103 protein-coding genes, 1 tRNA gene, 1 pseudogene and 1 riboswitch (1 of these 106 running past the window's edge) are annotated in these 114,520 nt (G+C 71.2%); of the genes and pseudogenes, 51 read left to right on the forward strand and 54 right to left on the reverse strand.

Going from position 1 to position 114,520, the window contains the following annotated elements:
* From OG912_RS08325 to OG912_RS08380, 12 genes are all read right to left on the reverse strand, one after another.
* Positions 1-75, reverse strand: partial view of an L-threonylcarbamoyladenylate synthase gene (locus tag OG912_RS08325; RefSeq protein ID WP_326738783.1) — the beginning only. It extends 573 nt beyond the left edge of the window; the window shows 75 of its 648 coding nt (coding positions 1-75); it begins with the start codon at positions 73-75; its stop codon lies off the left edge, out of view.
* A 46-nt stretch (positions 76-121) separates the two neighbouring features.
* A complete protein-coding gene (gene prmC / locus OG912_RS08330) occupies positions 122-967 on the reverse strand; it encodes a peptide chain release factor N(5)-glutamine methyltransferase (protein WP_326738782.1) in 846 nt (281 codons plus the stop codon).
* 42 nt (positions 968-1,009) lie between these two features.
* Positions 1,010-2,086 (reverse strand): peptide chain release factor 1, encoded by a 1,077-nt coding sequence (gene prfA, locus OG912_RS08335; protein WP_326738781.1) that lies wholly within the window; start codon positions 2,084-2,086, stop codon positions 1,010-1,012.
* 152 nt (positions 2,087-2,238) lie between these two features.
* Entirely contained in the window at positions 2,239-2,463 is a 225-nt protein-coding gene (gene rpmE / locus OG912_RS08340) for a 50S ribosomal protein L31 (RefSeq protein ID WP_326738780.1), read from the reverse strand.
* A 164-nt stretch (positions 2,464-2,627) separates the two neighbouring features.
* Positions 2,628-3,728 (reverse strand): LCP family protein, encoded by a 1,101-nt coding sequence (locus OG912_RS08345; RefSeq protein ID WP_327708810.1) that lies wholly within the window; start codon positions 3,726-3,728, stop codon positions 2,628-2,630.
* Positions 3,729-4,109: 381 nt separating this feature from the next.
* The gene (gene rho / locus OG912_RS08350) at positions 4,110-6,158 is read right to left on the reverse strand and encodes a transcription termination factor Rho (RefSeq protein WP_327708811.1); all 2,049 of its coding nucleotides are present in this window, start codon (positions 6,156-6,158) and stop codon (positions 4,110-4,112) included.
* 387 nt (positions 6,159-6,545) lie between these two features.
* Positions 6,546-7,463, reverse strand: a complete 918-nt coding sequence (gene thrB / locus OG912_RS08355; protein WP_327708812.1) for a homoserine kinase — start codon at positions 7,461-7,463, stop codon at positions 6,546-6,548.
* A gap of 512 nt (positions 7,464-7,975) precedes the next feature.
* Positions 7,976-9,046, reverse strand: a complete 1,071-nt coding sequence (gene thrC / locus OG912_RS08360; RefSeq protein ID WP_326738776.1) for a threonine synthase — start codon at positions 9,044-9,046, stop codon at positions 7,976-7,978.
* 6 nt (positions 9,047-9,052) lie between these two features.
* On the reverse strand, positions 9,053-10,354 hold the full coding sequence (locus tag OG912_RS08365) for a homoserine dehydrogenase (protein WP_327708813.1): 1,302 nt from the start codon (positions 10,352-10,354) through the stop codon (positions 9,053-9,055).
* A gap of 125 nt (positions 10,355-10,479) precedes the next feature.
* Entirely contained in the window at positions 10,480-11,871 is a 1,392-nt protein-coding gene (gene lysA, locus OG912_RS08370; protein WP_327708814.1) for a diaminopimelate decarboxylase, read from the reverse strand.
* Positions 11,872-11,897: 26 nt separating this feature from the next.
* On the reverse strand, positions 11,898-12,974 hold the full coding sequence (gene nrtL, locus OG912_RS08375; RefSeq protein ID WP_327708815.1) for an ArgS-related anticodon-binding protein NrtL: 1,077 nt from the start codon (positions 12,972-12,974) through the stop codon (positions 11,898-11,900).
* Positions 12,975-13,029: 55 nt separating this feature from the next.
* The gene (locus OG912_RS08380; RefSeq protein ID WP_327708816.1) at positions 13,030-13,464 is read right to left on the reverse strand and encodes a response regulator; all 435 of its coding nucleotides are present in this window, start codon (positions 13,462-13,464) and stop codon (positions 13,030-13,032) included.
* 206 nt (positions 13,465-13,670) lie between these two features.
* On the opposite strand from OG912_RS08380, the gene OG912_RS08385 reads away from it, so the two are divergent.
* Positions 13,671-13,742, forward strand: a tRNA-Arg gene (locus OG912_RS08385).
* A 51-nt stretch (positions 13,743-13,793) separates the two neighbouring features.
* Positions 13,794-13,979: pseudogene (locus OG912_RS08390) on the forward strand (DNA-binding protein); the annotation flags it as partial.
* 36 nt (positions 13,980-14,015) lie between these two features.
* Here OG912_RS08390 and OG912_RS08395 read toward each other — a convergent pair.
* Positions 14,016-14,408 (reverse strand): hypothetical protein, encoded by a 393-nt coding sequence (locus OG912_RS08395; RefSeq protein WP_327708817.1) that lies wholly within the window; start codon positions 14,406-14,408, stop codon positions 14,016-14,018.
* 367 nt (positions 14,409-14,775) lie between these two features.
* Between OG912_RS08395 and OG912_RS08400 the strand changes: the two genes are divergently transcribed.
* The 3 genes from OG912_RS08400 to OG912_RS08410 all read left to right on the forward strand — a co-directional run bounded on the left by OG912_RS08400 (position 14,776) and on the right by OG912_RS08410 (position 16,198).
* Positions 14,776-15,156 carry a hypothetical protein gene (locus OG912_RS08400; protein ID WP_326738771.1) on the forward strand — a complete coding sequence of 127 codons (381 nt, stop codon included), beginning with the start codon at positions 14,776-14,778 and terminating at the stop codon, positions 15,154-15,156.
* Between the two features lie 297 nt (positions 15,157-15,453).
* Complete coding sequence (locus OG912_RS08405; RefSeq protein ID WP_073727336.1) at positions 15,454-15,723, forward strand: type II toxin-antitoxin system Phd/YefM family antitoxin; 270 nt, start codon at positions 15,454-15,456, stop codon at positions 15,721-15,723.
* Positions 15,713-16,198 carry a type II toxin-antitoxin system VapC family toxin gene (locus OG912_RS08410; RefSeq protein ID WP_327708818.1) on the forward strand — a complete coding sequence of 162 codons (486 nt, stop codon included), beginning with the start codon at positions 15,713-15,715 and terminating at the stop codon, positions 16,196-16,198. The genes OG912_RS08405 and OG912_RS08410 overlap by 11 nt, the downstream gene beginning before the upstream one ends.
* 62 nt (positions 16,199-16,260) lie before the next feature.
* Here OG912_RS08410 and glyA read toward each other — a convergent pair whose 3' ends face one another.
* Both glyA and OG912_RS08420 read right to left on the reverse strand, forming a co-directional pair.
* Entirely contained in the window at positions 16,261-17,544 is a 1,284-nt protein-coding gene (glyA, locus tag OG912_RS08415) for a serine hydroxymethyltransferase (protein WP_327713372.1), read from the reverse strand.
* Between the two features lie 44 nt (positions 17,545-17,588).
* A riboswitch (ZMP/ZTP riboswitch) is annotated at positions 17,589-17,716 on the reverse strand.
* Positions 17,717-17,914: 198 nt separating this feature from the next.
* Positions 17,915-18,118, reverse strand: coding sequence for a hypothetical protein (locus tag OG912_RS08420; protein ID WP_327708819.1), 204 nt, complete (start codon positions 18,116-18,118; stop codon positions 17,915-17,917).
* Between OG912_RS08420 and OG912_RS08425 the strand changes: the two genes are divergently transcribed.
* Both OG912_RS08425 and OG912_RS08430 read left to right on the forward strand, forming a co-directional pair.
* Positions 18,099-19,595 carry a tetratricopeptide repeat protein gene (locus OG912_RS08425; RefSeq protein ID WP_327708820.1) on the forward strand — a complete coding sequence of 499 codons (1,497 nt, stop codon included), beginning with the start codon at positions 18,099-18,101 and terminating at the stop codon, positions 19,593-19,595. The genes OG912_RS08420 and OG912_RS08425 overlap by 20 nt on opposite strands.
* Positions 19,596-19,850: 255 nt before the next feature.
* Positions 19,851-21,761, forward strand: coding sequence for a S53 family peptidase (locus tag OG912_RS08430; RefSeq protein WP_327713373.1), 1,911 nt, complete (start codon positions 19,851-19,853; stop codon positions 21,759-21,761).
* A 66-nt stretch (positions 21,762-21,827) separates the two neighbouring features.
* Here OG912_RS08430 and ku read toward each other — a convergent pair whose 3' ends face one another.
* Complete coding sequence (gene ku, locus OG912_RS08435; protein WP_327708821.1) at positions 21,828-22,967, reverse strand: non-homologous end joining protein Ku; 1,140 nt, start codon at positions 22,965-22,967, stop codon at positions 21,828-21,830.
* 60 nt (positions 22,968-23,027) lie between these two features.
* Here ku and ligD point away from each other — a divergent pair, with 60 nt between their 5' ends.
* The 8 genes from ligD to OG912_RS08475 all read left to right on the forward strand — a co-directional run bounded on the left by ligD (position 23,028) and on the right by OG912_RS08475 (position 32,937).
* Positions 23,028-23,924, forward strand: coding sequence for a non-homologous end-joining DNA ligase (gene ligD / locus OG912_RS08440; protein WP_327708822.1), 897 nt, complete (start codon positions 23,028-23,030; stop codon positions 23,922-23,924).
* Positions 23,925-24,071: 147 nt separating this feature from the next.
* The gene (locus OG912_RS08445; protein ID WP_327708823.1) at positions 24,072-26,255 is read left to right on the forward strand and encodes a HEAT repeat domain-containing protein; all 2,184 of its coding nucleotides are present in this window, start codon (positions 24,072-24,074) and stop codon (positions 26,253-26,255) included.
* Positions 26,252-26,587: a zinc-ribbon domain-containing protein gene (locus OG912_RS08450; protein WP_326738753.1), complete on the forward strand. Its 336-nt coding sequence runs from the start codon at positions 26,252-26,254 to the stop codon at positions 26,585-26,587. The genes OG912_RS08445 and OG912_RS08450 overlap by 4 nt, the downstream gene beginning before the upstream one ends.
* 101 nt (positions 26,588-26,688) lie before the next feature.
* On the forward strand, positions 26,689-27,504 hold the full coding sequence (locus OG912_RS08455) for a hypothetical protein (protein WP_327708824.1): 816 nt from the start codon (positions 26,689-26,691) through the stop codon (positions 27,502-27,504).
* Positions 27,501-28,841 carry a HAMP domain-containing sensor histidine kinase gene (locus OG912_RS08460; protein ID WP_327708825.1) on the forward strand — a complete coding sequence of 447 codons (1,341 nt, stop codon included), beginning with the start codon at positions 27,501-27,503 and terminating at the stop codon, positions 28,839-28,841. Before OG912_RS08455 ends, OG912_RS08460 begins: the two co-directional genes overlap by 4 nt.
* 82 nt (positions 28,842-28,923) lie before the next feature.
* Positions 28,924-30,303 (forward strand): FtsW/RodA/SpoVE family cell cycle protein, encoded by a 1,380-nt coding sequence (locus OG912_RS08465; protein WP_327708826.1) that lies wholly within the window; start codon positions 28,924-28,926, stop codon positions 30,301-30,303.
* Between the two features lie 34 nt (positions 30,304-30,337).
* Positions 30,338-31,795, forward strand: coding sequence for a peptidoglycan D,D-transpeptidase FtsI family protein (locus OG912_RS08470; protein ID WP_327708827.1), 1,458 nt, complete (start codon positions 30,338-30,340; stop codon positions 31,793-31,795).
* A gap of 44 nt (positions 31,796-31,839) precedes the next feature.
* Entirely contained in the window at positions 31,840-32,937 is a 1,098-nt protein-coding gene (locus OG912_RS08475; protein ID WP_327708828.1) for an amidase family protein, read from the forward strand.
* A 54-nt stretch (positions 32,938-32,991) separates the two neighbouring features.
* On the opposite strand, the gene OG912_RS08480 is transcribed toward OG912_RS08475, so the two are convergent.
* On the reverse strand, positions 32,992-33,882 hold the full coding sequence (locus OG912_RS08480) for an ADP-ribosylglycohydrolase family protein (protein ID WP_327708829.1): 891 nt from the start codon (positions 33,880-33,882) through the stop codon (positions 32,992-32,994).
* 88 nt (positions 33,883-33,970) lie between these two features.
* On the opposite strand from OG912_RS08480, the gene OG912_RS08485 reads away from it, so the two are divergent.
* From OG912_RS08485 to OG912_RS08495, 3 genes are read left to right on the forward strand one after another with little or no spacing between them, the layout of a single operon-like run.
* Positions 33,971-34,507: a GNAT family N-acetyltransferase gene (locus OG912_RS08485; RefSeq protein ID WP_327708830.1), complete on the forward strand. Its 537-nt coding sequence runs from the start codon at positions 33,971-33,973 to the stop codon at positions 34,505-34,507.
* 12 nt (positions 34,508-34,519) lie between these two features.
* On the forward strand, positions 34,520-34,702 hold the full coding sequence (locus OG912_RS08490; protein ID WP_327708831.1) for a hypothetical protein: 183 nt from the start codon (positions 34,520-34,522) through the stop codon (positions 34,700-34,702).
* Positions 34,699-35,253 (forward strand): DinB family protein, encoded by a 555-nt coding sequence (locus OG912_RS08495; RefSeq protein WP_327708832.1) that lies wholly within the window; start codon positions 34,699-34,701, stop codon positions 35,251-35,253. The genes OG912_RS08490 and OG912_RS08495 overlap by 4 nt, the downstream gene beginning before the upstream one ends.
* A 20-nt stretch (positions 35,254-35,273) precedes the next feature.
* Here the strand turns inward: OG912_RS08495 and OG912_RS08500 are convergent, their stop codons facing one another.
* Positions 35,274-36,383: a ferritin-like domain-containing protein gene (locus OG912_RS08500; protein WP_327708833.1), complete on the reverse strand. Its 1,110-nt coding sequence runs from the start codon at positions 36,381-36,383 to the stop codon at positions 35,274-35,276.
* Between the two features lie 179 nt (positions 36,384-36,562).
* On the opposite strand from OG912_RS08500, the gene OG912_RS08505 reads away from it, so the two are divergent.
* The 6 genes from OG912_RS08505 to OG912_RS08530 all read left to right on the forward strand — a co-directional run bounded on the left by OG912_RS08505 (position 36,563) and on the right by OG912_RS08530 (position 43,391).
* Positions 36,563-37,498: an AurF N-oxygenase family protein gene (locus OG912_RS08505; protein ID WP_327708834.1), complete on the forward strand. Its 936-nt coding sequence runs from the start codon at positions 36,563-36,565 to the stop codon at positions 37,496-37,498.
* Positions 37,499-37,524: 26 nt separating this feature from the next.
* Positions 37,525-38,277 (forward strand): TetR/AcrR family transcriptional regulator, encoded by a 753-nt coding sequence (locus tag OG912_RS08510; RefSeq protein WP_327708835.1) that lies wholly within the window; start codon positions 37,525-37,527, stop codon positions 38,275-38,277.
* A gap of 85 nt (positions 38,278-38,362) precedes the next feature.
* Positions 38,363-38,629, forward strand: coding sequence for a hypothetical protein (locus OG912_RS08515; RefSeq protein WP_326738739.1), 267 nt, complete (start codon positions 38,363-38,365; stop codon positions 38,627-38,629).
* Positions 38,630-38,721: 92 nt separating this feature from the next.
* Positions 38,722-41,316, forward strand: coding sequence for an outer membrane protein assembly factor BamB family protein (locus OG912_RS08520; RefSeq protein WP_327708836.1), 2,595 nt, complete (start codon positions 38,722-38,724; stop codon positions 41,314-41,316).
* A 167-nt stretch (positions 41,317-41,483) separates the two neighbouring features.
* Positions 41,484-42,704: a C40 family peptidase gene (locus tag OG912_RS08525; RefSeq protein WP_327708837.1), complete on the forward strand. Its 1,221-nt coding sequence runs from the start codon at positions 41,484-41,486 to the stop codon at positions 42,702-42,704.
* A gap of 222 nt (positions 42,705-42,926) precedes the next feature.
* The gene (locus tag OG912_RS08530) at positions 42,927-43,391 is read left to right on the forward strand and encodes a BP74-related protein (protein ID WP_327708838.1); all 465 of its coding nucleotides are present in this window, start codon (positions 42,927-42,929) and stop codon (positions 43,389-43,391) included.
* A 242-nt stretch (positions 43,392-43,633) separates the two neighbouring features.
* Here the strand turns inward: OG912_RS08530 and OG912_RS08535 are convergent, their stop codons facing one another.
* Genes OG912_RS08535 through OG912_RS08555 form a run of 5 tightly spaced genes read right to left on the reverse strand, consistent with a single transcriptional unit; the run spans position 43,634 to position 49,396 of the window.
* The gene (locus OG912_RS08535; RefSeq protein ID WP_327708839.1) at positions 43,634-44,869 is read right to left on the reverse strand and encodes a styrene monooxygenase/indole monooxygenase family protein; all 1,236 of its coding nucleotides are present in this window, start codon (positions 44,867-44,869) and stop codon (positions 43,634-43,636) included.
* Between the two features lie 22 nt (positions 44,870-44,891).
* Entirely contained in the window at positions 44,892-45,542 is a 651-nt protein-coding gene (locus tag OG912_RS08540) for a GTP-binding protein (protein ID WP_326738733.1), read from the reverse strand.
* Entirely contained in the window at positions 45,523-45,939 is a 417-nt protein-coding gene (locus tag OG912_RS08545) for a DUF742 domain-containing protein (RefSeq protein WP_326738732.1), read from the reverse strand. The genes OG912_RS08540 and OG912_RS08545 overlap by 20 nt, the downstream gene beginning before the upstream one ends.
* A complete protein-coding gene (locus OG912_RS08550) occupies positions 45,936-46,415 on the reverse strand; it encodes a roadblock/LC7 domain-containing protein (RefSeq protein WP_326738731.1) in 480 nt (159 codons plus the stop codon). Before OG912_RS08550 ends, OG912_RS08545 begins: the two co-directional genes overlap by 4 nt.
* Positions 46,412-49,396 (reverse strand): sensor histidine kinase, encoded by a 2,985-nt coding sequence (locus OG912_RS08555; RefSeq protein WP_327708840.1) that lies wholly within the window; start codon positions 49,394-49,396, stop codon positions 46,412-46,414. Before OG912_RS08555 ends, OG912_RS08550 begins: the two co-directional genes overlap by 4 nt.
* 364 nt (positions 49,397-49,760) lie before the next feature.
* On the opposite strand from OG912_RS08555, the gene OG912_RS08560 reads away from it, so the two are divergent.
* The gene (locus tag OG912_RS08560) at positions 49,761-50,546 is read left to right on the forward strand and encodes a hypothetical protein (protein ID WP_327708841.1); all 786 of its coding nucleotides are present in this window, start codon (positions 49,761-49,763) and stop codon (positions 50,544-50,546) included.
* A 72-nt stretch (positions 50,547-50,618) separates the two neighbouring features.
* On the opposite strand, the gene OG912_RS08565 is transcribed toward OG912_RS08560, so the two are convergent.
* Positions 50,619-51,116 carry a MarR family winged helix-turn-helix transcriptional regulator gene (locus OG912_RS08565; protein ID WP_398971039.1) on the reverse strand — a complete coding sequence of 166 codons (498 nt, stop codon included), beginning with the start codon at positions 51,114-51,116 and terminating at the stop codon, positions 50,619-50,621.
* 225 nt (positions 51,117-51,341) lie between these two features.
* Between OG912_RS08565 and OG912_RS08570 the strand changes: the two genes are divergently transcribed.
* Both OG912_RS08570 and OG912_RS08575 read left to right on the forward strand, forming a co-directional pair.
* Entirely contained in the window at positions 51,342-52,187 is an 846-nt protein-coding gene (locus OG912_RS08570) for a lysozyme (protein WP_327708842.1), read from the forward strand.
* A gap of 350 nt (positions 52,188-52,537) precedes the next feature.
* Complete coding sequence (locus tag OG912_RS08575; protein ID WP_327713374.1) at positions 52,538-53,218, forward strand: polysaccharide deacetylase family protein; 681 nt, start codon at positions 52,538-52,540, stop codon at positions 53,216-53,218.
* 85 nt (positions 53,219-53,303) lie between these two features.
* On the opposite strand, the gene lon is transcribed toward OG912_RS08575, so the two are convergent.
* Entirely contained in the window at positions 53,304-55,724 is a 2,421-nt protein-coding gene (gene lon, locus OG912_RS08580) for an endopeptidase La (protein ID WP_327708843.1), read from the reverse strand.
* 219 nt (positions 55,725-55,943) lie between these two features.
* Here lon and OG912_RS08585 point away from each other — a divergent pair, with 219 nt between their 5' ends.
* The 11 genes from OG912_RS08585 (at position 55,944) to OG912_RS08635 (ending at position 68,261) form a co-directional block, all read left to right on the forward strand.
* Positions 55,944-56,522, forward strand: a complete 579-nt coding sequence (locus OG912_RS08585; RefSeq protein ID WP_327708844.1) for an isochorismatase family protein — start codon at positions 55,944-55,946, stop codon at positions 56,520-56,522.
* Positions 56,523-56,669: 147 nt separating this feature from the next.
* Positions 56,670-57,065: a hypothetical protein gene (locus OG912_RS08590; RefSeq protein WP_327708845.1), complete on the forward strand. Its 396-nt coding sequence runs from the start codon at positions 56,670-56,672 to the stop codon at positions 57,063-57,065.
* 7 nt (positions 57,066-57,072) lie between these two features.
* Positions 57,073-57,675: an RNA polymerase sigma factor gene (locus tag OG912_RS08595; protein WP_327708846.1), complete on the forward strand. Its 603-nt coding sequence runs from the start codon at positions 57,073-57,075 to the stop codon at positions 57,673-57,675.
* A complete protein-coding gene (locus OG912_RS08600) occupies positions 57,672-58,580 on the forward strand; it encodes a hypothetical protein (RefSeq protein WP_327708847.1) in 909 nt (302 codons plus the stop codon). Before OG912_RS08595 ends, OG912_RS08600 begins: the two co-directional genes overlap by 4 nt.
* Positions 58,581-58,590: 10 nt before the next feature.
* Positions 58,591-59,367 (forward strand): ATP-binding cassette domain-containing protein, encoded by a 777-nt coding sequence (locus OG912_RS08605; protein ID WP_327708848.1) that lies wholly within the window; start codon positions 58,591-58,593, stop codon positions 59,365-59,367.
* Positions 59,364-60,713, forward strand: a complete 1,350-nt coding sequence (locus OG912_RS08610) for a hypothetical protein (protein ID WP_327708849.1) — start codon at positions 59,364-59,366, stop codon at positions 60,711-60,713. The genes OG912_RS08605 and OG912_RS08610 overlap by 4 nt, the downstream gene beginning before the upstream one ends.
* Positions 60,714-60,766: 53 nt before the next feature.
* Positions 60,767-61,342 carry a hypothetical protein gene (locus OG912_RS08615; protein WP_327713375.1) on the forward strand — a complete coding sequence of 192 codons (576 nt, stop codon included), beginning with the start codon at positions 60,767-60,769 and terminating at the stop codon, positions 61,340-61,342.
* A gap of 104 nt (positions 61,343-61,446) precedes the next feature.
* Positions 61,447-62,139: a spermidine synthase gene (locus OG912_RS08620; protein WP_327708850.1), complete on the forward strand. Its 693-nt coding sequence runs from the start codon at positions 61,447-61,449 to the stop codon at positions 62,137-62,139.
* Positions 62,140-62,374: 235 nt separating this feature from the next.
* Positions 62,375-63,112, forward strand: coding sequence for a response regulator transcription factor (locus tag OG912_RS08625; protein WP_024491908.1), 738 nt, complete (start codon positions 62,375-62,377; stop codon positions 63,110-63,112).
* Positions 63,109-64,185 carry a HAMP domain-containing sensor histidine kinase gene (locus OG912_RS08630; protein WP_327708851.1) on the forward strand — a complete coding sequence of 359 codons (1,077 nt, stop codon included), beginning with the start codon at positions 63,109-63,111 and terminating at the stop codon, positions 64,183-64,185. Before OG912_RS08625 ends, OG912_RS08630 begins: the two co-directional genes overlap by 4 nt.
* 257 nt (positions 64,186-64,442) lie before the next feature.
* Positions 64,443-68,261: a multifunctional oxoglutarate decarboxylase/oxoglutarate dehydrogenase thiamine pyrophosphate-binding subunit/dihydrolipoyllysine-residue succinyltransferase subunit gene (locus OG912_RS08635; protein ID WP_327708852.1), complete on the forward strand. Its 3,819-nt coding sequence runs from the start codon at positions 64,443-64,445 to the stop codon at positions 68,259-68,261.
* A gap of 83 nt (positions 68,262-68,344) precedes the next feature.
* On the opposite strand, the gene fxsT (OG912_RS08640) is transcribed toward OG912_RS08635, so the two are convergent.
* The 13 genes from fxsT (OG912_RS08640) to OG912_RS08700 all read right to left on the reverse strand — a co-directional run bounded on the left by fxsT (OG912_RS08640) (position 68,345) and on the right by OG912_RS08700 (position 89,825).
* The gene (fxsT, locus tag OG912_RS08640; protein ID WP_327708853.1) at positions 68,345-71,695 is read right to left on the reverse strand and encodes an FxSxx-COOH system tetratricopeptide repeat protein; all 3,351 of its coding nucleotides are present in this window, start codon (positions 71,693-71,695) and stop codon (positions 68,345-68,347) included.
* On the reverse strand, positions 71,692-72,972 hold the full coding sequence (locus OG912_RS08645; protein WP_327708854.1) for a CHAT domain-containing protein: 1,281 nt from the start codon (positions 72,970-72,972) through the stop codon (positions 71,692-71,694). The genes fxsT (OG912_RS08640) and OG912_RS08645 overlap by 4 nt, the downstream gene beginning before the upstream one ends.
* Positions 72,965-74,878, reverse strand: a complete 1,914-nt coding sequence (locus OG912_RS08650; protein WP_327708855.1) for a hypothetical protein — start codon at positions 74,876-74,878, stop codon at positions 72,965-72,967. The genes OG912_RS08645 and OG912_RS08650 overlap by 8 nt, the downstream gene beginning before the upstream one ends.
* A gap of 7 nt (positions 74,879-74,885) precedes the next feature.
* Positions 74,886-75,830, reverse strand: coding sequence for an AAA family ATPase (locus tag OG912_RS08655; protein WP_326738718.1), 945 nt, complete (start codon positions 75,828-75,830; stop codon positions 74,886-74,888).
* Positions 75,827-76,240 carry a CU044_2847 family protein gene (locus tag OG912_RS08660; protein WP_326738717.1) on the reverse strand — a complete coding sequence of 138 codons (414 nt, stop codon included), beginning with the start codon at positions 76,238-76,240 and terminating at the stop codon, positions 75,827-75,829. The genes OG912_RS08655 and OG912_RS08660 overlap by 4 nt, the downstream gene beginning before the upstream one ends.
* 68 nt (positions 76,241-76,308) lie before the next feature.
* Positions 76,309-79,302, reverse strand: a complete 2,994-nt coding sequence (fxsT, locus tag OG912_RS08665) for an FxSxx-COOH system tetratricopeptide repeat protein (protein ID WP_327708856.1) — start codon at positions 79,300-79,302, stop codon at positions 76,309-76,311.
* Positions 79,303-79,383: 81 nt separating this feature from the next.
* On the reverse strand, positions 79,384-80,775 hold the full coding sequence (locus OG912_RS08670; protein ID WP_327708857.1) for an aKG-HExxH-type peptide beta-hydroxylase: 1,392 nt from the start codon (positions 80,773-80,775) through the stop codon (positions 79,384-79,386).
* Positions 80,772-81,938: an FxsB family cyclophane-forming radical SAM/SPASM peptide maturase gene (locus tag OG912_RS08675; protein ID WP_327708858.1), complete on the reverse strand. Its 1,167-nt coding sequence runs from the start codon at positions 81,936-81,938 to the stop codon at positions 80,772-80,774. The genes OG912_RS08670 and OG912_RS08675 overlap by 4 nt, the downstream gene beginning before the upstream one ends.
* Positions 81,939-82,175: 237 nt before the next feature.
* The gene (gene fxsA / locus OG912_RS08680; protein WP_327708859.1) at positions 82,176-82,367 is read right to left on the reverse strand and encodes an FxSxx-COOH cyclophane-containing RiPP peptide; all 192 of its coding nucleotides are present in this window, start codon (positions 82,365-82,367) and stop codon (positions 82,176-82,178) included.
* 155 nt (positions 82,368-82,522) lie between these two features.
* Positions 82,523-86,017, reverse strand: a complete 3,495-nt coding sequence (locus tag OG912_RS08685; protein ID WP_327708860.1) for an SAV_2336 N-terminal domain-related protein — start codon at positions 86,015-86,017, stop codon at positions 82,523-82,525.
* Positions 86,018-86,024: 7 nt separating this feature from the next.
* Positions 86,025-87,044, reverse strand: coding sequence for an AAA family ATPase (locus OG912_RS08690; RefSeq protein WP_327708861.1), 1,020 nt, complete (start codon positions 87,042-87,044; stop codon positions 86,025-86,027).
* Between the two features lie 127 nt (positions 87,045-87,171).
* Positions 87,172-89,256 carry a VMAP-C domain-containing protein gene (locus tag OG912_RS08695; protein WP_327708862.1) on the reverse strand — a complete coding sequence of 695 codons (2,085 nt, stop codon included), beginning with the start codon at positions 89,254-89,256 and terminating at the stop codon, positions 87,172-87,174.
* The gene (locus OG912_RS08700; RefSeq protein WP_327708863.1) at positions 89,253-89,825 is read right to left on the reverse strand and encodes a CU044_2847 family protein; all 573 of its coding nucleotides are present in this window, start codon (positions 89,823-89,825) and stop codon (positions 89,253-89,255) included. Before OG912_RS08700 ends, OG912_RS08695 begins: the two co-directional genes overlap by 4 nt.
* A 194-nt stretch (positions 89,826-90,019) precedes the next feature.
* Between OG912_RS08700 and OG912_RS08705 the strand changes: the two genes are divergently transcribed.
* The gene (locus OG912_RS08705; protein ID WP_164267593.1) at positions 90,020-90,205 is read left to right on the forward strand and encodes a DUF6104 family protein; all 186 of its coding nucleotides are present in this window, start codon (positions 90,020-90,022) and stop codon (positions 90,203-90,205) included.
* A 14-nt stretch (positions 90,206-90,219) separates the two neighbouring features.
* Here OG912_RS08705 and OG912_RS08710 read toward each other — a convergent pair whose 3' ends face one another.
* On the reverse strand, positions 90,220-91,080 hold the full coding sequence (locus tag OG912_RS08710; protein ID WP_327708864.1) for a hypothetical protein: 861 nt from the start codon (positions 91,078-91,080) through the stop codon (positions 90,220-90,222).
* A gap of 176 nt (positions 91,081-91,256) precedes the next feature.
* On the opposite strand from OG912_RS08710, the gene OG912_RS08715 reads away from it, so the two are divergent.
* Positions 91,257-92,114, forward strand: a complete 858-nt coding sequence (locus OG912_RS08715; protein WP_327708865.1) for a DUF4097 family beta strand repeat-containing protein — start codon at positions 91,257-91,259, stop codon at positions 92,112-92,114.
* A gap of 1 nt (position 92,115) precedes the next feature.
* The gene (locus tag OG912_RS08720) at positions 92,116-93,153 is read left to right on the forward strand and encodes a PadR family transcriptional regulator (RefSeq protein ID WP_327708866.1); all 1,038 of its coding nucleotides are present in this window, start codon (positions 92,116-92,118) and stop codon (positions 93,151-93,153) included.
* Positions 93,154-93,210: 57 nt separating this feature from the next.
* Here OG912_RS08720 and OG912_RS08725 read toward each other — a convergent pair whose 3' ends face one another.
* The 4 genes from OG912_RS08725 to OG912_RS08740 all read right to left on the reverse strand — a co-directional run bounded on the left by OG912_RS08725 (position 93,211) and on the right by OG912_RS08740 (position 96,422).
* On the reverse strand, positions 93,211-93,786 hold the full coding sequence (locus OG912_RS08725) for a Clp protease N-terminal domain-containing protein (protein ID WP_327708867.1): 576 nt from the start codon (positions 93,784-93,786) through the stop codon (positions 93,211-93,213).
* Complete coding sequence (locus OG912_RS08730) at positions 93,786-93,995, reverse strand: sigma factor-like helix-turn-helix DNA-binding protein (RefSeq protein ID WP_266782775.1); 210 nt, start codon at positions 93,993-93,995, stop codon at positions 93,786-93,788. Before OG912_RS08730 ends, OG912_RS08725 begins: the two co-directional genes overlap by 1 nt.
* A gap of 37 nt (positions 93,996-94,032) precedes the next feature.
* Positions 94,033-95,001, reverse strand: coding sequence for a zinc-binding dehydrogenase (locus tag OG912_RS08735; RefSeq protein WP_327708868.1), 969 nt, complete (start codon positions 94,999-95,001; stop codon positions 94,033-94,035).
* 197 nt (positions 95,002-95,198) lie between these two features.
* Complete coding sequence (locus tag OG912_RS08740; RefSeq protein ID WP_326738703.1) at positions 95,199-96,422, reverse strand: NAD(P)-dependent malic enzyme; 1,224 nt, start codon at positions 96,420-96,422, stop codon at positions 95,199-95,201.
* Positions 96,423-96,945: 523 nt separating this feature from the next.
* Between OG912_RS08740 and OG912_RS08745 the strand changes: the two genes are divergently transcribed.
* Genes OG912_RS08745 through OG912_RS08755 form a run of 3 tightly spaced genes read left to right on the forward strand, consistent with a single transcriptional unit; the run spans position 96,946 to position 99,648 of the window.
* Entirely contained in the window at positions 96,946-97,911 is a 966-nt protein-coding gene (locus OG912_RS08745) for an ABC transporter substrate-binding protein (RefSeq protein WP_327708869.1), read from the forward strand.
* A 28-nt stretch (positions 97,912-97,939) separates the two neighbouring features.
* Positions 97,940-98,890: an amino acid ABC transporter permease gene (locus OG912_RS08750; RefSeq protein ID WP_327708870.1), complete on the forward strand. Its 951-nt coding sequence runs from the start codon at positions 97,940-97,942 to the stop codon at positions 98,888-98,890.
* Positions 98,887-99,648, forward strand: a complete 762-nt coding sequence (locus OG912_RS08755; RefSeq protein ID WP_326738700.1) for an amino acid ABC transporter ATP-binding protein — start codon at positions 98,887-98,889, stop codon at positions 99,646-99,648. The genes OG912_RS08750 and OG912_RS08755 overlap by 4 nt, the downstream gene beginning before the upstream one ends.
* Positions 99,649-99,728: 80 nt before the next feature.
* Here the strand turns inward: OG912_RS08755 and OG912_RS08760 are convergent, their stop codons facing one another.
* The 3 genes from OG912_RS08760 to OG912_RS08770 all read right to left on the reverse strand — a co-directional run bounded on the left by OG912_RS08760 (position 99,729) and on the right by OG912_RS08770 (position 101,892).
* Positions 99,729-100,499: a hypothetical protein gene (locus OG912_RS08760; RefSeq protein ID WP_327708871.1), complete on the reverse strand. Its 771-nt coding sequence runs from the start codon at positions 100,497-100,499 to the stop codon at positions 99,729-99,731.
* A complete protein-coding gene (locus tag OG912_RS08765) occupies positions 100,496-100,984 on the reverse strand; it encodes a SigE family RNA polymerase sigma factor (RefSeq protein ID WP_327708872.1) in 489 nt (162 codons plus the stop codon). The genes OG912_RS08760 and OG912_RS08765 overlap by 4 nt, the downstream gene beginning before the upstream one ends.
* A gap of 146 nt (positions 100,985-101,130) precedes the next feature.
* Positions 101,131-101,892, reverse strand: coding sequence for a class I SAM-dependent methyltransferase (locus tag OG912_RS08770; RefSeq protein WP_327708873.1), 762 nt, complete (start codon positions 101,890-101,892; stop codon positions 101,131-101,133).
* Positions 101,893-101,981: 89 nt separating this feature from the next.
* Between OG912_RS08770 and OG912_RS08775 the strand changes: the two genes are divergently transcribed.
* Positions 101,982-102,611 (forward strand): CGNR zinc finger domain-containing protein, encoded by a 630-nt coding sequence (locus tag OG912_RS08775; protein WP_326738696.1) that lies wholly within the window; start codon positions 101,982-101,984, stop codon positions 102,609-102,611.
* Here the strand turns inward: OG912_RS08775 and sodX are convergent.
* Complete coding sequence (gene sodX, locus OG912_RS08780; RefSeq protein ID WP_327708874.1) at positions 102,515-102,973, reverse strand: nickel-type superoxide dismutase maturation protease; 459 nt, start codon at positions 102,971-102,973, stop codon at positions 102,515-102,517. The two genes, OG912_RS08775 and sodX, sit on opposite strands and share 97 nt — an antisense overlap.
* 179 nt (positions 102,974-103,152) lie before the next feature.
* Here sodX and sodN point away from each other — a divergent pair, with 179 nt between their 5' ends.
* Positions 103,153-103,548, forward strand: coding sequence for a superoxide dismutase, Ni (gene sodN / locus OG912_RS08785; protein ID WP_219567071.1), 396 nt, complete (start codon positions 103,153-103,155; stop codon positions 103,546-103,548).
* Between the two features lie 7 nt (positions 103,549-103,555).
* Here sodN and OG912_RS08790 read toward each other — a convergent pair whose 3' ends face one another.
* The gene (locus tag OG912_RS08790; RefSeq protein WP_327708875.1) at positions 103,556-104,710 is read right to left on the reverse strand and encodes a tyrosine-type recombinase/integrase; all 1,155 of its coding nucleotides are present in this window, start codon (positions 104,708-104,710) and stop codon (positions 103,556-103,558) included.
* A 24-nt stretch (positions 104,711-104,734) separates the two neighbouring features.
* Entirely contained in the window at positions 104,735-105,235 is a 501-nt protein-coding gene (locus OG912_RS08795) for a helix-turn-helix transcriptional regulator (RefSeq protein WP_028438806.1), read from the reverse strand.
* 120 nt (positions 105,236-105,355) lie between these two features.
* On the opposite strand from OG912_RS08795, the gene OG912_RS08800 reads away from it, so the two are divergent.
* The 4 genes from OG912_RS08800 (at position 105,356) to OG912_RS08815 (ending at position 109,684) form a co-directional block, all read left to right on the forward strand.
* Positions 105,356-105,550: a helix-turn-helix transcriptional regulator gene (locus OG912_RS08800; protein ID WP_030628141.1), complete on the forward strand. Its 195-nt coding sequence runs from the start codon at positions 105,356-105,358 to the stop codon at positions 105,548-105,550.
* A 143-nt stretch (positions 105,551-105,693) separates the two neighbouring features.
* Positions 105,694-107,133 (forward strand): DUF3631 domain-containing protein, encoded by a 1,440-nt coding sequence (locus OG912_RS08805; RefSeq protein WP_327708876.1) that lies wholly within the window; start codon positions 105,694-105,696, stop codon positions 107,131-107,133.
* 315 nt (positions 107,134-107,448) lie between these two features.
* Positions 107,449-108,018: a hypothetical protein gene (locus OG912_RS08810; RefSeq protein WP_327713376.1), complete on the forward strand. Its 570-nt coding sequence runs from the start codon at positions 107,449-107,451 to the stop codon at positions 108,016-108,018.
* A complete protein-coding gene (locus OG912_RS08815; RefSeq protein WP_327708877.1) occupies positions 108,008-109,684 on the forward strand; it encodes a relaxase/mobilization nuclease domain-containing protein in 1,677 nt (558 codons plus the stop codon). The genes OG912_RS08810 and OG912_RS08815 overlap by 11 nt, the downstream gene beginning before the upstream one ends.
* A gap of 173 nt (positions 109,685-109,857) precedes the next feature.
* On the opposite strand, the gene OG912_RS08820 is transcribed toward OG912_RS08815, so the two are convergent.
* Positions 109,858-110,556, reverse strand: coding sequence for a hypothetical protein (locus OG912_RS08820; protein ID WP_327708878.1), 699 nt, complete (start codon positions 110,554-110,556; stop codon positions 109,858-109,860).
* Between the two features lie 165 nt (positions 110,557-110,721).
* On the opposite strand from OG912_RS08820, the gene OG912_RS08825 reads away from it, so the two are divergent.
* Positions 110,722-111,240: a DUF2716 domain-containing protein gene (locus tag OG912_RS08825; RefSeq protein ID WP_031091370.1), complete on the forward strand. Its 519-nt coding sequence runs from the start codon at positions 110,722-110,724 to the stop codon at positions 111,238-111,240.
* Positions 111,241-111,334: 94 nt separating this feature from the next.
* Here OG912_RS08825 and OG912_RS08830 read toward each other — a convergent pair whose 3' ends face one another.
* The 4 genes from OG912_RS08830 to OG912_RS08845 form a co-directional block, all read right to left on the reverse strand.
* Positions 111,335-111,880 carry an HAD domain-containing protein gene (locus OG912_RS08830; protein WP_327708879.1) on the reverse strand — a complete coding sequence of 182 codons (546 nt, stop codon included), beginning with the start codon at positions 111,878-111,880 and terminating at the stop codon, positions 111,335-111,337.
* Positions 111,881-111,895: 15 nt separating this feature from the next.
* Positions 111,896-112,588 (reverse strand): SAM-dependent methyltransferase, encoded by a 693-nt coding sequence (locus tag OG912_RS08835; protein WP_327708880.1) that lies wholly within the window; start codon positions 112,586-112,588, stop codon positions 111,896-111,898.
* Entirely contained in the window at positions 112,589-113,500 is a 912-nt protein-coding gene (locus OG912_RS08840) for an aminoglycoside phosphotransferase family protein (protein ID WP_327708881.1), read from the reverse strand.
* A gap of 77 nt (positions 113,501-113,577) precedes the next feature.
* On the reverse strand, positions 113,578-114,327 hold the full coding sequence (locus OG912_RS08845) for a hypothetical protein (protein WP_327708882.1): 750 nt from the start codon (positions 114,325-114,327) through the stop codon (positions 113,578-113,580).
* Positions 114,328-114,520: the final 193 nt, after the last annotated feature.

The following is a 114,520-nucleotide window of genomic DNA, read 5'->3' on the forward strand; positions in this document are numbered from 1 at the left end:
GCGGACGGCGGACGCGGCCTCGCGCAGACCCGTCATACGGTCCGTGGCGTCGTTGCAGTCGTATCGCCGTGCCATCAGCCGGCCTCCTCAAGCATGTACGGGTAGGGGTGGTTTCCGCCGGTCACGGCATGGCCTTGCGGGCCGTGGCGAACCGGGGACGCCTGTTGAGGTCGGGGTGGTCGGCCGCGTCGGCCCAGCCCCGCTCCTCGGTGAAGATCCACGGCACCTGGCCGCCCTGCGTGTCTGCGTGCTCGATGACGACGAGGCCGCCGGGGCGCAGCAGTCGGTGGGCGGTGCGCTCGATGCCGCGGATGGTGTCGAGGCCGTCCTCGCCGGAGAAGAGGGCCATCTCCGGGTCGTGGTCACGGGCCTCGGGAGCCACGTACTCCCACTCGGTGAGCGGGATGTACGGCGGGTTGGAGATGACCAGGTCGACCTGGCCGTCGAGCTCGGGAAGGGCCGTCAGGGCGTCGCCGCGGTGCACGGTGACCCTGGACTCCTCGGCGTTCTTCCGGGTCCATTTGAGGGCGTCCTCGGACAGCTCCACGGCGTGCACGCGCGAGCGCGGCACCTCCTGGGCCATGGCGAGGGCGATGGCGCCCGATCCCGTACAGAGGTCGACGATCAGCGGCTCGACGACGTCCATCGCGCGGACCGCGTCTATCGCCCAGCCGACGACCGATTCGGTCTCCGGCCGGGGCACGAAGACACCGGGTCCGACCTGGAGCTCCAGGTAGCGGAAGAAGGCGCGGCCGGTGATGTGCTGGAGCGGTTCGCGGGCCTCGCGCCGGGCGATGGTCTCCCAGTAGCGGGCGTCGAAGTCGGTGTCCGGCACGTTGTGCAGCTCGCCCCGCTTGACGCCGTGCACGAACGCGGCGAGTTCCTCCGCGTCGAATCGCGGTGAAGGGACACCGGCGTCGGCCAGCCGCTGGGTGGCCTGGGCCACCTCGGCGAGCAGCAGGTTCATCGCGGTTCTCCGTACGGGTTCACGAGCGGGGTGGGGCAGGACTTACGCGGCGGCGAGCTTGGCTGCGGAGTCGGCGTCGACACAGGCCTGGATGACTGCGTCCAGATCCCCGTCGAGCACCTGGTCCAAGTTGTACGCCTTGAAGCCGACGCGGTGGTCCGAGATCCGGTTTTCCGGGAAGTTGTACGTACGGATCTTCTCGGACCGGTCGACCGTTCGCACCTGGCTGCGGCGTACGTCGGACGCTTCCTGCTCGGCGGCTTCCTGGGCCGCGGCGAGAAGCCTCGACCGCAGGATACGCATGGCCTGCTCCTTGTTCTGGAGCTGGCTCTTCTCGTTCTGGCAGGAGGCGACGACACCGGTGGGCAGGTGCGTGATGCGGACCGCTGAGTCGGTGGTGTTGACGGACTGGCCGCCGGGGCCGGAGGAGCGGTACACGTCGATACGGAGGTCGTTGGCGTGGATCTCGACCTCGACCTCCTCGGCCTCGGGCGTGACGAGCACACCGGCGGCGGAGGTGTGGATGCGGCCCTGGGACTCGGTGGAGGGCACGCGCTGCACACGGTGCACGCCGCCCTCGTACTTCATCCGGGCCCAGACGCCCTGGCCGGGCTCGGTGGCCCCGTTGCCGCCCTTGGTCTTCACGGCGACCTGGACGTCCTTGTAGCCGCCGAGTTCGGACTCGGTGGAGTCGATGATCTCGGTCTTCCAGCCGACGCGCTCGGCGTAGCGCAGGTACATGCGCAGCAGATCACCGGCGAACAGGGCGGACTCGTCGCCGCCCGCGCCCGCCTTGATCTCCAGGAGCACGTCCTTGTCGTCGCTGGGGTCACGGGGTACGAGCAGGAGGCGGAGCTTCTCGGTGAGCTCCTCGCGCTCCTTCTCCAGGTCCTTGACCTCGGCGGCGAAGTCGGGGTCGTCGGCGGCGAACTCGCGGGCGGTCTCGATGTCGTCGCCGGTCTGCTTCCAGGAGCGGTACGTCGCGACGATCGGGGTCAGCTCGGCGTAGCGCTTGTTGAGCTTGCGCGCGTTGGCCTGGTCGGCGTGGACCGACGGGTCCGCGAGCTTCTTCTCGAGATCGGACTGTTCGCCGATCAGTTCCTCGACCGCCTCGAACATCTTCGGGCTCCTGGTTTCTACGCTCATTCGTGCCTGCCGGCCGGCGGATGCCTGCCGGGCGGGATACGGGGTTGCCGTCGTCCCGGCCGGAAAAAAACGCCGGTCCCGGCGCCCCCGGGAAGAGGGCGCCAAAGGACCGGCGCAGTGGCTCGCTACTTGCTGGCGGAGCCGGCGGCCTTGCCGAAGCGGGCCTCGAAGCGGGCCACGCGGCCACCGGTGTCGAGGATCTTCTGCTTGCCCGTGTAGAACGGGTGGCACTCGGAGCAGACGTCGGCACGGATGGCGCCGGCGTCCAGGGTGGACCGGGTGGTGAACGACGCGCCACAGGTGCAGCTGACCTGGGTCTCGACGTACTGGGGGTGAATGTCGCGCTTCAAGGGTTTCTCCTAGGTTCGGGAGGGCGCCGGGTCGTACGCGCGGATTGCGCGTCCGTGAACCGGGGCCGACGTACCAGTCTGCCAGGACTGGCCGTATCTCCCAAAACGGGGGTCGGCCGCCCACTATTCCCGGGCGGCCCGGATCGCGGCCTCGGGGCGGGCCGCTACTGCACGATCTGCCCGGCGTCGCCCTTGTCGCCCGCCGACTTCTCGGTGGCGGAGGCGGGAATCGGCTGATCGTGGAGGAGTGCCGTCCACACCTGCCGGCCGGCCTTCTCCTGCGGGATGACGCGGTTCGGGTCGGCCGGGTCGTACTCGACGGGCAGCGTCACCATGTGGACGTCGTCCGAGCCGAGCCCCTTGAGGCCGCTCGCGAAGCTCGCGAGTTCGGTGACCGAGCCGAGGTCGGAATCGGTGGTGATGGCCTTGGTCGCGGTGTCCGCGATGCCGTACAGCTTGGTGCCGTCGAGGATGCCCACGCTCTTGGCCTGTTCCATCAGCGCCTTGATGAAGGCCTGCTGGAGCTGGATACGGCCGAGGTCGCTGCCGTCGCCGACGCTCTTGCGGGTACGGACGAGGCCGAGAGACTGCTCGCCGTCGAGGGTGTGGGTGCCGGGTTCGAGGTCCAGATGGCTCTTGGGGTCGTTGATCGCCTGCGTGGTGGTGATCTCGACCCCGCCGAGCTTGTCGACCAGCTTCTTGAATCCGGTGAAGTCGACCTCGATGTAGTGGTCCATGCGGATCCCGGACATCGACTCGACGGTCTTGACCGCGCAGGCCGGTCCGCCGACCTCGTACGCCGTGTTGAACATCGCGCGCTGCTCCCCCGCCACCGGCTCTCCGCTCTCGTCGCCGGTGCACTCGGGCCGGGTGACGAGGGTGTCGCGCGGAATGGAGACGACGCTCGCCGTCTTGTGGCCCTTGTTGACGTGCACGACCATCGCGGTGTCCGAGCGGGCGCCGCCCTGGTCCTCGCCGTACTTCGCGTTCGCGCCCGAACGGGAGTCGGAGCCGAGCACGAGGATGTCCTCGGAGCCGTTGTCGACGTTGTCGGGGCGGTCCTTGCCGAGGGCGTTGTTGATGTCGACGGCCTTGAGATTGCCGTTGAGGTGGAAGTACGCGTAGCCGAGCCCGGATCCGCCGACGACGACGAGGGCGGCCAGGCTCCACGCGGCTATGACGGTCGCCCTGCGGCGGCGGGACGGCTTCCTCCGGCGCTTGCCGGTGGCCCGTATTCGGCTGCTGCTCCCGCTCTGGTCACTCATCCGTCTCCTCGTGTCCTCGGCTGCTCCCGGCTACCCCCTGCAGTGGTGTGCGGGTCCGTATGCCGCTTTGTCGCCCATGGCGTCACACGTGGTGTCGCTCTTGGTTACGACGAGGCGGCGACAAGAAGGGTTGCACAGGGCCCTGTGGCCTCCGGGTAAGCCCGAGGCCGGTCCGTGGGTGCGGAGACAGCCGGTGATCCGGCGCTCACCTGCGGTTTCTTGCCCGGTACAGGCAATGCGGCGGCCCTGTCCCGCCCTGCGGCCGTGTGGCGAAGGTCTCGGGAGGGGCGGCGACGGGTACGGCTGCCGGGCGACGGCACAGGGCCGCCCCCGGCACCGAAGTGGCGGGGGCGGCCCTGTGTGCTGCCGGAGGGGCTCGAACTAGTCGTTGTTGCCCGGGGCCGGCGTCGTCTTCTGGATCTGGAGCAGGAACTCCGCGTTGGACTGGGTCTTCTTCATCCGGTCCAGGAGGAGCTCGATCGCCTGCTGCTGGTCCAGCGCGTGGAGCACCCGGCGCAGCTTCCAGACAATCGCCAACTCGTCGCTGCCGAGCAGGATTTCTTCCTTACGGGTGCTGGACGCGTCGACGTCCACCGCCGGGAAGATGCGCTTGTCGGAGAGCTTGCGGTCGAGCTTGAGCTCCATGTTGCCGGTGCCCTTGAACTCCTCGAAGATCACCTCGTCCATGCGCGAGCCGGTCTCGACGAGCGCGGTGGCCAGGATGGTCAGCGAACCGCCGTCCTCGATGTTGCGCGCCGCACCGAAGAAGCGCTTCGGCGGGTAGAGCGCGGTCGAGTCGACACCACCGGACAGGATGCGTCCGGAGGCCGGGGCCGCGAGGTTGTACGCGCGTCCCAGACGGGTGATCGAGTCCAGCAGGACGACGACGTCGTGACCCAGCTCGACGAGACGCTTGGCGCGCTCGATGGCCAGCTCGGCGACCGTGGTGTGGTCCTCGGCGGGACGGTCGAAGGTCGAGGAGATGACCTCGCCCTTCACCGACCGCTGCATGTCGGTGACCTCTTCCGGACGCTCGTCGACCAGGACGACCATCAGGTGGCACTCGGGGCTGTTGACCGTGATCGCGTTGGCGATCGCCTGAAGGATCATGGTCTTACCGGTCTTCGGCGGGGCCACGATCAGGCCTCGCTGGCCCTTGCCGATCGGGGCGACCATGTCGATGATCCGGGTGGTCAGGACGTTGGAGTCGGTCTCCAGACGGAGCCTGTCCTGCGGGTAGAGCGGGGTCAGCTTCTGGAACTCGGGCCGGCCCCGGCCGGACTCCATGCCGTTGACCGAGTCGAGGCGGACCAGCGCGTTGAACTTCTCGCGGCGCTCGCCGTCCTTGGGCTGGCGCACCGCACCGGTGACGTGGTCACCCTTGCGCAGACCGCTCTTGCGGACCTGGGCGAGCGAGACGTACACGTCGTTCGGGCCCGGCAGGTAGCCGGAGGTCCGGATGAACGCGTAGTTGTCGAGGATGTCCAGGATGCCCGCGACGGGGATCAGGACGTCGTCGTCGGTGACCGGCGGTGCGTCGCTCGCGAAGTCGTCGCGGCCACGACGGCCACGGCGGTCGCGGTAGCGGCCCCGGCGGCCACGACGGCCGCCCTCGTCGTCGAAGTCGTCCTGCGGTCCGCCGCCGCCCTGCTGGCCCTGGCTCTGCCCCTGGCCGCCCTGGCCGCCGCCCTGACCGCCCTGGCCACCCTGACGCTGACGCTGGCCGCCCTGGCCACCGCCCTGCTCGTCACCCTTGCCGCGGCGGTCGCGCTGACGGTCACGGCGCTCGCCGCGCTCGCCCCGCTGGCCGCGGTCCTGGCGGTCGCCGCGACGGCCCTCGGCGTTGTCCGCGGCGGCTTCGGCCTTGGACTCGGAACGGTCCTCGGCAGGAGCCTCGTGCTTCGGCTCGTCCTGCGTGCGGTCCTTGGCCTGGGCCTTGGTGTCCGACTTGCTGTCCGGGCTGCCCGCCTGCGCGGTCGCACGGCGCCGACGACGCTCGCCCGTGGGCTGGTCGTCGCTGGCCGGCTGGCCGGGGATGTCGATCTGCTGCTGGGCGGCAGCCTTCTCGGCGGGCGCGGCGGCCGGGGTCTCGTCCCCTGCGCCGGTGCGCGCCTTGGAGGTGGCCCGGCGCTTCGGCTTGGTCTCCGCCTCTTCGGCGGGGGCCGCGGCGGCCTTGGCCTTGGGCGCGGAGGAGCCGCCGGCCTGGGTCTCCTTGATGACCTCGATCAGCTGGCTCTTGCGCATCCGCGCAGTGCCCTTGATACCGAGGCCGGACGCGACCTGCTGCAGCTCGGCCAGGACCATGCCGTCAAGGCCGGTGCCGGAGCGGCGGCGCCGTGCGGTGGTGCCAGTGGCAGCACCTTCGGCGGGCGCAGCGCTGTCGACGCTCTTGTCGGCAGTCACGCCCATCAGATCGGTGGTGTCGCTCACGAAGGGTCCTTCCCTGGAGCGGACGTCGGCCTTCTGGCTCGGCGACCGGTTGTGCTGTCCGACTGCGGTCTTCGGTGCGGACCGTGCCGGGGCGGTGGTCCGCCGGATAGGTACGGCGGAGAGATGAACGTGTGCATGGGCCCGGCGCGAGCATCCCCCTGCTCGGCCCACTCCTGGACAAGCGAGGGGTGTCGTGCCGGTTCCGGAGCGTGCTCGAAACTGCTCAGGCAGGCTGCTCAGGCAGTTGGGGAGGCTCCCGGAAGAAATGGTGGTCCCGGAAAGGGACACGAAGCAACGCGCCACATAGACGTCGGTTGCAGACTTGAGGTTAACACTACCGGCTCCAACAAACATTCCCCCTCTCACTCACCGGCAATCACTTCTCGGCTAAGGCGCGAGCGGCAGCACGCTCGCGCCCCGGGCGTCGAGAGCGAGCCGGTCGGCCGCCCATCCCTCGCCCGCCAGCCGTGCGACCTTGTCGGCCGTACCGTCCTCGGCCAGCGCCAGCACGGTCGGACCGGCGCCGGAGATGACCGCGGGCACGCCGTCGGCGCGCAGCCGGTTGACGAGTTCCACGCTCTCCGGCATCGCCGGTGCGCGGTACTCCTGGTGGAGCCGGTCCTCGGTGGCCGTGAGCAGCAGCTCGGGGCGCCTGGTCAGGGCCTCGACGAGGAGCGCGGCGCGGCCGGCGTTGAAGGCGGCGTCGACGTGCGGGACGGTGCGGGGCAGCAGTCCGCGGGCGGTCTCGGTGAGCACCGGCTTGCCGGGGACGAAAACCACCGGAACGATGGAATCTGCGGGATCCATCCTGATGGCGCGCGCCGATCCCCCGTCCATCCACGCAAGCGTGAAGCCGCCCAGCAGGCAGGCCGCGACGTTGTCCGGATGGCCCTCGATCTCGGTGGCGAGCTCCAGCAGGGCCGCGTCGTCGAGGCGGGCGTCACCGCCGGTCGTCACGGCTCGGGCGGCGACGATTCCGGCGCAGATGGCGGCGGAGGAGGAGCCGAGGCCGCGGCCGTGCGGGATGCGGTTGGCGCAGACGATCTCCAGCCCGCGGGGCTGTCCGCCGAGCAGGTCGAAGGCCGTGCGCAGGGACCGTACGAGCAGGTGCTTCTCGTCGCGGGGCAGCGTGTCCGCGCCCTCGCCGGCGATGTCGATGTGCAGCCCGGAGTCGGCGACCCGGACGACTACGTCGTCGTACAGGCCCAGCGACAGGCCGAGGGCGTCGAAACCCGGGCCCAGGTTGGCGCTGGTTGCGGGGACGCGCACCCGGACGGCGGCGGCTCGGAAGGCGGGACCGGCCATCGCTCTGACGACTCTCCTTGTGAGGCGGCGGGGAATTCGAGGAGCTGCGGGGTATTTCGGGACTCTTCGCGGCTCTTCGGGTTCTGCTCTGTGCGGCTCTTCGGGTTGTTCCGGGGCTTGGGGATTTCGGGGGTCTGCGGGTGTGTGGGGATTCTTCGGGGCGAATGCGGCGGCGGGTGTGACCTGACCCCGGAAATGAACCGACGGCCGCAACGGCCCGAGCACCCCGGCTTATCCGGCGGGGCGGGTTGCGTACAGCTTATCGAAGGAAGGTTCTGTCGCGACATAGGGCGCACAGGAGGCGCACGATGCGTGTCGCACACCTCCGATGCGCTCGCCGCCCTGAAAAGGGACGTTTGAGCCGTCTTTCTGACGAACCGTTGCCCCGGACCGTTGACGCGGACCGCCACCCCGATCCGTCACCCCGGGCCACTGACACGGCCGCACCCGGGGACCGTCGTCCGGTCCGGGGGTGCGGCCACGCTGCGGCGGGTGCCGGGTGCCGGGTGTCGCTACGCGAGGCCCAGCTTCTCGGCGGCGGCGACCGCGTCGACCGGGACGGTGACGGGCTGGGGAGCGCCGGCGACGGCCCAGTCCGGGTCCTTGAGCCCGTTACCGGTGACCGTGCAGACGATCTTCTGGCCGGGGTCGACCTTGCCCTCTTCGGCGGCCTTGAGCAGACCGGCGACGGATGCGGCCGAGGCGGGCTCCACGAAGACGCCCTCCTGCGAGGCCAACAGGCGGTAGGCCGACAGGATCTGACGGTCCGTCACCTCGTCGATGAAGCCGCCCGACTCGTCCCGCGCGGCCAGCGCGTACTGCCAGGACGCCGGGTTGCCGATCCGGATGGCGGTGGCGATGGTCGACGGGTCCTTGACGATCTCGCCGCGCACGATGGGCGCGGAACCGGAGGCCTGGAAGCCCCACATCCGCGGGGTGTGCGCGGCCATCGCGTCCTTGGCGTACTCCGTGTACCCCTTCCAGTACGCGGTGATGTTGCCCGCGTTGCCGACCGGGAGGACATGGATGTCCGGGGCGTCGCCGAGCGCGTCGACGATCTCGAAGGCGGCTGTCTTCTGGCCCTCGATGCGGACCGGGTTGACCGAATTGACCAGCGCCACCGGGTAGTTGTCCGAGAGCTGGCGGGCCAGCGTCAGGCAGTCGTCGAAGTTGCCGTCGACCTGGAGGATCTTGGCGCCGTGCACGAGCGCCTGGCCCATCTTGCCGAGCGCGATCTTGCCCTGCGGTACGAGGACGGCGCAGACCATTCCGGCCCGTACCGCGTACGCGGCGGCGGAGGCGGAGGTGTTGCCGGTGGAGGCGCAGATGACGGCCTGCGCACCCTCCTCCTTGGCCCGGGTGATGGCCATGGTCATGCCGCGGTCCTTGAAGGACCCGGTGGGGTTGGCGCCCTCGACCTTGAGGTGCACCTCGCAGCCCGTGCGCTCGGAGAGGACCTGAGCGGGAACGAGCGGCGTACCGCCCTCACGGAGCGTGACGACAGGCGTTGTGCTCGTGACCGGAAGACGGTCCCGGTACTCCTCGATGATGCCGCGCCACTGGTGGGTGCCCTTGGTGGTCATGGGTCCTTACTCCCCTTCAACACGCATGATGCTGGCGACACCGCGCACGGTGTCGAGCTTGCGCAGCGCCTCGACGGTCCCGGAAAGGGCGGCGTCGGGCGCGCGGTGGGTGACGACGACGAGCGAAGCCTCGCCACTGTCGTCCTGTCGGCCTTGCTGGCGGACCGTATCGATCGATACGCCCTGTTCGGCGAAGACCGTCGCGACCTGGGCGAGTACGCCAGGCTTGTCGGCCACGTCGAGGCTGATGTGGTACCGCGTGACGACGTCGCCCATGGGGCTCACCGGCAGACGCGTATACGCGGACTCGCCGGGGCCGGGGGCCTCGTTGAGTTTGTTGCGGCAGACCGCGACGAGGTCACCGAGGACCGCGGAGGCGGTCGGTACGCCACCGGCGCCGGGGCCGTAGAACATCAGCTGCCCGGCGGCCTCCGCCTCGACGAACACCGCGTTGTACGCCTCACGGACGGAGGCCAGCGGGTGGCTGAGCGGGATCATCGCGGGGTGCACGCGGACCGTGACCGACTGCCCGTCGGCCGCCCGCTCGCAGATGGCGAGGAGCTTGACGGTGCAGCCCATGCGGCGCGCGGAGGCGATGTCGGCGGCGGTGACCTCGGTGATGCCCTCGCGGTGCACGTCGCCGATCTTCACGCGGGTGTGGAAGGCAATTCCGGCGAGGATCGCGGCCTTCGCCGCGGCGTCGAAGCCCTCGACGTCGGCGGTCGGGTCGGCCTCCGCGTAACCGAGGGCGGTGGCCTCGTCGAGCGCCTCGGAGTAGCCGGCGCCGCTCGTGTCCATCTTGTCGAGGATGAAGTTCGTGGTGCCGTTGACTATGCCGAGGACCCGGTTGACGTTGTCACCGGCGAGGGACTCGCGCAGCGGCCGTACGAGCGGGATGGCACCGGCCACGGCGGCCTCGTAGTAGAGGTCCCGGCCGTGCTTCTCGGCGGCGGCGTGCAGGGCGGCGCCGTCCTCGGCGAGCAGGGCCTTGTTGGCGGAGACGACGCTCGCGCCGTGCTCGAAGGCGGTGGTGATGAGCGTACGGGCGGGCTCGATGCCCCCGATGACCTCGATGACGACGTCGATGTCGCCCCGTTTCACGAGGGCGGTCGCATCGGTGGTGATCAGCGCGGGGTCGATGCCCTCGCGGACCTTGGAGGGCCGGCGCACGGCGACACCGGCGAGCTCCACCGGCGCGCCGATGCGCGCGGCGAGGTCGTCGGCGTGCGTCGTCATGATGCGAGCCACCTCTGAGCCGACCACGCCACAGCCCAGCAGCGCCACCTTCAGCGGACGCGTACGCATCATCCGACCTCGTTTCCTTTACATCTGATGTGTGAACCAGTCTCACTCACCGGACGGGGGTTTCCGCCACCCGTCCGGATCCTGAGATGTTTAGTGAGATCCCGGGGTGTCCCCCGGGAAATAAAGCATCAGCCGACGTCGAGACGCAGAAGATCTTCCTCCGTTTCGCGCCGGACGATGACCCTGGCCTGTCCGTCGCGCACGGCGACGACGGGCGGACGCAGGGCGTGGTTGTAGTTGCTCGCCATGGAGCGGCAGTACGCGCCGGTGGCGGGTACGGCGATCAGGTCGCCGGGGGCCAGGTCGGACGGCAGGAACGCGTCCTTGACCACGATGTCACCGCTCTCGCAGTGCTTGCCGACGACGCGGACGAGCATCGGCTCGGCGTCCGAGCTGCGCGAGACGAGGGCGACGCTGTACTCGGCGTCGTACAGCGCGGTGCGGATGTTGTCCGACATGCCGCCGTCGACGCTGACGTACGTACGCAGCCCCTCCAGGGGCTTGATGGTGCCGACCTCGTACAGCGTGAAGGCCGTGGGCCCGACGATGGCGCGGCCGGGCTCGACGGAGATCCGGGGGGTGGCGAGCCCGTTGGCCTCGCACTCGCGGGTCACGATGTCGCCGAGCGCCTTGGCGATCTCGTGCGGTTCGCGCGGGTCGTCCTCGGAGGTGTACGCGATACCGAGGCCGCCGCCGAGGTCGATCTCGGGCAGTTCGATGCCGTGCTCGTCGCGCACCTCGGCCAGCAGCTGCACCACGCGCCGGGCGGAGACCTCGAAGCCGGCCATGTCGAAGATCTGCGAGCCGATGTGGGAGTGGATGCCGATGAGTTCGAGCCCGTCGAGGGTGAGCGCCCGGCGAACGGCCTCGGCGGCCTGTCCGTCGGCCAGCGCGATGCCGAACTTCTGGTCCTCGTGGGCGGTGGCGATGAACTCGTGGGTGTGCGCCTCGACGCCGACGGTCACCCGGATCTGTACGGGCTGGCGCCGGCCGAGACGCTGCGCGATGTGGGCGACCCGGACGATCTCCTGGAAGGAGTCGAGCACGATCCGGCCGACACCGGCCGTGATGGCCCGCTCGATCTCGTCGACGGTCTTGTTGTTGCCGTGGAACGCGATGCGCGCGGCGGGCATCCCGGCGTCCAGTGCGGTGGTCAGCTCGCCACCGGAGCAGACGTCGAGGTTGAGCCCCTCCTCCTGGAGCCAGCGCACGACCGCGCGGGAGAGGAAGGCCTTGCCGGCGTAGAAGACGTCGGCTCCGGGCCCGAACGCGTCGGACCAGGCACGGCAGCGGGCCCGGAAGTCGGCTTCGTCGAGGAAGTAGGCCGGGGTGCCGAACTCCTCGGCCAGCCGGGCGACTTCGATCCCGCCGACGGTCAGGGCGCCGTGCTGGTCCCGGGTGACCGTGCGGGCCCAGACCTTCTCGTCCAGGACGTTGAGGTCCTCGGCGGGGGCGCTGTAGTGGCCCTCCGACATGACGTCGGCGTGACGGGGCCCGGCGGGGTGTGCGGATCGGCTCATCGTGTTGCTCTGCTCTCTCGGGTCTCTCAGAGGTATTGGGGTGCGCTGATACCGAGCAGGGACAGGCCGCCGGCCAGCACCGTCCCGGCGGCCTCGGCGAGGGCGAGCCGGGTGCGGTGGGCGGCCGAGGGTTTCTCGTCCCCGACGGGGAGGGGTGAGGCGGCGTCGTGGAAGTCGAGGAAGGCGTGCGCGACCGCTTCCAGGTGCCGGGCGAGCCGGTCGGGGGCGCGGTGGTGCGCGGCGGCGGCGAGGACGGCGGGGTGGTCGGCGAGGAGGTCGAGGAGGGACTGTCCCTCGGGTCCGGGGGTGTCGCCGAGGTCTTCGCCGCGCGCACTCGTGAAACCGAGGAGCGCCGCGCCGCGGGTCAGTGCGTGGGCGCGGGCGTGGGCGTGGCGGACCAGGAAGAGCGCGTTGTCCTCGCCCTGGACGAGGAGGTCGTTACCGAGGGGGGCGCGGTCGTGACCGGCGGGCCGCAGGAGCCCCCAGCGGGTGGCGTCGGGCCCGAGCCGGTCGAGCAGCTCGCCGGCTGTGGCGCCGGCGGGGACGGGGCGTATCCGCGCCGTCTCCGCCGAGGATGTTCCCTGGGCATCGACGGTGACGCCCAGCCGCGCCCAGTCCGGGTCGGCCTCGTCGTCGCAGCTGATGCGCACCCGCGCGCCCTGCGCCCGCGCGAGGGCGCCCACCGCGTCGGCGGTGACGGCGGCCCGGACCTCGCGGGCGTGGCCGAATTGCAGCGGTGTCCCGGCGAGAGCGTCCCCGTGCCCGTACCGCAGCCCCTGCTCCCGCACCCGGCCCACAAGCGCCCCGTGCGCATCGGCCGTGGCGTCGAGGGTGAAGTTCAGGAACCCGGGCCCGGTGATCTCGACCCGCCCGATCCCGGGCGCACCGGCCACCCGCTCCCGCAGGATCTCGGCCACTTCCCGCGCGGTCAGCTCGGCGGGGCCGGCCAGCTGGAGGGCGACCGCGCTGGCGTAGTCGCCGCGTCCGCCGGGCCGTGTCCTCTCCACCCGCACGCGCGCGGGCACGGGCGCGCGCAGGACGTGCTCGTCCACGGCGCGGCGCACGGCGTGCAGCACGGTCGCGGAGAGATCGGCGGGGGTCACGGGACAAGCGTAGGCGAGGGTGGGGGGCCTTTCGCGAACGCGTTTCGCCATCCGGTCAGCCGGTGGCACTCTCCGCCCGCCCGGCCCCCTGCCTGCCATCGAGCACCGGCGGCCGCCCGCACTCCATCAACTGCCGTACGACTCGCACCAGCTCGCTCGGCTCGAAGGGCTTGGCAAGGAACGCGTCGACGCCTGCCGCGACACCGTTGTCCACCTCGTACGGCGTGCAGGCGCTGATGATCGCCACGGGCAGATCCCGGGTGCATGGATCGGAGCGCAGCCTGGTGGCCGTCTGCAGACCGTCCAGCCGGGGCATCACGACGTCGAGCGTGATCACGTCGGGCCTGACCTGATGCACCAGATCCAGACACTCGACACCATCGGCCGCGGTCACGACCTCGAAGCCCTCCAGCTCGAGATTGACCCTGATCAACTGCCGGATGACCTTGTTGTCGTCGACAACAAGCACGCGGCCGCAAGCCCCTGACACCCTTCGAGAGTAGGCGGGGCGGAGTGCCTGCGTCCGGGTTTTGCCCACTTCCGTCCCCGGACGGGTGGCGCGAGGGGTGGCCGGAAGTACGTGCGAGGGCCGGGGCGGGGCCGCCGCCACCCCGGCAACGACGCGGAAATACCTGTTCACGGGCACCCGGCGGAAGCTGGTAGTGTTTCACCCGTCGCAGAGCAACACAGCGATACGCCCCCGTAGCTCAGGGGATAGAGCATCGGCCTCCGGAGCCGGGTGCGCAGGTTCGAATCCTGCCGGGGGCACTTCGCAGGAAGTGCCAAAAAAGACCTTCTGACCAGCGGAAACGCTGAGCAGGGGGTCTTTTTCATGCACGCCGAGCGAGAGGCCGTGCGGTCACATCGGCCGTCCCCCTTGTAGAGGTGGCCCACCCCCGCATCAACCACCCCGCTCTGGAGCGGCCGCTGTCGCGCCTTGTCGTCCAGCCCGTCACCGAACCGGTGGCACGCCACGCGTCGGTTCTGCTCGACAAAGCCGGCCTCGACTTGCGGTCTCCATGGCACGTCGACAGCAACCCGTCAAAGGCCCTCAATGACGGGGGCCTCTGACAGTGCCCGCAAGATCCTCTTAAGATCTTCAGCCGCCGCCGCACAGAATTCCTGATCCCTCTCCCGAATCACATCCATCGCCTCGTTAAAGTTCTGACCATCCGGCCCGGCCTCTTGGATCAGGCGGGTGGGTACGATCATCCAGTTTCTGACTGACCTGAATGTCCACTCGACCTGTTCAGGCGCTTCCCGCACGGCCGAATCAAACACTGCCTTCAGCTCTTCATGAGGTTCGGCGTAGCGCCACCCGACGAATGCAACCTGGAGATAGCCATAATAGGGATGACGCTCCACCGGCGACCTGAACCACACCACATCGCCGAATCGACTCAGCACCTGCCTGGCCCGCCCGTTGCGCTTCATACCCGCCTCACCCTCCGGCCTCAACGCCGCCCCCATGGGGGCACACCCCACGGACCTCGCCTCCATCCCGCTATCCGGAATGGCCTATTCCTACCCCGCGCCTCGGTCTGGCACTCGGGCCGCTCATGGCGTAATAGCGTCACTTCGCCTGGACCTCTTCACTTCCGGTCGATCGGATGATTGAGTCCGCAATGGCATGATTGCATCCACTCATGCACGCAGATTGCGTGAATTCGGAAAGCATTCTATCTTCCCTGCATTCCTTCGCGGCATCCAGTTGCGAAGCTGTTTGGCTACCTGAAAAGTACTGGCGGCTGGGGACAGGAACACGCCTGCACCCACCCGCCGCAGGTCCGAGAGGCTAGAAATGTTCAAGAACGCGTTCACCCGCACGCTCCTGGCAGGAGCCGGCGCGGCCACGCTGGTACTGGGTGTGTCCGGTACCGCCAGCGCCGCGGACTCCACTCTCTGGTGGAGCATCCCGAACGACGCTGCTCGCGGATACATGAAGCACATCGACGACGGCGACACCTTCAAGATCTGTGACACCCTCGCCGACGGCTACGGCATGACCGGCATCCTTGAGGAGTACACGGGCGGGAAGTGGGTCGAGAGGGGCCGGCAGGACGACGGCGGCGACAGCGGCTGCGACAGCTTCGGGTACAACGTGCTCACCGGTCACAAGTACCAGATGATCCTCTGGTGGAACGCCGACCCCTCCGGCGTCGTGAAGTCGATCTCCGAGTAGGACGCGACGGCGCCGGAGGCCCCTGTTCCGGTCGAGTGACGCCCACGCGCCAAGGCGCCGCTCGGCCCCGTGCTTCCGGGAAGCCTGGGTCCGTGTGGTCCCGGACGACGTGCAGGTCAGACCGACATGACCTGCACGTCGTACTGCGGAATCCAGCGGTTCCGGGTATCCGGCGCCAGCCCTTCGGCCTGCGCCTGCGCTGGGCTGAGTCGCCCGCAGAACCTCGGGCTGCCGAAACCCCCGCACACGGTGCTACCAGGTAGCACATGGCGGCCGCACCTCGCGTACCGTGGACCCATGAGCGCCCAGCCAGAGATCACCCAGCGCGATCTTCGTAACCGGTCCCGCGAGATCATGGATGCCGTCCAAGGCGGACAGTCGTTCACCGTGACGCGGGACGGGCACCAGATCGGCGAGCTGATTCCCTTGCGGAGGCGTCGGAGGTTCGTCCCGCGCGAGGAGTTCGCCGGCATGTCCCGCACCGCTCCCGATATCTCGTTGGACGCCTTCCGCGCCGATCAGGACCGTACGGCCGAGCAGGGAACGGACGACCCGTATGCCCGTTGAAAACGACGTCGTACCGTCGCCCCTCACCTTCCGACAGGGGCTGCTCGACACCAACATCATGATCCTGCGTCGGTGGATCGACCTTGCGGAGTTGCCGACAGAAATGGCGATCAGCGCCATCACCCTGGCTGAGCTCTCCGCCGGACCGCACGAGGTCCGGCGGAACGAGGAACAGTCCGACTACGACGAGCATGCCGAGCGGGCCAGGCGGCTGGACGTGCTGCAACGGGCGGAGAACGAGTTCGATCCCATCCCGTTCGGAGTGGAGGCCGCCCGTATCTACGGCAGGGTCTGCGCCGCCGTGATCGGCGCGGGCCGCAAGCCGCGGCGGCGCATCGCGGATCTGATGATCGCGGCGATCGCCATCGCCGAGGAGCTTCCGCTGTTCACCACGAACCCGGATGACTTCAAGGGACTGGACGATCTCCTCACCGTGGTGCCGGTGACGCGCCCCAAGGATCTCCACGAGCGGTGACGAGCGGGTTGCGCCCGGGCGGGGCGGCACCGGGGCGTTCCCGGTGCCGCCCCGCCCATACCTCAGGCCACCGGCAGCCCCGGCGCCGGGTACCCGTCCATCAGGGCCTTCACCTCGGCGCGGACCGCCGTGACGGTGGACTCGTCGCCGGTGCGGGCCGCGGTGACCACACGGTCGATCCAGCCCGCGACCGTGGCCATCTCCGAGGCGGGGACGCCCCGTGAAGTCAGGGCCGGGGTGCCGATCCTGATGCCCGAGGGGTCGAAGGGCTTCCGGGTGTCGTAGGGGACGGTGTTGTAGTTGACGACGATACCGGCGCGGTCCAGGGCCTTGGCCGCGGTCTTGCCGGGGACGTCCTTGCCCGTGAGGTCGATCAGGAGGAGGTGGTTGTCCGTGCCTCCCGAGACGAGGTCAAAGCCGCGGGCCGCCAGTTCCTCGCCCAGGGTGCGGGCGTTGGTCACCACGTCGTGGGCGTAGGTGCGGAAGTCCGGTGCGGCGGCCTCACGCAGGGCCACGCCGATGGCCGCCGTGGTCTGGTTGTGCGGGCCGCCCTGGAGGCCGGGGAAGACAGCGCGGTCGAGGGCGCGGGCGTGTTCGGCACGGCTCAGGAGCATCGCGCCGCGCGGGCCGCGCAGGGTCTTGTGGGTGGTGGTGGAGACGACGTCCACGTGCGGGGCGGGCGAGGGGTGCGCGCCGCCGGCGATCAGGCCCGCGATGTGGGCGATGTCCGCGACCAGGACCGCGCCCACCTCGCGGGCGATCTCGGCGAAGCCGGCAAAGTCGATCTCCCGGGGGACGGCGGTGCCGCCGCAGAAGATCAGCTTGGGGCGTTCGGCGAGGGCCAGGTCGCGGACCTCGTCCAGGTCGACACGGCCCGTGTCGCGCCGCACCCCGTACTGGACGCCGTTGAACCAGGTGCCGGTGGCCGAGACGCCCCAGCCGTGGGTGAGATGGCCGCCCATGGGGAGCGACATGCCGAGCACGGTGTCGCCGGGCTTGAGGAAGGCCAGGTAGACGGCGAGGTTGGCCGGGGAGCCGGAGTAGGGCTGGACGTTGGCGTGGTCCATGCCGAAGAGCGCCTTGGCCCGTTCGACGGTGAGCGTCTCGACCTGGTCGATGATCTGCTGGCCCTCGTAGTACCGCTTGCCGGGGTAGCCCTCGGAGTACTTGTTCTGGAGGACCGTGCCCGACGCTTCGAGGACGGCTGCGGAGACGTAGTTCTCGCTGGGGATCAGGCGGAGGGTGTCGGCCTGGAGCTGTTCCTCGGCGGCCACCAGCGCGGCAAGCTCCGGATCGGCTGCCGCCAGCGCGGGGTGGCGGGGGTGCGAGGGTACGGATGCGGTCACTGTCACGGGATCCTCCCGGGTCGGCCGCGTTGCTGCGGCGTGGACCCGGATGCCCAGGCGGACGGCTCTCCGGCGATGACGAACCCGGGCAGGCCCGGGATGCACCGCTCCCTCGTGGTCGATTCCACTGAGCATCCCCCGGAGGGGATGCGCGCCAGTCGCGGTGTCTCGCACCCTACCGGGCGGGGCGTTCCGGGGCTGGGCATCCGGGCGCCCGAAGGAGCGCGAAGGGGCGCAAGGGGCGTGCGGAGTGTCCAGTTCCGCCCTGGTTCACACCCCTTCGGATGTGAGTGGACAGTGAAGAACGTGGGCAGATTCATCGGGACGGAGTCGGGGCTCAACGGTGGGGGGACCGTATGGAGTCGGGGGATCAGCAGCGCGCGGAGTCCGGGACGTGGGCGGTGCCGCCTCGGCCGGCACGGGCACCGCTGTCGGCGGGACAGTCGCCGCCACCGGGGCAGGTGCCGCCCGGGTGGGTGCCCCCGGACCGGCCGTCCGGGCCGCCGCCCGCGGAGCCGCCGGGGCCGGTGCCGCCCGGTGCGGTGGTGCGTGCGGTGGCCGTCGCCCTGCTCAATCTCACCGGTCTCGGGCTCGGGTATGTCCTGGTGCGCCGGTGGTTCCGCGCCTTCCTGTGCTGGGTGGCGACGGGCTGGCTGCTGCTCGCGGCCCTGCCCGCCGATCCCGACGGCATGTCCGGGGGCCTGGTCACCGGGTATCTGCTCGCGCTGGCCGTCGCCGCGGGCGACGGTGCGTGGACGGCGCGGCGCGCGGCGGTGGGCGGGTCCTGGCGGCCGGTGGTCGCGGCCGGAGCGGGGCTCGTCATGCTGGCGGTTCCTGCCGGCGGTGCGGTGTACTACGGCTCCGCGCAGGACGAGGCGGTCGAGCAGATGCTGCTCGACCGGCTGGACGAGGGCAACCGCACGGTCGAGGCGGCGTCGGCCAAACCCTTCGGGGCGGCTCAGCAGGACTACCGTTCGGCGCTCGCCGTCTACCGCGAACTCGGTGAGGACCATGCCGGATCGCGGGCCGGAAAGCTCGTACCGGCGCGGCTGGACGCGTACTACCGGGCCATAGCAGCGCCGTACCGACAGAAGAAGCACTGCGAGGCCATTGAGCCGCTGACCTATCTGCGTTCGGTGCCCGACTCGATCGATCCCGGGCTGCTGGGCGATCTGGCCCGGTATCCCGACGAGCCGCTGGCCATTTCCCTGTACGCGTGCGGGGTCTCGCAGTTGCGGGACGGCTCGGCGGGAGCGAGCGGCGGGGCGCTCGGCGAGCTGCTGCGTACGTTCCCGGGGTCCCCGCAGGCCGGGCAGGTCGGGCCCGCCGTCTCGAAGGAGATCGCGGCGCGGACGGGCGCGGTGCGCGGCGACGACCCCTGCGCGGCGACGGAGCAGCTGCGCCAACTGCGGGCGACGACGGCCTCGTTGCCCGGCAAGGACATCGCGGCGCTGACCAAGGACGCCGACGGGGGAATCAGGGACGGCGTCTACGCCTGCGGGCTGGACGAGTTCAAGGACAAGGAGTTCGGTGAGGCGCGCAGGACGCTGACCGGTTTCGCCGACACCTACCGGAAGGACAAGCGCCGGGGACGGGCCCAGGACATCGCGATCGCCGCGGAGATAGCCGACACCCGGCCGGAGGCCGGGAAGCGGCTGCCGCCCGGGAGTGCGCCGGGCAGTGCGCGGATGGAGCTCGTCATCTCCAACGACGCCCCGGACGGGGTCGAGATTCTTTACACGGGGCCGGTCACGGGCCGGGTGGCCATCAAGGGCTGCGGGAGCTGCACGTCGTACTCCTGGTCGACGGGGGCTCTCAGAGCGTGCAAGAGCACGGGGAAGAGCTATCCGCACGTGACACTGCGGTTGCCCGCGGGCGAGTACCACTTCCTCTACAAGCACCGCGAGGGCTCCGCCGGCTCCGGGGCCGATGCCACCAGCTACGCGGACGGTTCGAAGATCGAGCCCGGCTACCGGTACACCGGGTGCACGTATGTGACCTCCTCGACGTCCTTCGGCAGCGGGCTGATAGACCCGGCAGCCGCGGGCTGACCTGTCGTCGGTCATCCGGATCGGTCAGGAGTGACCGGACAACGTGCCCGATACCCGCCGATTCGGCGCGAACCGGCGGTGGTCCAGGCCACCTTGGCTGATTCTTGGTGAATGCATGCCCCATACATGAGGCGTTCCTCGCCAGAGTGGCGCATTACATGCGCACATCATTCGGCACATGCGCCACACGCGAGACCCACATCGCAGGGGGTTACTTTGAGAATCAGCCGCGCCCGACGACGCGCCGGGCTGAGCATGGCGGCGACACTGCCACTGCTCGCCGGTGCGCTCGCTCTCGGGATACCCAACGCCAGCGCGGATTCCGCGCCGAGCGGCCGGGACGCGCTGCAGGGCACCAAACCGGCCTGGGCCACCGCCACGGCCGACCGGGGAGCAACGGCCGACAGCGGAAAGGTCGCCGTCCGGGTCCACCTCGCCGGGCGGGACGCGAAGGGGCTGGCCGCCTACGCGGCAGCCGTCTCCGACCCGCAGTCGCCGTCGTACGGGAAGTACCTGAGCGCCACGCAGGCGCAGGCGCGGTTCGGGGCCACCCAGGACCAGATCGACCGGGTGAGCCGGTGGCTGGAGTCCAGCGGGCTGACCGTCACCGGCGCCAACCAGCACTACGTCTCGGCCACCGGTGAAGTAGCCCGGACCGAGAAGGCGTTCAGCACCCAGCTGCACAACTACCGCAAGGGCAGCCGGACCTATCGCGCCCCTGCCTCCACCGCCTCCGTGCCCGCCGCGCTCAGCGATGTCGTACTCGCCGTCTCGGGCCTGGACAACGCACCGCACAGGTCGAGCCACGACGAGGTGCTGCCGCCGCCGGACGCGGTGTTCCGCAACTCCGGCCCGTTCTCCTCCTACTTCGGGTCGAAGACCGCCTCCACCCTGCCGAGCGCGTACGGGGCCAAGGTGCCCTACGCGGTCAAGGGGTACACCGGCAAGCAGCTGCGCGCCGCGTACGGGGCCGGGAGTTACACCGGCAAGGGAGTGACCGTCGCGATCACCGACGCGTACGCCTCCCCCACCATCGCGCAGGACGCCGCCGAGTACGCGAAGCGCAACGGTGACGCGCCCTACCGGCACGGCCAGCTCAGCCAGGTGCTGCCGGACGACTACACGAAGACCGAGGAGTGCGGGGCCTCCGGCTGGTACGGCGAGGAGACCCTCGACGTCGAGGCCGTGCACGCGGTCGCGCCGGATGCCGGCATCGTCTACGTGGGCGGCGCGTCCTGCTACGACAACGACCTGCTGGACTCGCTGAACAAGGTCGTCGACTCCCGGCTCGCGGACATCGTCTCCAACTCGTGGGGCGACGTCGAGGCCAACCAGACCCCTGACCTGGCGCTCGCCTACGACCAGGTGTTCAAGATGGGCGCGGTCGAGGGCATCGGCTTCTACTTCTCCTCCGGCGACAACGGCGACAACGTCGCGTCCACCGGCACCAAGCAGATCGACGTGCCCGCCAACTCCGCCTGGGTGACCTCGGTCGGCGGTACGTCCCTGGCCGTCGGCAAGGGCGACACGTACAAGTGGGAGACCGGCTGGGGCACGACGAACGCTCCCCTGTCGGCGGACGGCAAGAGCTGGACCGGCTTCCCCGGCGCCTACACCTCGGGCGCGGGCGGCGGCACCAGCTCCACCGTGAAGCAGCCGTTCTACCAGCGCGGCACCGTGCCGGACTCGCTGGCGAAGGCGAACGGGAAGACCCGGATGCGCACGGCCCCGGACATCGCGGCCGTCGCGGACCCGAACACCGGTTTCCTGGTGGGCCAGACCCAGACGCTGCCGGACGGATCGCTGGGGTACGACGAGTACCGCATCGGTGGTACGTCGCTTGCGGCGCCGGTCATCGCCGGTGTCCAGGCCCTGGCGCAGCAGGCGCAGCGCGGGCGTCCGATCGGTTTCGCCAACCCGGCGATCTACGCCCGCTCCCACACGAAGGCGTACCACGACGTGACGGACCACCCGCTGGGTGCCGGCCATGATCTCGCGGTCGCCCGGGTGGACTTCGTCAACGGTGTCGACGCGGCGGACGGCCTGCGGACCTCGGTGCGCAGCCTGGGCAAGGACGCCTCGCTGTCGGCGGTGCGGGGCTACGACGACGTGACGGGTGTCGGTACGCCGGCCTCCGGCTATGTGAGCTCGTACCGCAGGCGCTGAGCCTTGCGGTACGTGACGGGGCGAGCCGGCCGTCACGGGGCACAGTGCCCCGTGACGGCCGGCTCGTTACGCAGAGGCCCGTTTGCGCGAGGCGGTCTTGGTCCCGCTCTGCTTCTTGGCCGCCGTCTTCTTGGACGCACCGGTCTTCGACGCCGCCTTCTTCGCGCCGGACCGGCCGCTGGACGCGGTCTTCTTCGCCGCCGGCTTGCTCGTACTCGCCGTGGACTTCTTCGCCCCCGAGGGCTTGGGCGAGGAGGAAGCCGTCTTCCGGGCCCCGCCGGATCCGGCGCGCGACACCGACTTGCCCGTGGGGGTCTTACGGGTGGTGGAGCCGGACGGCTTGCGGTCGGCGATCGAGGTGACCTTCGCGACCTGCGCCTCTTCCTCGCCTTCCTCGCCTTCCTCGTCCGCCTCGCCCGCCTCGCCCTCCCCGCGGGCCTCCTTCGCCGCCCGGACGCTGTTCTCCAGGGCCGCGAGGAGGTCGATGACCTTCCCGCCGGATTCACCGGCCGCGGCCGGCTCCAGGGTCTCGCCGGAGGCCTTGGCCGCGATGAGCTCCTCGACCGCCTCGCGGTAGTCGTCGTGCAGCGATTCCATGTCGACCTCGCCGAGCGTGTCCATCAGGGCGTCCGCAAGGTCGAGTTCGGCGTCCCGGACCGACACGTCACTCTCCGGGGCGACCCCTTCGGGAGCCCGGATCTCGTCCGGCCAGAGCAGGCCGTGCATCGCGATCACGTCGTCGACCACCCGCAGCATGCCAAGGCGCTCCCGGCCGCGCAGCGCGTACTTGGCGAGGGCGACCTTCTGGCTGCGCTTCAGCGCCTCGCGCAGCAGGGTGTAGGGCTTGGCCGCCGGCACGCCGTTCGCGGAGAGGTAGTACGCCGCGTCCATCTGGAGCGGGTCGATGGAGTCGGCCGGCACGAAGGCGACGATCTCGATCGTCTTGGCTGTGGGCAGCGGCAGCGCGCCGAGGTCCTCGTCGGTGATCGGGATCAGCGAGCCGTCCGCGTCCTCGTACGCCTTGCCGATGTCGGCGGCGGTCAGCTCCTCGCCGTCCAGTTCGCACACCTTGCGGTAGCGGATGCGGCCGCCGTCGGTGACGTGGACCTGCCGGAAGGAGATCGCGTGGTTCTCGGTGGCGTTGACCAGCTTGATCGGGATGCTGACCAGCCCGAAGGAGATGGCGCCGTTCCATATGGACCTCACCGGTCACCCCTTACATCCGTTATGCCCGTACTCATCCATTTTTCGTGTGATTCTTATCGTATGACGCCGATCACAGTGGTGGAGGGGCGGCGGCTGTCGCTCAGCAACCTGGACAAGGTGCTGTATCCGGCCACCGGCACCACCAAGGGCGAGGTGCTGCACTACTACGCGGCCACGGCGGCCGAGGCTCTGCTGGCACATCTGCGGGACCGGCCGCTGTCCTTCCTGCGCTATCCGGACGGGCCGGACGGGCAGCTGTTCTTCACCAAGAACCCACCGCCCGGTACGCCGTCCTGGGTACACACCGCCCCGGTGCCGCACCACGAGAGGGAGCAGGCCAGGCAGGTCGTCGTCCAGGACCTCGCCTCGCTGATGTGGGCGGCCAACCTGGTGGTGGAGTTCCACACCCCGCAGTGGCGGGCCGACACCCCGGGGCTGGCCGACCGGATGGTGTTCGATCTGGACCCGGGAGCACCCGCGACGGTCGTGGAGTGCTGCACGGTCGCGCTCTGGCTGCGGGAGCGGCTCGCCGCGGACGGACTGGAGGCTTACGGGAAGACGTCCGGGTCCAAGGGGCTGCATCTGCTCGTACCGCTGGAGCCCACCGCCTCCGAGCGGGTGTCGGCGTACGCGAAGGAGCTGGCCGTCCAGGCGGAGCGGGAGCTTCCGGATCTGGTGGTGCACCGGATGAGGCGGGCACTGCGGCCGGGCAAGGTGTTCGTCGATTTCAGCCAGAACGCGGCGGCGAAGACCACCGCCACCCCCTACACCCTGCGCGCGCGTGCCGAGCCGTCCGTGTCCGCGCCGGTCACCTGGGCGGAGATCGAGAAGTGCCGCAGCCCCGGGGAGCTGGTCTTCCTGGCCGGTGACATGGCGCAGCGGCTGGCGCGGTACGGCGATCTGCTCGCACCGCTCACCGAGCCGGACCGGGGACGGCCGATTCCGGACAGTCCGTAGGGCTTTCCGTGTCCGGGACATACCGCATCGCCGCAGGCATTGTCATGTTCAAGGGCAAAAGGCGGGAGGGGGCGGGCGGATTGTCCGAGCGGTGGTGCACACTCTGCGCAGACACTGCTTCGTGGGAAACCGTGGGGAGGCGATGGCGTGTTCGCGGGGATCGACGAGGTCGACTGGGCCTCGATGGAGCATGCCTACGGGCCTGCCGATGATGTGCCGGGGCTGCTTCAGGGCCTGGCGTCCGCCGATCCGTCGAAGCGCGAGGCCGCGCTGGACGGTATGTACGGGGCCGTCCACCACCAGGGTGATGTCTATGCCTGCACGCTCGCCTGCATCCCCTTCCTCTTCGAGCTGGTCGTCGATCCGGCGGTCCCGGACCGCGGGGGCATCGTCGAGCTGCTGACCAGCATCGGCGGCATCGACATCGACGAGGAGGACATCTGCGGGGCCGAGGACGAGGCCGAGGGTGCGGCGAACTACGCGATGGCGGCGGCCGCCGTCAGCGCGGGTGCCGGGGTCTTCTTCGCGCTGATGGCCGACGAGGACCCGGGGGTGCGGGTCTCCGCCCCGCTGGCGCTGGCCACCCTGCACGGCAGTCCGTCCCGCGTGCTGGCCCTGTTGCGCGAGCGGCTGGCGGTGGAGCCGGACGACGAGGTGCGGCTCGCCCTGGTCGAGGCCGCGGGGCGGGTGGCGCTGCGCCATGGTCTGCTGACCGGGCGGATCGCCGACTGGCTGAGCCGGCTGGCCGCCGAGGCGAATCCGCCGGGGCTGCGGCTGGCGGCCCTGGCCCAGCTGGCGCGGTGCGCGCCCGAGGCGCTGCCCGGCGACGTGGTGCGGGTGGTGGCGGGTCTGCTGCGGCAGTTGCGCTCGGCCCCCGAGGCCCCCGAGGCCTCCGGGGTCCCCGGTGTCCCCGGGAGTGCGGAGGTCCCGGAAAGCGCGGAGGCCCCCGAGCCGGGGTGCCGGACGATCGGGGCGCAGGGCGATCCCGATCCCGCCGCCGAGGCCGCACCGGTGACCCTGGTGGGGCAGCTGCGGGCCGTGTCGGCCGAGGAGCGGACCGGGCGTACCGCGCCCTGGACGGCCGATCTGCTGCGCACCCTGCATGTGGGCCTCGACGACCGGGTCGCCGACCGGACGGCTTTGCTGACCGATCAGTTGTGCAGCCCCGACCCGGGGCAGCGCATCGACGCCGTCCGGATGAGCAGCGGGCTGATCCGGGCCTGGCGCGGTTCCTACGAGGAGCTCGTCCGGCTCGTGGGCGAGCAGCTCACCTCGGACGAGCCGAAGCTGGCCGAGGCCGCCTCACACGTCCTGGAGGAGCTCTTCTGTCTGGCCGCACCCGCGGCGGACGCGCTGGCGGCCCGGGTCGCGGCGGATCCGGGCGCCTGGGTGAAGGAGTGGGCGAGCGGGCCGCCGGGGCTGGGCAGCACGGTGAAGGCCCTGGCCCGGCTGGGCGACGCACGCGCGGTGCCCGCGCTGGCGGCGGCGCTGGAGCGGCCCGAGGTGCCGCATGACGTGGGGTTCGCCATCGGGTATCTGGGGCCCGCCGCCGCGCCGCTGGCCGGTGTGCTGCGCCGCCGGCTGAGCGAGGTCGGGCTGGACGAGGAGGCGTACGACCGGGCGAGTCCGCTGCTCGCCGGGCTGACCGCGCTCCGGGCGGGCGAGGCGGCGCCGGATGTGCTGCGGATCCTGCGCGGGGCACCGGAGTACCGGGGCGAGTGGCTGCGTACGGCGGCGCTGCGGGCGCTCGGCTCGTTCGGGCCGGCGGCGCACTGCGCGGTCCCGGAGCTGCGGGCACTGATGCGCCGCCCCGGGACGGCGGGGGCCACGGAGGCGGCCGAGGCGCTGTGGGCGGTCGACGGGGACGCCGGGGCGGTGCTGCCGGTCCTGATCGAGGGGCTCCAGGCGGAGCACGCGCGCGAACAACGGGCGGCGGCGAGCGCGCTGGGCCGGCTCGGCGCACACGCGGCGGTGACGGCGCCGCGGCTGCGGGCGCTGCTGCGGCACGAGGAGCTGTGGCTGCGGGTGGACGCGGCGATCGCTCTGTGGGAGGTTTCCGGACGGGCCGAGGAGTCCGTTCCGGTACTCCTCACGGCCTGGGAGAAGAACCGTCATGTCAGGGTTCGGGTGGCCGAATGCCTGGCGCGGACGGGGGCTGCTGGTGCAGGGTCGGACGCGGCACACGTGCTGCACGCCGAGCTCGCCTCCGTACGCCGTCACAACGCGATGGACGGCGGCTACGGCAGCCACGACACATACGAGGACGAAAAGCTGCTGGCGCTCTGCCGCCGGGCGCTCCTGGGGAATACGGGGAAGGGACCCACAACATGATCATTTTCGGTACGCGAGGCTATCTCTACCAACTGGCGGTCCTGACGCTGGTCTGCGGCTGGTGCGGGAATCCGGCCGCGCACACCCTGCGCAAGCGGGTGACGAAGTTCACGCTGTTCTTCGTGCCGCTGTTCCCCTTCTCCACGAAGTTCGCCACCCAGTGCACCTTCTGCGGCGGTGAGCAGAAGATCCCCAAGGAGCAGGCCGATCAGCTGCTGGCCCAGCACGTGGCCGCACAGGGCGAGAACCCCTTCGGTCAGTCCCAGCAGCAGCCGGGATACGCTCCGGGCGCTCAGGGCCAGGGGCAGGGCCAGAACCCGTATCAGCAGTAAATACGCATAAGGCACTTCCTTCCGAATAAGGTCTACGGAGCCGGGGCCGTGCGCAGGCACGTGCGGTCCGGCCCGGCCGGCCGTCGGAACGGGAGGAAGACATGCGTCCGCAGCACCGGACGGGGCGCCGCACGGCTGCCGCCGTCGCGGCTTTCACCGGTGCCGCGCTGCTGGCCGGCTGCGGCACCGGCGGCGAGCTGAAGAGCGCCGGACGGACCCCGGCCGCCATCGGTCCCGCCCGCCTCTGGCCGGAGCTGCCGCCCGCCTCCGCCGCCCCGTACGACTACGGCGAGGGCGAGACCGCCCATATCCCCGGGATCACCGTCCCGGGCGGCGATGTGCACCGGCTGGACCCGGTGGAGGTGGTGCAGGCGGGGCTGAACGCCCGTCCGGACCGGTCCAGCGGCACGGCCGCGCTCCCGGCCGAGACCGTACGGCGGATCAACGCCTGCCGGACCGCGCCCGCGTCCTGCCCGGTGATGAAGCCGTACTTCCGCGATCTGACGGGCGACGGCCGGGACGAGATGGTCCTCGGCATCCAGCTGGCCGACCGCCAGCTCTCCGTACGCGTCTACATGCCGGAACCCAGTGGGCTCACCCGGATCATGTCGACCTCCGACGCCGTGATCAGCGTGGAGCTGGCCGGCCGGGACCTGATCATGCGGGCACCGTCGGCCATCACGGGGTACGAGTACCGCACGGCCTGGTCCTGGGACGACCAGCAGCGCGCCATGCTGCCCACGCAGGACGAGATCCTGCGGATGACCCCGCGAGCCGACCCGGGCCGTCGGCGCACCGAGACCGCCCGCCCCTCCGCCCGGCCCTCCGCGGTGCCGACCACCGGAGCGACCCCGGCACCCGGTACCGCAGCGCCCACCGCCGCCCCCTCGGCGGTCGTCACCGCGGAGCGCCGGTGAGCGGCCGGCGGACCGGCGCGACCCGGTCCCGGCGCCCCCGGCGGCTGCGCCTGCCCGCCTGGACCGCCACGCTCACCTGGAAGTCCGCGGTCTTCATCACCGTGATGTGCTGCGTGCTCGCCGCCCTGCTGGGCGTGCTGGTGCACACCGCGGTCACCCGGCAGACGGTCGGCCACGCCCGGGAGAAGGCGCTGGCCCGGCTGGAGGACGTCACCGCTGCCTACGAGGCGGGCGGGGCCCTGCCGCCGCGTTCCGGGATCGATCCGCCGGGGCTGCCCGAGCCGCTGCGCGCCCTGGCGGCGGGCGGCGAGCGCGGCACCATGGTCGCCGACCACCGCGGCCGCCCCACGATGTGGGCCGCGGCCCCGGCCGACGGTCACGCCCTGGCGACGCAGATCGACTACAGCCAGAGCGCCCGCGTCATCAACGGCATGGACGGGGCGATCGTCGGCTCCTCGCTCCTGGCGATCGGCGCCACCCTGCTCGTCGGCGCGTTCTCCGTCACCCGGGTCACCCGCCGGCTGCACCAGACCGCACGGGTGGCCCGCCGGATCGGCGCGGGCGATCTGGACGCCCGGGTCAACGACCCCCGCACGGCCGACCCCTCCCGGCGGCAGGACGAGGTGGCGATCGTCGCCGGAGCGCTGGACACCATGGCCTCGACGCTCCAGCGCAAGCTCGTCGCCGAACAGCGTTTCACCGCCGATGTGGCGCACGAGCTGCGCACCCCGCTGACCGGTCTGTCGGCCGCCGCCGAACTGCTGCCGCCGGGCCGCCCATCGGAGCTGGTGCAGGACCGGGTCCGGGCGATGCGCGCGCTGACGGAGGACCTGCTGGAGATCTCCCGGCTCGATGCACGTACCGAACAGGTCGATCTCGATGTGCACGAACTGGCGCCGCTCGCCGAGCGGGTGGCGCGTGCCTCGGGCCCCGGCACCGAGGTCAGGGTCGCCGGGGACGGGCCGCCGGTGCGGGTCGAGACGGACAAACGGCGGCTGGAACGGGTGCTCGGCAATCTGATCGCCAACGCGCACCGGCACGGCCGGCCGCCGGTGGTGCTGACGGTCGACGGGCCGGTGGTGACCGTACGCGACCACGGCGAGGGCTTCCCGGACTATCTGCTCGCGGGCGGCCCGCAGCGCTTCCGCACCGAGGGCGGCACCAAGGGCCACGGCCTCGGTCTGACCATCGCCGTCGGGCAGGCGGAGGTGATGGGCGCCGGGCTGGCCTTCGAGAACGCCCCGGACGGCGGGGCGGTGGCCCGGCTGACGCTGCCGGAGTACGTACACCTGGACCACGACGACGAGGAGCCGCCGCACTCCCCCACCGGCATGTGACGGCCCGTCGGCCTCCGGACCCACGAACTCCCACACCATGACATAAGGGAAATAACACCCACCTCTTGCTACGTTGCCTGGCATGACCGCACCGACGGTGGACGCACCCCCGCCCGAGCTGCGCCTGCCCAAGCGGCGCGGCGTGGAACTCTCGCTCCTCATCGGGGCCGTCCTCATCTCCGTCTACGGCTACGCGGCCGTCGGCCTGGCCCACGACGACGCGGTCCCGCCCGACGTCGTCGGATACGGCGGCGGACTCGGACTGCTCGCCCTGCTCGCCCATCTCGCCGTGCGCTTCCGCGCCCCGTACGCCGATCCGCTGCTGCTGCCCATCGCCGTCCTGCTCAACGGTGTGGGCCTGGTGCTGATCTACCGGCTCGACCTGGAGACGCCGAAGGACCAGGCGGCGCCCACCCAGCTGATCTGGTCCACGCTCGGCGTCGCCTTCTTCATCGCCGTGGTGGTGTTCCTGCGCGACCACCGGGTCCTCCAGCGCTACGCCTATCTCTCCGTCGCCGCCGCCCTCGTCCTGATGATCGTGCCGATCTTCTTCCCCGCGGTGAACGGCGCCAAGATCTGGATCAGGGTCGGCGGATTCTCCTTCCAGCCCGGCGAGTTCGCCAAGATCCTCCTTGCCGTGTTCTTCGCCGCCTACCTCGCGGCGAACCACAACGCCCTCGCGTACACCGGCCGCAGGATCTGGAAACTCCAGCTGCCCACCGGCCGGGTGCTCGGCCCGATCGTGGCGATCTGGCTGATCAGTGTCGGCGTCCTGGTCCTGGAGCGCGATCTGGGCACCTCGCTGCTGTTCTTCGGTCTGTTCGTGATCCTGCTGTACGTGGCGACCGGCCGGACCGGCTGGATCGCCGTCGGGCTGCTGCTGGCCGCCGTCGGCGCGTTCGTGGTCGGCTCCTTCGAACCGCATGTGCACAGCCGGGTGCAGGACTGGCTCGACCCGTTCGCCTCCATCGACGCAGGCCAGGGCCCCGGGCAGCTCGCCCAGTCGCTGTTCGCCTTCGCCGCTGGCGGGATGCTCGGCACCGGTCTCGGGCTCGGCCACTCCATCCTCATCGGTTTCGCCGCCAAGTCCGACTTCATCCTGGCGACGGCCGGCGAGGAGCTCGGCCTGACCGGGCTGACCGCGCTCTTCATGCTGTACGCCCTGCTGGTCGCGCGCGGCTACCGGGCCGGGCTCGCCCTGCGCGACGCGTTCGGACGGCTGCTCGCCATCGGCCTCGCCTCGATCCTGGCGCTCCAGGTGTTCGTGATCGCGGGCGGGGTGATGGGGCTGATCCCGCTGACGGGCATGGCGATGCCGTTCCTCGCGCAGGGTGGTTCCTCGGTGGTCACCAACTGGATCATCGTGGCGCTCCTGATCCGGCTCAGCGACGTGGCCCGCAGACCGCACCCCGACGAGGTCGAGACCGGCGTCGTCGCAACGGCCCTGGAGGACGAGCTGTGATCCCGCACCCGTCGACCGCCCGGAGGCCCCGGACATGATCCGCTACATCCGCCACGCCGCCGCGTTCTGTCTGCTGCTGCTCGTGGCACTTCTGGTCAACGCCGCCCGCATCCAGGTCTTCGAGGCCGACGAGCTCGACGACAACTCCGCCAACCGCCGCACCACGATCGACCGTTACGACCAGCCACGCGGCAACATCCTGGTCGGCGGCCGGTCCGTCACCGGCTCCAAGGACACCGGCGAGCAGCTCGCGTACGAACGCACCTACCGCAACGGCCCGCTGTACGCGCCGGTGACGGGGTACGCCTCGCAGACGTACGGCACCACCCTGATCGAGCACGCCGAGGACTCGATCCTCTCCGGCACCGATCCCATGCTCGCGCCGCTCCCGTTCTGGAACGAGATCACCCGCGACAGGCAGCCGGGCGGCGACGTCGTCACCACGATCAAGGACTCCATGCAGCGCGCCGCCTACGAGGGGCTCGGCGGGCGCCGGGGCGCCGTCGCCGCCATCGAGCCGACGACCGGCAAGATCCTGGCCCTGGTCTCGACCCCGTCGTACGACCCCGGGCGGCTCTCCGGCACCGGCTCGTCCGTCACCGACGCCTGGCGCGAGCTCAACGCGTCCACCAGCCAGCCGATGCTCAACCGGGCGATCCGGCAGACGTATCCGCCCGGCTCCACGTTCAAGATCGTGACGGCCGCTGCGGCGCTCGACGCCGGCGTCGTCAACGATCCGGACGCCGAGACCGACACCCCCTCCCCCTACGTCCTGCCGGGCACCTCGACCACGCTGCCCAACGAGGCGAGCGGCTGCGAGCAGGCGTCGCTGGCCGAGGCGATCCGGGTCTCCTGCAACACCGTGATGGCGCACCTCGGGGTGGAGGTCGGGCTGGACGGCATGGTGGAGGCGGTCGGCAGGTTCGGCTTCAACGACACGGGGCTGACGATCCCGTCCGGGGTGGCGAAGAGCAACTTCGACACGGAGATGAGCGACGACCAGCTGGCCCTGTCCTCGATCGGCCAGTTCGACACGACGGCGACCCCGCTCCAGATGGCGATGGTGGCCTCGGCCGTGGCCAATGGCGGCGACCTCATGCGCCCGCACCTGGTGGACCGTACGACCACACACAGCGGCTCCACCGTCCGCACCACCGGGTCGCGTTCGTACCACCGGGCGATGAATCCGATGACGGCGACGCAGTTGCGGCAGATGATGGTCGACGTGGTGCAGGACGGCACCGGCACCAATGCGGCGATCGACGGGGCGACGGTCGGCGGCAAGACCGGTACGGCCCAGCACGGTATCGACAACTCCGGTACGCCGTATGCCTGGTTCATCTCCTGGGCGCAGGCGGACGGATCGGCGAGGCCGGCGGTCGCCGTGGCCGTGGTCGTCGAGGACGCGGCCGCCGACCGGGCCGACATCAGCGGCGGGGGAAGCGCCGCGCCGATCGCCCGCTCGGTGATGGAGGCCGCGCTCGACGACTGAGCCGGTGACGGGTTCCGGGGACGCGGACCGGGAAGACTGAGCCGGTGACGGACTTCAGGGATGCGGCGGCCTCCGATGCGCTGGCCGCGATCGCGCGCGAGGACCCGCGGCTCTGCGCGTTCACCGACGTGTGGCGCGAGGAGGCGCTCGCCCGGCTGCCGGCGGCGGCCCGGCTCCCCCTGGCCGGGCTGCCGTTCGCGGTGAAGGGCCCCACCGGGATCCGTTCGTACGCCGCCCGGCGCATCGTCGCGGCCGGTGGCGTCCCCGTCGGCTCGACCTCCGTACCGGGCCCCGGCACGCACTGGAAGACCTGGGGACTGGGCGCCCATGGACGTACGGTCAACCCGTGGCGGCCGGACCGGACGCCGGGCGGCTCGTCGGCGGGCTCGGCGGTGGCGGTAGCGGCGGATCTGGTGGAGCTGGCGACGGGCAGCGACGGGGCGGGGTCGGTGCGCATCCCGGCCGCCTGGTGCGGGGTGTTCGGGCTGAAGACGACGAACGGGCTGCTGCCCTCCCCCGACCGTTCCGGCCTCGCCTCGGCCGGGGTCCTGACCCGGACGGCCGCGCAGGCGCGAGCCTATCTGCGCTGCGTCCTGGACGACGACGCCTACAGGGACGGCTACGGGGACGGGCCGGAAACGGCCGCACTGCCCCTGCGCGCCGTCTACAGCCCGGACCTGGGATTCGCGGACGTCGACCCGGAGGTGGCGGCGGTGGTGCGGGGAGCGGTACGGAAACTGGCCGCAGCGGGGGTGGTGCGGCTCGCGGACGGCGGCTGCGAGCTGCTGGACCCGGGGGCGGCCTGGCAGGCCGTACGGATCGGGGAGGTGCCGCCGCACCTCGGGGAGGTCCGGCGCGAGAACGACCGCAGACTGGACGCCTTCTTCGCGGGCACGCCGCTGCTCCTCACGCCCGTCACCCCCAACCGCCCGCACGGCCACGACGGTCCGGGCGAGCTTTTCTCCACCGCGCTGACCTGGGCGTTCAACCTGAGCGGGCATCCGGCGGCGAGCGTGCCCGCCGGATTCACCCCGGACGGCTGCCCGGTCGGGCTCCAGTTGGTGGCGCGACCCGGCGCGGACGCCGCGCTGCTCGCCATGGCCTGTGCGGTGGAGGACGCGCTGGGCCCCGTACGGCCTTGACGGACGGCGATGGCGGGCAGCGCCCCGGCGGCGGAGCCCGGTCAGCCGGCTCCGTCAGTTCAGCGGCTCGCGGCGTCGCAGCCACTCGGCCGGCATCCCCTCGACCCCGGTGACCGCGCCGACGACCCCGCCGGTGATGGCGCACGTGGTGTCGACGTCCCCGAGCCCCTCGGCCGTGGCCCAGAGCGCCGCCTCCAGGTCGTCGGGATGGCGGGCCGCGGTCCACAGGGCGAACGGCACGGTGTCGTCGCAGCGAATGCGCTGCCCGTTGCCGAGCAGGTCGGCGGCCTTCCACGGCTCGGTGTCGAACGGTACGTCCACGGCCCGCAGCAGTCCGTCCCGCACCGCCCCCGCGGGGGTCCGACCGGCGACCCGGGCCAGCGTGAACTCACCGCGCACCGCCATCGCCGCCGCCACGGCGACCGCCACCGCGCCCGCGATCCCTTCCGGATGGGCGTGGGTGACCTCCGCCTGCCGCGCGGCCTGTTCGGCCGCGTGGTCGACGTCCCGGTGGAATCGCGCCCCGAGCGGGGCGACCCGCATCGCGGCACCGTTGCCGAGGCTCCCGCCCTCGAACAGCTCGGGGGCCAGCGTCCGCCAGTCGGCCGGGGACGTGAGCAGCTCGGGCAGCAGGAGGTGCATGCCGTGGCCGTACCCGCGTGCCGGATCGGCCTCGAAGGCGAGCGCGAAGTACAGCGCGAGCCGGTCCTGCTCGACATGCCCGTGGTCGTCGAGCACCCGCTGCAGCGCACGCGCCAGGGCGGTGTCATCGGTCCAGTGCCACACGGGCTCGTGCGGTGTGCGGCGCGCCCTGATCTCGTTGTACGCCTGCCGGGGCTGCCGGAAGAGCGGGAACCACCGCTCGCCGAACGCGTCCCCGAGTGCAAGGCCTTCGAGACTGCGGCGGGCGGCGGCGGGGTCCGGGGCAACGGTGGTGGAGGACATGGCCCCATCCTCCCGCCGCCCGCCCGGGGCCGTACACCTGATTTCGGCCTCGCCGCGGCCCGCCGCGGCCGCATGTGATCCTTGCTCCATGAACGATCGACGCGTCCCTTCCGTCGTCCGGCCTCCGGCGCACACGCTCTCCAGCGTGAACGGGCTGTCGGCCCTGCTCACCGACTACCACCTGCAGACGGAGGCGGAGAAGGGCCGGCCCGTCGCGGACGCGGCCGGCTTGCCCGACCGGTACCGGGCGGAGGCCGAGGATCCGGACCGCGCGTTCGCCGACGCCGCCGTGCTCGTCGCGCAGGACGGTGACACCGCCGCGGGCTGCGTCGTGGTCACCGCCCCCGTGGACGGGCGCGTGGAGATCAAGCGGCTGTGGACGGATCCGGGTTCCCGCGGCCGGGGTGTTGCCTCCGCCCTGCTCGACGCCGCGCTCGCACACGCCGCGCGGGGCGGGGCGCACACCGTCCGGCTGTCGGTGTGGCAGTGGCGCACGGGAGCCGTCTCGCTCTACGAGCGGTTCGGCTTCGTCGTCACCGCGCCGTGGGACGAGCGGGCGGGACTGATCTGCATGGAGCGAGCGGTGGCCGCTCCAACTCCCTGTACAGAGCAGGGCCGTTCGTAGATCGTTGCTGCCGTGACAGAAACGAACGGCCCGAATGACTGGCCGGGCAGCATCAGCGCACTCACCCTGTTCACCGAAATGGTGCTCGCCGACCGCGGTGTGACGCTGCTCAACGGGCCCGTGGACCGGCCCTGGGGCATCCGTACCGCCGGCTTCCGCGACCCGGGCGGCCACATCCGGGAGATCGCCCGATGACCGCGGCACAAGCCCCGTCCGACGCCCCGTCCGAGGCCCCGGACACGGCACAGTCCCCGGGCGCCGAGATCCGCGCCCTCCTGTCATCCCTGGACGGGCAGCGCCGCCATGTCCTCGGCATCCTCGAAGGGCTCGACGCCGAGGCCCTGCACATGCCCGTGCTGCCGTCCGGGTGGAGCTGTCTGGGGCTCGTCCGGCATCTGGCGCTCGACGTCGAACGGTTCTGGTTCCGCGCCGTGTTCACGGGCGACCCGGCCGTGATCGCCGCCCTCGCCGAGATCGACGACGCCTGGCAGGTGGCCCCCGACGCCGACGCCGCCGAGGTCCTCGACCTGTACCGCGCGCAGACGCGCCTCGCGGACGCCGTCATCACCACGGCCACGGCCGACGCCCCGTTGGCCTGGTGGCCCCACGAGCAGTTCGGCGACCCGCATCTGCACACGCTGCGGGACGTCCTGCTGCACGTCATCACCGAGACCGCGTGCCACGCCGGCCACCTCGACGCGGCACGCGAACTCCTCGACGGCCGGCGGTGGCTGGTCCTGACGTAGGGCGTGAGGGCCCGGCGGGGTCAACGGTCCGCTCCGCCCTCCGCTATCGCCTCCGCGACCTCCGCCACCCGCGCCCGCTCCTCCGCCTCGAAGCGCTCCCGGTCCAGCTCCTCGGCGATCTCCTCGTCCTGGGCCATCAACAGGTCCAGGTTCGAGTCGCCGAGCTCGAAGACACCCATGTCGACGTACGCCTTCTGGAGGCGCTCGCCCCACAGGCCGATGTCCTTCACACACGGGACGATGCGGCTGAACAGCAGCTTCCGGAAGAGCTGGAGGAACTCCGAGTGCTCGGAGAGGTCCTTCGCCTCCTGCTTGCCGATGCCGAAGTTCTCCAGCACCTCCACCCCGCTGAGCCGGTCGCGCATCAGATAGCAGCCCTCGATGACGAACTCCTCGCGTTCACGCAGTTCGGCATCGCTCAGCTGCTTGTAGTAGTCGCGCAGCGCCATCCGGCCGAAGGCGACATGGCGGGCCTCGTCCTGCATGACGTAGGCGAGAATCTGCTTGGGCAGCGGCTGCGTCGTGGTGTCGCGGATCATGCCGAACGCGGCCAGGGCCAGGCCCTCGATGAGGACCTGCATGCCGAGGTAGGGCATGTCCCAGCGCGAGTCGCGCAGGGTGTCGCCCAGCAGCCCCTGGAGGTTGTCGTTGATCGGGTACAGCATCCCGACCTTCTCGTGCAGGAACCGGCCGTATATCTCCGCGTGCCGGGCCTCGTCCATGGTCTGGGTCGCGGAGTAGAACTTGGCGTCCAGATCGGGGACGGACTCCACGATCCGGGCCGCGCAGACCATCGCGCCCTGCTCCCCGTGGAGGAACTGACTGAACTGCCAGGAGGTGTAGTGCTTGCGCAGCTCGCCCCGGTCCTTCTCGGTCATCTTCGCCCAGTGCGGGGTTCCGTACAGGGTGAGAGCCTCGTCGGGAGTACCGAGCGGATCGGCGGGGTCGACCTCGATGCTCCAGTCGATGCGCTTGTTGCCGTCCCACTGCTTGTCCTTGCCTTTCTGGTACAGGGCGAGGAGACGCTCACGGCCGTCGTCGTAGTCCCAGCTGAACCGGGCGGCACCCGAGGCGGGCACCGTCCACAGCGGCTGCTCGGGGGCGGTGGTGTAGAGGTCGTGTGTCGACACGGACGGCTCCTTCGCCTCGCAATGCTCCGGTAAGTCACCTGAACCCTGGCTCAGTTGGCAGGTTCACACGTTGGTAGACGCCGGGTCAACAAGTCGCGCACAAGGGATTGACGGCCTTGCTGACAAGTAGTCTCATAATGAGTGACCGTCGGTAACCCATGGGAGAGGTGCGTCCAGCCATGACGACCGTGACCGAACGCGACGTGCAGTTGCTCCGCGACGCACTCGGCCCGCTCCGCGACCGCGAGCAGATCGCCGAACGGCTCCTGGAAGCCTCCGCCAAGCACTCGTTCGACCCGGACAAGGAGCTCGACTGGGACGCGGCGGTCGAGGACGGCAAGTGGTTCTGGCCGCCCGAGCTGGTCTCCCTCTACGACACCCCGATGTGGAAGCGGATGTCGCTGGAGCAGCAGCAGGATCTGGCCCGGCACGAGTCCGCCTCGCTGGCCTCGCTCGGCATCTGGTTCGAGATCATCCTCATGCAGCTGCTGGTCCGCCACATCTACGACAAGCCCGTGGTCAGCAATCACGTCCGCTACGCACTCACCGAGATAGCCGACGAGTGCCGCCACTCGTTGATGTTCGGCCGCATGATCACCTACGGCGGGGCGCCCTGCTACCCCGTGCCGCGCCGCTACCACAATCTGGCCCGGGTGCTGAAGACCGTCTCCACGACACCCGGTTCGTTCGCGGCGACACTGCTCGGCGAGGAGATCCTCGACTGGATGCAGCGCCTGACCTTCCCCGACGAGCGTGTCCAGACCCTGGTGCGCGGGGTGACCCGTATCCATGTGGTCGAGGAGGCACGGCACGTCCGGTACGCCCGCGAGGAGTTGCGCCGCCAGATGGTGACGGCCCCGCGCTGGGAGCGCGAGCTCACCCGGGTGAGCTGCGGGCAGGCGGCCCGTGTCTTCTCCGTCTGCTTCGTCAACCCGCAGGTGTACGAGAACGTCGGCCTGGACCGGCAGGAGGCCGTGGCCCAGGTACGGGCGAGCGGGCACCGTGCGGAGGTCATGCAGTCCGGGGCCAAGCGGCTGACGGACTTCTTCGACGACATCGGTGTCCTCAACGGGGTGGGACGCAGGCTGTGGAAGAGCTCCGGCCTCCTCGCCTGAGCGCACCGGCGCTTACGCTGACCCGTATGACCCCTGCCGCAGCCGCGCCGCCCAGCCGTGCGTACCGAAGGCTCAGCGTCGAGGAACGCCGCACCCAGCTCCTGGGCGCGGCGCTCACCCTCTTCGCGCACCGGGCCCCCGACGAGGTCTCGCTCGACGAGGTCGCGACGGTCGCCGGGGTGTCGCGCCCGCTGGTCTACCGCTACTTCCCCGGCGGGCGCCAGCAGTTGTACGAGGCGGCCCTCAGGTCCGCCGCGGAGAAACTGATCATGTGCTTCGCCGAACCGGCCGTCGGCCCGCCCACGGAACGGGTGACGCGGGTCCTCGACCGCTATCTCGCCTTCGTCGACGAACACGACGCCGGCTTCAGCGCGCTGCTGCGCGGCGGCAGCGTCGCCGAGACGTCCCGGACGAGCACGATCGTCGACGAGGTACGGCGGGCGGCGGCCGAGCAGATCCTGCTGCATCTGGGCCGGGGCGCGGGCAGCGAACCCGCGCCCCGGCTGCGGATGATGGTGCGCACCTGGATCGCGGCGGTCGAAGCCGCTTCCCTGATCTGGCTGGACGAGGGGAAGCAGCCGGCCGCGGCCGATCTGCGCGACTGGCTCGTCGACCAGTTCATCGGGCTCCTCGCCGTCACGGCCGCCACGGACGCGGAGACCGCGTCGGCGGTGGCCGCACTGCTGCCGCTGGAGACCGCGGCCGGCCCGGCCGGCCGGCTGGCGGACCGGCTGGCGCCGCTGATCGGCGCGGCCGGGCATCTGCTGCCGCCTGACTGATCAGTCCGCCGGGCATCTGCCGGCGCCGGACTGATCAGTCCGCCGGGCATCTGCCGGCGCCGGACTGATCAGTCAGACTGGGGCGGTGAGAAGCGAGAACACCCCCTTCACCGGTGGCCCGCTGGACGGGCGGGTCCTGCCCGTCCTCGTCGGCGCGACCGGTCACCCGCCCAAGTGGTACGAGGTCCCGGTGCCGGCCGCCGACGGCGGACCGGCCACCGTGTACGCGTACCGCAGGGTCCCGGCCGGCCACACCAAGCGGCTGGGGATCCAGCGGGGCTGGGTGTACGAGTACGCCCCGGACGGCCGCGAGCGCCACAGCCCCAAGTGGCCCTGGTCGAAGCCGGGGTGACGAGCCCGTCGCCGCCACCCCCGATGGCCGGACTCCCGGGACCCCCTAAGATCGACGGTCTGGTCCGAGGGACGGTCACAAGGGGGTGCGCCATGGAGGCGCTGCGTCAGGACGATCCACACCGCTTCGGCCCGTACACCGTGCTGGTGCGGTTCCGTGAGACGGCCGCCGCGGTCCAGTACCTCGCGCACGGATCGGCTCCGGACGACCTCGTCGTGATCACCGCGGCCCGGCCGGCGCTGGCCGCGCTGCCCGCGTTCCGGCGGCGTTTCCAGGCGGAGTCCCGTACCGCGGACCGGCTGGCGGGCGGCTGGGTGGTGTCGCGGCTGGACACCCCTGCCGACGGGGCCGAGGACGACGACCGGCTGTGGACGGCCTCGGCGTACGTGCCGGCGCTGACCCTCGCCGAGGCGGTCGACATCGCCGGACCGCTTCCCGGACGTGCCGTGCGGATACTGGGCGCGGGCATCGCCGAGACGCTCTCCCGGGTCCACGCGACGGGGGCCGTGCTGCAGGGTCTCGCCCCCAGGACCGTACTGCTGGCCGAGGACGGTCCGCGGCTCACCGCTTTCGGACCCCTGGGCGCGGCGGCCGACGCCGAGGCGCGGCCGGGCGGCCAGCTCTCCGTACGGCTCGGCTATCTGACCCCGGAGCAGGTCGCCGGCCAGGAGGCCGGGCCGGCATCCGATCTCTTCGTACTGGGCCTGCTGCTCGCGTACGCGGCGACGGGCAGCACCCCGCTGGCGGACGGCCCGGCCGCCGAGGCCGCCGACCGGATCGCGCACAGCGAGCCCCGGCTGGACGCGGTGCCGGACGATTTGCGGGAGCTGGTCGCCAAGTGCCTGGCGAAGGACCCGGCCGACCGTCCGACCGCGGGCGCGGTGGCGGCGGAGCTGGCGCTGGAGGGTGCGGCCGGACTGGCGAAGGGCGGCTGGCTGCCCGAGCCGCTGGTGGCCGCCGTGGCCCAACAGGACTCCCGGGTACGGAAGCTGGAAGCCGCCCCGCCCGCTGCCGAGGGAGCGGTGGTCGTGGCGGACGCCCCCGACGACGTGCAGGACGCGATCCCCGCCGCCGCCGAGGACACGCCGCAGGCCGCCGCCACGCCCCCGCCCGCACCGCTCGTGCCCAGCCGCGACACCCGGACCGCACAGCTCGGGGTCATCGACCACCAGGCCCCCCGGCCCGACCGGGTCACCACCCAGCTCTCCCTGCCGCCGGGGCAACCGGGGCAACCGGGGCAACCGGGGCAACCGGGGCAACCGACGGGTATCCCCGCCGCCCCCATGACCCCGCACGCACTGCCCGCCCCCGTACCTGCGGCACCCTTCCCCGCCGCCGTTCCCCCGGCCGCCGTGAAGCCCGCCGCCGTCGACCGCCGGACCCTGCTGATCGGGGCCGCCGCCGGAGCCGCCGGGCTGCTGATCGGGGGCGGCGGGGTGCTCGCGCTCACGTCCGACGACGACGCCGGGGCCACGGTCGACGCCAAGCCCGCACCGAGCCCCAGCCGGCCGGTCGTCGCCGGACTGGCTCCGCAGCCGCGCTGGATCTACACCCACCCGGCGGCCGAACCGGCCCCCCTCACCGCCGCCCTCTGGAACGATCGGCTGCTGGTCCTGACCGGTGAGACCCATACGTCCGCCGTCGACCTGAGCACCGGGCGCAGGGTCTGGGAGAGCCCCGACGCCGCCAAGGGCCAGGCGGCCCTGCCGGCCGGCAAGGAGTCCGTCTTCGTCGCCGGCCCGTCCGAATTCCTGTGGCTGTCCGCGAAGGACGGCCGGGTGGCCCACCGGGTGGCGTACGCCGACGGGTTCGAGGACGCTCCGAACCTCTCGGTGCAGCGGATCGTCGGATCGTCCGGCCCGGAGCTCTGGTTCACCGGCTCGCACCAGGTGACCGTCAAGGCCCCCAAGCCCAAGAAGGGCAAGAAGCGCGGCAAGGACAAGCAGGTCGTCACGTCGTATCTCTTCGGGTACGACATCGAGCGGCGCAGGGAACTGTGGCGGACGCCCGTGCCCACCGGCCGCGGCCCGGCCGCGCCCGTGTACCGGCTGACGGCGGTCCGGCCGGACGCCGTCGTCGTACGGCAGGACCCGCTGACGCTCACCCCCGCCGAGGTGAAGGCCGCCAAGGGCAAGGCCCGCTTCCGCAGCTTCGACCGGAAGACCGGAAAGCTCCAGTGGACCAAGGCCTTCGGCACGGTCGCCCCCGACGCGGCGGCCATGGGCGACGCGGACGGGGTGCTCTACGCGGCGGTCGGCGACGACCTCCGCGCCTTCGAGATGCCCGGCGGCAAGCCGAAGTGGACGCTGAACGGCACACCGGACTCCCCCTTCGGGACCCCGGTCGAGGCCGGCGCGCTGCTGCACACCACCAGCCGCAACCAGGAAGTGGGCGTGGCCGACCGGGAGACCGGGAAGCTGCGCTGGAGGCGGTCCACGGAGGCGGTGGCCGGCGGATCGGCCCCCGCGGTCACGGTCAGCGGCTCGGGCGGCACGCTGCTCGCGGCGGACCCGGGGCAGGTCACCGCGTTCGCGGCAGCCGACGGGCGGCGGCTCTGGAAGTTCCAGGACATCGGGGACCAGGACCCGAAGGGCGAGAAGGTCACCGCGTCCTACCAGGTGCTGGCCTTCGGGAAGACCGCGGTCGTCCGGCGTGACCGCGTGGTCTACGCGTTCCCGGTCGACTGACCGGGCCGGCTGCGGCCCCCCGGAGCCGGACCGCCGCCTTCCGGGGGAATCGGCCCACCGCCACGCCCGGAGGTTCTTGCATCACCTGACGGTGAGTGAGCGTATGGAGGAATTGCGCTCACTCATGGGGTAGTCGCACGATTCACCCCGTTTCCGGAGGTGGTGTCGTGTCGGGCAAACTTCTGCGCTCCCTCGGGACGGCGGCGCTGGCCGCAGTCGTCGTGACCACGCCGGCCGCGGCCGTCGCGGCCCCCTCGCCGAGCCCATCGCCGAGCCCATCGCCTGCCCCCTCGCCTGCCCCCTCGCCGGGCTCCGAGGACCCCGCCGTCCCGGCTGCCGGACCCGAGGCCGCGCCCGGCAGCGTCGCCGGGCTGCTGAACCAGCTCCAGCGGCTCTACCAGGAGGCCGAGGAAGCCACCGAGACCTACAACGGGACGGCGGCCGAACTGAAGAAGCGGACCGCTCAGGCGAAGAAGCTGGACTCCGCGCTCGTCACCGCCCGCCTCTCGCTGTCCCGCAGTCACGACGACGCCGGCCGGCTGGCCCGCGAGCAGTACCAGGGCCGGTCCGACTTCTCCTCGTACCTCCAGCTGCTGCTGATGCGCGACCCCGAGCACGCCCTGGACCAGGGGCAGGTCATCCAGCGGCTGGCCGCCGGTCGGGCCGCGACGGTGAAGCGGCTCACCGGCGCCGAGAAGCGGGCCGACGAGCTGGCGAAGGAATCCCGCAAGGTACTGGACAGGCAACAGGTGCTGGCCGCACGGCAGAAGAAGGAACGCGACGCCGTCCGGTCGAGGCTGAAGGACGTCGAAGCCCTGCTCGCCACGCTCTCCGCCGACCGGCTCGCCGAGCTCTCCCGCCTCGAACAGAAGGGCACGGCCGAGGCCCAGGACGCACTGGTCGCCTCCGGCGCCCTGTCCTCGTTCCGGCCGGCGACCGCCGAGGGCGGCGAGGCGGTCCGGTACGCGATCGAGCAGGTCGGCAAGCCGTACGTGTGGGGTGCGGAGGGCCCTGACTCGTTCGACTGCTCCGGACTCACCTCGCAGGCCTGGGCGAGCGCCGGCCGCACCATCCCCCGGACCTCGCAGGAGCAGTGGCGGCAGCTGCGGAAGGTGGAGCTGAACGCCCTGCGCCCCGGCGATCTGGTGATCTACTTCCCGAAGGCGACGCACGTGGCGCTGTACATCGGCAACGGCCTGGTGGTGCAGGCGCCGCGGCCCGGCTCCCGGGTCAAGGTCTCCCCGGTGGCGTCGAATCCGCTGCTGGGCGCTGTCCGGCCCGATCCGGAGAGCGCGCCGCTGGCCACGTACAAGCCGCCGGAGCTTCCCGAGGGTGCCACCGAGGGCTCCGACGACGGATACGGGGAGTCCTCCGCACCCGAGGCGTAGGAGTCCCCGAACGCACGTCGGCCGGGCCGGGGCCCGTCGGAGGCCCTCGGAGAAACAACCTTCACGCGGTATGACCACGGCGGGACGCCGTGAGCCGCGAGGGGGAACGTCAACCCGCGACTCAAGCGCCGAGATCAATTCGATCACGTCAAGTTACTGATTGAATACTCTAGGTAGTCAGTCGCGATCGGTGCGACGACCCGGAACGGGAAGAGACCCCTCATGCGAAATGTGTTCACCAAGGCAGCCGGTGTGGCCGCCGTCGGCGTGCTCGCCTTCACCGTGGCACAGCCCTCCCAGGCCAGCACTCCGCAGCAGGGGCCGGTGCGCGCGACCGCGTCGGAAACGGCGTACTTCGCGATGACCGACATCACGCGCGAGGAGTTCGTCATCAAGCTGACGACCAGCAAGGAAATCGAGCACGCACGCGCGCTCATCAGCGGCGAAACCACCGACGAGCCCCACGTGCTCACGCGGATCATCCCCCGGCCGGCCTCCTACAACCCGCGATGGAGCTTCCAGGCGGACCCCGCCCAGACCAGCTTCTTCGACCAGGGCATTGAGGTCTGCGACTCGAGCATCCCCTACGTCGAAGACCACCTGGACGAGGTCGGCGGCCCCTTCCTGCCCGGCCGCATCTGGTGCAACTGGACCTCCCGCCTGGTCAGGGAGATTCCCAGCTCGTAATCCCGCAGGCGCCCGATGCCTCCGGGAGCTCCCGCTGGTGGGCGCCCGAAGGCCGCCCGCCCGCAGGGCGGTCTCTGCGGCAACAGGGACCGTCAGGCAGTGTCACGGGGCCCCTGACAGTCACGAAGATGTCAGGGCCCACGCAGCGCCGGCTGCTGCACCGTCTGTGGGCCGTCCGAGGACGGCCCACAGCCGTCGGTGTTCACCGACGCCAACCAGCGCTTCGCAGGTCGGTCGGCAGATCAGGCCCCGGAAACCGAAGCCAGGTACGCGTTCGTCTTCTCCGGCTCGTAGAAGAAGTTCTCGAAGTCCGCCGGGTTGTTGAACCCGTTGGCGAAGCGGTCGGCGACCGGCTGGAGCTGGCCGCCGGCGCCGATCAGGTTCAGCACGTGCTCCGGCGGAACGCCGAGCATCGCGTTCGTCCACTTCGTGACGTGCTGGGCGGTGTCCCAGTAGCGGTCGAACGTGGACTGCATCCAGTCCGCGTCGAACTCGCGGTCGCCGTGCTCGATGATCGAGTCCAGGTAGGCGTTCGCACACTTGGAGGCCGAGTTGGAGCCCTGCCCGGTGATCGGGTCGTTGGCGACGACCACGTCCGCGACGCCGAGCACCAGACCGCCGCCGGGGAGCCGGCCGATCGGCTTGCGGACGGTCGGGGCGTAACGGCCCGCCAGGGTGCCGTTGGCATCGGTCAGTTCGACCTTGGTGGCGCGTGCGTACTCCCACGGGGTGAACTTCTCCATGAGCTCCAGCGTCTTGGCGAGGTGCTCCGAGGGGTCCTTGATGCCCTGGAAGGCGTCGAGCGGCCCGCCCGGGATGCCCTCCCAGAACAGGATGTCGGCGCGGCCCGACGTGGTCAGGGTCGGCATCACGAAGAGCTCGCCGACGCCCGGGACCAGGTTGCAGCGGACCGCGTCGAACTCGGGGTGCTCGGGGCGCGGGCCCATGCCGTGGACGTACGCGACGGCCAGGGCGCGCTGCGGGGCGTCGAACGGCGAACGGGACGCGTCCCGGCCGAACATGGAGACCAGCTCGCCCTTGCCGGCCGAGACCATCACCAGGTCGTAGGTGCGGGAGAAGTAGTCCAGGTCGGACACGGCCGCACCGTGGATGACGAGCTGTCCGCCGCGCTGGGCGAAGGTGTCCATCCAGCCGGCCATCTTCACGCGCTGGTCCACGGACTGGGCGAAGCCGTCCAGCTTGCCGACCCAGTCGATGGCGCGCGAGGAGTCGGGCGCGGCGACCGAGACGCCGAGGCCCTCGATGCGCGGGGCCTGGGACTCCCAGAAGTTGAGCTGGTAGTCCCGCTCGTGCTGGAGCGCCGTGTGGAACATGCACTGTGTCGACATGACCCGGCCGGAGCGGATCTCGTCGGCCGTGCGGTTGGACATGAGGGTGACTTCGTAGCCTCTGGACTGCAGTCCGAGGGCGAGCTGGAGCCCGGACTGGCCGGCTCCGACTATGAGTATCTTCCGCATCGCGGTTCTCCGTTGTGTGTGACTATGCCGGGGTGGCGTCGAGCGCGTGGCCCACCAGGGCCAGCAGCGACTCGACGACGGTGATCCTGTTACGCGCGTCCATGATCACAACAGGCACGTGCGGGGGGACAGTCAGGGCCTCCCGGACATCCTCGGCCTCGAACCCGGGTGTTCCCTCGAAGTGGTTGACGGCCACGATGTACGGCAGCCCGCAGCTCTCGAAGTAGTCGAGGGCGGGGAAGCAGTCGGCGAGCCGGCGGGTGTCGGCCATCACGACCGCGCCGATCGCGCCGCGTACCAGGTCGTCCCACATGAACCAGAAACGCTGCTGGCCCGGTGTGCCGAAGACGTACAGCACCAGGTCGTCGTCGAGCGTGAGGCGGCCGAAGTCCATGGCGACGGTCGTGGTGACCTTGTCCGGCGTCGCGCTGAGGTCGTCGGTCTCCTCGCTGGCCTGGGTCATCATCGCTTCGGTCTTCAGCGGGGTGATCTCGGAGACCGAGCCCACGAAGGTGGTCTTGCCCACGCCGAAGCCGCCCGCGACCACTATCTTCGTGGCGATCGGGGCCCTGGTGTGATCGAGCTGCCAGGCCTGGAGCGATTCCTCGGCCTGGTCCTTCGGCCCCGGCTGACGCGGGGCGAACAGCGGCGACTCAGAGACGACGGAGTCCATTGAGCACCCTTTCGAGCAGTGCGCGGTCGGGCTGGCCGGTGCCGTGACCGGTTCCGTACACGCGGATCTTTCCCTGGTCGGCCAAGTCGCTGAGCAGCACCCTGACGACGCCGAGCGGCATCTTCAGCAGGGCCGAGATCTCCGCGACGGTACGCATCCGGCGGCAGATCTCGACGATGGCCTGGAGCTCCGGCATGACGCGCGAGGCCAGGTTGCCGTTGGTCAGTTCGCGGCGCTCGTCGGGCGCTTCGAGCGCGGCGACGAAGGTCTCGACGAGCAGCACGTGGCCGAAGCGGGTACGGCCGCCGGTGAGCGAGTACGGGCGCACCCGCGCGGGCCGTTTGTCGGCCCCGCGCACGGGGAGCCTGCGGGCGGGTTCAGCAGCAGCGGGGATCACTGGGCGCTCTCCATCGATTTGCGCAGCTCACTGCGGAGTTCGGGGGTGAGTACGTGTCCGGCACGGCCGACGAAGAGCGCCATGTGGTAGGCGATGACGCTCATGTCGCAGTCGGGTGTGGCGTGCACACCGAGCAGCGAGCCGTCGCTGATCGACATGACGAAGACGCTGCCTTCGTCCATGGCGACCATGGTCTGCTTGACGCCGCCGCCGTCCATCAGCTTCGCGGCGCCGACGGTGAGGCTGCCGATGCCGGAGACGATGGTGGCCAGGTCGGCGCTGGAGCCGCGGGGGCCGTCCTGCCGACCGGTCACCTGGGCGTTCTGGTGTCCGGGGTCGGAGGAGAGCAGCATGAGTCCGTCGGACGAGACGACGGTGACCGAGTGGACCCCTGGCACCTCCTCCACCAGATTGCTCAGCAACCAGTGAAGGTTCCGGGCCTCGGTGCTCAGCCCGAATGTGCTGGGCGCAGTCAACTGCGTGCCTCCTCGACTGTGTCCCCCGTCTCTCCGGTTCGGCCGTCGGTACGGCCTGCCGGCTCAGTGTGCTCGGTACGTGTGGCGCCTGTGGCCGGGGCGGTGGCCTCGGCGATCTCCGCCTCGACGTCCCGGCGGCCGTTCTTCGCGCCCTGGTGGAAGCCGCCGAGCCGGCGGCGCAGGGCCTCCTTGTCCACGCTGCCCGTGCGCTCGGGTGCGGGGGCCGCCGCGGGCTTGACCACCTTGGGGGTGCGCTTGGGCAGCCCCTTGTCGGTGATGCGCTCGGGCTGCGGTTCCGGCTCGGGGTGGCGCGGTCCCGGCAGGGCGTCGGCCACGGGGGTCGCGACGGGGGCGGAGGCCGCCGGGGCGGGCTCGGGGGCCGGGGAGTCGAGCGACGGGCCGGGGTGCGGCTGCGCACCCTCGTCGGCGGCGCGCTCGTGACGGTCGGGGCCTATGGCGTAGGGCCCGGCGTCGGCCGTGGGCTCCGGGCCGTCCCCGAAGGCGGGGGCGTGGGTGAACTCGGGTACGTCCTCGAATTCGGGCACCCGCGGGAGCCGGACCTGCATCGTGGTCTCGGCCTCGCTCTCCACGGGCAGCACCGGCAGTACGGGCTCGGGGCCCTGCGCGGGCTCGGGCTCGGGCGCGACCGGGGGTGCGTGGTCGGGGGCGGCGAGGGCCCCGGCCTCCGGTCCCGGCGAGGGAAGGGCTGCCGGGCCGGCGTCGGCGATCGTCTGCTCGGCGGCCGCGATCAGCGGGTCGCCGGGCAGGGCGAGGGTGCGGCGCGGCAGGGCGTTGGAGTTGGCCTCGGCGACCGATCCGGGGAGGTTCAGCGTGGGCGCGTCGCCGAGGGCCGTGACCGGCGGCGGGGTCGCGGCCGGGGGCGCCTTCGGGAGCAGGGCCTGCGGCAGCACGACGACCGCGGTCACCCCGTTGCCCTTCTGCTCACGCAGCTGGACCCGTACGCCGTGGCGCGCGGCGAGCAGCGAGGTCACCTGGAGGCCGAGACCGGCCCCGTCCGCGCTCTGCTCGCCCGCCTCGAAGCGCGACGGGTCGCCGAGGCGGGTGTTGAGCTCGCCCATCCGTACGGACGACATGCCGATGCCCTCGTCCTGCACGGAGAGCATCACCTCGCCGGTCTCCAGCAGCCATCCGGAGAGCTGGACATGGGAGTCCGGCGGGGAGAACGAGGTGGCGTTCTCCAGGAGTTCGGCGACGAGGTGGCTGAGGTCGTCGGCGGCGAACCCGGCGATCTGGGCGTGCGGCGGCAGGGACTGGATGGTGACCCGCTCGTACCGCTCGATCTCGCTGACAGCGGCGCGCAACACGTCGACCAGCGGGATCGGCCCCGGGTGCCCGTGTCCGTGCTCGGCGCCCGCGAGAACCAGCATGTTCTCGCTGTGGCGGCGCATGACGGTGGCCATGTGGTCGAGCTTGAACAGCGTGCCGAGCCGCTCCGGGTCCTGCTCGCGCTCCTCCAGGGACTCGATGACGCCGAGCTGGCGTTCGACGAGACCGAGGGTGCGCAGCGAGAGGTTGACGAAGGTGTGGTGGACGGTGTTCTTCAGCTTCTCCAGCTGGGCGGCCAGATCGGCGGTGTGGACCTGGAGTTCGGCGCGCTGGAGGGTGAGGGCCTCGCGGCCGGCGATCAGTTCGCCGCGCTCGCTCTCCAGCTTCTCGAACCGTCCGTTGAACTCGTGGAGCAGTCCGTGCAGTCGGCCGTGCAGGGCGTTGATGGACCGGACGACCTGGGCGAACTCGTCGTTGCGGCCGGTGTAGCGGACCGGTTCGGCGGTCTCGGGTTCCGCGGCGAGGCGGCCGGCGCCGATGCGCAGGACGGCGAGCGGCTGGGTGAGGGTGCGGGCCACGGCGGTGGAGACGCCGACGGCGATGAGCAGACAGCCGCCGAGCAGCGCGATCCGCAGTTCGAGCGCGGTGACGTCGTCGTCGCGCAGCTGCTCCAGGCGCTGCACCTGGGCGGTGCCGAGGGCGGACTCGACGCCGCGCATCCGGTCGATCCGGGCGGAGAGTGCCGCCTGGAGCTTCTTGCTGCTGGTCTTCTGATCGGACTCGGAGAGCTCGGGGCGGTCGGTGAGCCCGGCGAGGTACTTCTCCGCGCTGTTGACCTCGGGGCCGGTGACGGTGGTGGCCAGCTTGTCGCGGGCGGTGGCACCGGCGGCCTGGTCGAAGTCGGAGAGGGCCGAGAGCTCGCCGACCCGGTACTGCTGGGCGGCGCCGCTCAGCTCGTCGCGGGTGCGGTCCTCCTTGGTCTCGCCCTCGTCCTGGGTCTGGACGGGCAGACCGGTGAACGGGTCGATCTGCGGGGCGGCCGGTTCCTTGCGGGGGACGGCCAGCGCGGCGAGCAGCAGCCCGCGGGTGGCGGAGGCCTGTTCGGTGGCCCGGCCGAGCGCGAGCGGGGCGCGGACCGACTCGGCGGCGCGCGGCGGGGTCCCGTCCGCGAGTTCGTCGGCGAGGTCCTGGAGCTTGGAGATGACCTCGGTGTACGCCTGGTGGGCCTCCAGCGCCGTGCCCTTGCCGCCGATGGCGTCGCGACGCAGGGAGGGGATGGTGGAGAGGTCGCGGCGCAGGACCGCGGAGGCCGCGTCCCTGATCTCGTCCACCTGCTGGTCGACGCGGGCGCTGCGGCTTCCCGCGGCACCGCTGGTCGAGCCCAGCTTGCCCTCCCGGCCGCCCGCGATGAAGGCGGTGACCTCGTCGCGCTCGTCGGCGAGGGAGTGCGCGAGCGCGATGGCCTGCTGGTTCAGCTCCGCGAGGGTGACCAGCCGCTGTGAATCGGTCAGGTCGGAGGAAGCACTCAGGGCCGCCGGCGCTCCCGCGGCTATGACGGTGATCCCGACGACCGCGACGCCCGCGACGAGCCGGCTGCGGACGCGCACGGTGCGCCCGCTCTCAGCCGGCGCCGAAGACGCCACCTCGGAACCGCTGTGCTTGCTGCCCTTGCTCCGAGGCCGCTTCTTCTGCACCGGTGCTCGCAATCTTGACTCGTCCGCCCTTGAAGCAGAGGTGACGCTCGGTCACGTGAACGAGCGCCCCGACCCCTGGTACGGCTTCTGACCATTCCAGTGCTTTTGAGAGGGGGGCGCGCATCAACCGCTCCGCCACTCGAAGGAGTGAACATCACTCCCGAGTTGACGAACAAGTCTCCCCACGGGCCCCCGACGGCACACCCGGGCGTCTGGCTGGATCTTCCGGGCAGGCTTTGGCAGGATGCCCGCCCGCACACTTCCCGGAGTGAATCCTTCCGCTCCACCTGCCCTTCTGACCTGCTGGTACGGGCCAATCCCCGCTCCGTGCAGGCTCCGTGAAGGCATCGTGCAGACTGACTGAATGCGCATCGAACTCGCCACCGCCGCCGGTCTCGCCGAACGCCCGAACGAGGACTGGGTGGCCACCGTCCTTCCCGCCTCCGGCCAGGGTGGGGGGCTCGTCCTGCTCGACGGGGTGACCCCGCCGCAGGGCGACGACGGTTGTGCGCACTCGGTCCCCTGGTTCACCGCACGGCTCGGCGGCGCCCTGGTCGAACTGTCGGGTTCGCGGCGGGATCTGACCCTGCGGGAGATCCTCGCGGAGTCCATCCGGCGCACCGCCGACGCACACCGCACCGTGTGTGACCTTTCTCACGTGCGTACGCCACAGGCGACTGTCGTCCTGGTGCGTTGGGACGAGACGGAGATCGAGCACCTGGTGCTGTCCGACTCGGTGCTGCTCCTCGAGTCACCCGGAGGCGCCGTCAGCGCCCTGCTGGACGACCGCCTCGACCGGCTGCCGCCGGGCTCCCTCGCCTCCGAGGCGATCGCCGACGCCCAGGTGCGGAACAAGGAGGGCGGCTTCTTCACCGCCGCCGCCGACCCGTCCGTGGCGGACCGCGCGGTCGCCGGGCGCACGCCGCGCGCCGAGGTGCGGGCCCTCGCCGCGATGACGGACGGGGCGAGCCGCTGGACGGAGATGTTCGGCGAGGGCGACTGGACGGCCTGCCTCGGGGTGCTCCACAAGGAGGGTCCCCAGGGCCTGATCGACCGGGTCCGGGCCCTGGAGGACGCGGACACGGACCGTACGCACCTGCGGCGGAGCAAGCTGCACGACGACGCGACGGCGGTCTACGCGCAACTGTGAACCGCCCGGCGTCCCGCGGCGCGCCCCCCGTCAGCCCGACCCGGCCCGCAGCGCGCCCCGCGCCGGCCCGGCTCAGCCCTCGGCGCGGGCGTTCAGCTGGTGCAGCAGCCGGGCCAGTTCCGCCACCTCGGCACGGTCCCAGTCGGCGAGATTGCGCACATAGCGGTCGCGGCGCGCGTCCCTGACACTGCGGAAGCGGGCGAGGCCCTCGTCCGTGAGGTGGACGAGGAAGGCCCGCCCGTCGGCCGGATCGGGCTCGCGCGCCACCAGCCCGAGGACTTCCAGGGCGCGCAGTTGACGGCTCATGGTGGCCTTGCCGACACCGAAGTACGAGGCGAGGTCGGTGGCCCGCTGACGGCCGGCCGATTCCAGGCGTACGAAGAGTCCGTAGGCCGCCGCCTCCAGCTCGGGGTGCACCTCGCGCGCCATTTCGCCGGAATTGGCCCGTGCGCGACGCAGGAAGACCGCCAACTCCAGCTCCAGGGCCAGGAATTCGTGGTCCACACCATTTCCTGCGGTTGCGCCGGGTTCACTCCCGCTTTCGCTCCCGTGCACGTCAACACCCCTCATGAGCTTTCCCGCCACTGAAAGTTTCTTTCACCGCTGGTCATCACCGCAGCTCCACCAGTATTTCGCAGGAGTAGACCAACGGCACCGCCCAGGCCCTCTTCCGCCACCCGGGTCTACGTGCGTAGCGTCATGCATGGCATGTTCACACCATGGCATGCCATCAGGGGTGTGTCCGCCGCGCCCCCGGTCAGCAGATCCCCCCCACCGAGGCCTCGGAGGCACGCAATGCCCGTGCACAGATCCGGCTCCAAGACAGCCCGTCGCTCGCGCTTCGCAGCGGCGGGAACTCTGCTCGCAGCTCTCTCCCTCCTTGTCGCCCTGCCCGGCGCCGCCGGCGCGGCCCCCACCGCCGGGGACCCCACGAAGCCCGCCCGGGGCACAGCCACGATGGGCATGGGCGTCGTCGCCCACGACGGCCAGGGCGGACTGCCCACCACCCGCGCGGTCCAGACCGAGGGCGTGGACGTGAGCGGCCACCAGAACGCCGTGGCCTGGTCCACGCTCTGGAGCAGCGGCGTCAAGTGGGCCTACGTCAAGGCCTCGGAGGGCACGTACTACACGAACGAGGACTTCGCCCAGCAGTACAACGGTTCGTACAACGTCGGAATGATCCGCGGCTCGTACCACTTCGCCACCCCGGACACCACGAGCGGCGCCGTCCAGGCCAACTACTTCGTGGACCACGGCGGCGGCTGGTCCAAGGACGGCAAGACGCTTCCGGGCGTGCTCGACATCGAGTGGAATCCGTACGGAGCACAGTGCTACGGCAAGACCGCGGCCGGAATGGTCTCCTGGATCCGCGACTTCGTGAACACCTACAAGGCACGCACCGGGCGCGACGCGGTCATCTACACCGCGACCAGCTGGTGGCAGACCTGCACGGGCAACAACGCGGGCTTCGGCGCCACCAACCCGCTCTGGGTGGCCCGCTACAACACCACGGTCGGCACACTCCCGGCCGGCTGGGGCTTCTACACGATCTGGCAGTACACCTCGTCCGGCCCGACGGTCGGCGACCACAACCACTTCAACGGCGCCCTCGACCGCGTACAGGCGATGGCCAACGGCTAGGACCCCTCGGCCGGATCACGTCGGCCTCGCGGGCCGATCCGGACGAAGCTCCTGACCCCTCCGCCGCCGGCAGCCGCCCGGCAGTCCTTCCCCACAGAGCCCGGTGACGCACCCGTCGCCGGGCTCTGTCCCGTCCACCGCCCCGACCAGGCACGATGCCGTCGCAGCCTCACACCCTCCCCCTATACATGCCGTGTATACGTGATGTGTATAGTCCATGCAGTCCGCACATAAGTGCGACTTAAGCAACGAGGGAGTGACCCGCCTTGCCCACTAGGACGAAGTCGATCGGTACGGGGTTGGCCGTCGCTCTTGTGACGGCGCTCACGCTGACACTGAGCGGCTGCTCGATGGAGACCACGGCCCCCGGATCCGCCCGCGGCGACGCCGGATCGGACGCCAAGGGCTCCTTCGGCCCGGTGGACTGCCGCAAGGCCAAGTGCATCGCGCTCACCTTCGACGCGGGCCCGGCCGAGGACACCCCCCACCTGCTGGACATCCTCAAGAAGGAGAAGGTCCACGCGACCTTCTTCCTGCTGGGCAAGAACCATGTGAAGAAGCACCCCGACACCGTCCGCCGCATCGCGGCGGAGGGGCACGAGGTGGCCAACCACACCTGGTCGCACGAGATCCTGACGGACAAGAAGCCCGCGGAGATACGCGCCGAGCTGGAGAAGACGCAGGACGCGATCGAGGCGATCACCGGCAAGAAGCCGCGACTGATGCGCCCGCCGCAGGGCCGCACCGACGACACGGTCTCCGGGATCAGCAAGGACCTGGGCCTGTCCCAGATCCTGTGGAGCGCCACCGCCAAGGACTACTCGACGACCGACTCCGCACTGATCAAGAAGCGGATACTCGACCAGGCGAGCAAGGACGGCATCATCCTGCTGCACGACATCTACAAGGGCTCGGTCCCCGCCGTGCCGGGCATCATCAAGGAGCTGAAGAAGCGCGGCTACACCTTCGTGACGGTGCCCCAGCTCATGGCGCCCGCCGAGCCGGTGCCGGGGACCATCTACCGCCCGTAGGACCTCCGGTACGCGAAACGGCCCGCCTCCCCCGCATGGGGGTGACGGGCCGTCCGTACCGGCCGTGTCCGTGGTGCCACGTCCGTCACGCCGCGGCCGGGATCCTCCGCTCCGCCGGGGCCGTGGCCGGGGCGAGGGCGATCTCCAGGACCTGGCGGACGTCCGTGACCGGGTGGACCTCCAGCGTGTCCAGCACCTCGGCGGGGACGTCGTCCAGGTCGGCCTCGTTGCGCTGGGGGATCACCACGGTGGTGATGCCCGCGCGGTGGGCGGCCAGCAGCTTCTGCTTCAGGCCGCCGATCGGCAGCACCCGTCCGGTCAGCGACACCTCACCGGTCATCGCCACATCCGTACGGACCAGCCGTCCGGAGAGCAGCGAGGCCAGCGCGGTCGTCAGGGTGATGCCCGCACTCGGGCCGTCCTTGGGGACCGCGCCCGCCGGGAAGTGGATGTGCACGCCCCGGTCCTTGAGGTCGGCGACCGGCAGCTCCAGTTCCGCGCCGTGCGAGCGCAGGAAGCTCAGCGCGATCTGCGCGGACTCCTTCATGACGTCGCCGAGCTGACCGGTCAGCGTCAGTCCGGACGCCCCGGTCTCCGGGTCGGCGAGCGACGCCTCCACGAAGAGCACGTCACCGCCCGCCCCGGTCACCGCGAGCCCGGTGGCCACGCCCGGCACCGCGGTGCGGCGCCCGGCCGGGTCCTGGGCGGACTCGGGGACGTGGTGCGGCCGGCCGATGAGACCACGCAGGTCCTCGTCGGTCACCGTGAACGGCAGCTCGCGGTCGCCCAGTTCGTGCTGGGCCGCGACCTTGCGCAGCAGCCGGGCGACGGAACGCTCCAGGTTCCGGACACCGGCCTCCCTCGTGTACTCGCCGGCCAGCTTGCGCAGGGCGGACTCGTCGAGGGTGACCTCTTCCTTCTCCAGACCGGCCCGCTCCAGCTGGCGCGGGAGCAGGTGGTCGCGGGCGATGACGACCTTCTCGTCCTCGGTGTAGCCGTCGAGCCTGACCAGTTCCATCCGGTCGAGCAGGGCCTCCGGGATGGCGTCCAGGACGTTGGCGGTGGCGAGGAAGACGACGTCGCTGAGGTCGAGTTCGACCTCCAGGTAGTGGTCGCGGAAGGTGTGGTTCTGTGCCGGGTCGAGCACTTCGAGGAGGGCCGCGGCGGGGTCGCCGCGGAAGTCGGAGCCGACCTTGTCGATCTCGTCGAGCAGGACGACCGGGTTCATCGAACCGGCCTCCTTGATGGCGCGGACGATGCGGCCGGGGAGTGCGCCGACGTACGTACGCCGGTGGCCACGGATCTCCGCCTCGTCCCGGACACCGCCGAGTGCGACGCGGACGAACTTGCGGCCCATGGCGTGCGCCACGGATTCACCGAGCGAGGTCTTTCCGACCCCGGGCGGCCCGACCAGGGCCAGCACCGCACCGCCGCGACGCCCGCCGACCACACCCAGCCCGCGATCGGCGCGCCGCTTGCGCACCGCGAGGTACTCGGTGATGCGCTCCTTCACGTCCTGCAGGCCCGCGTGTTCGGCGTCGAGGACCTCCTGGGCGCCCTTGATGTCGTACGCGTCCTCGGTCCGCTCGGTCCAAGGCAGTTCGAGGACGGTGTCGAGCCAGGTCCTGATCCAGGAGCCCTCGGGACTCTGGTCGGAGGAACGCTCCAGCTTGTCGACCTCCTTGAGCGCGGCCTCGCGGACGTGCTCGGGAAGGTCGGCGGCCTCGACGCGTGCCCGGTAGTCGTCCGACTCGTCCTCCGGGTCGCCGTTGAGCTCGGAGAGCTCCTTGCGTACGGCATCGAGCTGGCGCCGCAGCAGGAACTCGCGCTGCTGCTTGTCGACGCCCTCCTGGACGTCCTTGGCGATGGACTCGGCGACGTCCTGCTCGGCGAGGTGCTCGCCGAGCCACTGGATGGCGAGCTTCAGCCGGGCGACCGCGTCGGCGGTCTCCAGCAGCTGCACCTTCTGGGCCGTGGTGAGGAAGGGTGAGTAGCCGGAATTGTCGGCGAGCGCGGAGACGTCCTCGATCTGCTGGACCCGGTCCACGACCTGCCAGGCGCCACGCTTCTTCAGCCAGCTGGTGGCGAGCGCCTTGTACTCCTTGACCAGCTCGGCGGCGGCTCCGGGGAGGGGTTCGGGGACGGAGACGTCGACCCGGGTCCCCTCCACCCAGAGGGCGGCACCGGGACCGCTGGTCCCGGCCCCGATCCGCACGCGGCCACGGCCGCGGATGAGCGCGCCGGGGTCGCCGTCGGAGAGCCGTCCGACCTGCTCGACGGTGCCGATGACACCGATCCCGGTGTACGAGCCGTCGATGCGCGGGACGAGCAGCACCTCGGGCTTGCCGCCGCTCTCGCCGGCCGCGGCCTGGGCGGCCTCGACGGCAGCGCGCACCTCGGTGTCGGACAGATCCAGAGGAACCACCATTCCGGGCAGCACGACCTCGTCGTCGAGCGGCAGCACAGGCAGGGTCAGCGGTGTGACGGCGTTGGACTCAGTAGCCATGATCTCCCCTTCGGCACTCAAGTTGAGCTATGAAGACTCAATGCTTGTGAGCCGCTCAATGTTCCCCTGGGTGCGTTCGCTGTGAGCGATCGCGGTACGGCTGCCGCTGGGTGCCCTGTGTGCAACACCGGTCACCACCCTCGTAGTCCCCGCGACCCCACTGGCCCGCGTACGCGAAATCCTGTGGAGGCCTTCGGTGGCGCAGGACAGGATGGCGCCATGACCGATTCCGCGCTTCCCTCGCATGCCCTCCTCGTCGTGGACGTCCAGAAGGCCGGGGTCACCGGGGACAGGGCGGTGCCCGGGGCGGCCGGACTCCTGGAGCGGACCGCCGACCTGATCGCGCGGGCCCGACAGAGCGGCGCGCTCGTCGTCCACCTCCAGAACGACGGCGCCCCCGGCGCGGGCGACGAGCCCCACACCCCGGGCTGGGCGCTCCACCTGCCCGTCGAGGAGGGCCCCACGGAGTCCGTGATCCGCAAGACCCGGGACGACGGCTTCGCCGGTACACCGCTGGGCTCCTTGCTGAGCGGGGCGGGCGTCGGGGCGGTCGCCGTCTGTGGCGTGATGTCGGAGATGTGCGTCCAGGCGACGGCCCGCACGGCCCTGGCCCTGGGCTACCGGGTCGTCCTCCCTCACGACGCGCACGCGACGCAGGACGTCCCCGCAGCTCCCGGGATCAGCGAGGCGGTTCCGGCCGCCGTGGTGTCCCGGGTCGCGGCGTGGGCGATCAGCGGGGATGCGGACGTCACGACGGCGGCCGCGGACGTGACGTTCGGGGCGCCGCCGCAGCCGTAGCCGTGGTCATGCGGATGCGGGCTGGTCAGGGGTCTGGCGGGACGGGCAGAGTGCCGGTATGAACGACGACCGAGGGCTGAACCGGGACGGCACGATCGCACGGGAGGGCTCGCTGAGCCGGGTCCAGGAGGAGTTCGCGCCTGCCTGTTGCTCCCGCGCTGGCACAAGCAGGCCGCCGAGGCCACCACGGACGCCGAACGCCGCGCCCTGAGCCGCCGCGCTGCCCGCCGGATCGTCCGTACGGGCTTCACCCCGGTCATGCCGCAGTGGGGCGGCTGGACCAGTGACCTGGCCGAGTCCGCCGAGCTCTTCGCCCGCTACTACCCGCATCTTCCCGAGCGGGCCGGGCAGATGCGGGTGGCCGCGCGCACGGGCCGCACCCCGACCGCCGATCCGGCCGTCCTGTCCCTGCTCGTCGACGACCTCGCCCCCTGGCTGGCGGCCGAACACATCGCGGTGCACGGCGAGAAGGCCCCACGCCCCTGTCCGCGTCCGCTTCCGCATGCGCCGCGCGTGAACCGACTCGCGTCCGGCCCCCGATAGAGGAGGTGTGAGCCACTTGCGCCCCGCGGGGAACGACCGGAACGACGAGGCGCTGCTGCGTGCCGTCGCACAGGGGGACACGACCGCTCTGGCCGCGCTCTACGACCGGCACGCCGGCTGGCTGCTGGCCCGGCTGAACCGGCGGTGCGCGGACCCCGAGACCGTACGGGAGGTGCTCCAGGACACGTTCGTCACGGCCTGGCGCTCCGCCGGTACGCACCGGGGCGCCGAGGCCGGCGGCTGGCTCTGGGTGATCGCCGCCCGCCGGCTGGTCGACGCGCAGCGGACCCGGGCCAGGACGGAGCGCGTGGCGCAGGCCGAGCAAGCCGGTGGCGCGGAGTGGACGGCCGCCGTGCCGTCCGCCGAGGACCGGGTCCTGGCCGGTCTGGAGTACGGCGACGTCGGTGCCGCGCTCGACCGGATCTCGCCGGAACTCCGGGAGGTCCTGCGGGCGACGGTCATCGACGGGCTGACCACCCGGGAGGCCGCCCGGCTGCTCGGCATACCGGAGGGCACGGTCAAGACCCGGGCCATGCGGGCCCGGCGCGAGCTGCGGGCGGCACTGGACCGGCTGCTTGTGGAGAACGGTCCCTTGGGAGGCACGGCATGACGGCCTGGCATGTGGGAGACGAACTGGCCGGGCGGTACGCGGCGGGGACCGCCGCCGAGACCGACGCCTGGTCGCTGGAGAAGCACGTCGAGTCGTGTGCGCTCTGCGCGGCCCGGGTGTCTGCGGCGGTACGCGGCCGGGGGGCCGCGGCACCGCTGCTGGAGGGGGTGCGCGCGGCGGTGCTCGAAGCCGCGGCGGCGCAGCCGGTGCGGGGGCGCTCGTGGTGGCGGGCCCGGGTGCGGGGGCGCCCGCGGTTGCCGGTGCCGGGGCCCGCCACCCGGGCCGGCCGGTTGCTGTGGGCCGCCGGGCCCGCCCTGCGCGGGTCATGGGCGGCGGCGCTGGTGCTGGTGGCGCTCGGGTCCGTCGCGCTGGCGTACGGGGGCGGGCTCGGCGGCTCGGCGCGGCCGCTGCTCCTGGTCGTCGCGCCGGTGCTGCCGCTCGCCGGGGTCGGCGTCTCGTACGGGCGCTCCGCCGACCCGATGCACGAGATCGCCGCGACGACGCCGGGCGGCGGGCTGCGGCTGCTGTTGATCAGGACCGCCGCGGTGCTCGCGGTGACCGTCCCGGTGCTCGCCCTTGCCTGGGCGGCGCTGCCCGCTTCGGCTGCCGGTCCGGGGGCCGTGGCGTGGCTGCTGCCTGGCCTCGCCATGACGCTGGGGGCGCTGGCGCTCGGCTCGTACGTCGGCTGCCGCACCGGCGCCTCGTCCGTCGCCGGGTGCTGGGCCGTCGCCGTCGTCGTACCGACGTTCACCACATCGCCTTCGGGACTCGACGCGCCGCTGGCGGCCGGTGCCCACTACTTCGCGGGGCCCGCCGCCCAGGGTGCCTGGGCTGCCGCGGCCGTGCTCTGCGCCGGGCTGCTGGCCCTGCGCCGCAGATCCTTCGACCACCTGGAGACATCATGAGCGTGACCGCGTGAACAGCACGGTCAGGGTTTCGGGACTGACGGTCCGCCACCGTCGCACGACCGCGCTGGACGCCGTCGATCTCGACTTCGCGCCCGGCGTGCACGGCCTCCTCGGGCCGAACGGCGCCGGCAAGACGTCGCTGATCAGGGTGGTGTCGACGGCCGTCGCACCGGCCTCCGGGCGGGTCGAACTGCTCGGCAGCCAGGTGGGTGCGGACGCGGACCACCGCAGCCGCGCGGCGGTCCGGCGCAGGCTCGGCTATCTGCCGCAGGAGTTCGGCTACTACCCGGGCTTCACCGTCCGCGAGTTCGTCGCCTATGTGGCGTGGCTCAAGGAGATGGACGGCGCCCTGATCGCGGGCGCCGTGGAGCGTGCGGTGGACCGGGTGGGCCTGACGGACCGCATCGATGCCCGGATGAAGACCCTGTCGGGCGGGATGGTCCGGCGCGTGGGCATCGCGCAGGCGATCGTCAACGAACCGGAGCTGCTGCTGCTCGACGAGCCGACCGCCGGGCTCGACCCGGAGCAGCGGGTGGAGTTCCGCGCGCTGATGCGGGAGCTCGGCGAACGGGCCACGGTCATCCTCTCCACGCACCTGGTCGAGGACGTGGTCACGGCCTGCGCCGATGTGACGCTGGTCGAGGCGGGCCGAATCGCGTACCGGGGGACGACGGCCGAGCTGGCGGCCCTGGGCAGCGACGGGGACCGGCTCGACGGCAGCCCCATCGAGCGCGGCTACACCGCGGCCCTGCTCACCCACCGTTCGACGGCGGCCGCCCGATGACGACGACCGACAACTCCGTTGCCCGGAAAGAGGAGCAGGACGCCTCCGGGTCCGCCCGCTCCCCCGTCGCCGCGTACCGGCCGACGCTCCTCGCGCTGCGGACCGAGCTGCGCCGCGGCATCGCGCCGTGGACCGGTGTCTGTACGGCGGTCATGCTCGCCGTCACCATGGCGGCCAAGGCCGATACCTGGCAGGGGAGCTGGGGCGAGACCCAGGGACTGCTGCATTCCGGCGCCACCCTGCTCGTCGGCCCGCTGGTGGCGGCCGCCTCCTGCTGGCAGGGCGCCCGCGAGCACCGGCGCTCGACCACCGAACTCTGGCTCTCCACCCCGCGCCCCAGGTCGACGCGGGCCGTGGTGGCCGCGCTGCCGCTCGCGCTCTGGGCGGTCGCCGGGTATCTCGTCGCGCTGGCCGCCTCGCTGCTGGCCACCTGGCCGTACGCCGGGGGCGGGAGTCCGTTCCCGTCCTTCGCCGTCGCGGACAGCGCCTTCCTGGTGGCCGTCGGACTGGTCGGGTTCGTCGTCGGGCAGCGGTGCCGGTGGCGGCTGGCCGCGCCCGTTCTCGCCGCGCTGCTGTATCTCGTGCTGGGGGTGCCGAGCTACTCCGAGTCCTCGGCCCAGTTCCTCGACCCGGCCGTGCAGTACGCGCTCGACGGGTCGCTGCCCGTGTGGTGGTTCGCCCCGGCGATGGTGGCCTGGACCTGCGGTCTCGCCCTGGCCGCTCTGATCGCCCATGCGGCCAGGCGCCGGTTCCTCGCCGTCGTACCGCTCGCCCTGGCGGCTACGGTCGCCGCGCTGATCGTGGACACCGGCCCCGGTCTGCTGCGGGAGGACCCGGCCACGGACCGCGTCACCTGCACGGACGGCACCCCGCAGCTCTGCCTGACCGGGTACGACGGGCCTCTGCTGCCGCAGGTCTCCCAGGCACTGTCCGGGCTGCTCGGCCGGCTGGACGGAGTGCCGGGGGCGCCGGTCCGCTATGTGGACCAGGAGACGCGGCCGGGCTCCGGTGCTGCCTGGATGCCGACGCCGAACCTCGGCTGGTACCTCCTGCGAGGACGGCTGCAGCATGCGGAGGACTTCGCCTGGCAGGTGGCCTACCGGTTGGCGAACCGGGAGTGCCCGGACGCCGTCCACACCGGCCGGGTGACGGCGACCGACGACGCCGTCACGAACTGGCTCGCCGGCGCGTCGCAGAGCCCCGGCGCATCGCCTGCCCCCGGCGCGGAGAAGTCCCCGCAGCTCCGTCGGCTCGAAGCCATGCCGGCCCCCGAGCGCCGGGCCTGGCTCGGCCGCTTCCTGGCCACGCACACGAGCTGCTCCCCGTCGGAGGTGCCCGTCCTGTGAACACGGCCGCCGGAACCACCACGAAACGTTCGGCACTCCTCCCCGTCCTCTATATGCGCTCCCGGGGCCTCCCCCGCACCGCCGCCGCGCTGGCCTGCGTCGTCCTCCTCGCCGCCTGGTCCGCCGACCGGCTGGAGAGTCACTTCGACCCGGGCGCCCGCGTCCCGGTCCTCGTGCTGGCGCCGCTGCTGGTGTCCGCGGCCATCGGCACCAGCCTGTACGCCGCCGCCGACGAGCTCGACCGGACCGCGGTGCACCGCTGGTGGCCCCGGCGGCTGCTGCACCTGCTCGCGCTCACCGTCCCGGCCGCGGCGGCTCTCGCGCTGGCCGTCCCCGGGCATCCCGGGGAGTTCGGCGCCCCGGGCATGATCCGTAACGTGCTCGGCGCCACCGGGGTGGCGGCCGCCTCCGCAGCCCTGATCGGCGCCCGGCTGAGCTGGCTGCCGATGACGGTCTACGGCGGCGCGGTGTACCTGGCCGCACCGCGCACCCCGGGCGGCGCGGCCTCCGTGTGGGCCTGGCTGATGCAGCCGGGGCCGCAGCCCGGGGCGTGGGGGGCGGCGCTGCTGGCGTACGCGGCGGGGACCGCGCTGTTCGCGGTACGGGGCGCCCGCCCCGAACGCGGCTGACCGCACCCCGATCGGCCGGTGTTCGGCTAAACCGCTGGCCCGGCCACTGCCGGGCGGGCCAGGATGACGGGAACACCGACCGCCATCCACCGGAGACCAGCGCCATGCCCCTCATCCTCGGCCCCGACGCCCTCGCCCCCGTCACCCTGGACCGCCGCGAGGGACCGTACGGAGAGGTCGTCCTGCGCAGGCGGGGCGAGGACTTCGAGATCATCGCCAACGGGTGCTTCCTGATGGACACCTCGGACGGGCGCTCGGAGCGGCTGCTGATCGACGCCGCACTTGCCGCGCTGCCCGCCGGCCGGCCCGCCCCGGCGGTGCTCATCGGCGGACTCGGCGTCGGGTTCTCGCTCGCCCGGGCCGCCGCCGAGCCCCGGTGGGGCCGGATCGCGGTCGCCGAGCGGGAGCAGGCCATCGTCGACTGGCACCTGGACGGGCCGCTGGCCGGGATCTCGGGGGCGGCGCTCGCCGATCCGCGGACCGCGGTCCTGACGACGGACCTCGTCGCCTACCTCCGTACGACTACGGACCGTTACGACGCACTGTGTCTCGACATCGACAACGGGCCGGACTGGACCGTCACCGAGGACAACGGAAATCTGTACTCCCCGGCCGGACTCGCCGACTGCCACGCGCGGCTCACGCCGGGCGGCGTGCTCGCGGTGTGGTCCGCACAACCGTCCGCGGAGTTCGAACAGGCCTTGCGGAATGCCGGATTCCATGGGGTAAGGACGGAAGAGGTAGGTGTTGCCCGAGGTGTGCCCGACGTGGTCCATCTCGCAATTCGAGCGGACTGAGATCCCCCCGCCGGGTATGCGGGACCCCCGGACGCCCGGGGGCCAAGTGTCACAAGCGCGACACTCCGCCTCCCCTGTTCCCCCGGACCGCCCCCGCGGCCTTGCACCCTGCGTAGCCGGGAGCCCTCCGCTGCCTTTACGCTGCTGACCGACAGCGGGATCACCCACGAAATTCACGAGCGAAAACCGTACGTCCGGGGGAATGGCCTCCGTGAGAACGGGCAGGGGCGGGGCGATGGAACAGACACACACCACCCACACAGGTGTCGCGGCCACCCCGGGCGCACAGCGCCGCGTGCTGGTGGTCGAGGACGACGCCACGATCGTCGATGCCATTTCCGCCCGGCTGCGGGCCGAGGGCTTCCTGGTGCAGACCGCACTGGACGGCCCGGCGGCTGTGGACGCGGCCGAGGCATGGCAGCCGGATCTGATGGTGCTCGACATCATGCTTCCCGGCTTCGACGGCCTGGAGGTCTGCCGGCGCGTGCAGGCCCAGCGCCCGGTGCCGGTGCTGATGCTGACCGCCAGGGACGACGAGACCGACATGCTCGTCGGTCTCGGTGTCGGTGCCGACGACTACATGACGAAACCGTTCTCCATGCGTGAGCTGGCGGCCCGGGTGCACGTCCTGCTGCGCAGGGTCGAGCGGGCCGCACTGGCCGCCGTGACGCCGCGCAGCGGAATACTGCGCCTCGGCGAGCTGGAGATCGACCACGCGCAGCGCCGGGTGCGGGTGCGTGCGGACGATGTCCATCTGACGCCGACCGAGTTCGACCTGCTGGTCTGCCTGGCCAACACCCCGCGCGCGGTGCTCTCCCGGGAGCAGCTGCTGGCGGAGGTCTGGGACTGGGCCGACGCCTCGGGCACCCGTACCGTCGACAGCCACATCAAGGCACTGCGCCGGAAGATCGGCGCGGAGCGGATCCGCACCGTGCACGGTGTCGGCTACGCCTTGGAGACCCCGGCGCCATGAGCGGGCCCGGGTCGGGGCTGCGGCCGTTCTCCATCAAGGCCAAGCTGGGCACGCTCGTCGTGGTCTCGGTGTTCATCACGACCGGGCTGCTCATGGTGGCCCTGCGGACGCGCACCGAGCTGCGGTTCATCACGGTGTTCTCGGTGATCGCGACCCTGCTGATCACCCAGTTCGTGGCGCACGGGATGACCGCGCCGCTGGACGAGATGAGAGCCGTGGCCCGGTCGATCTCGCACGGCGACTACACCAGACGGGTGAGCGGCGCCGACCGGCGCGACGAGCTCGGTGACCTGGCACAGACGATCAACCTGATGGCGGACGATCTGGCGGCCGTGGACCGGCACCGCAAGGAGCTCGTGGCGAATGTCTCACACGAGCTGCGCACCCCCATCGCGGCGCTGAGAGCCGTGCTGGAGAACGTCGTGGACGGGGTGTCCTCGGCCGATCCGGAGACGATGCGCACGGCGCTGAAACAGACGGAGCGGCTCGGCCGGCTGGTGGAGACGCTGCTGGACCTGTCCCGGCTGGACAACGGCGTCGTCACGCTGAAGGCCGGCCGCTTCGAGGTGTGGCCCTATCTGTCGGGGGTCCTCAAGGAGGCGAACCTCGCCGCCGCGCACCGCCGGCTGTCCTCGGGCTCCGGCAACCACGCCCGTAAGGACGTCCATCTGCACCTGGACGTGTCCCCGCCGGAGCTGACCGCGCACGCGGACGCCGAACGGCTGCACCAGGTGGTCGCCAACCTGATCGACAACGCGGTGAAGCACAGCCCGCCGCACGGCCGGGTCACGGTGCGCGCCCGCCGCGGCGCGCAGCCCGAGTCGCTGCACCTGGAGGTCATGGACGAGGGCCCCGGCATCCCGGAATCCGAGCGGCACCGGGTCTTCGAGCGTTTCAACCGGGGTGAGATGCCGTCCCCGCACGGTCCCGGCAGCGACGGCGGTACGGGGTTGGGCCTGGCGATCGCCCGCTGGGCGGTGGATCTGCACGGCGGCCGGATCGGGGTGGCCGAATCGGCTCGCGGCTGCCGCATACGCGTCACTCTTCCGGGGATCCATCAGCCGCGAGGTTGACATAGGGTTCGAACCGGAAGGGCACGTTCTACGTGTTCTGTTCAAGGGGTACGGTCCAAGGGGCCGTAACTGCGGCCTCGCGTACCCGGAGCGAAGCGGAACCAAGCTTGTTTCCCGCCATTTCCTGCCCCGAAACCCGACTTTCGATGTGACTTGCACGACGAAGACCGGCCCGGCCTGCATGGAACGGCCGGGGAGGCGTAGCCTTGATTTCCGCTGTCCATCACCTTGTGAAGCGGAAGAGGGCGGTTGCCGCCGTGTCGTCTCAGTCCCCCAGTAACTCGAGCATCTCGACCGACCAAGCCAGCCCGGGTACGAACCCGGCTGCTGCTTTCGGGCCCAATGAGTGGCTCGTCGACGAGATCTACCAGCAGTACCTCCAGGATCCCAATTCGGTCGATCGCGCCTGGTGGGACTTCTTCGCCGACTACAAGCCGGGTACGTCCGGCACGGCGGACAAGCCCGTTCCCGGCGCCGCAGCCGCGGGGGCTGCGGTGCCTGCGGCTCCGGCCGCCACCGCGCCCGCCGCACCTGCGCAGCCCGCAGCAGCTCCGGCTGCGAAGGCCCCGGCCGCACCCGCTGCCCCGGCGCCCGCTCCGGTCACGCCCGCACCTGCCGCCCCGGCGGCACCGGTGAAGGCCGCCCCGGCGAAGGCAGCACCGGCTCCGGCCACGAAGGCCCCGGCCGCTCCGGCGACCGAGGCACCTGCCGGTCCGGAGTACGTGACGCTGCGCGGCCCGTCCGCCGCTGTCGCGAAGAACATGAACGCCTCGCTGGAGCTGCCGACGGCCACGTCCGTCCGCGCGGTCCCGGTGAAGCTGCTCTTCGACAACCGCATCGTCATCAACAACCACCTCAAGCGCGCCCGTGGCGGGAAGATCTCCTTCACGCACCTCATCGGGTACGCGATGGTGCAGGCCCTCAAGGCCATGCCGGCGATGAACTACTCCTTCGCCACCAAGGACGGCAAGCCGACCCTGGTGAAGCCGGAGCACGTCAACCTCGGCCTCGCCATCGACCTGGTGAAGCCGAACGGCGACCGCCAGTTGGTCGTCGCGGCCATCAAGAAGGCCGAGACGCTCAACTTCTTCGAGTTCTGGCAGGCCTACGAGGACATCGTCCGCCGGGCCCGCAACGGCAAGCTCGGCATGGACGACTTCACCGGAGTCACCGCCTCGCTGACCAACCCCGGCGGCATCGGCACCGTTCACTCGGTGCCCCGCCTGATGCCCGGACAGGGCCTCATCATGGGCGTCGGCGCGATGGACTACCCGGCGGAGTTCCAGGGCACGTCGCAGGACACCCTGAACAAGCTGGGCATCTCCAAGGTCATGACGCTGACCTCGACGTACGACCACCGGGTCATCCAGGGCGCCGCCTCCGGCGAGTTCCTGCGGATCCTCTCCCAGCTGCTGCTCGGCGAGAACGAGTTCTACGACGAGATCTTCAAGGCGCTGCGCATCCCCTACGAGCCGGTCCGCTGGCTCAAGGACATCGACGCCTCGCACGACGACGACGTCACCAAGGCCGCACGGGTCTTCGAGCTGATCCACTCCTACCGGGTCCGCGGCCACGTCATGGCCGACACCGACCCGCTGGAGTACCACCAGCGCAAGCACCCCGACCTGGACATCACCGAGCACGGCCTCACCCTGTGGGACCTGGAGCGGGACTTCGCGGTCGGCGGTTTCGCCGGCAAGACGATGATGAAGCTCCGCGACATCCTCGGTGTGCTGCGTGAGTCGTACTGCCGCACCACCGGCATCGAGTTCATGCACATCCAGGACCCGAAGCAGCGCAAGTGGCTCCAGGACCGGGTGGAGCGTCCGCGCCCCAAGCCCGAGCGCGAGGAGCAGCTGCGCATCCTGCGCCGGCTGAACGCCGCGGAGGCGTTCGAGACCTTCCTGCAGACGAAGTACGTCGGCCAGAAGCGGTTCTCGCTGGAGGGCGGCGAGTCCGTCATCCCGCTGCTCGACGCGGTCATCGACTCCGCCGCCGAGGCCCGCCTCGACGAGGTCGTCATCGGCATGGCCCACCGCGGCCGGCTGAACGTGCTGGCGAACATCGTCGGCAAGTCGTACGCGCAGATCTTCCGGGAGTTCGAGGGCAACCTCGACCCGAAGTCGATGCACGGCTCCGGCGACGTCAAGTACCACCTGGGCGCCGAAGGCACCTTCACCGGTCTGGACGGCGAGCAGATCAAGGTCTCGCTGGCCGCCAACCCCTCGCACCTGGAGGCGGTCGACCCGGTCCTGGAGGGCATCGCCCGCGCCAAGCAGGACATCATCAACAAGGGCGGTACGGACTTCACCGTCCTGCCCGTCGCGCTCCACGGCGACGCGGCCTTCGCGGGCCAGGGCGTCGTCGCCGAGACGCTCAACATGTCGCAGCTGCGCGGCTACCGCACCGGCGGCACCGTGCACGTGGTGATCAACAACCAGGTCGGCTTCACCGCCGCCCCGGAGTCCTCGCGCTCCTCGATGTACGCCACCGACGTGGCGCGCATGATCGAGGCGCCGATCATCCACGTCAACGGTGACGACCCCGAGGCCGTCGTCCGCGTCGCGCGGCTGGCCTTCGAGTTCCGTCAGGCGTTCAACAAGGACGTCGTGATCGACCTCATCTGCTACCGCCGCCGCGGTCACAACGAGGGCGACAACCCGCAGTTCACCAACCCGCAGATGTACACCCTGATCGACAAGAAGCGCTCGGTGCGCAAGCTGTACACCGAGTCCCTCATCGGTCGTGGAGACATCACTCTGGAAGAGGCGGAGCAGGCGCTCCAGGACTTCCAGGGCCAGCTGGAGAAGGTGTTCGCGGAGGTCCGCGAGGCCACCTCCGCCCCGGCCCAGCCGCATGTCCCGGACGTCCAGGCCGAGTTCCCGGTGGCCGTGACCACCGCGGTCTCCCAGGAGGTCGTGAAGCGGATCGCCGAGTCGCAGGTCAACATCCCCGACCACATCACCGTCCACCCGCGCCTGATGCCGCAGATGCAGCGTCGTGCGGCCTCCGTGGAGGACGGCACGATCGACTGGGGCATGGGCGAGACCCTGGCCATCGGTTCGCTGCTGATGGAGGGCACCCCGGTCCGGCTCGCCGGCCAGGACACCCGCCGCGGCACGTTCGGCCAGCGCCACGCGGTGCTGGTCGACCAGGTGACCGGCGAGGACTACACCCCGCTGCTCTACCTCACGGACGAGCAGGCCCGTTACAACGTCTACGACTCGCTCCTCAGCGAGTACGCGGCGATGGGCTTCGAGTACGGCTACTCGCTGGCCCGCCCGGAGTCGCTGGTCATCTGGGAGGCCCAGTTCGGTGACTTCGTCAACGGCGCGCAGACCGTCGTCGACGAGTTCATCTCCTCGGCCGAGCAGAAGTGGGGCCAGACCTCCGGCGTCACGCTGCTGCTGCCGCACGGCTACGAGGGCCAGGGCCCGGACCACTCGTCCGCCCGCCCGGAGCGCTTCCTCCAGATGTGCGCGCAGGACAACATGACGGTCGCGATGCCGACCCTGCCGTCGAACTACTTCCACCTTCTGCGGTGGCAGGTGCACAACCCGCACCACAAGCCGCTGATCGTCTTCACCCCGAAGTCGATGCTCCGCCTCAAGGCGGCGGCCTCGAAGGCGGAGGAGTTCACCACCGGCGGCTTCCGCCCGGTGATCGGCGACGACTCGGTCGAACCGAGCGCGGTCCGCAAGGTCGTCTTCTGCGCCGGCAAGGTCTACTACGACCTGGAGGCCGAGCGTCAGAAGCGTGGCGACACGGAGACCGCGATCATCCGTCTGGAGCGCCTGTACCCGCTGCCGGGTGCCGAGCTCCAGGCCGAGATCGCCAAGTACCCGAACGCCGAGAAGTACCTGTGGGCCCAGGAGGAGCCGGCCAACCAGGGTGCCTGGCCGTTCATCGCCCTGAACCTGATCGACCACCTGGACCTGGCCGTCGGCGCCGACGTCCCGCACGGTGAGCGCCTGCGCCGCATCTCGCGGCCGCGCGGCTCGTCCCCCGCGGTCGGCTCGGCCAAGCGCCACCAGGCCGAGCAGGCACAGCTGGTCGCGGAGGTCTTCGAGGCCTGACCGGTCGCAGTACGCACGGAAGGGGCCCGGCTCCGCGAGATAGTCGCGGGGGCGGGCCTTCGGCGTGGGTGCGGGGGCATTCCTCAGATGAGGAGTGGCTCGAAGGGCCAGAAGGGCAGGGATCCGGCCCGTGCCGGATCCTCTGCCTCCCGGCAGGCGATGCTGAGCGGATGGCCCGGTCCCACCGCCGCGGTCGCCCGGCCCCCGTTCAGCGGGCCCAGCACATGCGCCTCGACGGTCCGCCCGCTCCTCGTCCGGACGATCGTCGCGTTCAGGGCGCAGCCGATCGCCCACGGGTGCCTGCTCCCGACTGCCTCCGCCATCAGGGTGCGGGCGCGTTCGATCTCGTAGGCGGCGGCGTCCGGATCGCCCATGGTCCAGCGCATCAGCCCCAGATTGCCCTCGACGCCGATCGTGTACGGATGCCGGTCACCCAGCATCCTCCCGTAGCCGACCACCACCTGTTCGTGCAGTTCCAGGGCCTGCCGGGGTTCACCGGCCTCCCTCTGCGCCGTGGCGACGGCCGTGGTGATCAGCAGAGTGAGGGGGTCGCCCTCACCGAGGAGCCGCAGTGCGCTCTGCCTGGTCGCGGCGAGCGCCGGAAGGGCCGGCCCAGCTCCCTCCAGAGCGTACTGACAGAGCGTCAGGTGATACTGGGCGCGCAGCGTCTGCGGGTTGTTGCTGCCCATCCCCCGCAGATGACGTCCGACCGTGTCCCGCAGGGCGAGCTCCGCCTCCCGGTGCCGGCCGAGCAGCCGCAGGTCCATGGCGAGGTTGATCTCCGAGTACAGAGTCGGCGGCGCGTTCGGCGTCAGGACGGACCGGCGTAGCGCCAGGGTGCGTTCGTCCTGTTCCTTCGCCTCCTCGTACCGGCCGAGCAGCCGCAGCGATACAGCGAGGTTGTTCTCCGCGTTGAGCGTGCGGGGGTCCTCGGGGCCGAGCAGCCGCCGGTCGCGCTCCAGGATCGAGGCGGAGAGGTCCAGCGCCTCCTGGTAGCGGCCGAGGCCTCGCAGATCGGCGGCGAGTCCGCCGGCGGCCCGCAGATGGTCCAGGTCCATCTCTCCGCGCTCGGCGACCAGGAAGTCGGCGGTGGCGCGTTCGACGCGCTCGCTGCCCCTGTAGTCGCCGAGGGCCCGCAGCAGGTTGGCGTAGTGGTGGCGCAGTGCCCAGATCCGTGGGTCGGCCGGTCCGAGCAGCCGTTCCCAGGACTCCGTCACCGGCCGGGCGAACCGGATGCCGCTGACGTACTCCCCCGAGAGGTACATGTACCGGAGGCAGTTGAGGATCAGCTGGTGCACCTGCGGGTCCGCACTGTCCACGACCCCCGCCCATTCGAGGTGAGGGGTGAGCGCGGCGTAGGCGGGCCAGTGACGGATCTCCGACGGGTCACCGGGGTCGGCGGCGGCGAGAGCGCGACAGGCGATGTCGGCGCAGTGCTGCCGTTCGTGTTCCGGCATGTCCTTGCGGACGATCTGGTGGACCATGCGGTGCAGATGGATCGACTCACCAAAGGACGCGTCCGTCTCCACGCGGACCACCGAGTACCGGCGCAGCTGGCCGATCGCCCGTTCCCAGGTCTGCGGATCATTCAGCGGGCTCGCTGCCTGTCCCGGCCGTTCCCGGCGCGGAACGGTTCTCAGCAGTCGTACGGGGATGGAGCCGGGTGCGAAGAAGCTGCACAGGCGCAGCAGGTCGAGGGACTCGGGGACGGTGTCGCGGAGTTTGTTGAGCAGTATCGACCAGGCGGTCTGGAAGGCCAGGGGGAAGTCGGCGGAGACCCTGATGACGTCCTGGTCGATGCCACCGCCGAGGAGGTCGATGTACTCCTCGACCGACATGTCCGAATCGTTGAGCCACCCCGCCGACTGGTCGAGCAGCACCGGCAGGTCCTCCAGTGCCTCGGCCAGGCGGCCCGCCTCGGAGTGCGTCAGCCGTGGGGCGCGGCGGCGGATGAAGGCGACCGACTCCTCGCGCTCGTAGACCGGCACCTCGACCAGGTTGCTGTCGTGCTCGCTCCATTCGGGGTTGCGGGAGGTGATCAGGACGTGTCCGGGGCCGGTCGGCACCAGGTCCCGGATCTGGTCGGGTTCGTCCGCGCCGTCCACGATCAGCAGCCACCGGGAGTACGGGTCGCCGCGGCGCAGTGAGTCCCGGACCGCGCGGAGACGTTCGCCGTACTCCGCCCCGGTGGACAGGTCCAGCTCGGGAGCGAGTTCAGCGAGCCTCTGCCGGTAGAGCGCACGCCTGTCGCCGGGCACCCACCACACCACGTCGTACTCGGAACCGAAGCGGTATACGTACTCGGCGGCAAGCTGCGTCTTGCCGACGCCCGGCAGTCCGTGCAGGGTGACGACGGCGGCGTCGGCCCGAGCGCTCTCCAGCGTGTCGAACACGACGGAAAACAGTTCCTCGCGCCCGGTGAAGCGGACGTTGCGGCGGGGGATCCCGCCCCACACCTGCGGCATCTCGGCCGGGAAGCGGGAACCCACCCGCGCCTCGGCCTCCTCGGGCAGGGGCGTCGTGGGCAGACCCAGCCGCTCCAGCAGCCGCCACTCCCCCTCGTTCGCACCGACACCCGTGAGGTCCGCCGCCTCGAGGAGCGAGGCGGCGCCGGGCAGTGGCGCGGTGGTGACCGACACCGCGGCGAACCGGTCGGGGTCGGGGGCGACGACCTCGCGCAGCGCTCCGTCCCACTCCTCGTGGCTGCGCGGGCCGAGCTGGAAGTACCACTCGCTGAACAGGAGCAGAACCCGGCCCGGGGCGAGCGTGAGGTCCCGGAGGGCATCCGCCAGCGGCAGCTCGGTCGGCGGGTTCCAGCGCTGGTAGCTCACGTTCACCCCGCGCCGCTCCAGCCGGTCCGCGATCCACGCCGCCCAAGCCCGGTTGAACCCGGCGAAACTGACGGTGACGCTGGAGTCGAGCGCGTCGGCGGTGGCACCGGAGCCGGGCGGGTCGAGATGCGGACCGGACGGGCCGAAGTCCTCGGTCCGGCCGGGCGGGCCGGTTCTCCCCGGCAGGTCGGCGAAGCGATCGGCTGGGGCCGGGGACGGTGCCGACTCCGTGATGGAGCACGGCAGTTCTGCCTTGCGTATCGCAGCGCCCCACTGGTTGAAGACGGTCAGCCTCAGCACACCGTCGCCGGGCGAGGAGCCCGCGGTGACGAGGAATGTCGCCGGACTGTACGTCCCTCCGAATCGGTGCATGATGACGTCCGGGTCGTCGAGCACCTCGCAGACGAAGTGGGGTGCTCCGTCCAGGGTGACGCTGAAGGCCACTTCCTCCTCGTCGTACGGCCACGCGTCGCCGTCCGTCTCCCCCCGGTCGTCGAGAGGTCCGCGCAGGTCGATGCTGACGGCCTGGACGAGGCCGGGTTCGACCTCGGGCAGCCAGCCCGCGACGGGTTCGATCAGCAAGGGGCGTTCGTCCCGGGTCACGACGCGTTCGCCTCGGCCGGGTCCGGACCGTCGAGGGAGCGCCCGGTGAGGCGAACGGTGCTGAACGGGTGCCCGTAGTATTGGAACATCAGGCTGTACAGCAGCCGCAGCACGTTTCGCTGCCCCACGACGTCGAACGCGCCGTCGTCCCCGACCAACATCGGCACACCGCCTCCGGCGGTGAACGTCTCGTGGACCTCGGCCCGGAACGCCCGCAGCGCACGGGCCACCGGCCGTTCGGGGTCTTCGGTCAGGGTGTCGACGATCTGGCGGATCATGACGCGGGCCTCGGCGTCACCCACCTCGCCTGCCGAGACGATGCAGCCGCCGGCGCCCTTGTCGAGGAAGATCTGGGTGAAGCCCCGCAGTCCCTGCATACCGTCCCCGCTGTAGTCGAGGAAGCGCCCCGAGTGGCAGGCGTTGAGGCAGACCAGTGAGGCGTCCTGGCGCAGGCGGCGCATACCGAGCCGCTGATAGTCCGCCCACGTCGCACCGGCCAGGGTGAGCTTGCTGAGCTGGTCGTCGAACGTACCGTGACAGCCCATGTACACCAGGCCGGTCCGCTGTGCTTCGCCGTCGTCGAGGTTGCGGAGGAAGGCCCCGATCCCGAAGTGCGGGCGGTGGTCGTAGCCCTGGAAGAACTCCTGGTCACCGACCATGTCGGCGTGGAAGAAGCCCAGCACCGCACCCCTCGGCGCAACCGCCCGGTCCGGGAATCCGCCCAGCCAGCGCGCCACGTCGACGAGCGCGCCCAGAGGCCCTTCACGGAGCCCGGCGTCCGGGTCCGCGGGCAGCACGAGCGCCTCCCACGGCAGATCGAAACCGGTCTGGTCGAGGACGACGATCTGCAGGGCGTCACCATGGGCACGTCGGCACCGGTTGATCCACTCCGTCAGCAGATTCTGGTATCCCGACCAGCGTTCGATGGATTTGAAGAGTTCGGACGGAGGGGCACCGCCCTGCCGGGCCAGGCCGAGGTTGACGTCGACAGGGCGCAGGAAGCCGTTGCCCGTCGTGTACGGCAGCGTCTCCACACCGTCGCACCATGCCCGGACCCCGAACGCCTCCGGATCGCCCGGGTCGTCCCTGCGGTGGCGCACGACGAGGATGCGCGCGTACGTGGTGTCCGGCGCCCGGCCGGCGTGAGCGGGGGCGGGACCGAGCCGCCGCGGCTCCGCCGTGCGCGCCCTGTCCGGCACCGGGGTCCGCTGCCCGGGCAGTGCCTGAGCGGCCGATGCGACCATGCTGCGGATCAACCGCAGGCGGTCTTCACCCATGGCCGGCCGTCCGCGGATCCCGGTCCTCCCGGCCCGCGACGACCCCACAGCCGAGGGCCTCCGCCAGCGTGGCCGGCAGCCGGGTGCGCGGATGCCCGCCCGGGTCGACGACCACGCAGTGCAGCCGGCTCCGGCCCAGGGCGCGGAGGCGCGCGGCCACGGCCAGGGCGTCGTCGACGCCTGCCCGTTGAACCGGGCCTCGGCCACGCAGGCCGGAGCGGCTCACGGACAGCGGTACGTTGCCGCGGCCGTCGGTGACCACGACCAGCAACGCCTCGACGAGCCCGGCGCGGTGGTGACGGAAGGTGCGCCGCAGCGCGTGCGCGGCCCGGTCGAGGCCGTGCGCGAGCGGAGTGGCCCGGCCGGGTGGACGGGCCAGCGCGGCCGCGATCCGGGGATCCCGGGTGGAGCGGGCGGTGAACGCGCCGGCCCGCAGCTCGTTCGTCTCTCCCTCGCCGCCGACCTCGACGACCTGGACGGATGCCCGGGTGACGTAGGCCCATTGCAGGAACGGTTCGAGCGTGGTGTGCCAGTCCCAGTCCCCGCGGCAGGTGTGGTCGAGCACCAGGGTGAGCATCCGGACCGGTTCGGGCGCTCGGACATAGCCCCGCAGGTCCTGCGGGACGATCACCAGCGGTCCCCCGCCACCCCGGACCGCCCGGTATTTCGCGGCCTCCATCGCGGTACGTACCGGGGCCAGGTCCCACAGGTCGCGGGCGCGCCGCACCCCGACGACCGGGCCCCGCGAGGCGCGGGCGCCCGCCGAGCGCCGGGCGGGTGTCCGGAGCGTGCCGCCCTCCGGCCCCGGACCCGCCGTGTCCTCCGGGTACGGGGACGCGGAAACCGGCCGCTCCCCGCCCATCGGAGCGGGGCCGAGCGGTACTTCCGCTTCCGGGTCGTGCACCGGAACGCCGGTTTCGGTGCCCGGTTCCGGGTTGCGCCGCGACTCGGGCCGGGGCAGGTTCCGGCCGGACTCGGGAAGCATTGGCGTCTCCTGGTCCGGAGGCGCTTCGGGCGGTGCGTCCGGACGGTGGACGGTACGCAGGCGGATCAGCCGGGCGGCCCGGCCGACGTGGTCGGCGGTGGCCGTGAGGGGGCGGCCGGAGGGCAAGCTGTCGGCGGCCCCCGCCTGCTCGGCACCGTCCAGCAGGGCCAACGCACGGGCGATACGGGCCAGGGCGAGCGCCCGGCGGTGTCCGGTGTTCTCCGGGTCCTCCAGGTGTTCCAGCACCGTCGGAGCGAACTCCTCGGAGAGCGTGACGCGGGGGCGCTGCGTCGCCGGGTCGAGGGCCGTGGCCCACGCGTCGGGGAGCGCTCCGAGCGGGTCGGCGCCCCCGTGCGGCCGCAGTCCCGGGGTCGCGAGGCGTACGGGGAAGCGGTCCAGCAGGTGCGGGGAGAGCAGTTCGGCGTCCTCGGCCCGGCAGCAGGCCAGCCATCGGGCGCGGGGCCGCCAGTGGTGCCGGATGCCGGAGTGTTCGAGGGTGGCGGTGTCCGCACCGAGCAGCTGAACGGCCGCCCGCATGCCCGGGACGCTGAGCCGGGCCAGATCGGGCACGACGACGAGCCGGGGGTCGTTGTCCGTCTCGGCCAGCGGCCCAGGGCCGACGGTGAACTCGACACCTCTCGGTCCGCGGTGCACCCGGGGCCGTATCCACAGGTCCTCGTCGACCGTGGCCGCGTCGAGCACCGTCCGTGGCACGGTGCGGCCCGGGGCATGCCCCGCGGCCCGGCCGAGCACCTGGGCGAACACCCCGGTGACGGCGGACAGATGCTCAGGAGGGAGGTCGAAGAGCAGGACGCCGCCGAGGGACGGTTCGAGGGCGGAGCAGACGAGAGCGGCCAGCAGCCGGCGGGAGACGTCGTCCGGCTCCCGGGGATCCTCGACCTGCTCCGGATGGGCGGACATCCGCGGCTCAGCCGAACAGCTCGTCGAGAGCGGCTTCCTCGTCAGGTCCCCAACTCAGTTCCGAACCGTGAACGGAATCGGGCCTGCGGTGGCGCAGTGCGAACGGCAGGACCCTGCGCACGTGCCGGGGCTCCACCCGCGGTGCCCCCTCCTTGGCAGCCAGTGCCCGGGCGGCCTTGGCAACCAGCAGGTCGCCGCGCTGTCCGACGGCCCCGGTCCGGGCAGCTGCCTCGGCACAGAGCCTGCTGACGTCCGTCCCGAGCCGCACGGCGGTCAGCCGGCCGCGGGCGGCCAGCAGCCCTTCGCGCTGCTGCCGGTTCTCCTCCTCGGCGGTGCGCAGCCAATCGGAACCGGGGACGTCCCGCTCCTCCTCGAACGTGAGCACGGTAGTGATCATCCGGTGGCGTTCCCCCGTGTCCAGCTCGCTGGTCGTCACCATCAGGCCGAAGCGGTCCAGTAGTTGGGCCCGGAGGCTGCCCTCCTCCGGATTCATCGTTCCGACGAGCCCGAACGACACATGGGTCTCGGTGTCGATGCCCTCGCGCTGGACGGAGAGGACACCGGTGGAGACGACATCGAGGATGATGTTGACGATGTGGTCGTCGAGGAGGTTGACCTCGTCGACGTAGAGCATCCCCTTCTCGTGGGCCTCTTCGAGCAGTCCGGTCTGCCGCTTCGCCTCGCCGCGCATCAGCGCGTCCAGTTCCCAGCCGCCGAGCACCCGGTCGTCGGTCGCGTTGATCGGCAGGGTGACGGGCAGCCGGCCACCGGTCATCAGCGCGAAGGCGCGCACCACGGTGGACTTGGCCGTGCCGCGCTGGCCTGCGATGAGGACACCGCCGATGCCGGGAGCGATGAAGTTCAGTTCCAGGGCCAGCTTCAGTTCGTCCTGCCCGACGACACGGCTGTACGGGAGAATGGCCGCCGGCGTCCCCCCGGCCGCCCCGATCACGACGGGGACACCACCGCGGTCGCCTGCTCCTCGCGCCCCGGCTGCCAGCGGAACGTGACCTGGATCTGCGCCTCCGCACCGGCCTTCACCACCGCGGCCATGCCCGCCTCGAAGGTGATGCCGACCTGGAGCTCGACCTCGTCGGGCCGCAGCCCGTCCCCGAGGTCGCCCAGCCTGCGCATGGCCTGGGAGGCGCAGCGCCGGGCGAGGTCGAGGCCGTCCCCGTACAGATCACCCGCCGCCCCCAGCGCGCGCCGCGCCGCACCGGCGCCGTCCCGGGTGTCCACACTCCCGTACAACGAGTCGGCGTCACTGACGGGCGACGGGGTCGTGGTGTACGCCTCGGCGTCCACCACGACCGGTATCGGACCGTCCTCGCCGGGTGCCGCCGAACCCACCACGACCGCCACGCGCCCCCCTGGGTGCTCAATTGACCTGCTGTACAAGATTACTGACGACACATCACTATCTCTGGGGATCAGATGATCTGAGGCTCGAAATCCCAGTAGGGCCGTACGCGGGACCGTGCCGACACCGTGTGGACGTGTTGGGCACCCAGTGTCTTCGTCAGGTCGTCCAGCGCCTCCGACTCGACCTTGTCCGCATGTCGCAGGTCGCGCAGGCCCCGGAGGTCCGCCGCGTGCGCGATACGGGCGGAGAGCGTCAGCGGGTGCGTGCGCCCCAGAACTTCGATAGCCCGGGTGCTGATCGCGTCCGTCAGCGCGGCAGCGGATTCCGGGTCGCCCACGAGATTCCGCAGGGCAGAAGCGTTGATCGCGCAGCCCAGGGTCCAGGGGTGGTTCTCGCCCACGGACCTTCCCATCTCGGTGAGCGCTTCCTCCAGCAGGTGGTGTGCCTGGTCCCGCTCGCCGACGTTGCGCATGATCAGGGCATGGTTGGCACGGACGCCCGCGACATAGGGATGCTCCTCACCGAGCATGTCGACATAGCCACCCACGACCTTCTCGCTTATGGCCCTGGCCTGGTCGATGTCGGCATGCTCCCGGGCGAAGAAACTCTGACCGGCCGCGAACATCATGGTCGTCGGGTCGGTCTCACCCAGTACCCGCTCGCCCCGTTCCAGTACCCGGGTGAAGAGTTCCGCGGCCTCGCTCCGCTTGCCCGAGCGGTACAGGCAGAGGGCGAGGTTGTGCTCGGCCTTCAGGGTCTGCGGGTTGTCCTGGCCCATCACGGTGCGATGCACCTGAGCGCTCTGGGCCTGGAGTGATTCGGCCTCGGTGTACCGGCCGAGCAGGCGCAGGTCGGTGGCGTAGTTGATCTCGGAGTAGAGCGTCCAGCTGTGGCGCGGACGGAGCAGCTGCCTACGGGAGTCCAGGGTGCGCCGGTTGAGTTCCAGCGATTCCTTGTACCGGCCCAGCAGCCGGAGCGAAATGGCCAGGTTGTTCTGCGCGTTGAGCGTCCGCGAATCCTGATCACCCAGCAGTTCCCGGTAGGCGCCCAGGATCCACTCGGACATCTCATGAGCCTCTTCGTACCGCCCCAGCCCCCGCAGATCGGCCGCCAGACCGCCGGCCGCACGCAGGTGCTCCAGGTCCTGTGCACCCCGCTCGGCCCGCAGATGATCCACAGCGGCCCGCTCGATGGCCTCGGTCCCGGCGTAGTCACCGACGGCCCGCAGAAGATTGGCGTAGTTGTAGCTCAGGTCCCACACGCGCGGGTGGTTCTCGCCCAGCAGCTCCCGCCAGGCCTCCATGGCACGGGCACCCAGCTTGATCCCGGCCCGGTACTCCCCGGAGAGGTACATGTAGCGCAGGCAGTTGAGCACCAGACTGTGCACCGCCGGATCCGTGCTGCGCAGGACGTCGGCCCACTTCAGGTGCGGAGTGATCTCGGCGTACGTGGGCCACAGCCGGGTGTCCGTGGGGCGGCCGGGGTCAGCCGCCGCCAGGGCCCGGCGTACGACGTCGATGAACTCCCGGCGGTCCTGGTCCGGCATGTCCTTGCGGACGATCTGGTGGACCATGCGGTGCAGGTAGATCGACTCACCGGACGACGCGTCGTCGATGATCGAGTCGTGGGACTCCAGGCGGACGACGGAGTACTGACGCAGCTGACCGATCGCCTTGTTCCACAGCAGCGGGTCGTTCATCAGGCCCGAGAGCTGTTCGGGCAGCTCCCCGGACGGCATTTCCTTCAGCAGTCGTACGGGGATGGAGCCGGGCGCGAAGAAGCTGCACAGGCGCAGCAGGTCGACGGACTCGGGGACGGTGTCGCGGAGTTTGTTGAGCAGTATCGACCAGGCGGTCTGGAAGGCGAGAGGGAAGTCAGCGGAGACCTTGACGACGTCCTGGTCGATGCCGCCGCCGAGGAGGTCGATGTACTCCTCGACCGACATGTCGGAGTCGTTGAGCCATCCCGCGGTCTGGTCGAGCAGCAGCGGGAGGTCCTCCAGCGCCTCGGCCAGCCGGTCCGCCTCGGTGCGGGTGAGGCGCGGGGCGCGGCGGCGGATGAAGGCGACCGACTCCTCGCGCTCGTAGACCGGCACCTCCACGAGGTTGCTGTTGTGCTCGCTCCACTCCGGGTTCCGGGAAGTGATCAGGACGTGTCCGGGGCCGGTCGGCACCAGGTCCCAGATCTGGTCGGGTTCGTCCGCGCCGTCCAGGATCAGCAGCCAGTGGCCGTGCGGGTCGCCGCGGCGCAGCGAGTCGCGGACCGCGCGGAGGCGTTCGCCGTATTCGGCGCCGGTGGACAGACCGAGTTCCGGAGCGAGTTCGGCGAGCTTCTGCCGGTACAGCGCACGCCGGTCCGCGGGCACCCACCACACCACGTCGTACTCGGAACCGAACCGGTACACGTACTCGGCGGCAAGCTGCGTCTTGCCTACCCCCGACATGCCGTGGAGCGTGACCACACCGGCGCCGGTCCCGGCGTCCTGGAGCGCCTGGTAGGCCTTGCTGAGCAGTTCCTCGCGGCCGGTGAAACGGGTGTTGCGACGTGGAACCCCGCCCCACACCTCGGGGGTGTCGAACGGAAAGCGGGGCCCGGTCCGGGCCTCGGTGCCCTCAGGCAGTGCGGTCGTCGGCAGGCCCAGGCGTGCGAGCAGCCGGCGTTCGGCCTCGACCGCACCGACGTTGGTCAGGTCGGCGGCGCCGAACACGGATGTGGCGCCGGGCAGTGCCGAGGTCGTGATGGAGACCGCGGCGAACCGGTCGGGGTCGGGGGCGACGACCTCGCGCAGGGCCCGGTTCCACTCCTCGTGGCTGCGCGGGCCGAGCTGGAAGTACCAGTCGCTGAGCAGGACCAGGACCTGCCCTCGGGAGAGCGTCAGATCCTGCAGCGCGTCCTCCAGCGGGAGCTCCACCTGGGGGTTCCAGCGCTGCTGGACGACCGTCACTCCGCGCCGCTCCAGCCGGTCCGCGATCCATGCCGCCCAGGCCCGGTTGAACCCGGCGAAACTGAGGGTGACGGTCCGCGCCCCGATTGCTCCAACTTGCTTACGCGTACCGGGCATTCAACCGTCTCCCTGACATCGTTGCGAGCCTTTTCAAGATACACCGGGGCGCGCTCGCTCCGGCCGGAATCACCTGGCAGCTCAGGTCCAGGATGATCCGTTCCTCTGCTGCCATATCACCCTCGTGGTGTTCACATACGCGTCCGCGCGCGCCAGGTGACCCGTGGGTGGCGGCGAATCCTCCAGACGGTGGTAGAGCGTGATCATCTCGTTGACGAGCACGCGCCCCTCGGCGGTCAGCAGGGCCGATCCGGCCAGTACGGGCAGTACGGCCCCGACCTGCTGACGGCAGCGGGCATGTTCGGCCCAGGCCAGGTCGCGGTGGGTGACGCGTCGCGCCCCGAGCGCGAACCGCTGCCAGTAGTCGGCGAGCGCGAGGTGCGAGTAGGCACCCTGGAACAACCCGTCGAAGGGCCTGGGGTCGGCGCGCCAGGGGGCGAAGTGGCGGGGCGCGGCGTCCTCGTGGTGCAGCGGGACGAGTGCGCCGAGCGCGGCGAGCTTGGTGTGCTGGAGCTCGTGGACGAGCGTCGAGGCGAAGTAGGCGGGGGTGGCGGGTCTACTGCTGAGGACCGCGCCGAAGGCCTCGCGCCGGGTGCCGCTGCAGTGGGCCGCGGCCTCGCCGGTGGGCCCCGAACCGGGCGGCGGGCCGAGCGGGACGAGGCAGCGCAGCAGCACGGCCGCTTCGGTGAGCCGGTGCTCGCCGCCGAGCCGGAGCAGCGGTTCGACTCCGGCCCAGGACGCGATCCACGCCTTGCGCTCCTGGTCGTCGACATGGGTGGCAGCGCTCAGTCCGCGTGGTTCGAGGCCCGTTCCGCGGATGCGGTACGGGTCGACGTCGTCCAGGGGCACGGGGCCGCCGCCGGGCAGCGCGGGATGCAGCATGAGCACCGGGAGCCAGCGGGGGTCGGCCGAGGTCAGGGTTCCGTCCGGCTGGGCCCGTACCTCCAGGGGCGGTCCGCCGGCCGGCCGTACGGTCATCCCCCCGTTCTCGAAGGCGATTTCGGCCGGTCCGTCCTGGGCTCGTACCGCCCCGAGCGTGGGCAGGGAGAGCTGTCCGCCGCGGGCCGTGAGCCGGGCGGTGACGGGCGTCCCCGCGCGGATCGCGGCCGCTGCCGCGAGGGCGGTCAGATGGGCCAGGCCGGCAAGGAGATCGGGATCCGTCGCGGTGTGCGCGGTGAGGCCGGCCAGGAGACCCTCCGCCCAGGGACCCGTCATGGGATGGAACAGCACGGCGCGCACTGCGGCCCGGTCGGTGCGCTCGGCGGCTTCGAGGAGCGCCCAGTCCCTGTGCAGCCGGTCGAGCAGTGGGGGCGGGCACACGGTCACGGGCGCTGCGGCGGCGGCGTCGAGCAGGGCCCGGAGGAGGACGAGACGGCGGGTGTCCTGGTCGCGTACGAGCAGGCCGAGAGTGTCGGCGGTGCCTTCGGTGCGGCCGAGTTCGCGCAGGGCGCGGTCGGGGACTGCGGAGCTCATGGGGGGTCTCCTGCGGTTGCGTCGGCGAGCCGGTCCGCCACGTGGCGGACCAGCCGGTCGAGGTCGGCGCAGTAGACGGACGGATTGACGAAGCCGTTCTCTGCGCGGTACCGGTGGGCGTAGTGGCCGCCGCCGCAGACGCTCAGCAGCGGGCAGGCGCGGCAGACGGCGGCGAGTGCGCCGGCCCCTGCCTGGCGTGCGGCGACGCCGGGGTGGCGCAGGGCGTCGTCGAAGGTGTGGCGGAAGACGTCGAGCCCGGTGGCGGCCGCGGTGTCGTAGGCGGACTTGAGGGAGTCGACCTGTTCGATCGATCCGTCCGTCTCGACCACGACCGCGTTGACCGGGTCGAGCCCCAGGGACTCGGTGGCGGCGGGCAGCCCGAGGAGCAGGGCGATGCACTCCTCGAAGAGCCTGATCCGGGTCTCCCGCCGGGCGGCCGGCCACCAGCGGTCGAAGACGGTGCACAGCCAGTCGCCGTACGGGGTGGCGCGGCCCGGTCGCGGGCCGGCGGGCGGACCTGCCCGGTCCGCCAGGCCCGGCGGCGGAGTGGTCCAGTTGCCGTGCGGCAGCAGGAGGTCCAGGGCCGGGGGGCGCAGGGCGAGCAGTGACTCGTACATCTCCAGGGGGTCGGTGCGCGGGTCGACGACGGTGAGGATGCCCGCGTACGCCTCCGGGTGGCGGTCGGCGAGCAGCCGGGCGCCACGCGAGGCGGCGGGCCAGGAGGGGCGGCCCGCATGGTCGGTGCGCAGGGTGTTGTGCGCGGCCAGGCCGCCGTCCAGGCTGATGCCGATGCGTATGCCGTGCCGGGCGAGGGTGGCGACCTTCGCGTCGGTGAGCAGGGTGGCGTTGGTCTGCACGGTGGCGTGGACGGTGCAGTGGCCGGGCACCCGCTCACGCAGCCGGTCGGCGAGGGCGGCGAGCCGTTCGGGGCCGGCGAGGAGGGGTTCGCCCCCGTGCAGGACGAGGGCGACATGACGGAGCCGGTGGGTGGCCGCGTGTTCGGCGATCCGGTCCGCGGTGCGGTCGAGGACATCGGGCGAGGCGGCGGCGGGCCGGGTCCGCCACGTCGCGTCGGGCCCCTCGTAGAGGTAGCAGTAGCGGCACGCCAGGTTGCAGCGGCCGTGCACCTTCACGATGAACTGCCCGAAGGGCACGGGAGTCACGTCCGAGGGGACCGGCACCGGTGCCGGTTCCGGGCGCGCCCCCTCCGCGCGCCGCGGCGTCGTTGGTCGGGCCACTCGGGCACCCCCGTGCTGTACGTCTGCCGGGACGGATCCCGGAAATGGCCGCCCGGGCCGGTCGGTCTCCCCGCGTCGTGCGGCGAGGGCCGGTCGGTCCCGGGCGGTGAAGTCGTGGTCGTCGGCGCCCCGGACCGCGTGGCTGCGGGGCGGCGCCCCGCCTCAGAAGGCGTTGTTGAATCCCCAGAGCATCTCCCGCGGCTGTTCGACGCGGCCGCGCAGATCCGCGACCACCTCGGACAGCACGGGGTGGTCCATGGTCCGCAGGGACTCCAGATCGAGGCCCAGCAGATCCGGCAGCTCGCCGGCGGCACCGGTCGCCCCTGCCCCGTCCTTACGTATCGACTCGCTCATCACGCCTCCCCGTAGTGCAGCACCGGGACCGCCGCGCCGCGCTCGCCGTTGAGCGGACACCGCCGGTCCCGCGTCCCTGACCCGCCTCGGGCCTTTCGTGTGGATCACACCGGACGTCACCGGTCACGCAGCGCCCTGTGCTCGCCGTTGAGCACTCAGCGCTCCAGCTCGGCCAGCCGCCCGGCGGTCGACTGACCCGCCGCGCCGCCACCGTCCGGCAGTTTCCGCCACTCCTGACGGGCCGCCCGGTACGCGTCCCGCGCGGCCCGGGGGCGCCCCGCACTCTCATAGGTCTTACCCCGCCAGTCGTTGGCTGTAGCACTCAACTCCACGGCCTCTTGGAACTGTTGTGGACTCACCTGCTCCGCTTCTGCCTCCGCGGCGCAATCGGCGGCCGACCGGAAGGCCTCGGCTGCGTCGTCGCGCCGGGCCGGCCGGTCCAGTGCGTCGGCGGCCTCAAGGCAGGCCCGGCCCAGCTCCAGCCAGCAGCGGGCCGCGGTCAGCGGGGACGCCGCCTCCTGCGCGGCGAGCCGGAGCAGATGCTCGGCCTCCCGCAGGTCGACCCGGTCCGCGGCGGCCCGGTGCCGCAGCATCAGGGCCCGACCGAGCATGAGCAGCCGCTCGGACTGGTGCGCGCCGCCCGCGGGCGTCTCGGAGCGGCAGTCGCGCAGCACCCGCACGGCCGCGCCGACATACGCGCCGCCGTCCGGCAGTTCGGCGCGGTGCAGCAGCGTGGCGCCCCACTCGGCGAGCAGGTCGGTGTGGGCCCGCGAGTCGCGCGGGGTGCCGCGGGCGGCGCGGGCGAACCACTCGGCGGCGGCGACGAGTTCGGCCGGGTCGCCGGTGTGCTCGTAGCGGGCCGCCCGGACCCGTCCGGCTCTGGTCTGCAGATGGGCGCGCTGGCGCTGTTCGCGTACGGTCTCCAGCGCCTGGCCGGTCAGCACCGCGGCTTCGTCCGGCTCCTCGCCGGAGGCGAGCAGGGCGTCCACCAGGTCCAGCACGATGCGGTTCTCGGTGCCCGTGGTGTATCCGCCGCCCTGGGTGAACGCCGTGCGCAGGGAGCGGGCGGACTGCCGGGCGTACTCCCGGGACTGCTCCGGGTCCTCGGTGGCACCGGCCAGTTTCAGCAGCGTCCTGCCGTGCTGCAGTGGCAGTGCGGCCGGGCGGTTCTCCTGGTCGGGCCAGGAGTCGGCGAAGGCTTCCAGCATCCCGCAGGCGCTCTGCAGCAGGGCGCTGTCACCGTCGAGCCGCCACTGCGCCTCCAGGGCCCGCACCCGCTCCAGGGTGAGCCGAAGGGCTTCGGCGGGCTCCATTCCGGGGGCCGCGCAGGCGAGGATGTACTCACGCTCGGCGCGCCGCAGGAGGTCCAGGGCGCCGCGCCGGTCCCCGCGCCGCCGCCCGTCGTCGGCTGCCGCGTGCAGCACCTGGGCCAGCACCGCCCGTTCGCGTACGGCGCCCGGGTGGGCCACGGCCCGTTCGGCGGCCCTTCTGGCCTCACCGAGAAGGTCGTCGCCGCCGCGCACCTCCCAGAGCCTCAGCACACACCGCGCGTACTCGGCCCAGAGCCCCGGCCCGGCGGCGGACTGCGGGCTGTTTCCGGCGACTCCCCTCAGCAGTTGCACGGCGTCGATCAGGCGCTGCACCATCTTGTCCGCCTCGAACTGCCGCACGAGCTCGCGGGCCTGTTCCACGGCGGGGCTCGTACCGGCCTCCGGGCGGCCCGTCGCGTCGGCGGGCTCCTGGGGCACGAACCCGGGGGGTACGGGCATGAATCGCTCCAGCACGCGGGCCGCGACCTCGGCAAAGGCGTGGGGAACGCCCCGGCCGTCGCCCGGCTCGTCCTCCTCGCCCTCGATCCCGACCGGCTCGTCACCGCTGTTCTCCTCGGCCTCCCCGGCGTCCCGTGCTCCGTCACCGAGCCAGGTACGGGTGGCGGCGGCGCCGGGCCGTGCACCGCGCAGCGTGCCGTCCCCGAGCTGCGCGAAGGCCAGAGCAGGGAAATTGGGACCGCCCTTGCCGAACCGCTGCTCGATGTACTGCGAACAGTGCTTCAGCACGAGCAGGGCCTCGTCACGGCCGAGCGGTCCGAGGAGTGCGTCCTGGACGCCGGGCTCGAACGCGTACCACTGCCCACGGCCGCCACCGCCGTCGGCACGGGTGAGAAGTCCGCTGAGCAGCACCTCGGCCAGTTCGGAGGGTCCCGAGTGGGGAAGCATCGTGCGTTGCACGAGCTGCATCACCGGGAGGTAGAGGGGTGCGGCCGCAAGATGCACGGCCAGTTGTCCGGCGGCCGGTGAGGCCACCGAGCGGAAGCGGCTGACGAGTTGGAGCGAGGAGAGCGATCCGCCGGACCGCTGGGCAGCGGCCGCCGGCTGGTCGGCCCGCACCCAGCCGACCGCTCCGGCGATCCGGGCCGCACCGGTGCCGGAAAGCAGCCGGGCCCAGCCACCGAGCGCGTCCGCCGTCGGCGGGAGGACCGGGACGGCCAGGGCTCCGGGGTGCACGGCCGGGCCGGTACCGGCGTCCTCGGCGACCTTCAGCTGCGCCGCTCCGGCCGGGCCGTCACCCCGCGAGAGGAGGCCGAAGGTGACGGGCAGCCTGGTCCGGCTCCACATGCGCTGCGGCAGCGGTTGCAGGACCGCGACCGGGGACTGGCAGGCCAGCTGGTGGAGCAGCCGGTGGGCGCGCCCGCTGCGCCAGAGCGGTCCGGCGCAGTCGCTGATGACGACGGTGACCCGACGCCCGGTCGGATCACTGAGCCGGTCCGCGGAGTGCAGGGGGCCCGCGGCCGGGTCGGAGCTGCGGCTGACCGCGCATCCACCGTCGGGACCCTGGTGCAGATATCGCAGCTGGACATCGCGGAAGGCGCCCAACTGGGCAAATATGCGCTGGAGTTCATGGAACATCCGGTCCCACACCAGCATGGAGGAGGAGGCGTCCATGACGCACTGGAGGATGGCGTCACCCCTGCGGATGCCGCGGAAGACCGGCATGATCATGCCGCCCGCCCGGGCGCTGCGTTCAGCGGTCGCCGTCTCGTCCAGGGCGCGCCTCAGCGGTGCGGAGGCCGGGTGATAGCGCTGCAACGGGCGCAGGGCGCGGGCGAGTTCGAGGGGGGCGGGAAGCACGGGGGCTGCGGGCACGCCGAAGGTGAGCGCGGTGTCGGGGGCGTGCTCCGGGGGCCGCCGGCCGGAGCCGTGCTCATCGGCGCGGGGCGCACGCGCCCGGCCCGGTACGGGGTACAGGGAGATCTTCCCGTCACCGCTCGGCCCGCTCGGCCCGCTCGGCCCCTCGGGCGGGGCGTCCGCGTCAGGGGTGTCACCCTCCGGCGTGGCCCCCGCTCCGGCACGGGTGGGGGCCACGGGCTCCACGGGGGACGGTGCCGACGGGGGTGCGCCCTGCCCCTCGGCCCGGTCCGTCGCCGACTCATCGGCGCCGCGTGTCCACCGGGCCAGCCAGAGCGCGTCGCACAGCTGCTCCACGTCGGGGTCGAGCCCGGCTCCGCGCAACCGCGCGACCAGCGTCGCGAGCTGCCCCTCACCGGGTGCCGCACCGTCCGGGCCCGCACCGCGTGCCGCACCGTCCGGGTCGGGTGCGCCATCCGGCTCCCGGCCCCCTGGGCCCCCGGGCGTCCCGTCCGCCGCACGCATCAGCGCGTCACCTCGGCCGGTCGAGTCGCTGGATGAGCAGGTCGGCGAGCCGGTCGCGGCCGGTCGGGGCCGCCGCCTGGGTGAGGTAGATCGCGTTCAGCAACTGGTCGGTGGCCAGGAGTTCGCTGCGCGAGCGCTCCAGGAAGAGCGTGATGAGGTCCTCGCTGGACCGGGCGGCCTCCTCACCCAGGTGCGCCTTGACGAACGCGGCCAGTCGCTTGTGGTCGGGACGTCCCAGCTCCAGGTGAATGCAGCGGCGCATCAGCGGGGCGGGGAAGTCCCGCTCCCCGTTGCTGGTGAGCACCACGAACGGGAAGGCCCGGCACTGCACCCGGCCGCCCTTGATCCGCACCTTGTTGCCGTCGTGGTCGAGCACGTCCGCCTCGCCGTCGGGCAGTCGGTCCGCGATCCGTTCCAGCTCGGGGATGGCGAACTCGCCCTCCTCCAGCACGTTGAGCAGGTCGTTCGGCAGGTCGATGTCGCTCTTGTCGAGCTCGTCGATGAGCAGCACCCGCGGCCGGTCCGAGGGCAGCAGCGCGGTGCCCAGCGGTCCGAGCCGGATGTAACTTCCCACGCTCTGCGCCGAGTCGACTCCGGCACCGCCGTCCGTCGACGCGTGCGAGGCGATCTGTACGTCCTGCAGCCGCGCGATCGCGTCGTAGTGGTAGAGGCCGTCCAGCAACGTGGTGCGGCTGACCACGGGCCAGCGCAGCACCTTTCCGAACTCCAGCTCCCGGGCGACGGAGTGGGCCAGGGTGCTCTTCCCCGCGCCCGGGTCGCCGGTGACCAGCAGCGGGCGCCGCAAGTACAGTGCGGCGTTGATCATTTCGAGTTCCTCGGCCCCGGGCCGGTGCTCATCGGCGATGCGTCCGGGAATGCCGAGGCGGCGGTCGGCCGACTCGGCTCCGTCCGCTCCGCCGGACTCACCGGCGAAATCGCGCCAGGGCGGAGGGGGCGGCAGTTGCGCCACCTCGTCGTGCGGTTCGCCGATGCCTCGGTAGATGAGCCACTCGCTGGGTTCACTCATAGCGTGTTCCTCGTTGTCACTCGCCTGCGGGCGGCCACCGTCGAACCTGCCTTACCGTAGCGATCCGGAGTAACCCCCGTAAGGGGGAGGCCCCTTGACCCCTGGGCGCGAGGTGGAAAACTTTGCGTCACGGCGCCTCCAGGAACGCGTCGGAATCCGGCAGTGCGTGATTCGGGTCTTCGTAGTACAGGGCAACTCCGTCGGACCAGAACATCTCCGTACGTCCCGCCCCCACTCCTCTTCTCAGCTCATGGATCCTCCACGGCAGCCGGTCCCGGGTGCGGGCGCCCGACACGGCGTCGGCCACGCGTCGGTGGAACTCCCTGCAGACCGTGTCGGCCTCGGCGGCCCTTCGCTGCAGCAGGACGGCCCCGAAGCCGGCGTCGATCAGCCGGACCACCCCGGCGGTGATGCCGGAGTCCGGCCGGCTGCCGTAGCGGCAGAGGACCGGCACGGTGTCGTGCGCCAGGGTCCGCAGCCGCGTCACATCCGGTACACGTACCCTCAAATCGTCCTCGCAGTCGACCACTTCGGCATGGATCCCCGGCTCCGTCCCGGCGTCCCGGCGCGCCCGCCGCTTGTCGGCCGGCCCCTGGTACGAACTGCGCAGGACCACCGGCCGTACGACTCCGAGCGGCAGCCCGTTCGAGGGAAGCACCCACTCGTCGACCGGCAGCCCAAAGAGCGCGGGTGCCACGACGACCTGGAGCATCGCCGGACTGCCCGGCTCGTCGCACCGCCGGAAGGCCTCGGCGAGCGCGGCGGCCAGCCGGTCGGGAACGGTGCCGAGCGGGGCCCCGCGGCTGTCCTCGTCGATGGGCTCCGCCCCCGAGGCCTGCCGGTCGACGGCGACCCGCCAGTCGTACTGGTCGCGGGCCCAGCCCTGGAGGTCCACGTTCAGCACGACTCCGTCGCGGTCCCCGTGCGGGACGGGTTCGCTCACGGACGGGTACACGGCCTGCTGGCGGTTCTCTTCCAGGCGCAGCCGGATGGCCGCCCACTCCATGTCGAGCTGCCCGCGCAGATCCCGGGAGAGTTCGACGTCGGCGATCCGCTTCACCCACCCCCACAGCGCCTTGGCGTTCGTGACGGAGAGCTGTCCGCAGGGCCGGTCCGCCGTGAGGACGCCCATGCAGTAGCGCACGATCAGCTCGAAGCGGGCCTGCCGGTCGTGGGCGCGGGTCTCGTACAGCACCCCCAGACCGTCCCGCCAGCCGCGCGGGGCCGGCCGGTGGTCACGGGAGTAGACACCGGGCAGGCGGTCGAGGAGGGCGAGCAGACTGCGGGTGCTGGCCGGTGGCGGGAGTTCGGCGAGCCGCCCGAGCAGGTCCGCGCGCAGTCGGGGGCCGAGGACGCCGGCGGAGGGTCCCGGCAGTTCGCTCTGCACGTCGGTCCAGGTCCGCTCGGTGCCGACCGCGACGTTGTGCCGGTCCGCGTGGTAGCGGTCGTGGGCGTGGAACACGGACTGGTAGGTGTCGTCGGTCTCGGTCTCGATGGGTGTGGACGGCACCTCCAGGGTGCGCAGCCGCTCGATCCCGACGGCCGTGCCGCCCTGCTGCCTGTCCAGCCGCGACTTGACCACCCCGACCACCTCGCCCCGGGCGAAGTCGATCACGGGCCCGCCGGACATACCCGGCTCCAGCCAGCCCTCGTCGAGGAGGACGACCTGCTCCACATCGTCGGCGGCGCCGTAGGAACCGTTCACCCGGTAGGTACCGTTGCGCAGCTTCAGCCCGCCGCCGGGCGAGTTGACCCACCCCACGCAGCGGATGTCGCCGCCGCGGAGCAGGGCCCCGGAGCGCTCGGCGACGTACACGCAGGCGTGCTCGACGGGCCGGCGGAGCTGGATGAGCGCCAGGTCGGGGGCGGGCCAGGCGGTGGTCCCCGGCGGCCGGGTGCCGGGCATCGCGACGACGACCTTGCCGGGGACTTCGGCGAGTTCGCCGCTGTGCCGGTCCCCCTTGAACACCACGTTCACCATGCCCCCCTCCCCCCGCATGGCCACGTGGGCGCACGTCAGGATCCAGCTCGGAGCGATGAAGAACCCGCTCCCCAGGAACTCCCCTCCCGGGGCCTGACCGCCCGGTCCGTCAGGGGCATACCCGGACCCCGGTCGATGGATGCGCACGGTCGCGTCCTCCACGAGGCCCAGAAGAGCAGCGTCCGACTGTCCCTGACCGCCCTCTGCGCCCCCGTCGGGGTCCGAGGTCATGCCCCGCCGCCGTCGGTGTCGTCCGCGCCGTCCGGGTGTGCCGGTGCGCCGGGGGCTGCCCCGGCGTGCGGGAGGCCCGCGGGTGCGCCGGCGGGCGGCGACGGGCGTACGGGCGCCGGGGGCGCGAACGGAACGGGTGGCATCGCGGGGGCGGGTGCCTGCGCCGGCACGGGTACGGGCACGGGCTCCGGCGCCGGCGGATCGACCGGAGGTCCGCCGCCGTTCCAGGTGAGCGTGACCTTGATCGCTCCCTTGGCCTCGCCGTCCGCGAGCAGCCCGACGACCTTGCCCGACTTGGCGGTGAGCTCGATCCCGAACTCGACGCTGACCTCGTCCGGCCGCACGGCACGCAGCGGCACGGCGAGTGAGCGCGCGACACTGGTCACCACGGAGTGCAGGCTCTCGACCCGGGCCTGCACCTGGTCGGTGAGGTTCCCGAATCCGGTGTCCGTGAACGTCAGGCCACCGGGCTCCGGACGGTCCAGCTCCTCGGCTCCCGAGATCCGCGCCCAGACCGGTGTGCCGTCCGGCATCTCGATGCGCGTAATGCGGGCCCCACTGTCACCCATGACACCCCCCGCTCCCCAACTCCCCGCAGGTTAACGGCCGTAGGCGGCCGATGCGAGGCACATGCACCATGACGCCGGAGCACCGCGGGCCGGTTCTCGGCCGTCCCGCCCTGCCGACGCCGGGCCGCCGCCCTGCCGACGCCCGGCCGTCCACCGGCCACGGCGGGGCTGTCACCAGGGCTTAAACTTGCGCCATGTACTTCACCGACCGCGGTATCGAGGAGCTGGAGAAGCGGCGAGGCGAGGAAGAGGTCACTTTCGAGTGGCTCGCCGAGCAGCTCCGTACGTTCGTCGATCTGAACCCCGACTTCGAGGTGCCGGTCGAGCGCCTCGCCACGTGGCTGGCCCGGCTGGACGACGAGGACGAGGACGACGACTGACCGGCCCGGGGCGTTCAGGGCCTGCCCGGCCCCTCGTCCCTGATCCGGTCGTACGCGAGCCCGAGCGCGCCGTGGATCATCAGCAGCGCTCCGGCGAAGACCCACCCGCCGTTGCGCCGGCCCGCTCCCCAGACGGCGATCGGAAGCCCCGCCGCCAGTTGGGCGCCCGCCAGGGCGCGGGCTCGGGGGCCGCGCATCCAGGGGCCCATGCGACTGCTCTCGACCGCTTCGAATTCGACCTTGACCGCCTCGCGCCAGCCGGTCCAGGCGATCCGCTCGGCCTCCGGCCACACATCGGCCCCCGCGGTCAGCCGGCCGGAGGGCTCACCCGGTTCCAGGCCCGGCGGGAGCTCCAGTCCGATACGGGTGAGCACGGCGAGCAGTCCGCGGAGTCTGGCCCGCGCGTCCGTCTCCGGATCGGGACGGGTGAGGGCTTCGAGGGCCTGGACGTCCAGCACGGGATCCAGGCCGAGCCGCTCGGCGAACGTACGCATCGCCTCGTCCTCGCCGGCCGGCGTCCCGTCGGCGAGCCAGACGTAGCCGACGGGGCGACGGAATCCCGCGGCGAGCGTGTAGCCGGCCCGGTCACCGTCCCACCACAGCGCCAGCACCGGCCAGGTGGAGCCGACCGCGAGCGCGGTGGCCCAGCCGCCGACCACCCGGTCGACCGGCTCGGCGCCCTCGTCCGCCACCGGCGCTCCACCTTGTTCGCCCTGCCCGCCCTGCCAGGGCGTTCCCTCCGGTACGAGGACACTCCAGCCCTCTCCGGCGGGCGCGAGCAGCATCCGCTCACGCAGCAGACGGGCGACCGGCCGCGCCGTATCCGGTGTGGCCCGGCACAGCAGCAGTGCTCCCACGGGTGATGTCGCGTTCATGCCCCACACCGTAGGACAAATTGCCCCACTCTGAGGCATTTTGCCCCGACAATCGCGCCGCCTCCTCCCCCAGCACACCGTCACGACCGCGCTTGACTTCCCCTATCCGCGATATATCGTGTTCTGCAAGAGACGCGATATGTTGCGTCATCCGCGCTCCCCAGGAGGTCAGATCCATGCCTGTGTCGACGTGGGCCATCGCCGAGCCTCGCAAGCTCACCTTCGACGAACCCGTGACCGCACTCAGCGTGCGCATCGTCAACGGCACGGTCAACGTCGTCGGCAGCGACGAGCCGACCGCCAGGCTGGAGGTCTCCGCCATCGAGGGGCCGCCGCTGATCGTCACGCAGCACGACGGCGTCCTGACCGTCACGTACGAGGACTTGGCCTGGCAGAACATGCTCAAGTGGCTGGACCGCAAGGGCTGGCCGCGCCACGCGGTCATCTCCCTCACGGTCCCGGCCGACTCGGCGGTGGAGGTCGGCGTGGTCGGCGCCGGCGCCTTCGTCTCCGGGGTACGCGGCCGTACGGACGTACGCGGCGTCGCCGGCGACACCACGCTCGTCGGGCTGGCCGGACCGGTCGGCGCGGAGACCGTGTCCGGCAACATGGAGGCCCAGGCCGTCACCGGCGCGCTGCGCTTCCACTCCATCTCCGGCGATCTGACCGTCGTCGAGGGCGCCGGGGCCTTTGTGAAGGCGGAGACCGTCAGCGGGAACATGACCCTCGACCTGAACCCGGCCGGGAAGCCCACCGACGTCCGGCTGTCCACGATCGCCGGCGAGCTCGCCATCCGCCTGCCGCACCCGGCCGACGCGAAGGTCGAGGCGAACACCGCGAGCGGCACCGTCTCCAACGGCTTCGAGGACCTCCGGGTCAGCGGCCAGTGGGGCGCGAAGAAGATCACCGGCACGCTGGGCTCCGGAACCGGGACACTGAGGGCGACGACGGTCTCGGGATCGATCGCCCTGCTGCGCCGCCCACCGGCCGAGGACGATCCGCGCGACGCCGAGCCGACCGGAAAGGTGCTCTGACATGCCCCCCGTATTCGCCCACGGCCGCCTGCGCCTCTACCTGCTCAAGCTGCTCGACGAAGCCCCCCGCCACGGCTACGAGGTGATCAGGCTTCTCGAAGAGCGCTTCCAAGGTCTGTACGCCCCTTCGGCAGGCACCGTCTACCCGCGCCTGGCCAAGCTGGAGGCCGAGGGCCTCGTCACGCATGCCACCGAGGGCGGCCGCAAGGTCTACTCGATCACCGACGCCGGCCGCGCCGAGCTGGCGGACCGCACCGGCGAGCTCGCCGATCTGGAGCTGGAGATCAGGGAGTCGGTCTCCGAGCTGGCCGCCGAGATGCGCGACGAGGTCCGGGGAGCGGCGGGCAAGCTGCGCAGCGAGATGCGCGCCGCGGCCGACGAGTCGCGTCACACGGGGTCTTCGCGACCGGCCGGCAAGGCGGGAAAGGCGTCCCCGTTCGGCGGCTTCGGCGATCTCGGCGACCTGGGCAACTTCGGGGACTTCGGCGACAAGGAGGCCTGGAGCACCGCGAAGGAAGAGCTGCGCAAGGCGAAGCAGGAGTGGAAGGAGCAGGCGCGCCGGGCGAAGGACGAGTCCCGCCGCGCCCGCGAGGAGGCCCAGCAGGCCCGCCGCCAGGCCAAGGAGGCCCAGGACCGGGCGCGCGAGCAGATGCAGAACGCCGCCCGTCAGGTCCAGGCCCACTTCGCCCGGGGCGACTGGCCGGCGGGCGTACGGGAGGGGCTGGCCGAGATCACCGGCCAGCTGGGCGGCTTCGCCCGTACCGGCAACTGGCCGCCCTACGCGAAGCCGGACGCCACCGACGCCACCCCCGACACCGACTCCGCCTCCGACTGGGGCAAGGACACGGGCGGCACCGGTGACCCGGCCCGCGACCTGGACCGCCTGCTCGACCGGTTCCGCGACGACATCCGTGATGCCGCCAGGGACCGGGGCGTGACGGAGGACCAGCTCGCGGCGGCCCGCCGTCATCTGTCGACGGCGGCGGCCCACATCGGCGCGCTGCTGCGCGAGGACACCGACGGCAACGCGAAGCAGTAGCAGAGGGAGAAGAAGAGACGGGGCGGCCCGGGGAACACTCCCCGGGCCGCCCGGCGTTCAGCCCGCCTTGCGGTCCTGGCCCGCGTGGCCGTCCCCGTACAGCGCACGGTTGGCCGTCTCGTACGTCGCACCGTGCTCGGCGAGCACGTCGGCGACGACTCCGGGGGACGCGGTGAGGGCCAGCAGCAGGTGCTCCTCGCCGATGAACCGGTCACCGCGGCCGAGTGCGATCCGCAGCGACTTCTCCAGGATCTTCTTGGCCTCCTTGGTGAACGGCCGGCCGCCCGTCCACCGGCGACGGTCCTCACGGTCGCCCGTCAGGGCTCCCTCGCCGTGCGCCTCCTCGATGCGGGAGACGATCGCGGTGAGATCGATGCCGATCCCCGCGAGGGCGTCGACGTCGGCCTTCGTCATGCCGCCGCGCCTGCGCGCTTCGGCGAGCGCCGCCTCCACCGAGGCCCTGCGGTCCGTGAGTCCCAGTGCGGCAACGGCGAACGAGGCCCGGCTGCCCTCCTGGTCCAGCAGGGCGAACAGCAGATGCTCCGCGGTGACCGAACCGGCGTCGGCCCGTTCGGCATGTGTCACGGCACCGGTCACGGTGGCGCGGGCACCCTTGGTGAATCGCTCGAACATCAATGCCTCCCGTACTTCTTGTGCACGGCCTGCCGGCTGACACCCAGTTCGGCCGCGATCTCCTGCCACGACCAGCCCTGCACCCGGGCGCTTCTGACTTGTACGGCTTCGAGCTGCTCCAGCAGCCGCCGCAGCGCGGCGACCGACCGCAGCCCCACCCGGGGGTCGCGGTCGCCGGCGCGCTCGGCGAGATCCGTTGCTTCGGTCATGGCGTCAACTTACATTGACACCTGAGGCACGTCAACCCTAGTTGACAGCAGTCAGTACGATCTTCCCGAACTGGTCACCCGAGGCAAGCCGTTCGAAGCCCTCGCGGGCGCGGTCCAGCGGCAGCACCTCGTCGATGACGGGACGCACCCCCGTGGCCGCGCAGAAGGCGAGGAGGTCCTCCAGCTCGTCCTTGGTGCCCATGGTCGAGCCGACGACCTTCAGTTCCAGGAAGAAGATGCGGGTCAGCTCGGCGTGCGCGGGCCGGTCGCCGCTGGTGGCGCCGGAGATGACCAGCGTGCCTCCGGGGCGCAGGGACTTGACGGAGTGCGACCAGGTGGCGGCGCCGACGGTCTCGATGACGGCGTCGACCCGGTGGGGCAGCCGGGCGCCCGGCTCGTACGCCTCGGTCGCACCGAGTTCGACGGCCCGCTTGCGCTTGGCCTCGTCGCGGCTGGTGGCGTAGATCCGCAGCCCGGCGGCCCGGCCGAGCACGATCGCGGCGGTCGCGACACCGCCGCCGGCTCCCTGCACGAGTACGGAGTCGCCGGGGCGCACACCGGCGTTGGTGAAGAGCATGCGGTACGCGGTCAGCCAGGCGGTGGGCAGACAGGCGGCCTGCTCGAAGGTGAGCTCCTTCGGCTTGGGAAGCACGTTCCAGCTGGGGACGGTGACCTGCTCGGCGAACGTGCCCTGATAGCGCTCGGTGAGGATGGAGCGGGGCTCGTCGGGGCCGACTCCGTGGCCGGTCTGGCCGATGACGGAGTGCAGGACGACCTCGTTGCCGTCCTGGTCGGTGCCGGCGGCGTCGCAGCCGAGGATCATCGGCAGCTTGTCCTCGGTGATGCCGACACCGCGGAGGGACCAGAGGTCGTGGTGGTTGAGGGAGGCGGCCCGGACGTTGACGGTGGTCCACCCGGGACGCGCCTCGGGAGCCGGGCGTTCGCCCAGCTCAAGGCCGTTGAGGGGGTGGTCGCGGTCGAGGCGGGATGCGTAGGCGGCGAACATGGCCCCGACGATAGGCGGGGCCATGGCCCGACGTAACCGGCTGCGGGTGTGACACGCACCGCGCGTGACAGCGACCGGCCCCGGCCGGTTCATTCGAGCGCCGGAGGCAAATCAAGCCCCTCCGGCGATCGAGGAGCGGGGGTCCGGGGGCAGCGCCCCCGAAAGGCGCCACACCCGAACCCCCGCACCCACTCACCTCAACGCCGGGCGACACCCTCCGCACGGGCGGCCGCGGCCACCGCGGCCGTGACCGCCGGGGCGACCCGCTCGTCGAACGGCGACGGGATCACGTAGTCGGCGGCCAGCTCGTCGCCCACCACATCCGCCAGCGCGTTCGCCGCGGCGATCTTCATGCCCTCGGTGATCCGCGACGCCCGCACCTGGAGCGCACCCGCGAAGATGCCGGGGAACGCCAGCACGTTGTTGATCTGGTTCGGGTAGTCCGACCGACCGGTCGCCACGACGGCCGCGTACTTGTGCGCGATGTCGGGGTGCACCTCGGGGTTCGGGTTCGCCATGGCGAAGACGAAGGCCCCGGGCGCCATCGAGGCGACGGCCGCCTCGGGGACCGTACCGCCGGAGACACCGATGAAGATGTCCGCACCGGCCAGCGCGTCCGCGAGGGATCCCGAGATCCCTGCCTTGTTGGTGAGTTCGGCCAGCTCCCGCTTGACGTCGGTCAGGTCCTCGCGGTCCCGGCTGACGATGCCCTTGCGGTCGGCGACGGCGACATCTCCGAGCCCCGCCTCCAGCAGGAACTTGGCGATGGCGACCCCGGCCGCACCCGCGCCCGAGATGACCCCGCGCAGCTCGCCCAGGCTGCGCCCGGACAGCTTCGCGGCGTTGCGCAGGGCGGCGAGGGTGACCACGGCCGTGCCGTGCTGGTCGTCGTGGAAGACGGGGATGTCGAGCCGCTCCTGGAGCTTGCGCTCGATCTCGAAGCAGCGCGGCGCCGAGATGTCCTCCAGGTTCACGCCGCCGAAGGACGGGGCGAGCCGGACGACGGTCTCCACGATCTCGTCCGCGTCGGTGGTCGCGAGCGCGATCGGCACCGCGTCCACGCCGCCGAACTGCTTGAACAGGATCGCCTTGCCCTCCATCACGGGGAGGGAGGCCTCGGGTCCGATGTCCCCGAGACCGAGCACCGCGGTGCCGTCCGTCACGACGGCGACGACCTGCGACTTCCAGGTGTAGTCGTGGACGAGCTCCGGGTTCTCGGCGATCGCGCTGCACACCTTCGCCACGCCGGGCGTGTACGCGAGGGACAGGTCGTCCTTGTCCCGGATCGGGACGGTGGCCTGCACGGCCATCTTCCCGCCCCGGTGGAGCGCGAAGGCCGGATCGAACGGCTCGTCCGTGGCGCTGTCGGTCGTGCTGTCCGTATTGCTGTCGCTGCGAGGATTGACGATCTCCGCTGCCATGGTGTTGACCCCTTAAGTCTTCATCGTTTGAGGGTGGCCACTCCTGGTTGAGGAGGGGTGGGTGGGCACCGCGTACGTTCCCTGCGCTGGGCGATTGGTCCGCCCCGGCAGGGATGGGATACATACGCGCGGGCGCGCCGCACACGCGCCCTGAGCCCCGGATGAGGGGTGTAAACGTCCTTCTTACCGGACAGGCAGCACCGCAGACGAGTCGGTATCCCCACGGTGACGTGTCTCATAGTGGGACATACAGACAAGTCGGCCAGCCGACACGAAACCCGCCCAGAGCAGGGCCAAGACGGGGGATCTTCCGGCAGGAAGAAGGGATTCCAGGGAAAGGTCCGGCCTTGATGTGCCGGCCCGCTGGGGTTCGGGGGTATCCCGTTACCCGATTTTGACATGCTGCGCCCCCTGTTTGGGGTAATCCAAATGACAAGATGCCGAAACCACGCAGGGTTACGGCACTCGAAGACAAGTGCGTGATCATGCTGCACCGCCCCTCACCTGCCGGAGGACCCCGATCATGACCGCACCCACCACCCGCTGTAAGACCATCGCCTCGTCCCGGATCGCCGCGGTGGGCGCCCTCGCGGTAGCCGGCGCGCTGCTGCTCACCGCCTGCGGTGACCAGACGAAGAACGGCTCAAATGGTTCCGACACGGCCAAGACCACGGCCGGCACCACTTCCCCCGCCGACCTCCTCCCCCCGGAGATCAAGTCCAAGGGCGTCATCAAGGTCGGCTCGGACATCGCCTACCCGCCGGTCGAGTTCAAGGACGAGTCCGGCAAGACGGTCGGCATCGACCCCGACCTGGCTGCCGCGCTCGGCAAAGAGCTGGGCGTGGAGTTCCAGTTCGAGAACGGCACCTTCGACACCCTGGTCACCGGTCTGCGCGCCAAGCGCTACGACCTTGCGATGTCGGCCATGACCGACACCAAGGAGCGCCAGGAGGGCATCGACCCCGAGACCAAGAAGAAGGTCGGCGAGGGGGTCGACTTCATCGACTACTTCACCGCCGGTGTCTCGATCTACACCAAGAAGGGCGACGACCAGGGGATCAAGACCTGGGCCGACCTCTGCGGCAAGAAGATCGCCGTCCAGCGCAACACCGTCTCGAACGACCTGGCCAAGGCCGAGTCCAAGAAGTGCACCGGCGGCAAGAAGATCGCCATCGAGTCGTACGACAACGACCTCCAGGCCCAGACCCGGCTGCGCTCCGGCGGGGCCGACGCCGGCTCCTCCGACTTCCCGGTCGCCGCGTACGCGGTGAAGACCTCGGGCGGCGGCAAGGACTTCCAGATCGTCGGCGAGCAGGTCGAGGCGGCCCCGTACGGCATCGCCGTCGCCAAGGGCAACGACCAGCTCACCAAGGCCGTCCAGGCGGCCCTGGAGGCGATCATCAAGAACGGCGAGTACGAGAAGATCATCGCCAAGTGGGGCGTGGAGGCCGGCGCGGTCACCGAGGCCAAGCTGAACGGCGGATCCTGACCGGATCCGGCGCTGAAAGGCATCAGCCATGACTGAACTCGAGAAGACGGGCCCGGTCGACCGGGCGCCCGCACCCCCCACACCGGCGGCCGGACCGGAAGCGATCAAGGCCATCCCGGTCCGGCACTACGGCCGGTACGTCTCGGCGGCCATCGCCATCGCCGCGCTCGTCGCGATCATCTACGCCTTCAGCCAGGGCAAGATCAACTGGGGCGCTGTCCCGGACTACTTCTTCGACGACCGGATCATCAAGGGCGTCGGCCAGACGCTCCTGCTGACTGTCCTGTCGATGGTGATCGGCGTGGTCGGCGGCATCCTGCTGGCCGTCATGCGCCTGTCGAAGAACCCGGTTACCTCGTCGATCGCCTGGTCGTACATCTGGTTCTTCCGCGGTACGCCGGTCCTGGTCCAGCTGTTCGTCTGGTTCAACCTGGGTCTGGTCTTCGAGTACATCAACCTCGGGCCGATCTACAAGGACTACTGGTCGAGCTTCATGACGCCGCTGCTGACGGCGCTGCTCGGGCTGGGCCTCAACGAGGCCGCGTACATGGCCGAGATCTGCCGGGCCGGTCTGCTCTCGGTCGACGAGGGCCAGACGGAGGCGTCCCACGCGCTGGGCATGAGTCACGGCAAGACGCTCCGGCGCGTCGTGCTCCCGCAGGCCATGCGGGTGATCGTGCCGCCGACGGGCAACGAAGTCATCAACATGCTCAAGACCACGTCGCTGGTGGCGGCCGTGCAGTTCTACGAGCTCTTCAAATACGCCCAGGACATCGGGCAGGCCTCCGGAGCCCCGGTGGAGATGTACTTCCTCGCCGCGGCCTGGTATCTGATCATGACCTCGGTACTGAGCGTCGGGCAGTACTACCTGGAGCGGTACTACGCCCGCGGCTCCAGCCGCAGTCTGCCGCCCACTCCGATGCAGAAGATCAAGGCCAACCTGCTGTCCCTGGGCCGCCCGAAGGGAGGCATGGCATGACCGCCATGGTGAAGGCCGAGGGCGTCCACAAGTCCTTCGGCACCGCACACATCCTCAAGGGCATCGACCTGGAGGTGGCCCCGCGCGAGGTCTTCTGCCTGATCGGCCCGTCCGGTTCCGGCAAGTCGACCTTCCTGCGGTGCATCAACCACCTGGAGCAGATCAGCGCCGGACGGCTGTCCGTCGACGGCGAGCTGGTGGGCTACCGCCAGAAGGGCGACAAGCTCTACGAGCTCAAGGACAGCGAAGTCGCCCTGAAGCGCCGGGACATCGGCATGGTCTTCCAGCGCTTCAACCTGTTCCCCCACATGACGGCGATCGAGAACGTCATGGAGGCCCCCGTCCAGGTCAGGCGCGAGTCCAAGGCAGTCGCCCGGGCCCGCGCGGAACGGCTCCTGGACCGGGTCGGTCTGTCCGACAAGGCGAAGAACTACCCCTCGCAGCTCTCCGGCGGACAGCAGCAGCGGGTGGCCATCGCCCGGGCGCTGGCCATGGAGCCGAAGCTGATGCTCTTCGACGAGCCCACGTCGGCGCTCGACCCGGAGCTGGTGGGCGACGTGCTCGACGTCATGCGCGGTCTCGCCGAGGACGGCATGACGATGATCGTCGTCACCCACGAGATGGGCTTCGCCCGTGAGGTCGGCGACGCGCTGGTCTTCATGGACGACGGCGTGGTGGTCGAATCGGGCCACCCGCGCGACGTCCTGACCAACCCGCAGCACGACCGGACGAAGTCGTTCCTGTCCAAGGTGCTCTAACCGGGCATACGGAAAGCCAGGCGTACGGAAAGGGCGGTACGGACCTGCGTGGTCCGTACCGCCCTTTCGCCTTGCCGGGGTCACTTCTCCGGCAGCAGCTCCGGACGCAGCATCAGCTCGCGCAGCTGTGCGCGGGTGAGCGGCGGGGTCTTGAGGAGCGGACCCTGCACCACGTCGGCCTCGAAGCCGGTGCTGTCGCGGACGGCTAGCACGCTGCCGTCGGCGAGGACGAGCCGGGCGGCCAGCTCGGGGCCCCACTGCGGGGTGCCGTCGCCATAGTCCATGTCGTCGCTCCACAGGGTGAGCACCCGGCCGCCGGACAACTCCTCGCGCACGCAGTCGGTACGGGCCGGCTCCCCGTTCTCCGGCTTGCACAGGTTCGTGACCGGCGCGCCGCCGCCCAGCTTCTTCCGCACGGCCTTCGCGTCCATGACGTCGATGGTCAGATAGCCGACACCGCCGTCCCGGCGGACCGCGTACTGTCCGTCCAGCGGCCCGGTCCTGGGAGGCTCGGGCGGCAGCGGCGAGGCGTGCTTGATGATGTCGGCGAACGACACCTCGTCGACCGTGCCGACCCCCGTCGGCAGCAGCTCGACCAGCCGCACGTCCCGCGGCATGCCGCCGCCGGCCCGGGACGCCACGGACGAGGTCTGCGGCTCGGCCGGCGCCTGGGAGAGCTGGGGCACGACGAACGCCCCGGCCGCCACCGTGCAGACCGCCGCCGCCGACACCGCGGCCCGGCGCCGCCACCGCACCCGCGCGGCCTTCGCGTAGACACCTTCCGTGCTGATGACCGGCTGCCCCGCGTCCTCTGCGGCCCGCCCCAGCAGTTCACGCACATCGTCACTCATACCCGTACCTCCGCCATATCGGCGCGCAGCGCCGCCAACCCCCGAGCCGCGTGGCTCTTGACCGTGTTCTCCCGCATCCCGAGCAGTCCGGCCGTGGCCTCGACGCTCAGGTCCTCCCAGTAGCGCAGCACCAGGACGGCCCGTTGCCTGGGCGTCAGCCGGGCGAGTGCCGCCCGGACCGCGAGGCCGGTGTCCGTGTCGGGTGCGTGGACCGCCCGTTCGGGCAGTTCGCCGTACGACTGCTCGCGCCGCCAGAACCGGCGGCGGGACGCGATGAAGGTGTTGACCAGGGTCTTGCGCGCGTACGCCTCGATGTTGTCGAGCCGCCCGTGCCGCCGACCGCCCAGCACCACCTTGACCAGCGTCGCCTGCACCAGGTCCTCGGCCTCGTGCCGGTCGCCGCAGAGCAGATACGCACTGCGGAACAGTGCGGTGCGTCTGCCCTCGACGAAGGCGTGCAGCGCGGCGTCGTCATCGCTCCGCATCGTCAGCGCCCCTCTCCGGGTCCGCGGGCGCGGACCGTCTCACCCTTCCAGTGCGGTGGGACGCAGGGCGGGTTGCGGCCGGTGGCCGAAAAAATGGCGGGGCGGCACGGACCGTCGTCCGCACCGCCCCGCCCCGCATGGTGCCGCTACTTCACCGCGAGCACCAGACTGTCCGAGGGCGAGGACCAGACGGCCCGCGCCTCGGCGAACCCTGCCGCGCGCAGGGTGTCCGCATGCCATGCGGCGGAGGGCATGTCGCCGTCGGCGTGCTCACCGTAGATCGCGAACCGCTCGGCGGTCGGCCCGGCGAGCACCGGGTCCTTGGCGGCCAGCGCCCACCACTGCGCCCAGTCCAGGACACCGGCGGCCTTGGCCCGGTCCATACCGGCGTGCCGGTGGGCGCGTTCGGCGGCGTTGATCCGGGGAGTCCCCGTCTCGATCATGCGGTCGGCGTTCATGAACACGCCGCCTTCCCGGACGAGTCCGCCGATCTGCCCGTAGAGGGTGGTGAGCGGTTCGCTGTGCAGCCAGTGCAGGGCAGTGGCCGTGAGCACGGCGTCGTACGAGTCGTGGGGCAGCCGCTCCGTCCACCGCGGGTCCTTGAGATCGGCGGTCACGAAGCTGACGCGCTCGTCGCCGGCGAAGGTGCCACGGGCGATGGCGAGCAGTGCGGGGTCGAGGTCGACGCCGGTGCTGGTGGCGTTCGGGAACCGCCGCAGCACCCTGTCCGTAATACTTCCCGTACCGCACGCGAGGTCGAGCACCCGCGGTTCCGGGCCGGTGAAGGCCTCGACCATGTCGAGCATGACCCGGAAGCGTTCCTCGCGGTCGGGCAGGTACCACTCCTGCTGCCGGTCCCAGCTTTCCTGCCAGGCGTTCCAGTCGGTACCTCGTGCAGTCTCCGTCACCCGAAACCCTCCATGTAATACCCTGGACCGAGATCAGCCCATTACATCATCGCCGCATCGACCTTAGACCGACGCCGTAAGGACTACAAGTGGAACTGGCCTATTACTCGGACTACGCCGTGCGTCTGGTCAACACCGAGGAGCCGGCCCGCAACAAGGACGCCCTCACCTCGGTCGACGCGGTGCGCGAGCTCTTCGGCGCCAACGGGCAGGCGGCCCGGCGGGCGACCGACGCCGACGTGACCCGCTTCCGGTCCGTACGGGCCCGGCTGCGCGCGGTCTTCGAGGCGGCCGACGGCGGCGACGAGACGCTCGCGGTCGACCTGCTCAACTCACTGCTGCTGGAGTTCCCGGTCAGCCCGCAGATCTCCGGCCACGACATCCGGGACGCGGACGGCAAGCCGGACTGGCACATGCATCTGGCCGACCACCCGTCCAACGCCACGGCGGGCTACACGGCGATCGCCGCAATGGGCCTCGCCTTCCACCTCACCTCGTACGGCGTGGACCGGCTCGGCCTGTGCGAGGCGGCGCCCTGCCGCAACGCCTACCTCGACACCTCGACCAACCGCTCCCGCCGCTACTGCTCGGACCGCTGCGCGACCCGAGCCAACGTGGCCGCCTACCGGGCCCGCAAGCGCCTGGAGACGGAACGGGCCGCGGAGACCGGCCGCAGCGCGGAGACCGCCCAGCCCACCACACCGCGCACCGAGCGCTGATCCTTCGTCAGCGGCCGGTACCGGGCCCGGACCCTGGCCAGCACGAGCTCCTCGGGCACGGTCCCGTAGTCCGTGCTGTCCCCGCCCGCGAACCGGTTGTCACCCAGCACCCACCACCCACCGGCCCGCCGCTCCACGGCCCGCTTCACCACCAGCAGGTCCTGCTGGAACGGATGCCGCAGAATCACCACGTCACCGGGACGCACCGGCGCCCCGTACTGCACGAGCAGCCAGTCCCCGTGGTGAAGCGTGGGCACCATCGAGGGGCCCGTCACCTCCACCACCTGGAACGGCACTCTCGCCGCCAGCCCCCGTCCGGGCTGTTCATCGGTCAGCTCCGGCACCTCCGGCACCTCCCGCATCTCTCCGGCACCTCCCCGGTCCGTCAGTGCACCGTCCCCTACAGGGTTCCGTACATTCGGCCACTGGTCCCATCCTCACCCTGGACTTTTGGCCTAAGCCCATGGGGGCACCCGCTAAATCACGCTTCTCACGGAGTAATGTCCCACCTGAGAAGACGATCACGAGGAAGGACAGCCCCATGCTTTCCCGCCTGTTTGCCCCCAAGGTGAAGGTCAGCGCCCACTGCGACCTCCCCTGCGGCGTGTACGACCCGGCCCAGGCCCGCATCGAGGCGGAGTCCGTCAAGGCCGTCCAGGAGAAGTACCAGGCCAACGAGGACCCGCACTTCCGGGCCCGCGCGGTGGTCATCAAGGAGCAGCGCGCCGAGCTCGCCAAGCACCACGTCTCGGTGCTGTGGAGCGACTACTTCAAGCCCCCGCACTTCGAGAAGTACCCGGAGCTGCACCAGCTGGTCAACGACGCCCTCAAGGCGCTGTCGGCCGCGAAGGGCTCCACGGACCCGGCCACGGGCCAGAAGGCGCTCGACTTGATCGCCGAGATCGACAAGATCTTCTGGGAGACCAAGAAGGCTTGATCTACGGTTAGGCCGTCTGACCTGCGGTTTCGCTGGTCATATGGCCTACCGGTCCGCACCCGGTCCGCAGGCCGCCGAGCACGGCGTCCATCACGGACCGGGTGCGGTCTTCTTCGCCCGGCCACAGGTGCGCGTAGATCCGCAGGGTGATGACGGCGGACGCGTGGCCGAGGACCATCTGGACCTGCTTGACGCTCGCCCCGCCCGCGATGAGCGCGGAGGCGTAGAAGTGCCGCAGGTCGTGGGTCACCATGTGCGGCAGCCCGACGGGCTTGCGGCCCTCGTTCTTGGCCGCCTCGCTCTCCTCCGCCTGGAGCGCCCTACGGGCGCAGTTCCACTCGGTCTTCCAGCGGCGGTAGTTGAGCGGCTCCCCCTCCTCCATCGTGAACAGCCACTCCGTGGAGGGGCGGGCGGCGAGGTGTCCGAGAAGCGCGTCGGTGACGACCTCCCCGACCGGAACGGTTCGACGTGACTTCGCGGTCTTCGGCGGGCCGACCTTCCCCGACTGGAGCCGCTGCCGCTCCACGCGGATGGTGCCGGCCTTGAAGTCGACATCCGCCACCTTGAGGCCGAGCAACTCACCTATGCGCAAGCCTGACCCTGCGAGCACGACGACGGCTGACCGGATGTACGGCGGCATCACGCGTGCCATGTCCTCCACCTGGGCGACGGTGGGCGGAGTGACCTCCTCGTCCGGCATGACCGGAAGGGTGATCCGGCGGCACGGAGTGGATGCGATGACCTTGTCGTCCACGGCCGCGGTCATGACGCGCACGAGGACGTCGTGGACGTTCCGGACGCTGCCGGGGCCGAGCTGGTCGGACAGGTGCTTGAAGAGCACCTGTATGTCATTACGGCGTATCGCCGCCAGTGAGCGGGCGCCCAACGCCGGTACGAGGTGGAGCCGGAGCGCGTTGTCGGTGATGCGCTCACCCGCCTCGCTCGCGATGAGCGAGCCCTGCCACCTCTCGGCGTACTTCTGGAACGTGATGCGACCGGCGCGCGGGTCGACGTACTGACCGGTGACCACGCTGGTCGTGACTTCGTCGAGCCAGCGCTGGGCGTCGAGCTTCCGGTCGAAGTGGCGGGCGTGCTCCTTGCCGTCGAGGTCACGGTATCGGGCGCGCCATTTGCCGTTGGGGCGCTTCTGGATGTTCGCCAAGTGGCTTCTCCTCTGTGCTGGTTGTCAGTAGTGGCCCCCGTCCTCGATGTCGCCGCTGAGGACGCGGGCGTCTCGCTCGTCCCCCATGAGGCGGAGGCATTGCTCATGGATCGCCCGCGAGCTGTCCGGGTGGGCCTTGATGTGGCCGGCGACGGCGACCACGGCACGGTGCAGACGGTCGCGGGCGTCACGGGTTTCGTAGAACGCTTCGACGGCTTCCTGGACGAGCCGTCGGCTGTCGACGTCGAGCCCTTCGAGGGGCGGCGACATCAGCTCTTCGAGGGGGAGCTCGAAGACGCGGGAGAAGGCGAGCGCCTCGTCGAGGTTGATCCGGCGACGGGGTGAGCCGTTCTCGATGCGCCAGACGGCCGTCTGGTTCATCTTCACGCCGGCTCTGGTCACCCGTTCGGCCAGCTCGGTCGTGCTCCAGCCTCTGACCTCGCGCTCCAGGGCCACGCGGCCCGCCACGTTGCCTTCGCTGTAGAGCAGCGGCACCTCGCCACCCTCGGGCTTCTCGCTTGCCATCGAACCTCCATCGCGACCATCGCTATCCAAATTGAAACACGGGCTTCCCGGTTTGGCTAACCGCCGATCATGAGGTACTGATTATGCAGATCGAATCACTACCTAGCCGAATGGGAACGCATGCGATACCTGACCACCGCCGAGGTAGCCGAGCGCTACCGCACCGCCGAGAGCACCGTCCGCTACTGGCGCCAGCTCAAGAAGGGGCCGCGCGGCATCAAGGTCGGCAAGCGGGTGCTCTACCCCGAGGCCGAACTGCTGCGCTACGAGCGCGCGCTTATCGACGGCGGAGACGAGTGGGGCCTGGCCTCATGAGCCGCCGGACCGCCCGGACACAGGAACGGCCCTCGGCGCGCCTACGCCGAGGGCCGGAGATCCCCTTGCACCTCGCCCATCCCTGAACGAACTGGTCGGGGGCGAGACCTTGCCCGTCTCGCCCCCACCTGAGAGGAACATCTATGAAGGACCCTACGTCCCCCGCCACCTCGAAGGCATCCGGTGTTGCCTGGCCACCGATCGCGGTCCCGGGCCAGGGTCTGCCTCGCGACCGAGAAGCACGCCCCGCCATCGGAGGCCCGCCCGCCGATGCTCCGAGCCGGAGCTCACGCGATTCGCGACCTGCCGAAACTAGTGCCCCGACAACAGCGTCGGACAACGCAGGCGTTCCTGCTCCAGGCGGACCAGAGTCCCAAGATAGCGGCGGGCCGGCAGGCGAAGGCAGCGCGCTGCTGGACGATCTCCGCACGGCGATCGGGCGGTACGTGGTGCTGCCGAGCGACGAGGCCCTGACCGCCGTCACGCTCTGGGTCGCGGCCTCCCACATCCAGCCGGGCCTCCAGCACGCGCCACGGCTGGCGGTGGTCGGGCCGACCAAGGGGTGCGGCAAGTCCCGTCTCCTGGACGTCCTCTACGAGACCGTCCACCAGCCGATGATGACGGTGAACACCTCCCCCGCCGTCGTCTTCCGCGTCATCGGCAAGAACCCGCCGACGCTGCTGGTGGACGAGGCAGACACCATCTTCGGCCCCAAGGCAGGCGACAAGGAGGACCTGCGCGGCCTTCTGAACGCAGGGCACCAGCGCAACCGGCCCGCCTGGCGGATCTCCGGTCCTGAGCACAAGCCGACCGCGTTCCCCACCTTCGCCATGGCGGCGCTGGCCGGCATCGGCGACCTGCCGGACACGATCATGGACCGGGCGATCGTCATCCGCATGCAGAAGCGCAAGCCGGGTGAGCGGATCACCCCGTTCCGATCGCGATACTCCGTACCGGAACTGCACGCGATTCGCGACCGGCTGGCCGACTGGCTGGTCCCGCAGCGCGGCACCGTCGCGGGCGCGGTGCCGAAGATGCCCGTCGAGGACCGCGCCGCCGACACATGGGAGCCGCTCGTCATCGTCGCCGACCTCGCCGGCGGGCACTGGCCCGCGCGGGCACGTGCCGCTTGCCTCGCGATGACGCGCAACGAGGTGGTCCAGGACGAGCAGACGACGCTGAAGACGCGGCTGCTGCGTGACATCCGCCGCGTCTTCGACCAGGAGGCCGGCAAGGAGGCCATGCGCAGCCAGGACCTGCTCGCGGTCCTCATCCAGGACGCCGAGGCTCCGTGGGCGGAGTACGGCACGAAGGGGTTGAACGCCTACCACCTGGCGAATCTGCTGCGCGACTTCGGTATCAGCCCGGCCAACTACCGGTTCGAGAACGGCAGGCAGGCCAAGGCGTACGCCCGCAACCAGTTCGTGGACGCATGGGCCCGCTACTGCCCCGACCCCGCCCTGTCGGCACCCACCGCCGAGGTCCCGGCACATCCGACCCGGGGCAGGCCGCCCGCCCCTCCGTCCGGGACGCTGCCCACCGGCCCGCCGGGAGGGCCCGCAGGCCCCAGGCCCACTCGCTGACACCAGGTCCGCATCAATCCGTCGCATCCGTCCCCGCGCAGGTCAGCGCGGGGACGGATCTCCTCGGCGTTACGGATCACTCCGTACCTGCCTCCGTCTCCGTACCTGTGCTGACCAGCCACGCGACGGATGCGACGGATGCGACGACGGGCCACCCCACACGACTGACGGAGCACCACCATGCCCGAATCAAACGCCGACGACCCCACCTCCCGCCGCCGCAGGAAGTTGTTCAGGCTCACCCGACGACCAGCAGCAAGCTGGAGCGAACGAGCCTCTAACGAGGCTTCGTCCGCGCTTGCCCCCGCCTCAGGGATGGCGGAGGACAAGGCCGAGCGCCAGGGGGCGCCCGAGCCGAAGGAGGGGGTGGCCGAGGACTCCGGCCGGCCCGCAGCCGACTCCGCTCCTCCCAGTAGTCCGGCCGATGCCCCACCGCTCGTCGAGCAGCTCTCCTGGCGGGATCTCGACGCCCCTGCCCTGCCCGCGCAGATGAACCGCAAGCGCACCGTGGAGAAGCGCGACCAGGAGAAAACCATCCGCTTTACACGCACCGCAGTCCAGGTGATCAGCGCCGCCGCTCACCAGCGCGGTCAGAGGTTCGCCGGATTCGTCGGGGACGCAGCCCTGGCTGTTGCGCAGGGCAAGGCGGCGATGGTCGGCAGCCCGGAGGACGATCCTCTCCGCCCGCTGATCGAGGCCGTCGAGGCGCACACCGTCGCGCTGAACCGCATCGGCGGCAACCTCAACCAGATCACCGCAGCCATCAACCGAGGAACCGTGCCCGAGCGCGCCGAGACGGTTCTCGACCGCGTCGAGCAAGCAGCGCAGAACAGCTTCCACCTCATCGACCAGCTCCTCGCGAACGGCACGACCCATGGTTCCTGACGTCTCCACCGGCTCCGACAGCCGCGGACTGATCGCCTACCTCTTCGGCCCTGGGCGCCGCGACGAGCACACCAACCCCCACATCGTCGCCGCCTGGGACATGGCCGGTGCTCCCGATCCCGGCCGTGACCCGGCAGCCACCTACTCCCAGCTCGCCAGGCGACTCGACCACCACGTCGACCTCCGCACCCGCGAGCTGGGCGGCAAGAAGCCACCGCAGCACGTCTGGCACTGCCCGGTCCGCACCGCCCCCGGCGACCGCTACCTCACCGACAACGAGTGGGCCGAGGTCGCCCGCCGCGTCGTGCACGCCACGGGCATCGCCCCCGACGGCGACGAGAGGGCATGCCGATGGATCGCGGTACGCCACGCCGACGACCACATCCACATCATGGCCACCACCGTCCGCGCCGACGGACGCCGCCCACGCACCCACCAGGACGGACGCCGAGCCCAGGCCGAGTGCCGTCGGATCGAAGCTGAGTTCGGTCTGCGCCGCCTGAAGTCCGGCGACCTCACCGCGCCCCGCACCCCCACCGGTGCCGAACGCGCCAAGGCCGAGCGCCAGGGCCAGTCGGTGACGGCACGGCACTGGCTGCGCGAGCGGGCGTACGCGGTCGCCGCCGCCGTACACACCGAGGCCGACTACTTCACCGTGCTGCAGTCCCTCGGCATCAAGGTCAAGACACGCCTCGGCCCCGAGAGCGGCGACGTGATCGGCTACAGCCTCGCCGCACCCGGCGACACCAACAGCGCCGGCGAACCCATCTGGTACGGCGGCTCGAAACTCGCCCCCGACCTCTCCATCAACCGCCTCCGCGAACGCCTCCCCGACCAGGAGATGGCCGACCGCCCCCGGTATGCGGCAGACCCTGCCGAGCCGTGGGAGCACACCATCACCGCGATACAGATGGCGCACTCCGTCCTCGACTCCGATGACGATGCCGCCGCCCAGGGCCACCTCGCCGCCTTCGGCGACGCCCTGTACAACATCGCCAGCTCCACGAGCGGCCCACACCGAGCGGAACTACGGGCGGCGGCGATGGCGTTCAACCGCGCCCGCCGCTCCGCCACCCGCGCCGACCACCAGGCCGCCACGGAACTCGCCTATGCCTCCAACGAGCCCGGCGGACTCGCCATCGCCCTGCTCTTCGCCACCGTGCACCTGGCCCGCGCCGCCGCCACGTGGCACGAACAGCGCGGCCACGAACAGCAGGCCGCTGCGGCCGAGGAAGCCTTCCTCCACCTCCAGGCGGGCTACCAGCAGGCCGCCGCACCGGCCTTGGCGGAGCTTGCCCACCGCACACCACGAGCCGCCACCGCCAGCCGCTTCGAGCAGGACGTGCGCGCGGCCCTCCCCGACCACGCCGACCGGATTCTCACCGACCCCACTTGGGCCGCCCTGACCACAACCCTCGCCCAAGCCGAAACCGCCGGCCACAACCTTCGACGTCTCCTGACCGAGGTAAGTGCCCAACGAGAACTCGACAGCGCCGAGCGCCCCGCCGAGGTCCTCAACTGGCGCATCGCCGCACAACCGAACCGGCGGACGCAAGCCGCTCGCAGGCAAAGCGCCATCAACGGCACATCAGTCAGGTCCGCCACGCCACACCCGCCGGCTACGCCAGTGACCACGAGGCCCGCGGAGCGCAGTCGGCACCGCTGACCGCGGAATCTCCCAGCCAGATTCCCGACGAAGGGACCGGCGGGCGAAGGCCGGCGCAGCCCCCGGTGCGACACGTTCCCCGAGGGAACACCGGAAGTGTTCCCTCGGGGAACGCCCAACCCTGAAAGGACGGGGCTTTCCGTTCAGTTCCGGATGGCGTACCAGATCAGCGATCAGCTTGAGCGCTGAGCGGTTGCCTGAAGGTGCTCATAGAGGAAGGGGGCGTCGAGACGTGTGTCGATGACACGATCGCGCACGTCGGTGAGAAGCCAGCCCAGCAGTTCGGCAGTGGCGTCGTACTCATCGTAGAAGCCCATGCGCAAGTCGGTGATCTCGAACTCGAACATCACGTCGTCAACGAGGTCTGCCAAGTGCGCATCGGCGGCTGGGGTATTGGTCGCGGTCCATACGTTCAGCCAAGGACGCAGGCTGTTGGTGGCCACGGTGATGACGCTGAGGGAATCCCTGACGGGCACGGGGCTGGGGTGAGTATGCAGCGTGCTCTGCCACCAAGCGGACCAGACGTCCTGCAGGGCCTCGGCCAAGGGCAAGCCCCAGGTGGCCCAGCCCGCGTGGATCAAGCGGGAGGCAATGAGCTCCTCGTCGATGTGGAGCCGGCCTGTGACGAGTAGCCGAATGATGCGCGGGACGAGGTGACGATAGAGACGAGGAAAGTCTTCCCAATGATCAGGCGTCTTTGCGGCAACCGAGGAAACCAGGTCGTCGCCTATGAGGTGCAGCGGGCCGGAGAGTTCGGCGAAGTCGCGATCGCCGTAGCAGTACGTGCATCCTGTGACGAGGAAGGAACCTTCTGAGGCGAAGGCGTGGTCCAGGGCATCGAGAGCTGTCATGAGCTGCTCAGAGCAAGACATGAAGACCTGCCGGGGGACTCCGTCCGGGTGACCGGCGAAGATCGCAGGCTATCAGGCCGTCCCCCGCCTCTCACGGAATACCTTGATGGTCCGAGTGGAGGGGAGCGCAGTTCCGTGAAGGACCTATCTCCGATCCTTACACGGGCGACTCGATAGGGTCGGGCCATGATGGAGAGTCCCGTGGTCGAGCTACTTGAGACCGAGTACCGGCGCGTTTGGGACCGCTTCTACGACGAGTTCACGTTCCGGCCGAGTACGAGTTCATTCAAGTGGCCGGCCATCAAGGAGCCCGTCGCATCGGTTACCTGGAGCCTTGCCGCGCTTGACGACGATCCTGAATACGAGCGTTTGGACCGCTTGGTCGAGGTGGTCGAGCAGGGGCTGAAGTCCTGCATGGGTCGGAGCGGAACACTGCTCGCGCTCGACTGGCAGCACACGTCGTATCGCTTCGCACCGCTGGGCGTCGGCGGCCCGGGGCAGCTGGCCTGGCCTTTGAGCCCGTATCCCGATGGGGATTACTACATCTACCTCTCGGAAGACTTCCGGACGGGCAGTTTTGGGCACCCCTGGGAACAGTCCCTCTGTCTGTTCGGTCAGGAATTCCTCGACGCCGCATCCGCGGAGGTGGAGAAGCTTCTCGGCCAGCCGATCCGTAGGTCCGGCAGGGCAGTCGGCACCGCCTGAGTTGAGCCCCCGACTCCACAGGAACCAGGGAGTCAACCCCACAGCGCATCCTGATGCCCTCGCTGCTCTGCTCGCGGCAGCGAGGGCATGAGCGTCAAACGGCGCGGGCTGTGGGTAACTGCGCGAGCCACTTCGTCACCTCGGTCAGATGCTCGGGCTGCAGTCCGAGATGTGGGTCGGGCTGAACGATCAGTGTCGGCGTTCCGCCGGCGGTACGCTCCGCCGCCCAGTCGTGGTCGAGGCTGGTGAAGTCGTCGTCGATCCAGACGGCGGGGGCGTCTGCCAGCCAGACGTCGACGTGTTCGCGTTTCCAGAGGTAGCCGTCGGGGTGACTGGTGGTGATCTGGAGTCGAGGCAGGTCGAGGTAAGGGAAGTCGGGCAGCCCCAGGAGAGGGCCAATGATCGTGGTGGCGTCCTTGCGCCAGCTCGTGCACCACACAGGGGTGACGATCCCGCTGGTCAGGAGGTCGGCGAGAATGCCGCCCTGACTCGGGTCGAGCCAGATGGGCACGGGGTCGTCGGGGCGCCGGCCGGTAGGCAGGACGGTGTGACGGACGTGGGTGGGCGGGGTGCTCCCGTCGGCGGCCGGGAACGGTATGAGGACGCCGTCGATGTCGAGAAGCAGGTAGGGCAGGGTCATCGGTGCCTCCGTCGGTCAGCGTTTACGGGCGGTGATCAGGAGGGTGGTGGGCCACGGGTCACGGTGCGGGTGCCGCAGCTCCACCGTCGAGGTGATCCGCAGGCCGGTCCTGGAGAGGTGGGCTTCCCAGCGGCGGGCGTCGAACTCCCATCGAACGAGGGGCAATCGGGTGCGGTCGGGCATGGTGACGTAGTCCTCGCGCGGACGGTCGTCCGTGGATGGATGTCTTCCGGCCCGTGCCGGGTGAGGGACGGAGAAGGCCAGGACACCGCCAGGCTTCAGGCGTCGGGAAACGGCAGCGAGGAGGAGCTCGGGGGCGACGAGGCCGACGGCGCCGAAGACGGAGTAGATCGCGTCGAAGGTCTGGCTGGTGGCTTGCAGGTGGTGCAGTGCGTGGCCGGCGGCGAAGGTGGCGCCGTCGATGTGGCCGTAGTGGGAGCGGGCACGGCGTACTTGGAGGCCGACCAGGTCCACGCCGGTGACGCGGGCCTGGTGGTGCTTCGCAAGGTGGGCCACGTTGTGGCCGGGGCCGCAGCCCAGCTCCAGGACGCGTTTTCCGCACAGGTCCTGGCCCAGGATCTCGGCGCCGGGACCGATGCTGGCATGGGTGCTCCATTCCATCCGGGTCGGTGCAGTGAGGGCGTGCGCGGGAGCTGCGGCTGTGCGCTGGGCTGCGTGGGCGTACCAGGGGGAGACCTGGGCGAGCACCTAGACCTCCAGGAGTCGGACCACGTCATTGAGGTGGCGGCGGACGACGGGGATGTACGCGGGGTCCTTGGCCGGGTCGTTGATCCAGCGGATGGCCTGTTCCATGAACCACTCCACGGCCCACATGCGGTGCCAGCCCAAGGCCCACGCCTCTGCGGCCAGTCCGCCCCGCGCGGCGAGGGCGTCCTCATGACCGCCTGCGGTGACGTACTGCTCCAGGAACACCCGCATGCGGAAGGGGCTCGGCACGTCGGTGGTGCCGTGGTACGAGGCGAGGTCGATCAGGCCGGGGCCGGTGAAGGCGCGGGCGAAGTCGAGGAGGTGCCAGCCGTTCTCCCCGATGTGGACGCTCGTGGGGTGGAACTCGGAGTGGACCCAGCCGAAGGGGTCGAGCGTCGCACCCTGGACACGGGCCTCGGCTGCGGCGGAGATCTTCCCCAGCGTGGTCTCGATGTCGTCGCAGTCCGCCCAGCGGTCAACTTTCCGCAGCCGTTGGAGGTGATCGAGGGCTCGGCCGGGCAGGGCTGCGAGGCCCGCCCCGTCGAGGAGGGGCAGACCGCCCGCGGGGCGGGCGGCGTGGAGCATGACGGCGGCGGCGACACCGTCGAGGTCGTCGGCGTCCCGTACAGGGGTGCCGAGGTCGTCCATGAGTATCCCGAGCCACTTGTCCTGCATGGCGGTGGCGTGGAGCGCGGGGACCGGGAGCTGGTGCTGGTGGGCCATCCGCAGGACCTGGGCCTCGCGATCGAAGGGCTCCTTGGCGTACTTGAAAACGGCTGTGGTGCCGTCGGGGAAGGTGACGCGTTCGACGCCGGACATGCCCCAGACGCGAATCTCGGTACGTTCGGGGAGGGGCTTGCCGATGAGAGCGCACAGGTCGTTCAGCAGGGTGGCGGACAGGCGCTGGGCCATGGGGGTCTCCAGGGACTGGTGGGCTCCGGGGCGGGCGCGCGCGAGCTGGCCCGCCCCGGAGCCGTACTGGGGGTGGGTTACTCGGCTGCGGTCACGCGGTGGGCGTAGACCTGCTCGATCCAGCCCGCCTTGAACTCGGCCAGGTCGTCTCGGAAGTTCGCCATCGAGGCACCGTAGGGCGCGACGACGCCGCCGGACTGGTCCGGCACGGACTGGCAGCCGTGCACGAGCCGGCCGCCGAGCGCGGCATGGGCCTTGATGGCCTCGATCCGGCGGTGCTCGTTGAACCAGCCGCCGTGGTAGACCTCGTCCAGCATTTCGCCCGTCGCGTCGTCCAGGTCGAAGACGACGGACGTGGCGGCGGGGAAGAACCAGCACGGGCCGACGTTGGAGATGTGCCCGTCCAGCTCGACTTTGTTGAGCGCCATCAGCGTGGCCGCCTCACGGAGCATCCTCAGGTGCTCGACGGTGATCTGCGGGAGGCCGAGGCCGGCCAGGTGCTCCTCGCGGAAGAGGTACGAGTACACCTCGTACGCCGTCGCCAGCACGCGGGCCGCGTCGGAGGTGGACTCGCCGTGGTTCTTGATGAAGTCAAGCGCGAGCTGCTCGACCGCGCTCTCGGTCGTCTCGTCCACGTCGAGGAGCTGAGTCTTGATCAGCTCCCAGTCGGCGACGAGCCAGGTGTTCGACTCGAAGCGGAAGAAGTACTCGGCCGGGTCGATGGTGATGCGCCGGCCGTCGACCTGAATGCCGGGCAGGCGGTTCCAGCGCGGGTCGAAGGCGTCGGGCAGCTCGACCGTGATGGTTGCGGTGTCGATGGTGGTCACCGTGTCTCCGTCTCTGATCGTCCGGGGCGAGGCATAGGAATGCCCGAACCCGTTGGGGCGTACGGAACTTGGGAGCCGCCCGGCCCGCGATGCCGTGAGTGGGGCGGCTGTCGATAAGTGAACCGCCCGCTACGCAGAGTGGGTACGGTGTGAGCGAGGTCAAGCGGTATACACGGTTTACGGATACGGAGCG

Source organism: Streptomyces sp. NBC_00464, assembly GCF_036013915.1.
Taxonomy (GTDB): Bacteria; Actinomycetota; Actinomycetes; order Streptomycetales; family Streptomycetaceae; genus Streptomyces.

Coding starts and splice junctions, on each gene's coding strand:
- prmC (WP_326738782.1), bottom strand. CDS start 967: ATGAACCTGCTGCTCGCCGAGGTGGCCCAGGCCACCCAGCGGCTGGCC.
- prfA (WP_326738781.1), bottom strand. CDS start 2,086: ATGTTCGAGGCGGTCGAGGAACTGATCGGCGAACAGTCCGATCTCGAG.
- OG912_RS08345 (WP_327708810.1), bottom strand. CDS start 3,728: ATGAGTGACCAGAGCGGGAGCAGCAGCCGAATACGGGCCACCGGCAAG.
- thrB (WP_327708812.1), bottom strand. CDS start 7,463: ATGGCCGGTCCCGCCTTCCGAGCCGCCGCCGTCCGGGTGCGCGTCCCC.
- thrC (WP_326738776.1), bottom strand. CDS start 9,046: ATGACCACCAAGGGCACCCACCAGTGGCGCGGCATCATCGAGGAGTAC.
- OG912_RS08365 (WP_327708813.1), bottom strand. CDS start 10,354: ATGATGCGTACGCGTCCGCTGAAGGTGGCGCTGCTGGGCTGTGGCGTG.
- lysA (WP_327708814.1), bottom strand. CDS start 11,871: ATGAGCCGATCCGCACACCCCGCCGGGCCCCGTCACGCCGACGTCATG.
- OG912_RS08395 (WP_327708817.1), bottom strand. CDS start 14,408: ATGAAGCGCAACGGGCGGGCCAGGCAGGTGCTGAGTCGATTCGGCGAT.
- OG912_RS08400 (WP_326738771.1), top strand. CDS start 14,776: ATGTTCAAGAACGCGTTCACCCGCACGCTCCTGGCAGGAGCCGGCGCG.
- OG912_RS08405 (WP_073727336.1), top strand. CDS start 15,454: ATGAGCGCCCAGCCAGAGATCACCCAGCGCGATCTTCGTAACCGGTCC.
- OG912_RS08410 (WP_327708818.1), top strand. CDS start 15,713: ATGCCCGTTGAAAACGACGTCGTACCGTCGCCCCTCACCTTCCGACAG.
- OG912_RS08430 (WP_327713373.1), top strand. CDS start 19,851: ATGGCGGCGACACTGCCACTGCTCGCCGGTGCGCTCGCTCTCGGGATA.
- ligD (WP_327708822.1), top strand. CDS start 23,028: ATGACGCCGATCACAGTGGTGGAGGGGCGGCGGCTGTCGCTCAGCAAC.
- OG912_RS08450 (WP_326738753.1), top strand. CDS start 26,252: ATGATCATTTTCGGTACGCGAGGCTATCTCTACCAACTGGCGGTCCTG.
- OG912_RS08455 (WP_327708824.1), top strand. CDS start 26,689: ATGCGTCCGCAGCACCGGACGGGGCGCCGCACGGCTGCCGCCGTCGCG.
- OG912_RS08465 (WP_327708826.1), top strand. CDS start 28,924: ATGACCGCACCGACGGTGGACGCACCCCCGCCCGAGCTGCGCCTGCCC.
- OG912_RS08470 (WP_327708827.1), top strand. CDS start 30,338: ATGATCCGCTACATCCGCCACGCCGCCGCGTTCTGTCTGCTGCTGCTC.
- OG912_RS08480 (WP_327708829.1), bottom strand. CDS start 33,882: ATGTCCTCCACCACCGTTGCCCCGGACCCCGCCGCCGCCCGCCGCAGT.
- OG912_RS08485 (WP_327708830.1), top strand. CDS start 33,971: ATGAACGATCGACGCGTCCCTTCCGTCGTCCGGCCTCCGGCGCACACG.
- OG912_RS08495 (WP_327708832.1), top strand. CDS start 34,699: ATGACCGCGGCACAAGCCCCGTCCGACGCCCCGTCCGAGGCCCCGGAC.
- OG912_RS08505 (WP_327708834.1), top strand. CDS start 36,563: ATGACGACCGTGACCGAACGCGACGTGCAGTTGCTCCGCGACGCACTC.
- OG912_RS08510 (WP_327708835.1), top strand. CDS start 37,525: ATGACCCCTGCCGCAGCCGCGCCGCCCAGCCGTGCGTACCGAAGGCTC.
- OG912_RS08520 (WP_327708836.1), top strand. CDS start 38,722: ATGGAGGCGCTGCGTCAGGACGATCCACACCGCTTCGGCCCGTACACC.
- OG912_RS08530 (WP_327708838.1), top strand. CDS start 42,927: ATGCGAAATGTGTTCACCAAGGCAGCCGGTGTGGCCGCCGTCGGCGTG.
- OG912_RS08535 (WP_327708839.1), bottom strand. CDS start 44,869: ATGCGGAAGATACTCATAGTCGGAGCCGGCCAGTCCGGGCTCCAGCTC.
- OG912_RS08540 (WP_326738733.1), bottom strand. CDS start 45,542: ATGGACTCCGTCGTCTCTGAGTCGCCGCTGTTCGCCCCGCGTCAGCCG.
- OG912_RS08560 (WP_327708841.1), top strand. CDS start 49,761: ATGCGCATCGAACTCGCCACCGCCGCCGGTCTCGCCGAACGCCCGAAC.
- OG912_RS08565 (WP_398971039.1), bottom strand. CDS start 51,116: ATGAGGGGTGTTGACGTGCACGGGAGCGAAAGCGGGAGTGAACCCGGC.
- OG912_RS08570 (WP_327708842.1), top strand. CDS start 51,342: ATGCCCGTGCACAGATCCGGCTCCAAGACAGCCCGTCGCTCGCGCTTC.
- OG912_RS08575 (WP_327713374.1), top strand. CDS start 52,538: ATGGAGACCACGGCCCCCGGATCCGCCCGCGGCGACGCCGGATCGGAC.
- lon (WP_327708843.1), bottom strand. CDS start 55,724: ATGGCTACTGAGTCCAACGCCGTCACACCGCTGACCCTGCCTGTGCTG.
- OG912_RS08585 (WP_327708844.1), top strand. CDS start 55,944: ATGACCGATTCCGCGCTTCCCTCGCATGCCCTCCTCGTCGTGGACGTC.
- OG912_RS08600 (WP_327708847.1), top strand. CDS start 57,672: ATGACGGCCTGGCATGTGGGAGACGAACTGGCCGGGCGGTACGCGGCG.
- OG912_RS08610 (WP_327708849.1), top strand. CDS start 59,364: ATGACGACGACCGACAACTCCGTTGCCCGGAAAGAGGAGCAGGACGCC.
- OG912_RS08615 (WP_327713375.1), top strand. CDS start 60,767: ATGCGCTCCCGGGGCCTCCCCCGCACCGCCGCCGCGCTGGCCTGCGTC.
- OG912_RS08620 (WP_327708850.1), top strand. CDS start 61,447: ATGCCCCTCATCCTCGGCCCCGACGCCCTCGCCCCCGTCACCCTGGAC.
- OG912_RS08625 (WP_024491908.1), top strand. CDS start 62,375: ATGGAACAGACACACACCACCCACACAGGTGTCGCGGCCACCCCGGGC.
- OG912_RS08630 (WP_327708851.1), top strand. CDS start 63,109: ATGAGCGGGCCCGGGTCGGGGCTGCGGCCGTTCTCCATCAAGGCCAAG.
- OG912_RS08645 (WP_327708854.1), bottom strand. CDS start 72,972: ATGGGTGAAGACCGCCTGCGGTTGATCCGCAGCATGGTCGCATCGGCC.
- OG912_RS08650 (WP_327708855.1), bottom strand. CDS start 74,878: ATGTCCGCCCATCCGGAGCAGGTCGAGGATCCCCGGGAGCCGGACGAC.
- fxsT (WP_327708856.1), bottom strand. CDS start 79,302: ATGCCCGGTACGCGTAAGCAAGTTGGAGCAATCGGGGCGCGGACCGTC.
- OG912_RS08670 (WP_327708857.1), bottom strand. CDS start 80,775: ATGAGCTCCGCAGTCCCCGACCGCGCCCTGCGCGAACTCGGCCGCACC.
- fxsA (WP_327708859.1), bottom strand. CDS start 82,367: ATGAGCGAGTCGATACGTAAGGACGGGGCAGGGGCGACCGGTGCCGCC.
- OG912_RS08685 (WP_327708860.1), bottom strand. CDS start 86,017: ATGCGTGCGGCGGACGGGACGCCCGGGGGCCCAGGGGGCCGGGAGCCG.
- OG912_RS08690 (WP_327708861.1), bottom strand. CDS start 87,044: ATGAGTGAACCCAGCGAGTGGCTCATCTACCGAGGCATCGGCGAACCG.
- OG912_RS08695 (WP_327708862.1), bottom strand. CDS start 89,256: ATGACCTCGGACCCCGACGGGGGCGCAGAGGGCGGTCAGGGACAGTCG.
- OG912_RS08700 (WP_327708863.1), bottom strand. CDS start 89,825: ATGGGTGACAGTGGGGCCCGCATTACGCGCATCGAGATGCCGGACGGC.
- OG912_RS08705 (WP_164267593.1), top strand. CDS start 90,020: ATGTACTTCACCGACCGCGGTATCGAGGAGCTGGAGAAGCGGCGAGGC.
- OG912_RS08710 (WP_327708864.1), bottom strand. CDS start 91,080: ATGAACGCGACATCACCCGTGGGAGCACTGCTGCTGTGCCGGGCCACA.
- OG912_RS08715 (WP_327708865.1), top strand. CDS start 91,257: ATGCCTGTGTCGACGTGGGCCATCGCCGAGCCTCGCAAGCTCACCTTC.
- OG912_RS08720 (WP_327708866.1), top strand. CDS start 92,116: ATGCCCCCCGTATTCGCCCACGGCCGCCTGCGCCTCTACCTGCTCAAG.
- OG912_RS08725 (WP_327708867.1), bottom strand. CDS start 93,786: ATGTTCGAGCGATTCACCAAGGGTGCCCGCGCCACCGTGACCGGTGCC.
- OG912_RS08730 (WP_266782775.1), bottom strand. CDS start 93,995: ATGACCGAAGCAACGGATCTCGCCGAGCGCGCCGGCGACCGCGACCCC.
- OG912_RS08735 (WP_327708868.1), bottom strand. CDS start 95,001: ATGTTCGCCGCCTACGCATCCCGCCTCGACCGCGACCACCCCCTCAAC.
- OG912_RS08740 (WP_326738703.1), bottom strand. CDS start 96,422: ATGGCAGCGGAGATCGTCAATCCTCGCAGCGACAGCAATACGGACAGC.
- OG912_RS08745 (WP_327708869.1), top strand. CDS start 96,946: ATGACCGCACCCACCACCCGCTGTAAGACCATCGCCTCGTCCCGGATC.
- OG912_RS08750 (WP_327708870.1), top strand. CDS start 97,940: ATGACTGAACTCGAGAAGACGGGCCCGGTCGACCGGGCGCCCGCACCC.
- OG912_RS08755 (WP_326738700.1), top strand. CDS start 98,887: ATGACCGCCATGGTGAAGGCCGAGGGCGTCCACAAGTCCTTCGGCACC.
- OG912_RS08760 (WP_327708871.1), bottom strand. CDS start 100,499: ATGAGTGACGATGTGCGTGAACTGCTGGGGCGGGCCGCAGAGGACGCG.
- OG912_RS08765 (WP_327708872.1), bottom strand. CDS start 100,984: ATGCGGAGCGATGACGACGCCGCGCTGCACGCCTTCGTCGAGGGCAGA.
- sodX (WP_327708874.1), bottom strand. CDS start 102,973: ATGCGGGAGGTGCCGGAGGTGCCGGAGCTGACCGATGAACAGCCCGGA.
- sodN (WP_219567071.1), top strand. CDS start 103,153: ATGCTTTCCCGCCTGTTTGCCCCCAAGGTGAAGGTCAGCGCCCACTGC.
- OG912_RS08795 (WP_028438806.1), bottom strand. CDS start 105,235: ATGGCAAGCGAGAAGCCCGAGGGTGGCGAGGTGCCGCTGCTCTACAGC.
- OG912_RS08800 (WP_030628141.1), top strand. CDS start 105,356: ATGCGATACCTGACCACCGCCGAGGTAGCCGAGCGCTACCGCACCGCC.
- OG912_RS08805 (WP_327708876.1), top strand. CDS start 105,694: ATGAAGGACCCTACGTCCCCCGCCACCTCGAAGGCATCCGGTGTTGCC.
- OG912_RS08810 (WP_327713376.1), top strand. CDS start 107,449: ATGGCGGAGGACAAGGCCGAGCGCCAGGGGGCGCCCGAGCCGAAGGAG.
- OG912_RS08815 (WP_327708877.1), top strand. CDS start 108,008: ATGGTTCCTGACGTCTCCACCGGCTCCGACAGCCGCGGACTGATCGCC.
- OG912_RS08820 (WP_327708878.1), bottom strand. CDS start 110,556: ATGTCTTGCTCTGAGCAGCTCATGACAGCTCTCGATGCCCTGGACCAC.
- OG912_RS08825 (WP_031091370.1), top strand. CDS start 110,722: ATGATGGAGAGTCCCGTGGTCGAGCTACTTGAGACCGAGTACCGGCGC.
- OG912_RS08830 (WP_327708879.1), bottom strand. CDS start 111,880: ATGACCCTGCCCTACCTGCTTCTCGACATCGACGGCGTCCTCATACCG.
- OG912_RS08840 (WP_327708881.1), bottom strand. CDS start 113,500: ATGGCCCAGCGCCTGTCCGCCACCCTGCTGAACGACCTGTGCGCTCTC.